The 115,343-nt window shown below is 39.5% G+C and carries 106 protein-coding genes, 7 tRNA genes and 3 pseudogenes (1 of these 116 cut by a window edge); 46 read left to right on the top strand and 70 right to left on the bottom strand.

Features of this window, described 5'->3' with window-relative positions; genetic code table 11:
* The 11 genes from trmD to ispH form a co-directional block, all read right to left on the bottom strand.
* A protein-coding gene (gene trmD / locus F948_RS12845; protein WP_004909546.1) for a tRNA (guanosine(37)-N1)-methyltransferase TrmD crosses the window boundary here: on the bottom strand, positions 1-428 show its 5' portion. Its footprint begins 313 nt before the window's first position; only the first 428 of its 741 coding nucleotides appear in the window; its start codon is at positions 426-428; the stop codon falls past the left edge of the window.
* Between the two features lie 42 nt (positions 429-470).
* The gene (gene rimM / locus F948_RS12850; protein WP_004951620.1) at positions 471-1,019 is read right to left on the bottom strand and encodes a ribosome maturation factor RimM; all 549 of its coding nucleotides are present in this window, start codon (positions 1,017-1,019) and stop codon (positions 471-473) included.
* Between the two features lie 16 nt (positions 1,020-1,035).
* Positions 1,036-1,293, bottom strand: a complete 258-nt coding sequence (gene rpsP, locus F948_RS12855; protein ID WP_004964546.1) for a 30S ribosomal protein S16 — start codon at positions 1,291-1,293, stop codon at positions 1,036-1,038.
* Positions 1,294-1,515: 222 nt separating this feature from the next.
* On the bottom strand, positions 1,516-1,977 hold the full coding sequence (locus tag F948_RS12860) for a type IV pilin protein (RefSeq protein ID WP_004909552.1): 462 nt from the start codon (positions 1,975-1,977) through the stop codon (positions 1,516-1,518).
* Positions 1,964-2,491: a type IV pilin protein gene (locus tag F948_RS12865; RefSeq protein WP_004909555.1), complete on the bottom strand. Its 528-nt coding sequence runs from the start codon at positions 2,489-2,491 to the stop codon at positions 1,964-1,966. Before F948_RS12865 ends, F948_RS12860 begins: the two co-directional genes overlap by 14 nt.
* A 12-nt stretch (positions 2,492-2,503) precedes the next feature.
* Complete coding sequence (locus tag F948_RS12870; protein ID WP_004964548.1) at positions 2,504-6,376, bottom strand: PilC/PilY family type IV pilus protein; 3,873 nt, start codon at positions 6,374-6,376, stop codon at positions 2,504-2,506.
* Positions 6,377-6,390: 14 nt separating this feature from the next.
* Complete coding sequence (locus F948_RS12875) at positions 6,391-7,197, bottom strand: hypothetical protein (RefSeq protein ID WP_004964551.1); 807 nt, start codon at positions 7,195-7,197, stop codon at positions 6,391-6,393.
* Positions 7,197-8,183 (bottom strand): PilW family protein, encoded by a 987-nt coding sequence (locus tag F948_RS12880; RefSeq protein WP_004964554.1) that lies wholly within the window; start codon positions 8,181-8,183, stop codon positions 7,197-7,199. The genes F948_RS12875 and F948_RS12880 overlap by 1 nt, the downstream gene beginning before the upstream one ends.
* 1 nt (position 8,184) lies before the next feature.
* Positions 8,185-8,748, bottom strand: coding sequence for a type IV pilus modification protein PilV (gene pilV / locus F948_RS12885; protein WP_004909566.1), 564 nt, complete (start codon positions 8,746-8,748; stop codon positions 8,185-8,187).
* Positions 8,749-8,751: 3 nt separating this feature from the next.
* On the bottom strand, positions 8,752-9,282 hold the full coding sequence (locus tag F948_RS12890) for a pilus assembly FimT family protein (RefSeq protein ID WP_004909569.1): 531 nt from the start codon (positions 9,280-9,282) through the stop codon (positions 8,752-8,754).
* Between the two features lie 140 nt (positions 9,283-9,422).
* A complete protein-coding gene (gene ispH / locus F948_RS12895; RefSeq protein WP_004909571.1) occupies positions 9,423-10,373 on the bottom strand; it encodes a 4-hydroxy-3-methylbut-2-enyl diphosphate reductase in 951 nt (316 codons plus the stop codon).
* Between the two features lie 102 nt (positions 10,374-10,475).
* Here ispH and gmk point away from each other — a divergent pair, with 102 nt between their 5' ends.
* The 6 genes from gmk to bfr all read left to right on the top strand — a co-directional run bounded on the left by gmk (position 10,476) and on the right by bfr (position 15,386).
* Positions 10,476-11,099, top strand: coding sequence for a guanylate kinase (gene gmk / locus F948_RS12900; RefSeq protein WP_004909574.1), 624 nt, complete (start codon positions 10,476-10,478; stop codon positions 11,097-11,099).
* Positions 11,100-11,169: 70 nt separating this feature from the next.
* Positions 11,170-11,448, top strand: coding sequence for a DNA-directed RNA polymerase subunit omega (gene rpoZ, locus F948_RS12905; protein ID WP_004909577.1), 279 nt, complete (start codon positions 11,170-11,172; stop codon positions 11,446-11,448).
* 208 nt (positions 11,449-11,656) lie between these two features.
* Positions 11,657-13,762 (top strand): RelA/SpoT family protein, encoded by a 2,106-nt coding sequence (locus tag F948_RS12910; protein WP_004964561.1) that lies wholly within the window; start codon positions 11,657-11,659, stop codon positions 13,760-13,762.
* A gap of 139 nt (positions 13,763-13,901) precedes the next feature.
* Positions 13,902-14,285 (top strand): RidA family protein, encoded by a 384-nt coding sequence (locus F948_RS12915; protein ID WP_004964563.1) that lies wholly within the window; start codon positions 13,902-13,904, stop codon positions 14,283-14,285.
* 218 nt (positions 14,286-14,503) lie between these two features.
* Positions 14,504-14,698 (top strand): bacterioferritin-associated ferredoxin, encoded by a 195-nt coding sequence (locus F948_RS12920; protein WP_004909583.1) that lies wholly within the window; start codon positions 14,504-14,506, stop codon positions 14,696-14,698.
* Between the two features lie 223 nt (positions 14,699-14,921).
* Positions 14,922-15,386 carry a heteropolymeric bacterioferritin subunit Bfr gene (bfr, locus tag F948_RS12925; protein ID WP_004909585.1) on the top strand — a complete coding sequence of 155 codons (465 nt, stop codon included), beginning with the start codon at positions 14,922-14,924 and terminating at the stop codon, positions 15,384-15,386.
* Between the two features lie 49 nt (positions 15,387-15,435).
* Here the strand turns inward: bfr and F948_RS12930 are convergent, their stop codons facing one another.
* The 16 genes from F948_RS12930 to F948_RS13005 all read right to left on the bottom strand — a co-directional run bounded on the left by F948_RS12930 (position 15,436) and on the right by F948_RS13005 (position 35,592).
* Entirely contained in the window at positions 15,436-17,067 is a 1,632-nt protein-coding gene (locus F948_RS12930) for a PglL family O-oligosaccharyltransferase (protein WP_004964569.1), read from the bottom strand.
* 213 nt (positions 17,068-17,280) lie between these two features.
* Positions 17,281-17,697 (bottom strand): pilin, encoded by a 417-nt coding sequence (locus tag F948_RS12935; protein WP_004964574.1) that lies wholly within the window; start codon positions 17,695-17,697, stop codon positions 17,281-17,283.
* A gap of 213 nt (positions 17,698-17,910) precedes the next feature.
* On the bottom strand, positions 17,911-18,414 hold the full coding sequence (locus tag F948_RS12940; RefSeq protein ID WP_409360452.1) for a pilin: 504 nt from the start codon (positions 18,412-18,414) through the stop codon (positions 17,911-17,913).
* 394 nt (positions 18,415-18,808) lie between these two features.
* Positions 18,809-19,372: a TPM domain-containing protein gene (locus F948_RS12945; protein ID WP_004964578.1), complete on the bottom strand. Its 564-nt coding sequence runs from the start codon at positions 19,370-19,372 to the stop codon at positions 18,809-18,811.
* Positions 19,366-20,412, bottom strand: coding sequence for a TPM domain-containing protein (locus F948_RS12950; RefSeq protein WP_004964581.1), 1,047 nt, complete (start codon positions 20,410-20,412; stop codon positions 19,366-19,368). The genes F948_RS12945 and F948_RS12950 overlap by 7 nt, the downstream gene beginning before the upstream one ends.
* Positions 20,413-20,445: 33 nt before the next feature.
* A complete protein-coding gene (locus F948_RS12955; RefSeq protein WP_004678771.1) occupies positions 20,446-21,036 on the bottom strand; it encodes a LemA family protein in 591 nt (196 codons plus the stop codon).
* Positions 21,037-21,413: 377 nt separating this feature from the next.
* A complete protein-coding gene (locus F948_RS12960) occupies positions 21,414-22,835 on the bottom strand; it encodes an FAD-dependent oxidoreductase (RefSeq protein ID WP_004777487.1) in 1,422 nt (473 codons plus the stop codon).
* Between the two features lie 71 nt (positions 22,836-22,906).
* On the bottom strand, positions 22,907-27,385 hold the full coding sequence (gltB, locus tag F948_RS12965) for a glutamate synthase large subunit (RefSeq protein ID WP_017397426.1): 4,479 nt from the start codon (positions 27,383-27,385) through the stop codon (positions 22,907-22,909).
* A 462-nt stretch (positions 27,386-27,847) separates the two neighbouring features.
* On the bottom strand, positions 27,848-28,726 hold the full coding sequence (locus F948_RS12970; protein ID WP_004964589.1) for a hypothetical protein: 879 nt from the start codon (positions 28,724-28,726) through the stop codon (positions 27,848-27,850).
* 16 nt (positions 28,727-28,742) lie between these two features.
* Positions 28,743-29,825 carry a 3-dehydroquinate synthase gene (aroB, locus tag F948_RS12975; RefSeq protein WP_004964593.1) on the bottom strand — a complete coding sequence of 361 codons (1,083 nt, stop codon included), beginning with the start codon at positions 29,823-29,825 and terminating at the stop codon, positions 28,743-28,745.
* Between the two features lie 20 nt (positions 29,826-29,845).
* A complete protein-coding gene (gene aroK / locus F948_RS12980) occupies positions 29,846-30,406 on the bottom strand; it encodes a shikimate kinase AroK (protein WP_004909618.1) in 561 nt (186 codons plus the stop codon).
* Between the two features lie 19 nt (positions 30,407-30,425).
* The gene (pilQ, locus tag F948_RS12985) at positions 30,426-32,564 is read right to left on the bottom strand and encodes a type IV pilus secretin PilQ (RefSeq protein WP_171057529.1); all 2,139 of its coding nucleotides are present in this window, start codon (positions 32,562-32,564) and stop codon (positions 30,426-30,428) included.
* A gap of 61 nt (positions 32,565-32,625) precedes the next feature.
* Positions 32,626-33,153, bottom strand: a complete 528-nt coding sequence (locus F948_RS12990; protein WP_004909624.1) for a pilus assembly protein PilP — start codon at positions 33,151-33,153, stop codon at positions 32,626-32,628.
* A complete protein-coding gene (locus F948_RS12995; RefSeq protein WP_004964600.1) occupies positions 33,153-33,893 on the bottom strand; it encodes a type IV pilus inner membrane component PilO in 741 nt (246 codons plus the stop codon). The genes F948_RS12990 and F948_RS12995 overlap by 1 nt, the downstream gene beginning before the upstream one ends.
* The gene (locus F948_RS13000; RefSeq protein ID WP_004964604.1) at positions 33,890-34,534 is read right to left on the bottom strand and encodes a PilN domain-containing protein; all 645 of its coding nucleotides are present in this window, start codon (positions 34,532-34,534) and stop codon (positions 33,890-33,892) included. The genes F948_RS12995 and F948_RS13000 overlap by 4 nt, the downstream gene beginning before the upstream one ends.
* A complete protein-coding gene (locus F948_RS13005) occupies positions 34,534-35,592 on the bottom strand; it encodes a pilus assembly protein PilM (protein WP_004951546.1) in 1,059 nt (352 codons plus the stop codon). The genes F948_RS13000 and F948_RS13005 overlap by 1 nt, the downstream gene beginning before the upstream one ends.
* A 162-nt stretch (positions 35,593-35,754) precedes the next feature.
* Here F948_RS13005 and ponA point away from each other — a divergent pair, with 162 nt between their 5' ends.
* Entirely contained in the window at positions 35,755-38,334 is a 2,580-nt protein-coding gene (gene ponA, locus F948_RS13010) for a penicillin-binding protein PBP1a (protein WP_004964607.1), read from the top strand.
* A gap of 14 nt (positions 38,335-38,348) precedes the next feature.
* Here ponA and F948_RS13015 read toward each other — a convergent pair whose 3' ends face one another.
* The 10 genes and pseudogenes from F948_RS13015 to F948_RS13060 all read right to left on the bottom strand — a co-directional run.
* The gene (locus F948_RS13015; protein WP_004964610.1) at positions 38,349-39,167 is read right to left on the bottom strand and encodes a putative RNA methyltransferase; all 819 of its coding nucleotides are present in this window, start codon (positions 39,165-39,167) and stop codon (positions 38,349-38,351) included.
* 54 nt (positions 39,168-39,221) lie between these two features.
* Entirely contained in the window at positions 39,222-40,340 is a 1,119-nt protein-coding gene (gene mraY, locus F948_RS13020; RefSeq protein ID WP_004909640.1) for a phospho-N-acetylmuramoyl-pentapeptide-transferase, read from the bottom strand.
* Positions 40,341-41,738: a UDP-N-acetylmuramoyl-tripeptide--D-alanyl-D-alanine ligase gene (locus F948_RS13025; protein WP_004964613.1), complete on the bottom strand. Its 1,398-nt coding sequence runs from the start codon at positions 41,736-41,738 to the stop codon at positions 40,341-40,343.
* Between the two features lie 8 nt (positions 41,739-41,746).
* Positions 41,747-43,246: a UDP-N-acetylmuramoyl-L-alanyl-D-glutamate--2,6-diaminopimelate ligase gene (locus F948_RS13030; protein ID WP_004964616.1), complete on the bottom strand. Its 1,500-nt coding sequence runs from the start codon at positions 43,244-43,246 to the stop codon at positions 41,747-41,749.
* 3 nt (positions 43,247-43,249) lie between these two features.
* Positions 43,250-45,082, bottom strand: coding sequence for a penicillin-binding protein PBP3 (ftsI, locus tag F948_RS13035; RefSeq protein ID WP_004964619.1), 1,833 nt, complete (start codon positions 45,080-45,082; stop codon positions 43,250-43,252).
* 10 nt (positions 45,083-45,092) lie between these two features.
* Positions 45,093-45,431: a cell division protein FtsL gene (ftsL, locus tag F948_RS13040; protein WP_004951532.1), complete on the bottom strand. Its 339-nt coding sequence runs from the start codon at positions 45,429-45,431 to the stop codon at positions 45,093-45,095.
* A 2-nt stretch (positions 45,432-45,433) separates the two neighbouring features.
* On the bottom strand, positions 45,434-46,354 hold the full coding sequence (gene rsmH / locus F948_RS13045) for a 16S rRNA (cytosine(1402)-N(4))-methyltransferase RsmH (RefSeq protein ID WP_004964621.1): 921 nt from the start codon (positions 46,352-46,354) through the stop codon (positions 45,434-45,436).
* 199 nt (positions 46,355-46,553) lie between these two features.
* Positions 46,554-46,646, bottom strand: a pseudogene (locus tag F948_RS16595) (sulfate transporter); the annotation flags it as partial.
* A gap of 37 nt (positions 46,647-46,683) precedes the next feature.
* On the bottom strand, positions 46,684-47,430 hold the full coding sequence (locus F948_RS13055) for an IS5 family transposase (RefSeq protein ID WP_004912080.1): 747 nt from the start codon (positions 47,428-47,430) through the stop codon (positions 46,684-46,686).
* A gap of 73 nt (positions 47,431-47,503) precedes the next feature.
* Positions 47,504-48,409: pseudogene (locus F948_RS13060) on the bottom strand (sulfate ABC transporter substrate-binding protein); the annotation flags it as partial.
* Between the two features lie 457 nt (positions 48,410-48,866).
* On the opposite strand from F948_RS13060, the gene F948_RS13065 reads away from it, so the two are divergent.
* From F948_RS13065 to F948_RS13095, 7 genes are all read left to right on the top strand, one after another.
* Positions 48,867-49,106 carry a DUF4179 domain-containing protein gene (locus F948_RS13065; protein ID WP_371863821.1) on the top strand — a complete coding sequence of 80 codons (240 nt, stop codon included), beginning with the start codon at positions 48,867-48,869 and terminating at the stop codon, positions 49,104-49,106.
* Between the two features lie 105 nt (positions 49,107-49,211).
* A complete protein-coding gene (gltX, locus tag F948_RS13070) occupies positions 49,212-50,720 on the top strand; it encodes a glutamate--tRNA ligase (protein WP_004964626.1) in 1,509 nt (502 codons plus the stop codon).
* A 58-nt stretch (positions 50,721-50,778) separates the two neighbouring features.
* A tRNA-Ala gene (locus tag F948_RS13075) sits at positions 50,779-50,854 on the top strand.
* Between the two features lie 22 nt (positions 50,855-50,876).
* Positions 50,877-50,952: transfer RNA gene (locus F948_RS13080), tRNA-Glu, on the top strand.
* Positions 50,953-51,064: 112 nt separating this feature from the next.
* On the top strand, positions 51,065-52,471 hold the full coding sequence (locus F948_RS13085; RefSeq protein ID WP_004909664.1) for an amino acid permease: 1,407 nt from the start codon (positions 51,065-51,067) through the stop codon (positions 52,469-52,471).
* 217 nt (positions 52,472-52,688) lie between these two features.
* A tRNA-Glu gene (locus F948_RS13090) sits at positions 52,689-52,764 on the top strand.
* A gap of 37 nt (positions 52,765-52,801) precedes the next feature.
* Positions 52,802-52,877: transfer RNA gene (locus F948_RS13095), tRNA-Glu, on the top strand.
* A gap of 38 nt (positions 52,878-52,915) precedes the next feature.
* Here F948_RS13095 and F948_RS13100 read toward each other — a convergent pair.
* Positions 52,916-53,848 (bottom strand): hypothetical protein, encoded by a 933-nt coding sequence (locus tag F948_RS13100; protein ID WP_004964628.1) that lies wholly within the window; start codon positions 53,846-53,848, stop codon positions 52,916-52,918.
* 175 nt (positions 53,849-54,023) lie between these two features.
* The gene (locus tag F948_RS13105; RefSeq protein WP_004964631.1) at positions 54,024-55,646 is read right to left on the bottom strand and encodes a hypothetical protein; all 1,623 of its coding nucleotides are present in this window, start codon (positions 55,644-55,646) and stop codon (positions 54,024-54,026) included.
* A 232-nt stretch (positions 55,647-55,878) separates the two neighbouring features.
* Between F948_RS13105 and F948_RS13110 the strand changes: the two genes are divergently transcribed.
* Positions 55,879-56,217, top strand: coding sequence for a hypothetical protein (locus F948_RS13110; protein ID WP_004909706.1), 339 nt, complete (start codon positions 55,879-55,881; stop codon positions 56,215-56,217).
* A gap of 28 nt (positions 56,218-56,245) precedes the next feature.
* On the opposite strand, the gene F948_RS13115 is transcribed toward F948_RS13110, so the two are convergent.
* The 9 genes from F948_RS13115 to ettA form a co-directional block, all read right to left on the bottom strand.
* Entirely contained in the window at positions 56,246-57,181 is a 936-nt protein-coding gene (locus F948_RS13115; protein ID WP_004909708.1) for a cation diffusion facilitator family transporter, read from the bottom strand.
* A 126-nt stretch (positions 57,182-57,307) separates the two neighbouring features.
* Positions 57,308-60,472: an efflux RND transporter permease subunit gene (locus F948_RS13120; RefSeq protein ID WP_004964635.1), complete on the bottom strand. Its 3,165-nt coding sequence runs from the start codon at positions 60,470-60,472 to the stop codon at positions 57,308-57,310.
* Positions 60,462-61,694 (bottom strand): efflux RND transporter periplasmic adaptor subunit, encoded by a 1,233-nt coding sequence (locus F948_RS13125; protein ID WP_004964638.1) that lies wholly within the window; start codon positions 61,692-61,694, stop codon positions 60,462-60,464. The genes F948_RS13120 and F948_RS13125 overlap by 11 nt, the downstream gene beginning before the upstream one ends.
* A gap of 2 nt (positions 61,695-61,696) precedes the next feature.
* Positions 61,697-63,109 (bottom strand): TolC family protein, encoded by a 1,413-nt coding sequence (locus F948_RS13130; protein WP_004964642.1) that lies wholly within the window; start codon positions 63,107-63,109, stop codon positions 61,697-61,699.
* 54 nt (positions 63,110-63,163) lie between these two features.
* Positions 63,164-63,586, bottom strand: a complete 423-nt coding sequence (locus F948_RS13135; RefSeq protein WP_004964645.1) for a cation efflux protein, CzcI-like — start codon at positions 63,584-63,586, stop codon at positions 63,164-63,166.
* Between the two features lie 189 nt (positions 63,587-63,775).
* A protein-coding gene (locus tag F948_RS13140; protein ID WP_228128829.1) for an IS5 family transposase occupies positions 63,776-64,521 on the bottom strand; the annotation gives its coding sequence in 2 pieces (ribosomal slippage) (positions 63,776-63,837 and positions 63,837-64,521; 747 coding nt in all).
* Between the two features lie 408 nt (positions 64,522-64,929).
* Complete coding sequence (locus F948_RS13145; protein ID WP_004678818.1) at positions 64,930-65,541, bottom strand: methyltransferase family protein; 612 nt, start codon at positions 65,539-65,541, stop codon at positions 64,930-64,932.
* A gap of 303 nt (positions 65,542-65,844) precedes the next feature.
* The gene (locus F948_RS13150) at positions 65,845-66,252 is read right to left on the bottom strand and encodes a cation efflux protein, CzcI-like (RefSeq protein WP_017397365.1); all 408 of its coding nucleotides are present in this window, start codon (positions 66,250-66,252) and stop codon (positions 65,845-65,847) included.
* Between the two features lie 186 nt (positions 66,253-66,438).
* A complete protein-coding gene (gene ettA / locus F948_RS13155) occupies positions 66,439-68,100 on the bottom strand; it encodes an energy-dependent translational throttle protein EttA (RefSeq protein ID WP_004964655.1) in 1,662 nt (553 codons plus the stop codon).
* A 297-nt stretch (positions 68,101-68,397) separates the two neighbouring features.
* Here ettA and F948_RS13160 point away from each other — a divergent pair, with 297 nt between their 5' ends.
* A complete protein-coding gene (locus tag F948_RS13160; protein WP_004964656.1) occupies positions 68,398-69,675 on the top strand; it encodes an O-acetylhomoserine aminocarboxypropyltransferase/cysteine synthase family protein in 1,278 nt (425 codons plus the stop codon).
* A gap of 249 nt (positions 69,676-69,924) precedes the next feature.
* Entirely contained in the window at positions 69,925-70,812 is an 888-nt protein-coding gene (locus tag F948_RS13165) for an SDR family NAD(P)-dependent oxidoreductase (protein WP_004951483.1), read from the top strand.
* Positions 70,813-70,909: 97 nt separating this feature from the next.
* On the opposite strand, the gene F948_RS13170 is transcribed toward F948_RS13165, so the two are convergent.
* A complete protein-coding gene (locus tag F948_RS13170; RefSeq protein ID WP_004964661.1) occupies positions 70,910-72,016 on the bottom strand; it encodes an SDR family oxidoreductase in 1,107 nt (368 codons plus the stop codon).
* 103 nt (positions 72,017-72,119) lie between these two features.
* Here F948_RS13170 and F948_RS13175 point away from each other — a divergent pair, with 103 nt between their 5' ends.
* The gene (locus F948_RS13175; protein ID WP_004964662.1) at positions 72,120-72,497 is read left to right on the top strand and encodes a MerR family DNA-binding protein; all 378 of its coding nucleotides are present in this window, start codon (positions 72,120-72,122) and stop codon (positions 72,495-72,497) included.
* 202 nt (positions 72,498-72,699) lie between these two features.
* Positions 72,700-73,992 carry an MFS transporter gene (locus F948_RS13180; protein WP_004951479.1) on the top strand — a complete coding sequence of 431 codons (1,293 nt, stop codon included), beginning with the start codon at positions 72,700-72,702 and terminating at the stop codon, positions 73,990-73,992.
* A 57-nt stretch (positions 73,993-74,049) separates the two neighbouring features.
* Here F948_RS13180 and F948_RS13185 read toward each other — a convergent pair whose 3' ends face one another.
* The 4 genes from F948_RS13185 to F948_RS13200 all read right to left on the bottom strand — a co-directional run bounded on the left by F948_RS13185 (position 74,050) and on the right by F948_RS13200 (position 76,844).
* Positions 74,050-74,814: an HD domain-containing protein gene (locus F948_RS13185; protein WP_017397367.1), complete on the bottom strand. Its 765-nt coding sequence runs from the start codon at positions 74,812-74,814 to the stop codon at positions 74,050-74,052.
* Between the two features lie 93 nt (positions 74,815-74,907).
* Entirely contained in the window at positions 74,908-75,225 is a 318-nt protein-coding gene (locus F948_RS13190; protein ID WP_004909748.1) for an AzlD domain-containing protein, read from the bottom strand.
* On the bottom strand, positions 75,222-75,932 hold the full coding sequence (locus tag F948_RS13195; RefSeq protein WP_004964670.1) for an AzlC family ABC transporter permease: 711 nt from the start codon (positions 75,930-75,932) through the stop codon (positions 75,222-75,224). Before F948_RS13195 ends, F948_RS13190 begins: the two co-directional genes overlap by 4 nt.
* Positions 75,933-76,013: 81 nt before the next feature.
* On the bottom strand, positions 76,014-76,844 hold the full coding sequence (locus tag F948_RS13200; RefSeq protein ID WP_004964672.1) for an AraC family transcriptional regulator: 831 nt from the start codon (positions 76,842-76,844) through the stop codon (positions 76,014-76,016).
* Positions 76,845-77,069: 225 nt separating this feature from the next.
* Here F948_RS13200 and F948_RS13205 point away from each other — a divergent pair, with 225 nt between their 5' ends.
* The 3 genes from F948_RS13205 to F948_RS13215 are packed head-to-tail and all read left to right on the top strand — an operon-like array spanning position 77,070 to position 79,865.
* A complete protein-coding gene (locus tag F948_RS13205; RefSeq protein WP_004964674.1) occupies positions 77,070-77,942 on the top strand; it encodes a sce7726 family protein in 873 nt (290 codons plus the stop codon).
* The gene (locus F948_RS13210) at positions 77,911-78,813 is read left to right on the top strand and encodes a sce7725 family protein (RefSeq protein ID WP_004964677.1); all 903 of its coding nucleotides are present in this window, start codon (positions 77,911-77,913) and stop codon (positions 78,811-78,813) included. The genes F948_RS13205 and F948_RS13210 overlap by 32 nt, the downstream gene beginning before the upstream one ends.
* 5 nt (positions 78,814-78,818) lie before the next feature.
* A complete protein-coding gene (locus F948_RS13215) occupies positions 78,819-79,865 on the top strand; it encodes an RES family NAD+ phosphorylase (protein WP_004964680.1) in 1,047 nt (348 codons plus the stop codon).
* Between the two features lie 55 nt (positions 79,866-79,920).
* On the opposite strand, the gene F948_RS13220 is transcribed toward F948_RS13215, so the two are convergent.
* Positions 79,921-82,278 (bottom strand): Tex family protein, encoded by a 2,358-nt coding sequence (locus F948_RS13220; protein WP_004909754.1) that lies wholly within the window; start codon positions 82,276-82,278, stop codon positions 79,921-79,923.
* Positions 82,279-82,596: 318 nt separating this feature from the next.
* On the opposite strand from F948_RS13220, the gene ompR reads away from it, so the two are divergent.
* The 3 genes from ompR (at position 82,597) to F948_RS13235 (ending at position 86,499) form a co-directional block, all read left to right on the top strand.
* The gene (gene ompR, locus F948_RS13225) at positions 82,597-83,361 is read left to right on the top strand and encodes an osmolarity response regulator transcription factor OmpR (RefSeq protein WP_004657337.1); all 765 of its coding nucleotides are present in this window, start codon (positions 82,597-82,599) and stop codon (positions 83,359-83,361) included.
* Between the two features lie 17 nt (positions 83,362-83,378).
* Positions 83,379-84,833 (top strand): ATP-binding protein, encoded by a 1,455-nt coding sequence (locus F948_RS13230; RefSeq protein ID WP_004964683.1) that lies wholly within the window; start codon positions 83,379-83,381, stop codon positions 84,831-84,833.
* Positions 84,834-84,984: 151 nt separating this feature from the next.
* A complete protein-coding gene (locus tag F948_RS13235) occupies positions 84,985-86,499 on the top strand; it encodes an acetyl-CoA hydrolase/transferase family protein (protein WP_004964686.1) in 1,515 nt (504 codons plus the stop codon).
* A 53-nt stretch (positions 86,500-86,552) separates the two neighbouring features.
* Here the strand turns inward: F948_RS13235 and F948_RS13240 are convergent, their stop codons facing one another.
* The 4 genes from F948_RS13240 to F948_RS13255 form a co-directional block, all read right to left on the bottom strand.
* Complete coding sequence (locus F948_RS13240) at positions 86,553-87,812, bottom strand: OmpP1/FadL family transporter (protein WP_004964689.1); 1,260 nt, start codon at positions 87,810-87,812, stop codon at positions 86,553-86,555.
* 196 nt (positions 87,813-88,008) lie between these two features.
* A tRNA-Phe gene (locus F948_RS13245) sits at positions 88,009-88,084 on the bottom strand.
* A gap of 139 nt (positions 88,085-88,223) precedes the next feature.
* A tRNA-Phe gene (locus F948_RS13250) sits at positions 88,224-88,299 on the bottom strand.
* A gap of 108 nt (positions 88,300-88,407) precedes the next feature.
* Positions 88,408-88,785 (bottom strand): GNAT family N-acetyltransferase, encoded by a 378-nt coding sequence (locus tag F948_RS13255; RefSeq protein ID WP_004909759.1) that lies wholly within the window; start codon positions 88,783-88,785, stop codon positions 88,408-88,410.
* Between the two features lie 103 nt (positions 88,786-88,888).
* Here F948_RS13255 and hisB point away from each other — a divergent pair, with 103 nt between their 5' ends.
* The 6 genes from hisB (at position 88,889) to F948_RS13285 (ending at position 94,070) form a co-directional block, all read left to right on the top strand.
* Positions 88,889-89,482 (top strand): imidazoleglycerol-phosphate dehydratase HisB, encoded by a 594-nt coding sequence (gene hisB / locus F948_RS13260; protein WP_004877928.1) that lies wholly within the window; start codon positions 88,889-88,891, stop codon positions 89,480-89,482.
* A complete protein-coding gene (gene hisH, locus F948_RS13265; RefSeq protein WP_004964693.1) occupies positions 89,482-90,099 on the top strand; it encodes an imidazole glycerol phosphate synthase subunit HisH in 618 nt (205 codons plus the stop codon). Before hisB ends, hisH begins: the two co-directional genes overlap by 1 nt.
* Positions 90,100-90,280: 181 nt before the next feature.
* On the top strand, positions 90,281-90,814 hold the full coding sequence (locus F948_RS13270; RefSeq protein WP_004964695.1) for a DUF805 domain-containing protein: 534 nt from the start codon (positions 90,281-90,283) through the stop codon (positions 90,812-90,814).
* 93 nt (positions 90,815-90,907) lie between these two features.
* Entirely contained in the window at positions 90,908-91,570 is a 663-nt protein-coding gene (locus F948_RS13275; RefSeq protein ID WP_004964697.1) for a 3'-5' exonuclease, read from the top strand.
* A 65-nt stretch (positions 91,571-91,635) separates the two neighbouring features.
* A complete protein-coding gene (gene hisA / locus F948_RS13280) occupies positions 91,636-92,367 on the top strand; it encodes a 1-(5-phosphoribosyl)-5-[(5-phosphoribosylamino)methylideneamino]imidazole-4-carboxamide isomerase (RefSeq protein ID WP_004964700.1) in 732 nt (243 codons plus the stop codon).
* 233 nt (positions 92,368-92,600) lie between these two features.
* Positions 92,601-94,070 (top strand): SulP family inorganic anion transporter, encoded by a 1,470-nt coding sequence (locus F948_RS13285; RefSeq protein ID WP_004909772.1) that lies wholly within the window; start codon positions 92,601-92,603, stop codon positions 94,068-94,070.
* Between the two features lie 61 nt (positions 94,071-94,131).
* Here the strand turns inward: F948_RS13285 and F948_RS13290 are convergent, their stop codons facing one another.
* A complete protein-coding gene (locus F948_RS13290; RefSeq protein ID WP_004909774.1) occupies positions 94,132-94,683 on the bottom strand; it encodes a helix-turn-helix domain-containing protein in 552 nt (183 codons plus the stop codon).
* 155 nt (positions 94,684-94,838) lie between these two features.
* On the opposite strand from F948_RS13290, the gene F948_RS13295 reads away from it, so the two are divergent.
* Positions 94,839-95,681 (top strand): DMT family transporter, encoded by an 843-nt coding sequence (locus tag F948_RS13295; RefSeq protein ID WP_017397369.1) that lies wholly within the window; start codon positions 94,839-94,841, stop codon positions 95,679-95,681.
* Position 95,682: 1 nt separating this feature from the next.
* Here F948_RS13295 and F948_RS13300 read toward each other — a convergent pair whose 3' ends face one another.
* The 5 genes from F948_RS13300 to F948_RS13320 are packed head-to-tail and all read right to left on the bottom strand — an operon-like array spanning position 95,683 to position 98,537.
* Positions 95,683-96,009, bottom strand: coding sequence for an antibiotic biosynthesis monooxygenase family protein (locus F948_RS13300; RefSeq protein WP_004909780.1), 327 nt, complete (start codon positions 96,007-96,009; stop codon positions 95,683-95,685).
* A complete protein-coding gene (locus tag F948_RS13305) occupies positions 95,999-96,502 on the bottom strand; it encodes a GNAT family N-acetyltransferase (RefSeq protein ID WP_004909782.1) in 504 nt (167 codons plus the stop codon). The genes F948_RS13300 and F948_RS13305 overlap by 11 nt, the downstream gene beginning before the upstream one ends.
* A 37-nt stretch (positions 96,503-96,539) precedes the next feature.
* Positions 96,540-96,932, bottom strand: coding sequence for a DUF4870 family protein (locus F948_RS13310; protein ID WP_004909785.1), 393 nt, complete (start codon positions 96,930-96,932; stop codon positions 96,540-96,542).
* Positions 96,933-96,959: 27 nt separating this feature from the next.
* On the bottom strand, positions 96,960-97,577 hold the full coding sequence (locus F948_RS13315) for a DUF1294 domain-containing protein (RefSeq protein ID WP_004964705.1): 618 nt from the start codon (positions 97,575-97,577) through the stop codon (positions 96,960-96,962).
* Between the two features lie 9 nt (positions 97,578-97,586).
* Positions 97,587-98,537, bottom strand: coding sequence for a homoserine kinase (locus tag F948_RS13320; protein ID WP_004964707.1), 951 nt, complete (start codon positions 98,535-98,537; stop codon positions 97,587-97,589).
* A gap of 101 nt (positions 98,538-98,638) precedes the next feature.
* Between F948_RS13320 and hisF the strand changes: the two genes are divergently transcribed.
* On the top strand, positions 98,639-99,397 hold the full coding sequence (hisF, locus tag F948_RS13325; protein ID WP_004812244.1) for an imidazole glycerol phosphate synthase subunit HisF: 759 nt from the start codon (positions 98,639-98,641) through the stop codon (positions 99,395-99,397).
* A gap of 300 nt (positions 99,398-99,697) precedes the next feature.
* On the opposite strand, the gene F948_RS13330 is transcribed toward hisF, so the two are convergent.
* Entirely contained in the window at positions 99,698-100,345 is a 648-nt protein-coding gene (locus tag F948_RS13330; protein ID WP_004909792.1) for a sterol desaturase family protein, read from the bottom strand.
* A 115-nt stretch (positions 100,346-100,460) separates the two neighbouring features.
* Here F948_RS13330 and F948_RS13335 point away from each other — a divergent pair, with 115 nt between their 5' ends.
* Both F948_RS13335 and F948_RS16195 read left to right on the top strand, forming a co-directional pair.
* Positions 100,461-101,471, top strand: a complete 1,011-nt coding sequence (locus tag F948_RS13335) for an AraC family transcriptional regulator (protein ID WP_004909794.1) — start codon at positions 100,461-100,463, stop codon at positions 101,469-101,471.
* Between the two features lie 70 nt (positions 101,472-101,541).
* Positions 101,542-101,730, top strand: a pseudogene (locus F948_RS16195) (aquaporin); the annotation flags it as partial.
* Positions 101,731-101,779: 49 nt separating this feature from the next.
* Here F948_RS16195 and F948_RS13340 read toward each other — a convergent pair.
* The 3 genes from F948_RS13340 to F948_RS13350 all read right to left on the bottom strand — a co-directional run bounded on the left by F948_RS13340 (position 101,780) and on the right by F948_RS13350 (position 105,202).
* Complete coding sequence (locus tag F948_RS13340) at positions 101,780-102,022, bottom strand: hypothetical protein (protein ID WP_004909796.1); 243 nt, start codon at positions 102,020-102,022, stop codon at positions 101,780-101,782.
* A 70-nt stretch (positions 102,023-102,092) separates the two neighbouring features.
* Positions 102,093-103,166 carry a DNA/RNA non-specific endonuclease gene (locus F948_RS13345; protein ID WP_004909797.1) on the bottom strand — a complete coding sequence of 358 codons (1,074 nt, stop codon included), beginning with the start codon at positions 103,164-103,166 and terminating at the stop codon, positions 102,093-102,095.
* Positions 103,167-103,324: 158 nt separating this feature from the next.
* On the bottom strand, positions 103,325-105,202 hold the full coding sequence (locus tag F948_RS13350) for a potassium transporter Kup (RefSeq protein ID WP_004909798.1): 1,878 nt from the start codon (positions 105,200-105,202) through the stop codon (positions 103,325-103,327).
* Between the two features lie 123 nt (positions 105,203-105,325).
* On the opposite strand from F948_RS13350, the gene F948_RS13355 reads away from it, so the two are divergent.
* From F948_RS13355 to F948_RS13405, 11 genes are all read left to right on the top strand, one after another.
* Positions 105,326-105,416: transfer RNA gene (locus F948_RS13355), tRNA-Ser, on the top strand.
* Positions 105,417-105,627: 211 nt separating this feature from the next.
* Positions 105,628-106,917 (top strand): tyrosine-type recombinase/integrase, encoded by a 1,290-nt coding sequence (locus tag F948_RS13360; RefSeq protein ID WP_004964713.1) that lies wholly within the window; start codon positions 105,628-105,630, stop codon positions 106,915-106,917.
* A 32-nt stretch (positions 106,918-106,949) separates the two neighbouring features.
* Positions 106,950-108,011 (top strand): hypothetical protein, encoded by a 1,062-nt coding sequence (locus F948_RS13365; RefSeq protein WP_004964715.1) that lies wholly within the window; start codon positions 106,950-106,952, stop codon positions 108,009-108,011.
* A 99-nt stretch (positions 108,012-108,110) separates the two neighbouring features.
* Positions 108,111-108,398, top strand: a complete 288-nt coding sequence (locus F948_RS13370) for a helix-turn-helix transcriptional regulator (RefSeq protein ID WP_004964718.1) — start codon at positions 108,111-108,113, stop codon at positions 108,396-108,398.
* A gap of 2 nt (positions 108,399-108,400) precedes the next feature.
* Positions 108,401-109,096, top strand: a complete 696-nt coding sequence (locus F948_RS13375) for a phage antirepressor KilAC domain-containing protein (RefSeq protein WP_004964721.1) — start codon at positions 108,401-108,403, stop codon at positions 109,094-109,096.
* 304 nt (positions 109,097-109,400) lie between these two features.
* Positions 109,401-109,958, top strand: a complete 558-nt coding sequence (locus tag F948_RS13385) for a hypothetical protein (RefSeq protein WP_004964729.1) — start codon at positions 109,401-109,403, stop codon at positions 109,956-109,958.
* A complete protein-coding gene (locus F948_RS16510; RefSeq protein ID WP_004964734.1) occupies positions 109,951-110,127 on the top strand; it encodes a hypothetical protein in 177 nt (58 codons plus the stop codon). Before F948_RS13385 ends, F948_RS16510 begins: the two co-directional genes overlap by 8 nt.
* Positions 110,117-110,911, top strand: a complete 795-nt coding sequence (locus F948_RS13390; protein ID WP_004964737.1) for a helix-turn-helix domain-containing protein — start codon at positions 110,117-110,119, stop codon at positions 110,909-110,911. Before F948_RS16510 ends, F948_RS13390 begins: the two co-directional genes overlap by 11 nt.
* Entirely contained in the window at positions 110,908-112,275 is a 1,368-nt protein-coding gene (locus F948_RS13395) for a replicative DNA helicase (RefSeq protein WP_004964740.1), read from the top strand. The genes F948_RS13390 and F948_RS13395 overlap by 4 nt, the downstream gene beginning before the upstream one ends.
* A complete protein-coding gene (locus F948_RS13400; RefSeq protein ID WP_004964743.1) occupies positions 112,272-112,679 on the top strand; it encodes a hypothetical protein in 408 nt (135 codons plus the stop codon). The genes F948_RS13395 and F948_RS13400 overlap by 4 nt, the downstream gene beginning before the upstream one ends.
* Positions 112,680-112,699: 20 nt before the next feature.
* Positions 112,700-113,395, top strand: a complete 696-nt coding sequence (locus F948_RS13405) for a metallophosphoesterase (RefSeq protein ID WP_004964746.1) — start codon at positions 112,700-112,702, stop codon at positions 113,393-113,395.
* A gap of 254 nt (positions 113,396-113,649) precedes the next feature.
* On the opposite strand, the gene F948_RS13410 is transcribed toward F948_RS13405, so the two are convergent.
* Both F948_RS13410 and F948_RS13415 read right to left on the bottom strand, forming a co-directional pair.
* Entirely contained in the window at positions 113,650-114,144 is a 495-nt protein-coding gene (locus F948_RS13410; protein ID WP_004964749.1) for a hypothetical protein, read from the bottom strand.
* Positions 114,145-114,157: 13 nt separating this feature from the next.
* Positions 114,158-115,294: a transcriptional regulator gene (locus F948_RS13415; protein ID WP_004964752.1), complete on the bottom strand. Its 1,137-nt coding sequence runs from the start codon at positions 115,292-115,294 to the stop codon at positions 114,158-114,160.
* Between the last annotated feature and the right edge of the window lie 49 nt (positions 115,295-115,343).

Here is a 115,343-nt window from a genome sequence, read left to right on the forward strand (position 1 = left end):
GATAATACGTAATCCCCAATTGACCACTCTTGATCAACATAATGCTGGATTAAACGTTCATCTACACCTTCATAACGACCACATAATACAATCAATCCATCATAATCAACGAATTGTTGCACTGCTTGTTCATTTAAGGTTTTGCCTTGCGGTGACATATACACCACTGGCGCTTGAACACAGCCTGCTTGTATTGCAAGTTGTTTAGCATGGGTAATTGCTTTTGCCAAAGGCTCAGCCATCATGACCATACCAGGACCACCACCGAAAGGACGCTCATCCACTCGTTTGTAGTTGCCCTCTGCAAAATCTCTTGGATTTATGCAAGTGATTTTCACAATATCTTTTTTTGTTGCTCTTCCGCTAATGCCATATGCCGTAATTGCTTCAAACATTTCAGGAAATAATGTGATGACTGCAAAAAACATCGCAGACTCCTCTATTCCTACTGCGTTACAATCCATTGAGGATTAGTAATCTACGCCCCAATTAACGTAAATACGACCAGCTTCAAGATCAACACGTTGTACTACATCTTTATGCCAAGGAATCATTCGTTCTTCAGCATCAATACTGTCAGCAGTCGCTTTGACCACCATGACATCATTGGCACCTGTCTCAAATAATTCAAAGATTTGACCAAGATTTACTTCTTGCTCATCATCACCAAGACCTAATACTGTTAGACCTTTAAGATCTGACCAGTAATATTCGTCTACATCAGCTTTAGGAAGCTGAGATTTGGCAATCCAGATATTTGCACCGACTAAGTTTTCTGCACCTGTGCGATCATTCACACCTTTTAATGCAACAACTAAGCCTTTGCCATGAGGTTTCCAACGTTTTACATCTATAGTTTGCCAACCTGCCTTAGTCTCGATGTACCAAGGAAGGTAGTCAAACATATTACTCATAGGTTCAGTATTTGAGTAAACCCAGAGCCACCCATTCAATCCATACGCTGAACGTAACTGTCCAATCTGAATTCGATCTTCGGGAACATTCTGTATTGATGTCATGGGTTATCTACTACCCTTAAGCAGTAGCTGCAGCTTTCTTAGCTTGAGCAGCTAAAGAAGCAACGCGTTCTGAAGGTTGAGCACCTTGAGCAACCCAGTGAGCAAAACGGTCAGCGTCTAAACGAACTTTTTCAGCTTTACCTTGTGCAGTTGGGTTAAAGAAACCAATACGCTCGATGAAACGACCATCACGTGCATTACGGCTATCAGTAACGATGATTTGGTAGAATGGACGTTTTTTTGCACCACCGCGCGCTAAACGAATAACAACCATGAGAACAACCTTATAATTTTTACGGATTATCCCTGCGCCGACCATCGGCAGCACTTCAAACCCCTTTCATAGAGGGCGGTATTTTACGTTAATTTTATGCTGAAAGGAAGAATAATTTAGATTTATCCACAGTTTTGAATGTACAGCTAATAAAACATGAAGACACCCGATACATAAGAAGCGAATACTCGGAATATTTGCTTCTTGTAAACTATTTAACTGTTAATGACCATTCCAGTTGGTTGTAGCTGATGGCATACAAGGCGAACCACTATTTTTGTCAGAGCCTTTCGTCCAGCATTTTTCTCCACGATGATTGAGTACAAGATGACCATCACCTGTTTGAGCTCCAATAGGGGTTGCAGTTAATGTCCATGTTCCTGCTGTGACATTAGATAAAGCTAGGTTATATAAAGCTGTTCCTGATGGTGGAAGTTGTTCACTTCTTCCAATGTCATCGAGTTCAATCGCTGTACCATCCGACTTTAAAAATTTAAAATTTACAATTTTGTACCGTTGTAATTGACCAGCAATATTTACCATTTCTGCCTGAGCATCTACACGTTTAGTTTTGCGTGTATACTCCTGATAGGATGGATAAGCGATGGCAGCCAAAATCCCAATAATTGCCACGACAATCATAAGCTCAATTAGAGTAAATCCATATTGCTTACCAACTTTCACTGTTTGCTCCACATGGGGTTACTGATGCTAGCTTCGTCGAGGTTAAGACCTCACTTTCCACTAACTTATCTTTTGTTTTACAACGGATTCCACTACTAGTTAAAAGAAAACTATAGTTCTGTTCTTGTAAAACATTACAAGTGGTACAACTTGTACCATAGTTTATTTTAGAATTTGCTTCAGCCAATATAACCCATCCTTGCCCCAAAGCTTCATTATTTTTTAAATCATTGGCTGGAGTCGTTGCATCACGTATGTAGACTGTATATTGCTTTTCTGACCCTGTTTTACCTGTTGGTATAGCAACAGAAGTAGTCTCAAAATTTCTATAATTAAGATTCCGTGATTTATGTCTCTCTAACAAAGTTGCTAATCGCTGCATTTCCTGTTCAGCATGTGAAGCAATTGCACGACGGACAAACTGCTGGTAACTTGGGATTGCGATTGCAGCAAATATTGCAATGATCACAACGACAATCATCAATTCAACCAAGGTAAAACCTTTGTTTCTCATAAATATCCCGCCTTAACGCTCATACCAACGCTGGGAAACGAACTTGGTTTTTCCAGTATATGTTCTTAATGTTTTATCTGTTGGCAAGTTCAGTACGATATTTCTGTCTCGGCTAATCCCCCCAAAACTAATACCAACATTTCCTTTACCTAAGAAAATTTCATCGGAACTTCCTCCTCCAGTGCCACTACCTGAATCCTGAACAAGTTTACAATCCCCATCACCATAAGGTAGACAGAACTGTTTTGCGTTACTTTCACCTCGTACACCACCAGCGCAGTTCACATCATTAATATCAACAGATGAATCAAAGATACTTACATATAAATCACCATCAATTGCAACCGTTTCATTTAAAACTCGCTTTTTTGTTCCTAGAGGATAGTACCATCCACCACTGGTAAGGGTAGTTTTGGTAATACCATTGGTATTCTGTATCAGCTTTTTCCCACCTGTGGCACTTGGTTTAACATCTTGAGTATATAGTTCTGATGTTGTTAATACAGCTAAATTACGACGTGTTACATCCTTATCATATATTACATATACACCATCATCAGTATTAGTAGATGCAGACATTGGATAGCTCAAATTACCGGAACCGATACTAACCGCAGCAAACAGTCCATTATTTGAATTATGAATCGTGAAGTTTGGTGCATTATAAAAACGAGGTACTTTGGTTGAGCCAGACATATCTAAAATACGCACTGCACGAATAGCGAAGTTTTCATCCTTTCCTGCCTTAGATGAGGCATTTAAATCAACACGCCAAACCTGTCCGCCCAAATCACCAAAGTAGAGATGATCAGTAATACCATCACTATTACGATCAATAGCCTTGATGCTACTGACCACGCTACGCTTCATCTCGGCAGCATAAGTTTTGTTGGTTGCGGTATTGGTTGATCCTGCATTAGCACTTGCCCACCATAACAAATTACCATTGTCTGCATCGAACATATAAATGCCTGCGCCTTGATCTGTGTTACTTGGGGTATAATCTACAGAACTTTCGTATGCAGCGTCATAACCACCACCAACTAGCATCACTAGTTTACGTTGGCCTTGCCAATTAACCCATGTAAGCGTTGGTTTAGACCAGCTTTGCCCCATACAGCCCAAAGCATTTGTGGTACTACATGTTCCTGCTGGATTAATATGGAATTTAAGTTTTGGCGTACCGCTACTTGATGTCACATCAGATAGGTCTAGCGCATAATAGCTTTTACCTCCCATACGCAACCCACCATACAACCATTGTTTACCACCTTTCACAGTCACTACAGGTTCATTAACATTTGTGCCTTTTTTCGTGACAAACTCAGTATAAGCTGTCCATTGCCCATCCAAGCCATATTGCAAATTTGATGACTGATTGTCTTGTGACAAAAAGCCTTTTGCTTGTTTTTCAATTATTTCATTTGGGACAAAGGTAAAAACTTCTTTTCCTGCATCTCCATCCGCTGCAGATGTGCCTGCACGTACTATATGTAACAAGCCTTGTGTCGTACCAAAAACAATTAAATCATCACGTTTATCATAGGTAGTCACTTTATTCTCTGCATCGTATTTTGTAGTCCCCTCCTGAGTAATCAAGATCGGTTTGGAGTGCATTACAGATCCCATTAACCAATCTCTTTTTGGCGTTTGCTGAATGAGTTGTTCTAATTCAGTCTGAAATGTTTCCTCTTTAGGATATAGTTCAACGTTATAAGCTAAGTCTTTGCCCACTGGATAACCAAATAATGACAATAGATATGCTCTTTTAGGGTCTTGTTTATACAAATTTGAACTGCTTGAAATAAAGTCATCTCGTCCCAACTTTATAAGGTTACCTGAACTTATAGTACCAATATCATTTTGACTATTATCTGTACTATTCTGCTTAATAGTACGATCCGTAAAAATTCTCCTTTCGTTTGGGGTCTGGGCTGTACTATAACCCAGCAACATACGACTTAACGCTCCTCCAACCTTCACTTCCTGACTTATTTTTACGCCATCCACTTCTTTTTCAATGGTTTTTTTAATTGATGTATCTGCCCAATAATCATTAAGGTCATCTTTTAAAAGCCCATTACTGTTGGTAATCGTATTAGAATCACGATCTTTTAAAACTCCATCTACGACTCTATACTTTTTCAGATTTCCTAACCAAGTGACCACACCTGTACTCCCAACTGCATCAGGTTTAGGGTCAAATTGTGGGAAATAACCCCAAGGCTGGATATTTTGTGTATCCAAATTATCAACAGGAATTGTTACTGAACCCGTGGTTACAGGAGGAATATATTTTCCAAGTTTTTTTACAAAGGCATTTACACTATCAACTACGGCTTTATCATCATTACCTGAATACCATCCGCCTTTTCCTAGTGTTCCCCAGTCTCTAGCATCACTAATATCATTTCCACTTCCCGTACTAAAGTCGGAACCAAATCCAACAACAGCCGTCAATATTTCAGTTCCCGATGGATTTAAGTTAGGGTTGATTAATGCCTGAGTAAAAGCACCAATACAATCCCATCCGTTTGGAGAACTCATTGTACTATTAGTACTATAACCACTCCCCCTTTTTCCCAAGGTACTCGGATTTGAGCAAGAAAAGCTACTTCCCTTAGAACCAAGGGCTTTTTTCATAAATTCTTCTAATGTACTTCTTTGTTTATTATAATAATACTGTGGTTGACCATCCGTTAAAAAGTAAATACCTTGCGTATTACACTGCTTGGTAGAATCAATTTGTGTAGGTTTCTTATAATTATCAGTATCCCGAATATTACCTACAATCGATTCTGCAAAACCACTCCCTGTTTGTCCTTTTGTTGTTTGTCCCATCATATAAGCCGCCACCTCAGCATAAGCATAACCTGTAGGCGTACTATCACCAACACTTAAACTATTTACTTCCCTCAACATCTTTTTACGATGTGTTTCATAGGCTGCACCTGTATAGATAATACTCTTTGTAAATGAGGCAGTGGCTTCCTGATCAACTTTTTCAGTAGTAGTCGTTTTTTTTCCATTTTGAGTTAGTTTATTTTCTTGTTTAAGACAACGATCAAAAAAATCTGAGTCCACACATTGTGTCTCATCCATCGCAGGTATTGATTGAGCAGGGGAGGTTGCTGAATCTGTAGAAATATTTGTGAGATTGGAATACGTCACATTACCCGTTTGAGATACAGGAATAGTTCCTATAAAATCTTCTGCACGCTTTGTAGTTGCTACCCAACCATTTGTCTTACATTTATAATTGCTCTCCCAATCTACACACTCTTGAGCAATGGTGCTTTTAACTACTTCACTTCCTGTCAAACTCCAACCAGACTCTACCCAGTCGGACCAACTCCCATTAGACGTTTTATTTGTCCATCCAGGATTACTCCAAGCCGACCAACTTCCACACCAAAAACCACATGAACGAGTTTGTACTCTTATACGCTCTTGCCATTCTTCATTTGTTTTAGTACGTGTTCTTGTTCTTTGTGCTTGTTGCTCTACTTGTTGGACTGTCCTAAACACCTCTCTATTTCCAGCCAATTGTACAGGATCACCTAAAGGTTTTGCTTCAAGTTTAATACGCCCTGTTGCCGCACTAAAAGTAGATAAACCCACCACTAACTTATCATCCAATGGGGCAATCCCTGCACTACTGTCACCTTGTAACAGAGTGGTCATACCTTTTTTAAGATCCCTTATACGACTTCCGTCCATACTCCCAGACACATCCAACATAAACATCAGTGTGGTTTGTGAAGTTTGTGGTGCTTTATAGAGTTCGATATCACTGGCTTGAGTGGTGACAGCTACACTGGTGGCTAAAGTAAAAGTAGCCGCTTGGCAAGCAACGACCAATTTTTTCAAGTTGATATTTTTCATTGCATTATCCTCGCCTAACTACCTTGTTTCGTTGCGTAACTTACCACGGCATAGTCCATGACTTGCTGACTGTAGGGCACACCCAGCTTTTCAAAACAGTCTGCTACCGTTTCAGTGTCCGTGTACTCTTTCGACTTCTCATTGGTGTAATTTTTAAAACATTTATTAATTTCTGTCGTATTTGAACTCCAAGCATTACCACCTGATACCATACTTGGGATTACTGTCGTGACCACTACCCGTACTGGCTGAATATTGTCGAGTTGTACTGTAGAAGTATCCGTTCCAATTGGATAGAACTTAAAAGGAACATCACTATTCACAGCACTTTTTTTAACCGCGATTTGTGAGATCATAATATCTCTACCACTACTAAAATCATTTGATGTGTACTGGCAAAAACCTGTAATCCCTAATTCATCATTTTTAATTTGAGTAATTTTCTTAGTATTGTCAGTTGGATCAGTTGTTTCTTGCCAAGACACGATACTTGCCTTATTCAAATCAAACATTGTTTTTTGTGATTTTGGACGATAGCAAAATACTAATTCTTTAGTTAAAAAATTATCTGACTTTACCATCCCCAACATACCTAACGAACTTAGGTTTTTTTGTAAAATGGCATTGTCTTTATTGTCCTGTTCCAAAGCAAAAAAGACAGCATCCGCAGTTTGCTGCATTAAATTTCGAGCTTGGCTATTGGTCGCAATTCCTAAACCCACAATACTTTGTTTGACTGCAAATGTACCAACTACTGTCACAAGCAATAATACAAAAAGTATAGTGATCAGTGTCGCACCACGCTGATAGAACATAGACATTACAAGCTCTCCATCAATCCATAACCATTACGTAAAGCAATCGTTTGTGTGACGACCTCCCGAATATATCTTTTTGATTTAGCAGCATTATTAAGCGAAACACTTTGGTCTAATATTTGGAATGTTTCAGGTACATCTTGCCCACCTGGGATTGTTTCCACACCACGCATTAATATACCCAGCTGTACAGACATAATACGATTTCTAGGTGTTCCATCTTTTATAAGACTATTATTATTTCCCATATAATCTTTAATCGACATATATTTAAATTCATCTTTACTATTATCTTTAATCCCTAGCAACACGTGAAAATGGTCAACTCTACGTATAATAATTTCTCCATTTCCTCCATAATTACTAATCGTGGTAGGTAAGTCAGATGTTGCAAGTAATGTTTTATAACGTCCCGCATCACACGCTAAAGCAAGCTCATTTCCATCTTTTCTTAAAAAATATCGTTGTACAATAAATGTACCTTGATCTATCTCTGCTTGTGTAATGCTATTACCCTCACAATCCATAGCCCCTGCAATAATTGCTTTATATTGAATCACCAACTGATCACTTTTATATTCATTTATATTCGTTTGACCAGCCCAGTTTGTTTGACCATATCCTTGGGTTAGAAGAGATATTTTAGTTGTATCCGCATTTGTTAAATGGAGAGGCAAATTGGCCGTTTGTACAGCCTTATCATCCGCTGTCAATCCAGAATAGCTTTCCAAACTTGTCAGCACGATCCCACTATATAAATTTCGATCATTAATCACAGCCAGATTTGCATCTAAATTCGCTAGACGAATATCTTTAGTAATATAATTTAAACCAAAGTTACCATTATCCTGCAATTCACCTAGCGTCTTTTGCAAGCTATAATTAATCGTACCTGAAACAAATAATTGAAAACCAGCAGCAGTAATAATTAATCCTAATGCCAATGCAACCATCAATTCAATCAAGGTCATACCAAGTTGTTTACTCATCTCAATATGCCTCCAAGACTATACATTTTGTATCTAAACCATAGCTTCCATTTTTAGTGCAATCATTAGTATTTGAACCATCTTTCGGATTTGTTTCATCCCAAGCCACATAAATACAGTAACGGTTTCTCTGTACTGCTCCAGCACATTGACTTAAACCAATTTTCATTCCCATTTGATAAGCTTTATATAGTGCCTGCTTTGCATCTTCTTTCGCAAAATTTTCACTATTGCAAGCATTTGCTGTCCCAAAACAATTGGTATAACTATAACTACTTAAATTCTCTTTACCCTCAAAGCCCTTAATATAGGCTTTATAAATCTCTTTTTTACCATCCGAATCAGCTTCCCCTTCTATATCTTTAATCAAACCCTCTTGATTTGCCCGAATACGCTCTGCAATATCTTTAGCCAAACTCATGGCTTGAATACGTTTGGATGCTTCTATAGATGAATTTAATGCACTCACTTGCAACAAAGTAAAACCTAAAACCCCTACTGCTAGAAGTAATAATGCAACGAGAACCTCAACCAACCCTACCCCTTTCTGATACTGAATTCCCATTTATCAGCACTCCTGATCTTGTCTGGATTGATCTTTTGTGGTTATTTTACCAAGTGGGCTAATTTCTACATACTTAGAAGTATTACCATTCGATATAATGACCTCAATAGAGGAAAGTTCTTGTTTTTGCCTTTGTGCATTGCCATCATCATCTGTATAACCACGAAATAGTTCAGCTGTACCATCAGTTGCAAATATCAGTTGCTTTACACCGTCAATAAGCGTTCCCTGCCATTTATTACTTGTACACACGAACTTTTTAAAAGACAAAGTTTGCTCATCAGGAACAGACCAATATAGTGTATTTGTACTAGAGGTACCTATTTGCCCTAAATTTACCATCATTCTTTGTCGATGTAAGATTGCATCATAACGTGCCTGTAATAAGACTTTTTCTAAATCCTTGGTTGAATAGTCTATTTTTTGCTGAGCCCTTACAGCTTTGAAACTTGGCGCTGCAATTGAAGCCACAATCGCCAGCACAGCAATCGTTACCATCAATTCTATTAAGGTGAATCCTCGATTTTTCCCCATCGCTCCGCACCCAAGAAAAACTTTTACTTATATTAATAATAAACTTATCTCTTACAGAACCAATACAAAGCAGATAAGCATCATAAAAAAACGGATGGAGTGTCGTCCATCCGTTTTGAGTTCACATTTTTCTATACAAATTAGGCCTGTATCACCTGTATTCGTAACTCTTTGGGTAGGCTAAAAGTAATATTTTCCTCGCGACCTTGAAGCTCTTGCGGAGGAGTCGCACCCCAATCCTGTAAACGCTGAATGACCTGCTTGATGAGAATTTCAGGCGCGGATGCACCAGCCGTCACACCAATTTTACTGTCTGACTTAAACCAATCTTTTTCTAGTTCTTCTGCATTATCAACCAAATAAGCTGATTTACCCATACGCTCAGCCAGTTCACGCAAACGGTTTGAATTGGATGAATTCGGAGAACCTACCACCAACACTACATCACATTGTTCCGCCAAATCACGTACCGCATCTTGACGATTTTGAGTGGCATAACAGATATCATCCTTACGCGGTCCCATGATCATCGGATATTTTTTTCTCAGAGCATCAATCACTTTCGCTGTATCGTCGATTGAAAGTGTTGTTTGGGTTACAAAAGCAACTTTTTCAGGATGTTTGACAACTAACGCTTCCACATCATCTTCATCTTCAACGAGATAAATCTCTCCACCTTTGGATTTATCATATTGCCCCATCGTACCTTCAACTTCTGGATGGCCTTCATGCCCTATTAAAATAGCTTCTGTGCCTTCACGAGCATATTTAGTGACTTCAATATGAACTTTGGTCACCAACGGGCAAGTAGCATCAAATACTTTTAGACCGCGACGTTCTGCTTCTTGTTGTACGGCTTTTGATACGCCATGAGCGCTAAAGATTACAATTGAATCATCAGGAACTTGGTCCAGCTCATCAACAAACACTGCACCTCTTTGACGTAAATCATCGACTACAAATTTATTGTGAACGACCTCATGTCGTACATAGATCGGTGGATTGAAACATTCTAATGCACGATTGACGATCGCTATAGCACGGTCAACACCAGCACAAAAACCTCTTGGATTGGCCAACACGATTTCCATAACAACCTCTCTCATCATTTGAATATTTATGCCAAGCTATTTCGTTTAGCGGCACGCTACACTACAATAGCCAAGATATTTTATCATATCAGGAAAAATATCATGTCGGGTCTATTGTTTGTCGTTTCTGCGGCATCAGGAACAGGCAAAACATCTCTTGTAAAAGCCCTACTCGATCGAGTCAGCAATCTACACGTTTCTGTCTCACATACTACGCGTGGACAACGCCCTGGTGAACTTGATGGTGTTCACTATCATTTTACTGATACTGAAACATTTTTAGAGCAAGTAGAACAAGGTGGTTTTATTGAGTACGCTGAAGTATTTGGTAATTATTACGGCACATCTCAAGCAAAAGTAAAAGAACAATTACAACAAGGTCACGATGTTTTACTCGAAATTGACTGGCAAGGTGCTGAACAAGTTCGTCGCCTTTTCCCTGAATCAAAACAAATTTTTATTCTCCCTCCAACCCAGTATGACCTAAGACAACGTCTTTCAAACCGTGGTACGGATTCAGTCGATGTGATCGAACATCGCCTCAGTTGTGCAGTTGAAGATATGCGCCATTTCGCTAGTTTTGACTATGTCATTATCAATGATGATTTCAACAAAGCTGTGCATGATCTCGAAGCAATTATTACGGCAAATCGTTTAGTCACTCTGCAACAAAGCAGTCGCCATCAAAAGTTGATTGAAAACTTAATTACACTCAATCGCGAATAACTTGAGTCTTGAGCAAAAGCCTTTTATACTATTTAGTCTTTTCAAGTGTAATGTTCAAACGAGACAACTTATGGCACGTGTAACCGTTGAAGATTGTTTAGACCATGTAGATAACCGCTTCGAGTTGGTACTGGTAGCGAGTAAACGTGCACGTCAATTGGCACGTCAAGGCATGGAACCAACTGTTGAGTGGGATAATGACAAGCCAACAGTCGTTGCATTACGTGAAATTGCGATTGGTCATGTAACAAAAGACATCTTAAAACAACGCGAACAAGACTACCAAACATCAAATCTTGATATGGTATTGTCTACAAATTCTTTGAATTTAGAAGGATTTACATTTTAAGTAAATCTGCTCGCATAAAGAAGCCCAATGTGAAGACACTGGGCTTTTTTGTTTATTGAAAATTTGGATTCAAATTGATAAAAGCAATCGGTTTAATTGAAAAAAATTCATATTTTTTCCAATGAACAAATTGACAAGTTTATCAATATGCTTTTCATTAGAAGCTAAGCAATTCAATATCGAAATTTAAGTTATATAGGTGTTTTCTATGCCAGGCGAAGAGGTCAGCCAAGCCAAGCAACAACTCAAAGTCATCATTGAAGCCTATCTCAAAGATAGCGAAATTCAGTGTGTGCTTGCTGCCTGTGATTTTGCCGATTTAGCGCATAGTGGTATCACTCGAAAAAGTGGTGAACCTTATGTACTGCATCCTATAGCTGTAAGTTGCATACTTGCACATATGCGCTTGGATGCCGATACTTTGATGGCAGCCTTATTACATGACGTTATTGAAGATACCGCATTTACCAAAGATGAAATCGGACAAAAATTTGGAATAGTTGTCGCCGAATTAGTCGATGGTGTAACAAAATTAAGCCACTCCAGTGATAAAGAATATAACAAAGCCGCTTCTTTCCGGAAAATTCTGCAAGCAACCTTACAAGATCCTCGTGTCATTATTATTAAATTAGCCGATCGTTATCACAATATGACGACCTTGGATGCTTTACGCCCCGATAAAAGAGCACGTATTGCACAAGAAACTTTTGATATTTTCGTACCGATGGCACGTTTGGTTGGTATGAATGAGATGGCTGATAACTTGGAACATCTCTGTTATCAAAATCTTGATCTTGATATGTTTAACGACGTACAAGCAGCCCTACTTGCAACAAAACCAAAGCGCTGTGAATATCAAACAGTATGGGAACAAAAACTAACTGATTTATTAAAGACATACGACTTAAAAGGCCGTATTAAAAAGAAAAACAATAATATTGAATTGCTACGCCATTTTGTAAAAAATGAAATAGACTTAAATGAATTAAGCCACAGCCATGCCTTTGAAATTATTTTAAACAGCATTGCTGATTGTGATCGCTTCGTCGATGCACTCAAAGAGAACTTCCAAGTTTTACAATACAAAGATCACATCCGACGTCCACTTCCAGGTGGCAACCAATCGTTAATGATCAAATTAAAAGGTGAAAAAACTACACTTTCACTCACCATACAAACCGAACTTATGCGTAAAGCCGCTCGCTTTGGTGTGGTTTTAGGTGAGAACGCGCCTCAAGCTTGTCGTTCAGCCATTCAAGCCTCTATGCAGAACTTGAACACCCTCATTGATGGTGAATGCGCAAAAACTACTTTTAGTGATTTGCTTGATTATTTACATCAAGAAAAAATTTGGGTCTACACACCTCACGGACAGTTACATGAACTACCACAGGGCGCAACTGTTGTAGATTTTGCCTATTCTGCCAGCTTATTTTTAGGTAATCATGCTGTTGGTGCAAAGGTTGATGGTGAAATTCGCCCTTTATCAACACCCTTACACAGTGGACAGGTTGTTGAAATCATTACTGATGTACTCGCCACCCCAAACCCAGATTGGCTGAGTTTCATTAATACGCAAAAAGCTCGACGTGCTCTCCAAAACATGCTCCGAGAGCAAGACATAGATGAACAACGTCTTGTTGGTCAACAAGCTCTTAATCGCGCACTAAAACTTTTCCACCGCTCAATAGATGATCTTTCTCAAACGGATTGGATTAATGTATTGGAGTGGCGTCATTTAAGTAGCAAAGATACCTTGTTTGAGCAAATTGCAGTGGGCGACTTATTGCCTCAACTAGTTGCTAACCATTTGTTTGCGCAAGATCATCATACACAGCACCAAGCAACATCAGACCGTTTGATCTCAGGCACAGAAGGTGTCGATGTCAAATATGCACACTGTTGTAATCCTGTTCTCGGTGATCCAATTCAAGGGCATTTATCTCGAAGAGGATTAATCGTCCATCGTTCACGCTGTCGTAATTTACTACATGAGCAGCATCTTCATCCTGAAAATATTATGCCCCTACATTGGCAAGCTGAAGAAGTTGATGATGTTCGTTTTAGTGCCTATCTATGCATTCATATGATGATGAATGATGAACAAATTTCCGATCTGATCTACCAGTGCCGAAAAGCTAAAACTGGCGTAGAGATGGTGGAATCACAAGATCATAAAACTTACGTCAATATAGTCGTCAGTAACCGTAATCAGATCGCGCAAATTATCCGTGATTTACGAATGCATTTTGGATTCCCTCGAATAGAACGCCTCAATATGCCAATTGTGCAAACTGAAATTGCCAAAGTATAAAATCTAACACTTATCCTCACTAGCAGATATAAATCATGACAATAATCGACTGCGACTCAGCAGTCGTAGGCAGTTTCGTGGGCGATCTTTTGTGTTAAAGTCACATTGTTTTATGATAAAAACGACATAGGAGAGCTTAATGTCACGTCAAGTAATTCATACTGAACATGCGCCAGCTGCGATCGGAACGTATTCTCAAGCAATTTTAGTCGGTAATACGCTTTACCTTTCAGGCCAAATTGGCTTAGACCCTTATAGTATGGAACTTGTGGATGGAATCGAAGCTCAAATTCGTAGAGTATTTGACAACCTAAAAGCTGTATGTACTGCAGCGGGTGGAAGCTTAGCAGATATCGCAAAACTCAATATTTTCCTTACAGATTTATCTCATTTCCAACTTGTGAATCAAATCATGGGCGAATACTTTGCACAACCTTACCCTGCTCGTGCAGCATTGGGGGTTGCTAGCCTTCCCAAAGGTGCATTGGTTGAAATGGATGGCATCGTTATTATTAACCAATAATCTATAAAAAAATTAAATACTTAATTAATAAATTGCATTTTTAATTGGTCATCAATCTCGAGAGGAATTCCGTGTATAACTCGGATTTCCTCTCAAATGATCTTTTTTTATTCAAATTCTCAATAAGAATATATTCACTATCAGAATGAAATTCATTGACAAACGATAATAATTATCAATAATATCAATTATCGCATTAATATTTGTGGATCACTCCCATGTATGTTTGTTTATGCCGTGGAATCACAGACCAAGATATCAAAGATGCTGTTGCAAATGGCGCTGAAAGCTATCGTGAAATTCGTGATTTACTCGACTTAGGCACTTGTTGTGGTCGCTGTGTTCCTGAAGCTCGTTCAATTATCAATGAAGAACTCGCTGAAATTGCAGCACGTATTTCTGTCGCTGCATAACTCCTTTCAAATATTTTAATAATAACCCTGCTTTAACTACCACTATTAAAATTAAGTCTTACTTTAACCTTCTCTATGCAAATGAGACTCACATCATCTGCTTTTGATTGTGATTTTCATTTGCCGTTCAATAAATTACTCGCGCCAAATCCATTTGTTGATTAATATAATCTAAATTGCCTTAGCGATTAGGGTATTACTGGATGTTTACGGAGTAAGTGCAATGAAAGGCAATCGTGAAGTCATTAATCAATTGAATCAGGTGCTTTATCACCATTTAACTGCGATCAACCAATATTTTTTACACTCGCGTATGTTCAATGATTGGGGAATTGAAAAATTAGGTTCAGCTGAATACAAAGAATCTATTCGCCAAATGAAACATGCTGATAAGATTATTGAACGCATCTTGTTTCTTGAAGGTTTACCTAATCTGCAGCACTTAGGCAAACTTTATATCGGACAGCACACAGAAGAAGTCCTAAATTGCGACATTCGCAAAGTTAAAGAAAATATTGAAGCACTCAAGCAAGCTGTAGAGCTATCAGAAACGCAACAAGACTATGTAACACGTGATTTAGTTCAAGAAATTCTAGAGAAAGAAGAAGAATACTGGGATTGGTTAGATACTCAATTAGATCTTATTGAAAATGTTGGCATTGAAAACTATATTCAAAGCCAACTTTAAAACATATAAAAAAAGAGCGACTTAATGTCGCTCTTTTTTATCATTTAAACTATTGATTTAACTCAATAATGTCAGCCAAACTCACATCTTTTTTATACAAACGATTAAGTATGTAAAGGTATTTCTCAGCTTCCTTATTTTGCTGATTGTAGACCAATACTTGTGCAAATTTCTTCAAGTTATACGGTGTCGCCTTATTCTTCACCATCTCAGCAAATTCACTTAACTGCGCTTCAGAAAACCTTGTTTTAGGATCTAAGGCTATCCAATCTAAACGCTTCTGAAATTGTGTTAATAATAAAATTCTTGAGCTACCCAATATTTCTTCGGTAGGTTGTTTACCTTTAAAGATAAGGCGACTGTTATCCTGAAACAGTTTGTAATCCCGCCAGATCAACAAAAGAACAATGACACTGATCAACCATACACAACGCACGACATTTTTTTGAATGGTAATACCTTTTAATTGCGGTGTTTGTGCTTGAATAAGCCCCAGCAAGAAACCCATTGGCAACAGAAAATACGCATAACGCTGCGGGAACTCCAACATAGCATGAATCAAAATCGCACAAACCATCATAATCGCGATAATTGAGGTACTATCTTTTGCCGTCTTGTTTAACCATAACAACCATAGAGATAAATATCCAATAATCAAAACACCAAGCGGAACACCATTCCAAATTAAAAGATCAAGGACAATGTTGTGGGCGCTATTAAACCAAACTTGAACAGTATTAAACTCAATACTCTCGACTACAGCGATACTTGTTTGATTCCAGCCGTAGCCAAACCAAGGACGTTCTGCAATCGCATGCAGAATTTGCATCCACATGCCTAACCTTTCATGTCCTGAACCTGCTCTTTGAACAATAGAAGCTGTATGAGCCACTCCCGTACCCAAATTAGAACTCATAAACTGCGTTAAATATGGAAGTAAATAGCCCGCAATCACAAAATACAATAAAGTCCATAGAAGCAATTTAGGGAAGTTAAAGCGCGGATTATTTTTATGCTGCTTATAAATCCAATAAAAAAAGAAAAATATACAAACAATCCATGCTGTTCTTGATTGCGTCAATGTAATTGTAAACAATAGGATTAGAGAAGAAGGGATAAGCAACCATAGAGATACTTTTCTTTTCTCATATAGATAAAGCCCACCCATCAATGCCATCACCAAAAAGGTCGATAGATTATTAGGTTGTCCAAAATTAGCGTAAGGGCGGTTCCCTCTTAACCCCATGATTCCATAAATATAGGATTCAAGATTTAACCATTGGACTACCGCCATAAAGCTACTCAGCAATCCAGCAATTAAAACAACTAAGCTAAAGCCAATCATAAGCTTTTCACGATTTTCAGCCTGTAGTGATAAGTTATATCCACATAACATCATCAGCCAAAAAGTAAAAAGATAGGCAAAACTTAGAAAGGCAACACTTAAATCTACTATTAACCCGGAACAAAACTGAAGTAGCGGCAATAAAACAATGATCAACATCAGAATTTGAGGACGCGGAATTTTGATCTCTTTTATTAGAAACAAAGTCATTACAGCAAAGGCTGCACCAAAACTTGCAAGCTCACTTGAGAAGGTTACCCAAGGATAGGTATGGAAAGGAGAGAGCCAACCGAATGCTATGAGTACACTTGCAATTATTAAACAGAAGATTTGCATACTTTAAGGGGGAATAGAGCTTTGACGCATTATACACCGAAGCTCTTTTCTACAAATTAAAATCAGAATCCAATGATTACTGCCAAGGACGCAAATCTACAATTTTAACGACTTCGCCTTTTTCTTTACTTAGATTATCATTTGAAGTGTAACACCATGTTGTTGACATGATACCTGACTCGGACTTTTAATTCTGAGTTTAGGGCATAACCCTCAGTCACAATTATTAGGAGTAAATCTGTCTGGTAAATTTTCAGTATGACAACTATATATTCCTGTATTAGTTCTGGTTAGATAAATCTCAGCATTATTCCCAATAATATCCATAGGATGTAACTGGCATCGAATCGCTTTTACAGCCAATCCAGTTGAGTCTGGTAAGTTAATACTAATACGACATTGTTTCGTCATACTCGGTAAACTAAGTGCCGATGGATCTATAACACCTCCATAATTCTGATTAACCAGTAATTCATAAGATGTTCTACCACTCGTTATTTCATGTAACGCTGTAGTCACTTTAGCTCGTACTGTATACATTTGATACATCGGCATAGCGATTGTTGTTAATATGCCAATAATAGCAATTACAATCATCACTTCAATCAGTGTGAATCCCTTATTACTCATCAGCTTCCCCTATATATTTACTTTAATACATACAAGAATAATGCCAAAAAATTAATCAATATTTTTCAATAATTTAAATAATTAAATATATTTCAATTAACAATTATTGTCATATTCTTACTGCAAATATTAATGCGCTTAATGATATATAAGAGATAAAAAACAAGAATAAAAAAACGCATCTAGATAGATGCGTTTTTTCACAAACTAATATTACAGAGTAGTATCTTCACTACAGCTACTTGGACGTACAGACTGATCTAAATTAGATGTGCAAGACCAATCACCAGTAGCAACTGTATAAGTAAATGCAACTTTTTTACCTGCAATTTTATCATTAAGACCACTACCTGCTGGCTTGAATGTTGCAATTAATTTACATTGTGTTGTGCCTGTAGGAACAGCTGTAATACCACTCACATACTTACCGGATAAAGTGTACCCATTAGCTGAGTTAAGAGCACCTGCTGGTATAGCTGCTACAGCTGGAGGACCAACCTGTGCAGCGACAGCAGCATTTGTACTACATGCATTCGCTAAACCAGAAGAACCTGTAATATCAATCAACGGTGTCTTTAAACCACCTAATAAACTTAAAGCTTCTGAAGCTTGTGAACGCGCGATATAGTTCTGATATGCAGGAATCGCGATAGCAGCCAAAATACCGATGATTGCTACAACGATCATTAATTCAATAAGAGTAAAACCCTTTTGCATTGATTTCATAACATTTCTCCAATGTATAAATTTTTATAAGCTTTTATTAGCTACTTGTATTCAGCATGTTCTATGCCAGTCCTTAGCTTATCGAATTTTAACCCAAAAAAACAGAGACTTAAAACATTATTCAGCATGAACAAAAGCCCCTCTTTTTTTGACAAAAAGAAATAATAAATGACAAAATATGTCACCATTTGGCAAGCTTGAGACCTTACCTAAGAACTTTGTACTGTTTTTTTAGTGATTTTCGCAATTAAAAGAGAATTTAATCACAGAGTTTTACTTAACTTTTTTTCTAAAAAATGTTGAATAAATAGACCATTTATCGGAAGATAAACGGTCTAATCGAAATAGGTTGAATTGATTTTTGAAAAAATAGACTAACAAAGGCTCAGTTTATAATATATGGCTCGTTTGGAAGCTCATTGTTCACTTCATATTTATTATTTTTACCGTAAAACTCATCAAGCACTGAACCAATCTGCTCCACTCCATGTTTAACAGCTGCTTGATATTGTTTCGCAGTCAAAAGGCTGATCATTTCCTGACAGATTTGAGTCCAAATATGTGTTTGTGTTGCATTCTTCAAACCACGATCAATCAAAATCTCAACTTTACGCTCACACAGATTTAAATAAAGCAGCACACCACTATTCAACTCGGTATCCCAAACACCTAATTCTGCAAAGAGTTGCTGCGCACGTAAACGTGTATTTTGGTAATAAGCTTGTGAACATGGTATATGACCTTCAATTACCACCTGAATTTCGCCTACATGACCTTTTTCTGCTTGCTGTACTGCTCTAGCGATCTCTTGTCGATCTTGTTTATTAAAATACCGATGTGCCGATGAAACATAAAAAAAATGCTTTAACCAGCGTTTTGCACTAGGTTGTACAGATTCATCTAGCTTTGGTTGCGTAATAATTTCTGTTGTATCTGTTTTAGTTACCATGATCCTGAGGCACCTCCCCCTCCAAAGCTACCGCCACCACCGCTATAGCCACCACCACTACCGCCAAATCCTCCACCTCCGCCTCCGCGTCCTCCACCAGACAAGAAAGCTTGAAAAATCAGTTGAGCAAGTGATGTGATTAATAAAAAGAAAATACCCACGCCTAGCAGCAAACTCATAAGGATACCAGCACCATTTACCAAACCTGCAACTGTTGCAGCAACAGCAGCAGTAGATGCACTTAATCGTTTACCGACAATGAACGATCCTATGACACCCGCAATTAAAATAAATAGCGCCATCGTAAACGTATTATCTTTCGCTTGTTGTGCTTGGATTGCCTGCTCATGTCTCTCTTTGAGCTCTTGAGCAGATTGTTGAGCGATCTCTGGATCAAGATTCACAATACGGGTAAGCTCATCCAAACCTGACGAAATCCCTTGTGCATATTGACCTTGTTTAAAATAAGGCGTGATCTGATTTCGAATTATTCGGCTCAATACTACATCGGGTAATACACCCTCCAAGCCATAACCTGTCAATATTTGAATTTTACGATCATTAATCGCAATCGCCATTAATAAACCATTATCACGCTTGGCTGAACCTAATTGCCATTTTTCGCCTGTACGCAAAGCAAAATCAAAAATGGCTTCTTGTCCTGTCGTTGGCACAATAATTACACCGATTTGAGCTTTGCCTTGTTGATATAAACTCAGAATTTTTTGGTTAAGTTGCTGTATTTCAGCCTCACTCAATACCTTAGCTTGATCAATAACAGGCTGATTTAAAGTTGGTAAACCACGTATAGATTCCCCATCCGCCATATCATTGGCAACTGTAGGTAATACGGGAGCCTGTTCTGTGGTTGTCGATGACTTATTTTGTTGCTGCTGTTGCTGAATCATTTTTCCAGCAACCACTAGATCACCTTGATCTGTCGCAGTGGCGGTCTCAGCCCAGGTTGTATGTTGAAAACAAAGCATTGCAAAAATGATGGTTAAAACATATTTTAATTTTTGCTTTAACTTGATCAACATACGCCCCTCCTAAGCCGAAAACAATTTCAACGATTAATTAAATGAAACTGTTGGCGCCTGTTGTGCAGATGAGTCTGCCTTAAAGTTTTCCTTGGTTTTCATCCCAATCACTTTTGCTGTCATTGCTTGTGGGAACTGACGCACATATGAATTGTAATCTTGCACTGTCGTAATATAACGGTTACGAGCAACCGCGATTCGATTTTCTGTACCTTCCAATTGTGCTTGTAAATCACGGAATTGTTCATTGGCTTTTAAATCTGGATAATTTTCAGAAACAGCAATCAAACGAGATAATGCACTTGTCAATTGACTTTGTGCTTGTTGATATTTTTCAAATAGCGCTGGATCTTCTAAAACTTCTTTATCTACTTTTAAACCCGCAACATTCGAACGAGCTTGCGTAACCTCTGTGAGGACTTGCTCTTCATGTTTGGCATAGCCTTTCACTACATTGACAAGATTAGGCACAAGGTCAGCACGGCGTTGATACTGGTTTTGTACTTCAGACCAGGAAGCATTGACCGCCTCATCTTTCACCTGCAAGGTGTTATAGCCACAGCCTGTGAACAATAAGGTGCTTGCCAATACAGTTGCGAGCGCAGTTTGTTTGATCACTTTCATAAAAATTTATCCTCAGGTTTTTCTTTATATTTTTGCGATAATTCATTGTAATGTGATTTTTTGTTCTCTGTGTAACATTTATTTGTTGAAATCTTTATATCATTGCATAGAATCTTCGGAGAACTGTAACCGTCGTACGGTAATCCCCAATGCCTTGAGGCAATTTAAATAATTTTCTCTGAATTTGCATTTACAAGAGCCATCTTTATTGCCTGCACAATTTCCTGATTGGTCTTTGAAAATCACGCTGAAAAATGATCAGGGACAGGGCAAAATAGCTTATACGATTTGCCAAAACTACCAAAAAGATAAGGTGAAAATAGTAGAGCCTGCATAATGCAGGCTCTACTTAGACGTGTTTTACAATATTTTCTGGATTAAACACCAAGGTAATCTAAAATACCCTCGGCAGCTTGACGACCTTCCCAGATAGCAGTTACCACAAGATCAGAACCACGCACCATATCTCCACCTGCGAAGATTTTTGGATTAGAGGTCTGGAACTTAAACTCTTGCTGTTCAGCTGCCACTACACGACCTGAACCATCTAAGCTCACATTCGCAGAACCAAACCAATCCGCAGGGCTTGGACGGAAACCGAAAGCAAGCAATACTGCATCAGCTGGTAAAACTTCTTCAGAACCAGGAACTGGCTCAGGGCTACGACGACCACGGCTATCAGGCTCACCCATCTGTGTAGTCACGACTTTTACGCCTGTTACCTTGCCATTTTCACCAACAATTTCAATTGGTTGACGATTGAATAGGAATTTCACGCCCTCTTCATAGGCATTCTTTACTTCACGCGCAGAACCCGGCATGTTGCTTTCGTCACGACGGTAAGCACATGTCACATCATGTGCACCTTGGCGTAATGAAGTACGGTTACAGTCCATCGCAGTATCACCACCACCAAGAACAATCACCTTTTTACCATCTACACTGATGTATTCGCTTGGATCTTTTTCCCAGCCTTGGCAACGATTTACATTCGCAATTAAGAAATCTAATGCATCGTAAACACCATCAAGATCTTCACCAGGGAAACCACCTTTCATATAAGTGTATGTTCCCATACCCATGAATACTGCATCGTATTCAGCAAGCAACTGTTCAATCGTTACATCGACACCAATTTCAGTATTCAAACGGAACTCAATGCCCATCCCCGTGAAGATTTCACGACGACGTTTCATCACATCTTTTTCCATTTTAAATTCTGGAATACCGAATGTAAGTAGACCACCAATTTCAGGACGTTTATCGAATACAACTGGTTTTACACCACCGCGTGCAAGAATATCTGCACAACCTAAGCCTGCTGGACCTGCACCAATAATTGCAACTTTTTTATTCGTCCATTTAACGCCAGACATATCTGGGCGCCAGCCTAGAGCAAAGGCAGTATCGTTGATATATTTTTCAGCATTACCAATCGTTACTGCACCAAAGCCGTCATTTAAAGTACAAGCACCTTCGCATAAACGGTCTTGTGGACATACACGACCACAAACTTCTGGCAATGTATTGGTTTGGTGGCAAAGTTCAGCTGCTTGAAAAATTTGACCTTCAGCAATCAGTTTTAACCAGTTTGGAATGTAGTTATGTACAGGACATTTCCATTCACAATATGGGTTACCACATCCTAAACAACGATGAGTCTGGTTTGCAGCCACTTCCGCTGTAAAAGGTTTATAAATTTCCACAAACTCTGCTTTGCGGACAGTAATATCTTTTTTCTCTGGATCTTGACGTGGTACATCCAGAAATTGAAAGTCATTATTGAGGCGTTCTGCCATGTCTCTCTCCGTGGGTAGGCGCAGCGATGTCTCTCATCTCTGCACCTGCCTATGTCTTTGCAGTCGTGGAATTATTGTGGATCAGCTTGGGTTGTTTTCAAAAGCGTTTGCAAATTAGCAGCTTTTGGTTTTACAAGCCAGAACTTACGACTATAGAAGTCGAACTCATTACGGATTTTATATGCCCAAGCACTACCTGTTTCTTTGATATGTTCATCAAGGATACGCAGTAGATTTTCTTTGTGATCTTCCATCGACTCGGTAGAGATACGATTTAGGTCAATCAGCTCATGGTTGTAGTAGTCTACAAAGTCATTATCAAGGTCAAGTACGTAAGCGAAACCGCCTGTCATACCCGCACCAAAGTTATGACCAACTTTACCTAAGACAGTTACCACACCACCTGTCATATATTCACAGCAGTGATCGCCAGCACCTTCAATTACCGCAAAAGCACCTGAGTTACGAACAGCGAAACGCTCACCCGCAGTACCCGCAGCAAATAACTTACCGCCAGTCGCACCATACAAACAAGTGTTACCGATGATTGCAGTATTTTGTGTTTGGAACGGTGAACCTTTTGGTGGGAAGATCGAAACGCGACCACCCGCCATGCCTTTACCAACGTAATCGTTCGCATCACCTTCAAGTTTGATATGCAGACCACCTGCGTTCCAAACACCAAGTGACTGACCAGCTGTACCAACAAGATTCATAACAACTGGGCTGTTTTCCATACCTAAGTTGCCGTAACGACGTGCGATCTCACCTGATATACGTGCGCCAATTGAACGATCACAGTTACCAACAGTGAAATTAAATGAACCGCCTGTACCTGCTTCAATCGCTGGTAGCATTTCAGCAACCATTTTCTCAGCCAATACACCTTTATCAAATGGTGCATTACCTTGAACTTGGCAATACTGAGCTTTACCTTCAGCAGATGGATGTGAAGTCAATAAAGCACTGAGATCAAGATGAGCATGCTTTTCAGTTTCACCTGGTAAAACTTCAAGCAAATCAACGCGACCAATCAAATCTTTAAGTGATGCAACACCTAGAGCAGCTAACCATTCACGTGTTTCTTCTGCAATAAATTTGAAGAAGTTAATCAACATTTCTGGTTCGCCAATATAGTGTTCTTGACGTAAATGATCTTGCTGAGTTGCAACACCAGTTGCACAGTTATTCAAGTGGCAAATACGAAGATATTTACAACCTAATGCGATCATTGGTGTAGAACCGAAACCAAAGCTTTCAGCACCTAAAATTGCTGCTTTGATTACATCCAGACCTGTTTTTAAACCACCATCAGTTTGTACACGCACCTTACCACGCAAATCATTTACACGAAGTGCTTGATGCGCTTCACTTAAACCTAATTCCCAAGGCGAACCTGCATGGTGAATTGATGAAAGTGGAGATGCCGCTGTACCACCGTCATAACCAGAAATGGTAATGAAGTCAGCATAAGCTTTTGCAACACCTGCTGCAATCGTTCCAACACCTGGCTCAGATACCAGTTTTACCGATACCATTGCTTGAGGGTTGACTTGCTTCAAGTCAAAGATCAACTGAGACAAATCTTCAATTGAGTAAATATCGTGGTGTGGCGGTGGTGAAATCAAAGTCACACCTGGTACCGAGTAACGTAAACGTGCAATTAAGCCATTCACTTTACCACCTGGTAACTGACCACCCTCACCTGGTTTTGCACCTTGTGCCACTTTAATCTGCAAAACTTCAGCAGAAGTTAAGTACGCTGGTGTTACACCAAAACGGCCTGATGCAATCTGTTTGATTTTCGAGTTACGAATCGTGCCGTAACGCGCTGGGTCTTCACCGCCCTCACCTGAGTTCGAACGACCACCAATTGTATTCATTGCAATTGCAATTGCTTCGTGTGCTTCTGGAGATAATGCACCCAAAGACATACCAGCAGAGTCGAAACGCGGAAGGATATCTTCAATGCTTTCAACTTGATCAAGCGCAATTGAATTTGTCGTTTTTAATTTGAATAAGTCACGAATCGTAGCCACAGGACGGTTATTCACCAACTCTGCATATTCTTTAAAGTCTTGGTATTGACCTGAGCGAACAGCCTTGTGAAGTGAGTTAATCACGTCAGGGTTGAAAGCATGGTACTCTTTACCAAATACAAATTTAAGTAAACCACCTTGATCAATCGGCTTACGGTTCTGCCAAGCAGTTGTTGCCAATTTTTTCTGATCGTTTTCTAAATCTGCAAATGTTGCACCTTGAATACGGCTTGGTACACCAAGGAAACACTTATCAACAACTTCAGAAGATAAACCTACCGCTTCGAATAATTGACCACCGCGATAAGAAGCAACTGTCGAAATACCCATTTTAGAAAGAACTTTCAACAAGCCTTTCTCAATACCTTTACGGAAGTTTGCTTGTGCGTGGATTGGATCACCCAATAACTCGCCTTTAGCAACTAGGTCATTGATTACATCATAAGCCAAGTAAGGGTAAACCGCTGTAGCACCAAAGCCGAGCAATACTGCAAATTGGTGTGGATCACGCGCAAAACCTGTCTCAACTAAAATGTTTGCATCTGTACGCAAACCAGTTTTAATTAAGTGATGATGTACGGCACCTGTTGCCAATGCTGAATTCGCAGGTAAGAAGCCTTCACGGAAGTTCTTATCTGTTAATACGATCAGTGTTTTCCCATCACGAACAGCTTGAGCAGCTTCTTCACAAATACGAGCAATTGCCGCTTGTAAGCCTTCAGCCTCAGCGTAGTTCAAATCAATATCAACAACGCCATAACCTTCGCGCTCTTTTTCCACATCACGAAGCTGCTGCATTTTTGAGTTTGACAATACAGGACTTGAAATAATGATGCGGTCAGCGTGCTCTGGACCTTGTTCAAATACGTTTTGCTCACGACCTAAGCAAGTTTCCAATGACATCACAATCGATTCACGCAATGGATCAATTGGTGGATTAGTTACTTGAGCAAACTGTTGACGGAAATAATCAGATACATGACGTACCTGACGAGATAATACTGCCATTGGCGTATCATCACCCATCGAACCAACAGCTTCTTGACCACTTTCTGCGATAGGACGTAACAACTGATCACGCTCTTCAAATGTTACCATAAACATTTTTTGAGCTGCTTTTAATGCATCGCCAGTTAAACCTTGATCAACTAATTGTTCTTCAAGTTGCGGGTTCGCTTGCAAACGGATTGCGTGATCACGTAACCATTCACGATATGGACGCATGTTTTTAAGATGGTTACTAACATCTTTAGTATCGAGAACTTTACCTGTCAGTGTATCTACAACAAGGATTTGACCAGGACCTACACGGCCTTTAGATACCACATCTTCTGGTTCATAACCCCATACACCGATCTCAGATGCAAGTGTGATGTAATCATTTTTAGTGATCACCCAACGTGCTGGACGCAAACCATTACGGTCAAGCATACAGATTGCATGGCGACCATCTTGAATAACCAAACCTGCTGGACCATCCCAAGCTTCCATATGCTTAGAGTTGAACTCATAGAAAGCACGTAAGTCAGCATCTAAGGTTTCAACGTTTTGCCAAGCTGGTGGAACTAACATACGTAGTGCACGGAATAAATCCATACCACCACCAACTAAGATTTCAAGCATATTATCTAAGCTTGAAGAATCTGAGCCAGTACGGTTAACAATTGGATTTAGTTCAGTTAAGCCTGGAAGTAATGGGTTTTCAAATTTTGGAGTACGCGCCAAAGCCCAGTTACGGTTTGCAGTAATGGTATTAATTTCACCATTGTGTGCAAGATAACGGAAAGGCTGAGCCAATGGCCAACGCGGCAATGTGTTGGTTGAGAAGCGTTGATGGAATACAACGATATGTGATTTTAGACGCTCATCTGCCAAATCAGTATAGAAGTCAGCAATAGCAGCAGGCATCATCAAGCCTTTATAGCTAATCACTGTTGTGGCTAAAGTAGTCACATAAAATAAAGGATCATTTTGTAATTGTTGTTCAGCACGACGACGCGCTAAAAAGAGTTTACGATTAAACTCAACTTCAGTGACACCCATAGGGCAGTTCACTAGAATTTGTTCAAATGCTGGAAGTGATTGCAACGCAATTTCACCTAGAGCATCATTATTTGTCGGCACAACACGCCATGCTGCAACGGTAAGACCTTCAGCTGTAATTTCTTTGTTCAGAATATTTTTGGCATTTTGAGCTAAAGCAGGGTCAATATTTAAAAATACAGTACCCGCAGCAAAAATCTCAGTAAGATTAGTACCTAACTTCTGAGCTTCGTCACGAAAGAACTGTTTCGGCATAGCCAATAGCAATCCGCACCCATCTCCCGTCTTACCATCTGCGGCAATACCACCACGGTGCGTCATGCAACTTAAACTGTGAATTGCGGTTTCCACAAGATGATGACTTGAATCACCCTTCATATGGGCAATCAAACCAAAACCACAGTTATCCTTAAACTCATCAGGTTGATATAAACCTTGAGCGGGAGCTACAGTATTAGGCGATGGCATGTGCATAGCGTACCCTTCTTTCAACATGGCTCTTTCGAGCAACAAACAATCAATTCATTTTCTGCGATATTGCCGATCAACTCATATAAAGTTCAATGCTTCGCGAAAACATTTTTTCTGGCGGATTTGCAATATACGCTGTTCTGCTAGGAGATTCAGCGCATTTCACCATACAAAGTGTTTTTAGTTATTACACCTTCACACTTCTTTGTAAAGCACAAAAACTTTACATTTCACCAAAATAATGAATCATTTAGCACTAAAAAGAGCAATGAGCAGATAAATTAGCACCACAACGATGCAAAAAATATGCCACAAAATTATAAATTTACTAAATCATTAAAAAAGTTAAAATAACTAAAAATTATAAAGATATGCGACGTTTCCTTTTAGAACAAAATTGCACCAAAAAAAAGCTTAATGCAACAATTTTGAACTATTTTGCACCATTTTAATGCAATATTAATTAAACGGATCCGTTACCTCTCTTCCGGAAGAATCTGAATTTTCTCTTATTTTTTCAGGAGTTGAGCTGTTATTTTGTTGATTAGACTGACTTTGTCTAACATTAACCACATTACCTTGTGCATCGCGCTGAGTCACCGTTGTAGTCACAGTTGTCGATGTATTTACACTCTGAGTTGTAGCGGTATTTGATGAACCCTTCGCCTGCTGCCCACTCATCAACAAAGTTTCATCTATTTTAGGTAATGCTGCTGGCTTCAAACGCACTTCAAATAACTGATTCGAAGCTGATTTTAACTCATCTGAGCCTAAATCATTTACATAAGACGTATAAGTAGATAATTGCTGAATGGTCGGATGTATTGACTTTGGTAGAACTAAATTAAGTTGGGAAAATTGACGTTTAGCTTCTTCAGCGTTTGGGAAAAGACCATATGTCAATACATATTGTTCAACCTGTTGATCACCACTCAAACGAAAATAACTAAATTTATTCCGATCTGCACGACTCAACAAAAAGTTTTTAACAATTGCCTCATCTGAACTACGAAAAATTTCAACAACCCATTGACGTTGATTTTCACTGATAAATTTTGTTCCACGGAATTCAGGCGCATGTTCATTCGACACAACAACACGAGTAGTTAAATCTAGCGGTTTAACCTCATTCGTTAATGCACCTAAATTCGTAGTCGCTGTTACTTTTTCAGCCTTAATTTCAACCTGTGCTTCATTTTTAGAAGGGTGATCCACCTCAACAAGCGCATCACGATCCGTTACAGCCCAAAATATCAGTGCAGCCACCAAACAAGCGATTGAGAAAAAAAGCCAGCTATACTGTTGAATATTTTGCCAAATTGATCGTGACACAGCCATATTACCCTAATTTTAATTACGCGCTTTGGTTTGCAAGAATCGCTTGTTTCATCAGCTCAACATCAAAATCCTTAGTGATCACTGCTTGTCCAAGTTGTTTCAACAAAACCAAACGCAATTGACCATTCAAAACTTTCTTATCATGTGCCATATAAGCTAAGAATTCTTCAAGAGGAATTTTTGGACATGATATCGGTAAACGAGCACGTTGAATGATTTTTTTTGTACGCTCAAGATCTCCCCTTGAGATCCAACCCAAACGTTCAGACAAATCAGCAGCCATCACCATACCCGTAGCAACAGCTTCTCCATGCAACCAAACACCGTAACCTAAATAAGACTCTATTGCATGCCCAAATGTATGTCCTAAATTCAACAAAGCTCGCTCACCTTGCTCTTTCTCATCATTTGCAACAATTCTAGCCTTATGAGCACAAGAGCGATAAACTGCTTCAGCTAACAGGTTTGCATCTCGAGCAACCAACCCATCCATGTTCTCTTCGAGCCAAGTTAAAAAATCAAGATCACCAAGTAACGCATATTTAATCACTTCTGCTAATCCAGCCGACAACTCTCGATCAGGCAAAGTGTCTAACTGCACCATATCAGCCAGCACCACTTGTGGTTGCTGAAAAGCACCCAGCATATTTTTACCCAGTGGATGATTAATTCCTGTTTTACCCCCAACACTCGAGTCCACTTGCGACAATAAAGTTGTAGGAACCTGAATGAAATTTACACCACGTTGAAAACAAGCGGATGCAAAACCAGCCATATCACCTACAACACCACCACCTAAGGCAAGCACTGTACAATCTCGATTAAAACCCGCTTCTAATAAAGCATTAAAAATCAGATTCAAATGCTCAATATCTTTATACTGCTCACCATCAGGTAAGATACAAGTTGCAACTTGTTTATCTAATTGCTCTAAAGCTTTAACATAATGCTCCGCGTATAAAGGTGCGACAGTTGTGTTAGATACCAACATCACTTGTCGTCCGTGCAGATAAGGTTCAAGTAATCTCTTGGGATCTAAATGATTACCAATAAAAATCGGATACCGACGATCCCCCAACTCTACATGTAACGTCTGCATAGCATTAACCACTAAATAAATTACTTGACTTGTTTAGATAAAATTAACTGAAGAATTCTTTGAGCTAAATCTCTTGCTGCACCTTGATTTGTTTCAATAATATAATGAGCAACTTCGCGATAGAGTGGATCTCTCGCCTCTAGCAATTCTCTAAGTTTCTTTTCAGGATTTTCAACTTGAAGTAATGGACGATTTTTATCACGATAGGTACGCTGCAGTTGAAGTTCTACAGGCGTATAAAGATAAACAACTATTCCTCGCTGATGAAGGAATTGACGATTTTCTGCTTGAGTAACTGCACCACCACCTGTTGCTAGAACTAATGATGAACGAGAAGTTAAGTCATTTAATACATTTGTCTCGCGTAAACGAAATCCCACTTCACCTTCTTTTTCAAATATCCATGGAATGGTAGCGCCTGTTTTACGTTCGATTTCATGATCACTATCAATAAAATCACGACCTAACAATTCTGCTAAATGCCGACCAACTGTTGTTTTACCTGCCCCCATTGGCCCTACCAAATAAATATTTGGTAGGGATTCAAACGCTTTGCTTGGCAACGCGCCACCTATATTCATTGCGACTATTGAAAATATATTAATGATTTCTTGTCAAAGTGTCATTAACAATTCTCGGCGTAACAAAAATAAGCAACTCGCGTTTATTGTCTTGTTTAGACTCTCTGCGGAATAATTTCCCAACATAAGGTAAATCACCCAAGAATGGAACTTTGGTCTGAGAATTAATATTTTCTTGCTCGAAGATTCCACCAAGAACAACAGTTTCACCATTATCAACCACAACATTCGTATCAATTGTGTTTTTATTAATCGTCAACTGACCTGTAGGTGTTGGTGTTCCTGGTGAGTCTTTGGTGATGTTTAATTTCATCATCACCTTACCCTCAGGGGTAATACTTGGTGTAACATCCAAACTTAAGGTCGCATCAATAAATTCAGTTTTTGGAACAGCATTAGCTCCACCACCCGTAGAAGATGAATAAGGAATTTGAGTCCCTGATTCAATTTTTGCAGCTTGCTTATCTGCGGTTAGAACTTTCGGAGTTGAGATTACTTCACCATAACCATCAGCCTGAACAGCCGACAACTCTAGGTCCAACATAAAATCTGAAAGACTAATTAAACCAAAAGCAATACGACTTGCTCCAGGTGTCACAGCACCTAAATTCACATTCAGATTATCTGGACGCTCAATATCATATTTCCAACCACCAGTTTCACTATCAGCTGTAGGTTCTCGTAAATTCCATAAAGTTGTATCACTACCACCAACAAGCAAATCATTATTAGATGCTATACCTTGAGACAATATCCCCCATTTCACTCCCATCTCTTTGGTAAAGTCGGTACTCGCACGCACAATACGTGCTTCAATCATCACTTGCTTCACTGATACATCGAGCAAGTCAATCATCTTACGGATTTGATCAATCTTTTGAGATGTATCATTTATAATCAACGTATTTGTACGTGGATCAATCGAAACCGTTCCGCGCGGGCTTAATAAACTACCTACGCTATCTCCTAAAGGATCACCCCCCCCCTGATTGCGATTACCATTAGCTATGCTATTTTTACCTTGAGTGATGAGTTTTTCAATATCTGCTGCTTTCGCATAACTCAATTGAATATACTCTGTTTGCAAAGGTGAAAGTTTCACACTTTGAGCGACTGCTTTCGCCTCATCCTCTTCCGCTTTGATCAGCTCCGTAACAGGTGCGATCCAAATTACATTTCCATTACGACGCTTATCTAGATTTTTTGTTTTTAAAACGATATCAAGCGCCTGATCCCAAGGAACGTCTTTAAGACGTAGCGTAATATTTCCTTGTACAGTATCAGCGGCAACCATATTGATTCCTGTAAAGTCTGCTAATAACTGCAAAACACGGCGGACTTCAATATCTTGGAAATCTAATGAAATTTTATTTCCAGTATAGGTCTGTGGTTTAGCTTTATTCGGTGACTTGTCTTCTGGTCGTTTCAAACTAATTGTAAGTTTGTTCTCTGCCTGATAAGCCATGTACTCATAGCTACCTGCAGACTGAATAGTAATAACCCCATTTCCTTTATCGTTATAAGCATCAATACTTGCTACGGGGGTCGCAAAATCATTAGTGTTTAAACGACGCGCCAAGTGCGTTGGGATTTTATTTCCAAGAGTACGAACAACAATTTTACTTCCTTGTTGTTGCACATCTACTGGTGTATTACCCCCCAATAAATCGATAACAACTAGTCCTTCACCTTGATTTCCTCGTTGAAAACCAATATTGGAAACACCTTGTTGAACTTGTCGAGTAGCGACCGTAGGATTAGTGATTAATGTTGGTTTTGCTGAATTTATTTTCAAAACAAAAGTATTACCTTCAACACGGGTTGTGAATGCACCTGAATCCTTTAGATTCACGATCAAACGCGCACGCTGATCATCTGCAGCCACATTGATTGAACTTGCTTCATTGGTTGAAACAGGAATGGATGTTTGCTTTAAGTTCTGCTGAGCCTTATCAAAATCTAAAATTAAACGAGCAGGCTGCTCAAGTTGATAGGCCTGTGGTTGAGGAGGCAAACCATTAAACATAACTCTGATTTCAGTACCCTGATCACCCAAGTTCATCGGCACGATATTTGTAATACCCACCTGTGCCGAAGCTACTTGCGAAATAGCAATTGCAACCGCAGCCATAGAAAATTGACGGAATGCATGATTCATGGTCTTCGCTTCCCCAAATAAAGAATCTTTAATCTGTTTTTTCATTTTTATTCCCTTAATTTTATGGTGCCATACCAATTAGAACGAGCGTTCTTGGTCTCTCCACATAACCATCACGCCCATCTGGTACAATTTCCACCAAATCAATCTGAGTCGGACTAATTTTTACCACTCGACCTTGATTCATTCCTAAGTAGTTTCCAACCTGCACCCGCTCAATTTGTCGATCAGGGGTCTGAATCAGTGCTATCGTTTCATTGGTTTTACCACGCATGCTACCCTTCATATTTAGGGATTCCAACGCATAACTTTCCAGTGGTTGCGGTTGACGATTGAAATTTGGATAAACGCGTTTACCCGCCATTATCTTTAACTCAGCCGCCAATGAGCTTGGCATAAATGGACTTTTCAATTGATGTGCTGAATAGTTAAATAATGGTACAGGGCTAAATACCGGTGCTGGCTCAATAGGTAAAGCAGGTTCGTTCCGAATTTCAGCCATTTTTTGGTTTACGGCGTCAATTTTTGAATCACACCCAACCAAAACAAGCCCAGCCATAAAACTAAATAATAATTTATAATTATTCATTAGTTAGTTCCTCCTTGACTAGGTGGATTATTCTGAGGAGGTACCGCCGCTCCAACCTCAGTGTTTGCTGCATCATCAGCCCCCACATAACGGTAGGTTTTGGCTTTAACAGAATAATTCACAACAGGAATATCTGACTTCTTCGTCTTATCTTCTGAAGCTTCAACCGTGAAATCATGTAAAGTTACAATTCGAGGCAGTGCAGCAATACCTGTAGCAAATGCTCCAAATGCATGATAATCGCCAGTTGCTTCAATACTAATCGGTTGTTCAATAAAGAATTCTTGCTTAACCTCATTTTCTAAGCGAATATTCTTAAACTTCAACCCCGAATTCACACCAGTCAAGTTAATATCTTCAACCAAACTTGGAATCTCAGTTTCTTTCGGCAATTGTTCTAGTTGCTGATTAAAATTAGCTTCCATTTCTTGTAACTGAGCTTGGTAACGCTGCAAATTACGCAGTTTAGAGTCTTTTTCTCTAAATTCATTCAATAAACTTTGCTCTTTAGCCTCTTCATTAGCAATACGCTCAAGCTGAGATTTAATAACAACAAAGTAACCAAGTGCTAAAACAGCTAAAAAAACAAAAATCCAACATGTCACTTTTACAGATAGCGGCCAGCTACCGTAATTATTCATATCAAGCGTATTAAATTGCTGAAAGAATTGCTCTACTGTCATTTTCTTTTTCTTTACAGCAACATCTTGATTGAGTTCATTTAATTCTTCTTGACTCATTGTGCTGCCCCCACTGTTCCTGATGCGACCGTTTCTGCTAATGGGTCAGCTTCAACTGTTGTGCCTATTTCACCAAGATCAACAGTTACAACAAAACTTCCATAGTTTTCTTCAATACGAGGTATAAGCGAGCTGACAGTTTTGTCTTTTTTCTCTTCAGCCGCTAAAAAGGAATTCATAAAAGCGTTGCGATACCAAGGTGATGCTTCAAGATTTCTCAGTAATTCAGCTACTGTGTTTGGACTTTCAGCTTTACCTTCAATCGTGAACTTATCGCCTGTACGTGTAAATTTAGTCAAATACATGGTAGGCGGAGTAACTCGCACCAATTCATCGATTAAACGTACAGCGACAGGTCTTTGACCTTGCAAACCTTGAATGAGTTTCATCCGTTCAATAATTGCATTACTTCGCTCTTGCAAGCCATCTAAGGATTTTAATTGAGCATCAAGATTTTGATTTGTGCTCACAATCAGTTGGTTCGCTTGTTCTTGATCATTTAATTTGTAATCAAGATAACCCCATCCTGCCAAAACCGATGCCACACCTAATGCAGCAACCCCTACACAATATGCAATAAATTGTTTCTTTCGTTGTTCTCTTAGCTCATCACGCCAAGGGAGTAAGTTAATCTTTGCCATTAATCAAAACTCCTCAATGCTAATCCACATGCCACCATCAAGGATGAGGCATCATTTTCTATTTTTTTGATATCGATTTGGGGAGAAAAGCCCATTTGTAAAAATGGGTTGGCAATCGTTACTCGATAACCTAGCTTTTGTTGCAGCAGTTTAGCTAGACCTGGAATATTGGCATTACCACCTGCTAACAGGATGTGGTCAATCTCATTAAATTGAGATGATGAGAAAAAGAATTGCAGCGAACGTGCAGCTTGTTGTACAACTGCATCAAGAAATGGTTCTAAAACTTCGGTATCGTAATCATCTGGCAAACTTCTTTCTTTTTTAGCTCGACCAGCTTCTTCAAAAGATAAACCATAACGATTTTGAACGTCTTGAGTAAGTTGTTTTCCACCAAACACTTGCTCACGAGTATAGATAATTTTACCTTTTTGCATGACCGATAACGTCGTCATCGTATGCCCAATATCTAGAATACCCACTGTATTCGCACCCATAGGTAGCGTATCAGCGAATACACTAAAAGCACGTTCCATAGCATAACTTTCGACTTCAGCAATCTTTGCCTTTAGACCTGCTAGTTCAAGAACTTCAACACGTGAATCAACATTCTCAGTACGCGTAGCGACTAATAACACATTGACACGATTAGGATTTGCCAATCGATCAGCTAAGACTTCAAAGTCCAAACTAACTTCATCTAATGGGAATGGAATATATTGCTCTGCATCCATACGAATTTGAACTTCCCGTTCATCATCCGTCATGTCAGCATCCATCTCGATGATCTTATTAATGACCATCGAAGTAGGCACGGCAATAGCCACATTGGTAGTGTGAGGGTTTGCAAGATTAACAACTCGTTCAAGCGCGTCGCCAACTGCTTCTGGGTTTAAAATGCTTTTCTCAACCACACTATTTTCAGGTAGTGGCATCAATGCATAACTTTCAACCCAATATCGACCGTTCTTAACAGAGAGTTCCAATAACTTAACAGTTGTCGAACTAATATCGACACCCACTAACCCCTTATTTGGTTTACGATATAACCTGAGCACAGTACTTTCCTATTTATTTTTTTATCCCCAAAAATACAACACACTAATTTGTTTTGGTCTTTAATTTATACGGATACAATATCTCATCTAACAATCCGTATGTCTAAAGGATATACTGACCACAATTAGTTTGCCATTCGCTCTTATTAAAACTTACTTATTATGAAAAAGCTATCCAGTTCTGGCATTGTTCGCCCATTTTTTTTGATGCTTATTATTATCTTAGTCTCACTTCCAATGGGTTTTTATGGCATGTATCTCTATCTAGCACCCTCTTTACCAGATATGAGCTCTCTTAAAAAAGCGCCATTATTGAAGCCATTACAGGTGTATACAGCTGATAATAAGTTAATTGCAGAATATGGTGGGAAGCTATCCATTCCAGTTCAATATGAGCAAATCCCCCCTACATTTATCCATGCTTTTTTAGCAGCGGAAGACTCCTCTTTCTTCGAACATAATGGCATCAGTTTCAAAGGTTTAGGTCGAGCACTCACTGAATCAATTACAGGTTCCGACGTACAAACTGGTGGCTCAACAATCACCATGCAGGTTGCGAAAAACTATTATTTAAGCCCAGAAAGGACACTTAAGCGTAAGCTTACCGAAGTATTTTTAGCACGAAAAATAGAGCAAAATCTAACCAAACAAGAAATCTTAAGTTCATATGTAAATAAGATATTTTTAGGTAAAAATGCCTATGGAATTGCTGCGGCAGCCAGAATTTATTACAACAAAAATTTAGATCAACTCAGTATCGCTCAAATGGCGATGATTGCTGGTTTACCTAAGGCACCATCGAAATACAATCCAGTCGTAAATCCTGAACGTGCTTTAGAGCGTCGTAACTGGATTTTAGGTCGAATGTTACAGCTAGGTTACATCAATCAATCACAGTATCAAAAAGCAGTTGCTGAACCGATCAATCTCAATATGATTGATCGCTCTGTGAGTAATGTTCATCCTTACGTCGGTGAAATGGTTCGTTCTGAACTAGTAGAACATTTTGGTGAACAAGCGATTGATTCTGGTTATAAAGTTTACACAACGATTGATAGCAACAAACAAAAATTCGCCGAACAATCCATTCAAGATGGTTTAGAGGCGTATGATCGACGACATGGCTGGCGTGGTCCTGAAGATCACGACAAACCACTTAATCAATTTATGGCATATGCAAATACTTTTCCAGCGCAAGTAACCAAAGTAAATACCAATTCATTTGAAGCTTTGATGCAAGATGGCTCGACTGTCACCGTAAATTGGTCAGGCATGTCATGGGCACGTCCTTATCGCAATGCGAATAGCGTTGGTGGTGCGCCTTCTCGCGCATCCCAAATTGTGAAGGTAAAGGACATTATCCGCTTACGTCCTAATGAAGACAAATCAGCCTGGTCACTGGTCCAAGTTCCAAAAGTTCAAGGGCAATTAATCGCCTTAAACCCAAATGATGGCTCAATTGAAGCAGTTGTTGGCGGATATAATTTTTATCAATCGAAATTTAACCGTGCTGTGCAAGGCTGGAGACAACCTGGTTCGACCATTAAACCTTTTGTTTATGCACTCGCTTTAGAACGAGGTATGACACCCTATAGCATGGTAAATGATAGCCCGATCCGTATTGGGAAATGGTCACCAAAGAACTCTGATGGACGCTATCTTGGGATGATCCCTCTACGTCGTGCGCTTTACCTTTCTCGAAATACGGTCTCGGTTCGTTTATTGCAAAATGTAGGAATTGAACGAGCTAGACAGCTGTTTATGGACTTTGGTTTAGAAGAAGAACAGATTCCTCGCAACTACACAATTGCCTTAGGTACACCACAGGTATTACCAATTCAAATGGCTACTGGTTATGCTACTTTTGCAAATGGTGGATATCGAATTCAACCACATTTCATCAAACGTATTGAAGATGCAACAGGTAAAGTTATTTATGAGGCAAAACCTGAATATGCCTGCATCCCATGTATCAACAATCCAAATGCTTATGCAGAACAACAAGCTGTAGAAGAAGCTAAAACCAAAGAGATCACTAATGAATCTTTAGATGATGCACTCGCAGCTTCAGACGCACAAACAACGACTTCTGCAGTCGACACCAAAACCAATAGCGATTATCGTCAAGCTCAACGTATATTAAAATCAAGTTCAGCATATGATATGGCGAATATCTTACGCGATGTAATTCAACATGGTACGGGTCGTGCAGCGCTTAAAATTGGTCGTGATGATTTAGGAGGTAAAACAGGTACAACCAATGATGCAAAAGATGCTTGGTTCGCAGGTTTTAATGGAAAGTTAGTTGCGGTAGCTTGGGTTGGTTTTGATCAGCCACGCACATTAGGTCGTAGAGAATACGGTGGAGTTGCAGCCCTACCAATTTGGACAACATTCATGGCAAATGCACTCAAAGACACACCATCGTCATGGGTACATTTAGATAAAAATGCTAAAGATCCAATTTCACGAGATAAACTACAGATCCAATCAACTGAAGATAAAAAAGAGTATCGTGCCGCTCCACCATTGGCTCGACCATTGTATCGCCCAGAACCAGCACCACAAACACGCTCTGTTGAGAATGATTTTTCTGATTTACCAGGAACAAATGCTTCAGGTGAAGAACAAATTATTGTTCCAGCAAATAGACAACCACCTCCAATGAATAATGATTCACTAAACCCCGCGCCTAAAAAGGAACGGGATGGAATTGAAAACCTAATTAATCAAATACAATAATTCATTCGAAGCCATCAATTTGATGGCTTCTTTCTTTTCTGAAATAAATAAATCTGAAAAGCAGCCGTAACCTCAAATTCATTTTGCTGTTCTAATTGGGCTCTACGCTCAGGATTTGCCTTATATGCATATGGAGTCATCGCAATAAGATTCTTCAAATCTTGTTGTTCCAATCGCAGTGACGCTTCTATAACCTGTGCTTGCTTTAAATCAAATTCATCATTTAACTGATCGACGAATTTTTGTGGTTCATGCAAATTCACTTGTTCAAATAATGCTTCTCGCAATGCAAACAAGTGCTTCGGTGCAGGCGTTACTACAATCAAATATCCTTCTGGTTTTAATACCCGCCCAATTTCACTTTGCGGGATGGGACTAAAAAGACTGCTACAAACATCAATTACAGAGTCCCTCACTGGCAATGTAGCACCTGTGCCAACAACCCATGTGACTTTATTATTCAGTTTTGCAGCTCGTTGTACTGCTGTTTTTGCAATATCAACACCGATACAGACTTTTGCACAACCTTGCATTGCACTTGTGTAATAGCCTTCACCACACCCAATATCCAAAATAGAACTGGGCTGCAATGTTTGTAGCAACTCAACAACAGCGTTTTGAAGAGGTGCATAAAAACCTTTTTGCAAGAATTCACGTCTAGCCAAAACTGATTCTGCTGTATCCCCTGGGCTTTTACTATGTTTATGCTGTACCACATGCAAATTGACATAGCCTTGCTTAGCAACATCATAATGATGTCCATTTTCACATCGCCATGAGTTTTCAACCAAATCCAATGAGTGTCGACAGACAGGACACATCAGCAAACTCATTTATTTTCTCCAAAAAAAAAGCCGGTATCCACCAGCTTTTTTGTGAATTTTCGCTTAACGTAATTTTAACGTCATTAAACCTAGCACAACGAGGAAAATCGTAATAATCCAGAAACGGATAACAACTTGCGTTTCTTTCCAACCTTGCTTTTCATAATGATGGTGTAAAGGTGCCATCAAGAACACACGCTTATTCCGCATGCGTAAGGATCCGATTTGCAAGAAAACTGAAACAGCTTCCATTACGAAAACACCACCCATAATAGCAAAAACAATTTCTTGTCTAACCATCACCGCGATTGTACCCAACATTGCACCTAGTGCTAATGCTCCTACATCACCCATAAAGACTTGTGCAGGGTGTGCATTATACCAAAGGAAAGCTAAGCCAGCACCGATCATTGCAGAACAGATCACCACGAGCTCTGAAGTATATTTTACATACGGAATATGCAAATAATTGGCAAAACGAATGTCACCAGACAAATAAGCAAACACGCCTAAACCTGCAGCAACCATAACAACTGGCATAATCGCTAATCCATCTAATCCATCAGTTAGATTAACTGCATTCGACGCTCCATTGATGACCAAATAAGTAAATACAATGAATGCTAATCCAAAAGGAACAACTGAAAGTGGGATCGAAAGATTCTTAAAAAACGGAATAAGCAAATCCAGCATATTTGCTGTATGCACAACACTATCTTGTTGCTTTGCAATAACATACAACGCAACACCTGCTCCTAAAGATGCAACCGAAGTCCAAAAGAACTTCTTACGAGCAGGCAAACCAGCGTTATCTTTATAACGGATTTTAATCCAGTCATCAGCCCAACCAACAGCACCAAAGACAACCATGACACCTAGGACAATCCAAACATAAGGATTTGAAAGATCAGCCCACAATAGCGTACTGATCCCAATTGAAAGCAGAATCAGGATTCCCCCCATCGTTGGGGTACCCATTTTTTTAGCATGGTTTTCTGGAGCAAACGAGCTAACTGCCTGACCATATTTCAAAGCTTGTAGCTTGCGTATCATGATTGGTCCTAAAACCAAACCAATCATAAGCGCAGTTAACACGCTCAATAACGAGCGTAATGTTAAATAACGAACAACCTGAAATGAGCTGTTATAGCCCGCCAGTTGCTCAAATAACCATAACAACATTTAGATTTTCTCCATCAAATCAGCCATCAACGTTTCCATGTGGGTAAAACGAGACCCTTTAAAGAGGAAACTCATTGACTGGGGTTGATGTGTTTGAATTAACTGAATTAAAAATGGTAAAGCTTCTGCTTGTGTCGCAAAGGCGTGTAATTTTTCTGAGTGGGATGAACCTTGTAATGCGGCATTTGCATATTCACCCACTACAACAATTTGATCCAAGGCTAAAGCAGCTAAATCGCGACCTAAATCATGATGCTCTTGCCAACTACTATCACCTAACTCACCGATATCACCCATGACCATGACCTTGAGGCCTTGTTGTTGCAAAAGCACTTGGGCAGCAGCACGCATTGAAGTAGGATTCGCATTATAAGTGTCATCGATGAACAAATGGTTTTGATGTTGAATAAAATTCAAACGCCCTTTCGCACCCTGAGCCTGTTCCAAACCCTCTACGATATCATCTAGTTCGATACCAATTGCCAAAGCAAAGGCTGTAGCTGCCGTTGCATTTTGAACATTATGCTCACCAGCAAAAGGTAAATTAACTACACGCTGACCTTGTGGGGTATGTAAATTAAATCGAACAGATTGAGGCTTTAATTCGATCTCAGTCGCGTAAACATCACCACCTTGACCAAAGCTTAAATTTGAGTGTGCTTGAGCACTATTTCTAATGTTGGCAGTAAAATCATCAGCAGCAGGAACGATCGCTACTCCTTGAGGTAAAATGTGCGCATAGATCTCAGATTTAGCACGACAGATTCCTTCACGCCCTCCAAATTCACCTAAATGTGCAGTACCAATATTTAGGATTCCTGCGACATGGGGTTGAACCAAATTAGACGTATAATCAATCTCACCTTGGTGACTGGCACCCAATTCCATAACCGCGTATTGATGTTCTTTACGCAATTCAAGCAACATCATTGGGACACCCAAATCGTTATTTAAATTGCCACGTGTAATCAATGTCGGTGCCAAACGAGAGAGAATACTCCCGAGCATTTCCTTAGTTGTTGTCTTACCACTACTTCCAGTCAATGCGATCACTTTCAGATGTGCATTCTGTTTACGACGATAGGCTCCTAGATCACCTAAGGCTAAACGTGTATCTTTAACAACCAATTGCGCAATATCAGCATCTATTGGACGCTCTACAATCGCAATTTGACAGCCTTGAGTCGCGACCTGAGCCACAAAATCATGAGCATCAAAACGCTCACCTTTAAGCGCAAGAAATACATCGCCAACTTCTGCATGACGTGAATCCGTCAAAATTCGCTTTATTGCACCTTGAGGAATATTGCCATGAAGCCATTCACCTTGAGTTGCTTCTTGTAATTGTTCTGGAGTCCAAGGCTCTAATGGAACTGTACTGGTTGTGGAGGTATGCATAATATTCCCTATTGCGCAGGATAAGCTGAATCTAAAACATGTGATTGTGCAGCGATTGCTGACTGTACTTCAACCACATCATCAAACCAATGTCTTACACCATCGATTTCTTGATAATTTTCATGTCCTTTACCCGCAATCACAACAATATCGCCTGCCTGTGCTTGCTTGACCACAAATTTAATTGCCTCACGGCGATCATGAATTTCATCTATTTGATGACCATCAAAATCAACACCATGCTTCATATCAGCAAAAATTTGTTCTGGATTCTCAGTTCGAGGATTATCTGAAGTCAGCACTACTGGATTGGCATGATCAAGGGCTGCCTGTGTCATCAGTGGGCGCTTTCCTCGATCTCTGTCTCCTCCACAACCAAAAACAGCCCAAAGTTGACCTGTGACGTGGCGTTTCAAAGTGGTCAACACTTGAATCAATGCATCAGGTGTATGCGCATAATCCACCACAAATAACCGTTCATGGTCTTGGATCACCTGCATACGACCAGGTGCGCCTTTTAGTTCGGGTACAAATTTCACTAAGTCAGCAAGATCAAAACCTGCATACTCCGCAGCAATTAAGCTAGCTAAAAGATTTTCAACATTGAACTGACCCAGCAGTGGACTATTTACCGCATAACTTCCGACAGGGCTGATCAGCGTGAAACTTGCCCCACTCAGACGATACTGTAAATCAGCAATATGATAATCAGCAGAAGTTTGAGTTAAAGAATAAGTTAGAATTTTAGGTTGTGAAGGGTTATTTTTTGCTGCTTTTAGCATAATAGAAGCATATTGATCATCTAGATTAATCACGACCGCTTTTAAAGTAGCAAATTTAAATAGCAATGCTTTAGCTTCGGCATAAGCCTCTAAAGTGCCATGGTAATCCAAATGATCTCGACTCAAATTACTGTATACCGCAATTTCGATATCACAACCATTTAAACGACCTTGCTCTAGACCATGAGAACTCGCTTCAAGCGCAACAAATTTGGCACCTTGCTGCGCATAATCATGTAATGCAGTTTGCAACTGTAAGGCATCCAAGGTCGTATGTGTTGATGGTGTGAGATTAGGTAAAATCCCATTACCCGTCGTTCCCATAACGGCACACCCCAAACCTTGAGAACTAATTAACTCAGCCACCAAACGTGAAATTGTTGTTTTGCCATTTGTTCCCGTTACAGCAACGCCCCGCAATGCTTGTACAGGCTCACTCGCTTGTAGATACTGCTTTTGCCATTCACCCATCAAGTAACGCACTTGGGGACACACCCACTCATTCTTTAAGCCTAAAGCACTTTCGCTAATCACAGCCAACGCACCTGAATCTAGAGCTTTTTGGGCAAACTCAATGGTCTTTTCAGGTTGGCTATAGCTATTTAGTGCGATAAAGATCTGCCCAGAGGCTACCTTGCGGCTATCCAAACAAAAGCCATTGAATGGCTGTGAAACCCAAACCGCATCGATATTAACTGGGTGTATCTGCTGAAAAGTAATCGACATAATCTACCTACGGATTGGATTTTGTGGAGTATCAAGAGGTTTATCTAAAGGAACGTTTAATAAGCGCAATGACTCTTGCATGATTCGAGCAAAAACAGGAGCAGCAACAAGACCACCATAATAGCGTCCCTGTGGATTCTCAACGACAATAATCATAGCAAGCCGAGGATCACTGACTGGTGCAACACCTGCAAACAAGGCACGATATTCATTATTGGAATAGCCTTTACGGTCTGCACGTAATTTATGTGCTGTACCTGTTTTACCACCAACACGATATCCTGGAATGTTGGCTTGTAATGCAGTACCACCTGGCATCGTCACCTGCTCTAACATCAACAAAACTTGATCTGCAATTTTAGGATCAAGCACCTGTTTTCCTTCAGGTGCTTTGTCTAATTTACGCAGACTGAGTGGCATTTCAACCCCATGATTTGCCAACATTGCATAGCCTTGAGCTAACTGCAAAATAGTCGCATTCAACCCGTAACCATAAGCCATAGTTCCTAATTGAGAAGGATTTAACTTGTCTCCAGAATAAAGTAAACCTGCACTCTCACCAGGGAATTTAACGTCGGAACGATGACCAAATCCAACACGACGGAAAAATGAAGGCAGAGCGTCTTTTGGCAGAGATAGCGCTAATTTTGCGGAACCAACGTTAGAAGATTTAACAATAATACCTGTCAGTGTTAAAGCACCATAATTATGGGTATCACGAATGGTATGCCAACCTAAACGCATGGTTCCCGGCGCAGTATTTACAATCGTATTTGGTGTGTATTTACCACTTTCTAATGCTGCGGCAACAGTAAACGGTTTCATCGTTGAACCCGGTTCGAACATATCGATCGCACCACGGTTACGCATCGCATCTTTATTGGCTAAACCATTTTTATCATTCGGGTTATAAGATGGCCAACTAGTCATTGCCAAGATTTCACCCGTTTTTACATCTACAGCGATTGCCGTCGCAGAACGTGCATTATTGGCAACACCTGCTGCAGTCAATTCTCGATACATGATGTACTGTAGGCGAGAGTCGATGCTTAGTGTGATATTTTCACCTGACTCAACTTCTTTGATAACTTCTGAAACTTTTAAGCGATTACCTTTTTTATCACGGATGATTTTCTGCTCACCATCCATTCCAGATAATTGCTTATTCAGTTGCATCTCTAAACCTTCAATCCCTTTACCTTCACTATTGGTTAAACCAATAATTTGCGCATTGGGTTGAGGTTGTGGATAGTAACGCTTATAACTTTTCTCAGCATAAACACCCTGAAAATTGCGCTTAACAATTAAATCAGCTTGTTGAGGTGGAATTTCTTTTTGTAAAACTAAATAGCGTGAACGAGGTCGATCATTCATCTGCTTTCTTAAATCTTTACGATCAATACCAACAGCGTCTGCTAATTCGTCTAAATTTAAGTTTTTATCAGGTAGCTGGCGTTTGAGTTTACGATTAGTTGGGTCCTTTTGGAGTTCAGCTGTAATTTCATCATAAAGATGCTTTGCCTCCCAATAATCACGTGGATCAATCACAATTTTCATGATGGGTGTACTGATCGCCAAAGGCACACCATGACGATCACTAATCACACCTCGCATTGCTTCAAGGCGTTCAGTCCGCAAAATATTGGCATTGGCTTTATTTTGTAAAAAGTCTTTATTAACGACCTGCACATAAAATGCACGCGCAACCAAGACCACAAAGCACAGTAGCACCGTTCCCCAAAGCAGGTAAAAGCGCCACATATCCAAAGCTAAAGTTGGCTTTTCTGAGATAGACTGCTGTTTTTTACGTATTGGTTTACTTCGCTTATCTGCCATACAGCATGCCTTATTTATCTTGCTTTGTAGTCATAGGTAAAGAAATCACAACGGTTTGCGCAGCTGGAGGTGAAAACATACGCAATTGCGTTACTGCACGTGAACCAATCTGTGCAGTTGCACCAAAGGTTTGTTGCTCGATCAGCAAACGCCCCCATTCAGCATTTAAATCGTCTCTTTCACGCATATAAGCACTCAGGTCACGATAATCATGTCGATATTCGAACACCTGAAATACCACCATCATGGCGCTAATAAATACTGATGCAACTAACACCGCATAAACAACAACTTTTTTTAGACCTTTTTTGGTGTTCGATACAACTTCGTCATCATTTTTGTTGTTCATTGTTAGCCTTTCTTTTCTAAGCGCTCTGCCACGCGCAACCAAGCACTACGCGAACGAGGATTTGCTTTTACTTCTGCTTCACTCGCACGAATACGAGAAACCTTCTTCAAACGACGGGTATCAATCTGAGCTTGAGGCATGCCCCAGCCCGTATCCTCCGCTAAAGTAGATTCTTTTTGGATAAACTGCTTAATTAAGCGGTCTTCTAAAGAATGGAAGCTAATCACAGCCAACTGTCCTTTAGGTTTGAGTAATTCTACAGCTTGCGGCAAAAATATCTCAATATCTTCTAGTTCTTTGTTAATTGCGATACGGATTGCCTGAAAAGTCCGTGTTGCAGGATGCTTATGCTTCTCCCATTTAGGATGCGCAGTTTTCACCAATTCGGCTAATTGTGCAGTAGTTGTAAGCTCACCTGCTTGTTTAATCGCTTTAGCAATACGGCGGCTATAACGCTCTTCACCATATTGATAAATAATATTCGCTAATTTTTCTTCTTCAATTTCTAGTAACCACTCGGCTGCTGTAGGACCTTTTGAATTATCCATACGCATATCCAATGGTCCATTTTGCATAAAACTGAAGCCACGTTCTGCTTGATCTAACTGAGGAGAAGAGACTCCAAGATCTGCCATAATGCCATCGACTTCAGTAATTCCAATATTCGCTAATTCAGATTGAAGATCAGCAAAACTGGCATGAATAATTTTAAAACGCGGATCTTCTTGTTCTAATTGCGCAGCAACTTCTAGCGCTTGAGGATCTTTATCAAATGCATAAACTCGTGCATTTTGATCTAATTTAGAAAGCAAAAGTTTAGTATGACCACCTCGACCGAACGTGGCATCAACATAAATGCCAGTATCGCGACCTGCCAATACGCCATCAACGGTTTCATGAAGTAAGACAGAAATATGCGACATAAGAAATGAATCAACAGCTAAAAATGTAACTGCACATTATCACCTTGTTTTATGCCAGTACCAAACGACTTTTTGTAGAGAATTCTTAACTTTCCATAGATAAAACCGTTTTCTTGTCATTTTTCATCCAATAAAAAAGCAAATACACGACATATTTGCTTTTCACGACTAACTAAAAGGCTGATATAACTTTATTGAGCTAAGGTTTCTCAGCATAAATCTGATCAAAAATCGCCCCATTCACAAAATGAGTTTTTTGTGCCTTTGCCCACCCCCCAAAGACATCCTGAATATTAGGGTCTGTTGACATTTACTGTTCATAATTAAACCTATAAAGGTAGCCATAAAAATATACAGGCTAAGGCAACAGCACTTTGATAATTTCTTTTGAGCTTGTCATATCGAGTAGCTATCCCTCTAAATTGTTTTAATCTACAAAACATATTTTCAACTAAATGCCTGATTTTATATAAATACCAGTCCATATGATCATTGTTCGATTGGCTATTTATTTTCTTTGGTATATTCGCTTTTGTTCCTGTTTTTCTGATCTGCTCACGCAGTGGTTCTGAATCATAGCCTTTATCTGCGCATACCACTTCTGTCTCTTTTAAATCTAATGTTGCTATTAAATCAGGTGCAACTTTGATGTCATGTGTAGTGCCATCGGTAATCATGAAATCAATAGGATTGCCATGTGAATCAACAATCAAATGTATTTTTGAGGAGTTTCCTCCTACACTTTTAGAAATGGATTGATTCGCTATACCGGCAGAATGTTGATGAGCACGTACGTGAGAGCCATCAATAAAAATCCACTCCATATCGGGGCATGATGCTAATAATTTGAATAATCTAAGCAACTTACCGCTGCTTGACCAACGATTAAAACGTTTGAAAATAGAGTTTGATTGACCGAAATAGGAAGGAATATCTCGCCACGGACAGCCTGTTCTAATTCTATAGAGAATAGCTTCAATAAAATTACGTAAATTTGAGTTGTGATGAATAGATAAATTACGCAAAATAGTTTTCAACTTTTGCCAGTGTTGATCTGTCAGCATGGTACGAGGCATAGCGAATAGTAAAATTGGGTTTGGCGATTTGATTTTACTACTTCGCTATTTTTTTAAGCTAAAAGTGTCAACACACCCTAAATAATTTGATCTTTGGAAACTGTTTTGCATATTTCGTAGCGACCTCTGGATTTCTCGGGCGGAAATAATGTTTTGCAGCTAACTCTTGTCCTAGGGGTGAATAAAGGAAATTGAGATATCCACGCGCTAAATTACGATTACCATCCTTTTCCACCGTTTTATCAACGATCGCAACTGAAGGTTCCGCCAAGATCGAAATCGATGGATAAACAATTTCGAATTTGTCTTTGCCTAACCCTTGTGTCGCTAAAAGTGCTTCATTTTCCCATGATAACAATACATCTCCAATTCCACGCTCTGCGAAGGTTGTTAATGAGCCTCGAGCACCAGAGTCTAAAACTTTGACATTTTGATAAAGTTTTTTTACCAACTCACGAGCTTTGGCATCATTTCCATTCGGCTGTTTTAAAGCATATCCCCAAGCAGATAAATAAATCCAACGTGGAGCACCACCAGTTTTAGGATTTGGAGTGATGATTTCAACTCCTTCTCGGGTCAAATCATTCCAATCACGAATATTTTTGGGATTACCCTTTCGGACTAAAAAAACAACAGTTGAGGTATAAGGTGCAGAATTATTTTTAAACTGTTTCTGCCAATCTTTACGAATTAATCCTGCATTCGCAATCTCATCGATATCATTAGCTAATGCCAAAGTTACAACATCGGCCTGTAAGCCATCAATCACAGAGCGTGCTTGCTTGCCCGATCCACCATGTGATTGCTTAAATTCGACTTCCTGCCCTGTTTTACTTTTCCAGTATTTGCCAAAAGCTTGATTATATTCTTGATAAAATTCACGTGTTGGATCATAAGACACATTCAAGAAAGAAGTTGCTGCATGGGCACTCCCCCATAATCCAAATATAAATGCAACTGATGTGAATACACGCTTCATATTTATAACAACCTTATTTTTACTATTTATAGCACTATATTTTAATAAATATATTTTAGAATCAATCAGTTATAATGTTTTCTTCTTTATTATTCAGTTTTTAATCTAAATCATTTTGATCCATACATTTAGATGAGGAATCGTATTAGCTTATTTAAAATTGAACGTTCTTCACGTTTTCTACATATTTGCTTGCTAAATTTGACTTGCAAACAAACTAGCCACAAGGCTATAAATATTGAGTAGAAATTTACTGGAAGTTTATCTTTTTTGTGAAAAGTGTGACGTAGTTCTACTTTTTTATTAAGATTTATGTTTGAATCGTATCATTAAAGCAATAGTATAGTTGTTTAGTTAGTCTTGTAGACTCGGAAGTAATAAGGGAATGTTAGCAATGCGAGCATTAAAATTGAAAAAAACGATATGCTTAAGCCTATTTTTAGCTTGTTCAGTACAAATGGGACACGCTGCTGCTATCAAAGAAAGCAACAACATAAAAACTGTAGACAAATCTTCTTCTTTAATTGTCAAAGCGCTGGATCAGCAAAAACGTAATACATCGATGATCCCGTCGAGCAATGATGAACTTAAAATGTTGAATACGATTCGTACAACACCAACGCAAAACTTCTTTGCTACACAGCACGAACGTTTTTCACGCTTTGTTCAAACCATTTTCCAACCGCATAATTCTTAATTCTTTAAATATGTAACCCCTAACATGTTTAAATGCGCCTAGTCATTCCGTGACTAGGCTTTTTCGTTATAATAGTTTCAATTCTAATTTTAAATTCGATCACTTATGAAAGTCCGTACTCGTATTGCTCCCTCTCCTACTGGTTTCCCTCATGTAGGAACTGCATATATCGCTCTCTTTAACCTATGCTTTGCGAAACAGCATGGCGGTGAGTTTATTTTACGCATCGAAGATACGGATCAACTTCGTTCAACCCCAGAATCTGAAAAAATGATTTTAGATTCTTTACGTTGGCTTGGACTTAACTGGTCAGAAGGTCCTGATGTTGGTGGACCACATGCACCGTATCGCCAATCAGAACGTATGGGTATCTACAAACAATACGCACTTGAATTAGTGGAAAAAGGTCATGCTTTTTACTGTTTTGCGACAGCAGAAGAACTCGACCAAATGCGTGCTGAACAACAAGCACGTGGTGAAACACCTAAATATGATGGTCGTGGTTTAAAATTAACTCAAGAAGAAGTACAACGTCGTCTTGCAGTTGGTGAACCTCATGTCATTCGCATGAAAGTTCCAGAAGAGGGTGTCTGTAAAATCAATGACCTATTACGTGGTGAAGTTGAAATTCCTTGGGCACAAGTAGACATGCAAGTGCTATTGAAAACTGATGGCTTACCAACCTACCACCTTGCAAATGTTGTTGATGACCATTTAATGGAAATCACTCACGTTTTACGTGGTGAAGAATGGCTACCATCTGCACCTAAGCACCAATTGCTTTACCAATACTTTGGTTGGGACATGCCAACGCTTTGTCACATGCCTTTACTTCGTAATCCAGATAAGTCAAAGCTCTCTAAACGTAAAAATCCAACATCTATCAACTACTATCGTGACATTGGTGTATTGCCAGAGGCGTTGCTCAACTATTTAGGGCGCATGGGTTGGTCTATGCCTGACGAACGCGAAGTCTTTACTCTACAGGACATGATTGAAAACTTTGATGTGCAGCGTGTTTCACTTGGTGGACCAATTTTTGATGTAGAAAAACTCAATTGGCTTAATGGTCAATGGATCAAATCATTAACACCAGGACAACTCCTTGCTCGTTTGTTGACGTGGAAGTCTGATCGCCAAACACTTGAAGATATTGCAGCGGCGATTCAACCACGTATTAATCTTTTGTCTGAAGCTGTTAATTGGGCAGGTTTCTATTTTAACCATATGCCTCAAATCAACAAAGAGCAGTTTGAAAGCAAGAAATTGACAGAAGAACAAGTCCGTCAAAGCCTGCAATTTGCGATTTGGCGCTTAGAAAGCCAGTTCACATGGAACAATGAAACTGTCAGTCAAATTTTGATGGATTTGGCAAATCAAATGGAAATCAAACTACGTGATTTCATGCCTGCTTTCTTTATCGCAATAGCAGGCTCAACAAGTTCTACGCCTGTAATGCAAGCAATGGTGACTTTGGGTCCAGATTTAACTTTTGCTCGACTACGCCATGCTCTAGAGATCGTAGGTGCGCCTAGCAAGAAAGAACTGAAAGTGTGGGAAAAGTTAAATGAATCACTAAAATTGCCGAAAAATGATGCAAATAGTGAGACTTAAGTCCGTTTAATCATTGACGTGTGAGCGTAATCCACCTAATATTGCGCTCACACAAACTGGGGTCATAGCTCAGTTGGTAGAGCGCTACAATGGCATTGTAGAGGTCAGCAGTTCGATCCTGCTTGGCTCCACCAAACATTTTGTGTTGCCTCATCTGTCCCTATCGTCTAGAGGCCTAGGACATCGCCCTTTCACGGCGGTAACCGGGGTTCGAATCCCCGTAGGGACGCCAAATTCTTTTATCTAATAATTATATTTTTCTCTCAATCTTTCTCTTAATCAGATTGCACATTTCATAATTTTCCATAAAATAGCCGCTTCTCTATGCGTGGACAAATTGTCGTATGCAATCTTCCAACTCAAATTCGAATTCAGAATCAAAAACATTAAAACGTTCGATGAGCACGCGCCATTTAGTCATGCTATCTCTTGGCGGTGCAATTGGTACGGGCTTGTTTTTGGGTTCTGGTGAAGTAATCGCCCAAACTGGACCGATAGGTGCAATTATCGCCTATGTCTTGGGTGGATTGATCGCCTATATGGTGATGTTGTGCTTAGGTGAACTTGCAGTACACATGCCTGTCGCAGGATCATTTGGCGCATACGCTCAAAAATATATTGGTCCAGGCACAGGCTATATGATCTCATGGGTCTACTGGCTGACATGGACAGCAACATTAGGCACAGAATTTACTGCCGCAGCACTACTAATGCAAGAATGGTTTCCTCATATTTCTATGTGGATATGGACGATTATCTTTGCCGTAACTATTTTTGGACTCAACATGAGTTCAACACGCATTTTTGCTGAATCAGAATTTTGGCTGGCTTTAGTAAAAGTTGTTACAGTAATTGCCTTTATTCTTCTTGGCCTGCTGGCAATTTTTGGTTTAATCCCATTTAAAGGTTCTGAATCAGCACCTTTATTTCACAACTTAACTGCTCACGGTTGGTTCCCAGAAGGTCTTTTACCAATTTTCACCACGATGTTAATTGTGAATTTTGCCTTTTCAGGTACAGAACTGATCGGTGTCGCTGCTGGTGAAACAAAAGATCCTGCGGTGAATGTACCTAAAGCTATTAATGCGGCAATTTGGCGTCTGCTAATTTTCTTTGTTGGTACAATTATTGTGATCAGCGCATTATTACCATTCCAAATTGCAGGATTGGGTGGTGAAGGCGTCAGTAGCAGTCCTTTTGTTACCGTATTCAACTATATTGGCATTCCTTACGCAGATGACATTATTCGATTTGTCATTATCACTGCCCTTCTTTCTGCAGCAAACTCAGGTTTGTATGCAGCCTCTCGTATGATGTGGTCTTTGTCTGATCAACGTCAATTACCGAGAGTTTTTTCTAAACTGTCTAAAAGTGGCACGCCAATTATTGCACTTATCGTGACGATGTTTGGTGCTCTACCAGGATTATTATCTGAACATTTTGCACCTGAAACGATCTTTAAAAATCTACTTGGAATCGCTGCATTTACGATGGTGATCGTGTGGATGAGTATCTGCTGGAGTCAATTTAATTTTAGACGCCAATGGTATAAAGCTGGATACACAGCAAAAGATTTAAAATTTGCTGCCCCTCTTTATCCTATCGTTCCTATTTTAGGTTTTGTGTTCTGTTTCATTACTGGTTTAAGTATGGCAGCAGATCCTGAAATGCAGGCGGGCTTTATTGGTTGTTTATTATTCATTGCGGCATGTTATTTAAGTCACTATGTCTTTTATCGTGATCAAAAATAAGCCGACAAACAAAAATGCAGCTTAAACAAGCTGCATTTTTTATTTAGGTATAAAAATCATCATCTAAATAGTATTTTATCTCTTAAATCCTTATTTTTGATTATTTATCCCCCAATGCGCTTTATTTTTAAACATTCATTTATTTTTTTTAATTTTTCTTTAGAAAAGTGTTTGACACCCCACCCAATTCACCCTAATATACGCCCACCTCTGAAACGTCCCTATCGTCTAGAGGCCTAGGACATCGCCCTTTCACGGCGGTAACCGGGGTTCGAATCCCCGTAGGGACGCCAATATTTATTATTGTTTTCAGATGTATGCCTCATATAAGTCCCTATCGTCTAGAGGCCTAGGACATCGCCCTTTCACGGCGGTAACCGGGGTTCGAATCCCCGTAGGGACGCCAAATTCTAAAAAGCCACTGCATCGACAGTGGCTTTTTTCTTATTCGCTTCCAATCCCAACTTGTACTTCTAAACGACCTGATTGTACACGCAAGCCTCGAATCTCGAATTGATCTACTAATTGCTGAACCAACTCTCGACTTTCTTGCAAAATGTTTAATCCCGGCAAAATACTAAAGTCAGTCAAACTCAATAATTTATCGACCATCCATGAACGATTATTAATGAAATCAATAAATCCAGCTTCTTCAAGGTCGATATACCACAAGCGATGCCCCTCTTTTTGAATACCAGGTATATCGCGAACCAAGTGATTAATCAGAAATGGAATCGGTAAGGAGTTAATCAGCTCAAAACTCACGTTGCCGACACGACGTGTTGCCCAATTCGTTAAAGTTCCAGCATGGCGAACTTGTAAATCAAGATGCTCATCGACCTGACGCAAGCGTAAATATTTTTCTTGTCCTATCCGACACTCTAAAACATTGAATTCAAGCGACAGACGATACAAAAAACGACGATAGTGCCCATCCAATTCGATATGAAAACGATCATTACCACATTCGATTTTGATATCGTCGATTTCTGTACGGTCAATGCGTTTACGAATTTGATTATTGAGCAACATTTCAGGTAAATAAAGCGTTAAGCTACTTTTGCCTAAAGATGCTCTAGCCATGGCCAATGCAACCTGACGAGCAGCTTCACTGGTTTCCGAAACCATGTCTCGCACAGTATTGCGTACACCTTCCACACCACGTTTCGTATGATGTGTAACATGATCCAATGCATCTAATGCCGCATCCGCCACACCTGCGATATTTCGCGAGGTGTCACTAGCAAATTCAACTGCATCTTGTGCATGTTGTAATGTCTTATTGATTAGCCGACGTGATAAAGATGGTTTCGCAGTCACTTCATTGTCTGCAGGCATAGTATCAAACATCGCCTTTTTATCATCTTGTCGATTCAAGATGCTCTCCCTCTTCCCTTTTTACTGGCTCAATACAAATGAGCTGCGATCTGCTTTCTGAACTTATTAGACGTTTTTAAGTAGATTAGCATGCTATCTAGAGCAATTTGCGTATTTTTGTTGCACAGAAATAAATAATCCTGATCAACATTTAGCTCTAGATGGCGTCTAAATTCTACTCCTCATCTTTATGAACGATATTCAATTCATCCTGATCGATCTGCTGTTTCTGCTGCTCCAATAAAGCCTTATATTGTGCAAGCTCCTGTTGTATCGTGGCTATTTTGCTTGGAATGTCGTTATCGCTAAATGATCGACTTGCTCTTAAAGCAACCCATGCCGCTTGTAAGTTTTCAAAATCATTTGTTTTCTCAAGCTTTGCTTGCATCCATTCCATCAATCTTTGTGCTCGACTCTGTCGCTCAAATTGGTAAGCAAACAGCGCACTCCACAAAGCTTGCTCAGTCGGTTGTTTCAACAATGTTTTTTGTATTTGCTCAAAGAGCTTCAATTGCTGATCACAATATACTGTGAGGATATGCTCATAAAACCAATGTGCAAATTGAGCCATCTCATCTACAATTTTCTCACGTTGCACAAACAGCTGCTCTCGATCAGGATGTTGCTTATTCAAACGGAACTCACCGAAATATGCATTGGTCCCTTGATCTAAAATAAGTTGAATATCTGCTAAATCAAGCAGCTCTCCTAGACGACGTGTTGAAGAAGCCAATTGTTCGAGCAGCTGTAGTCGAGAGAAAGAATCAGATAATGTCCCGATTGATGCAGGATGAGCTTCCATCTCTAACCAAAATTTAGTCAATAATCCTGCATCATGATTTAAATAGTGCTGAAACTGCTCTTCTCCAATCCATCGTCTAAAAGATTGTTGCAGCGTAGCAGTCCGCTCTAAACTCATTATCATTTGATCTGTACTGAGCAGTTGGGGTGCACTGGCTATCACATCTTTACTCAAAGGAATATTTAAGTCTTTTGCTCCAAAAATTCCTCCTAAAGTTTTACCCAATGAGTTTAAACCACGCCCAACATCTGCAAATACACTGGTTTCTGCACTTCGTGATTCCAAGAACGCAGATGGTAGTAACTTCGAAATTGATTGGTCTAATATTTTGTTGTAACTCTTTTGATCTATTGGCTTTTCAAATCGACACAACAAATCAATCGCATGCTCAACATCGCTAATACCTTTTTTGTACTCAGACTGGTTTCGATGAACGAGACACTCGATGTAACTATAAAAAGCAACTTCATTACGTTGTGTTGATTGTTGTGCTGCCCATTCATACAATTCGATCGCCTTTGAATATTCGGCGGCTCCAGCATATGATTTAGCTAATGCTGTAGCGTGCTGAACTGTAGGATATTGCTGGTAAAAATACCTCAACAAATCCAATTTTGGCTGTTGATCCAAACATAGATCCAATTGCCTTAAATAATGATTAATTTGTTGCTGATTAGGTTCAGTTACTAAAAAATTAAGCTGATACTCTAGACATTGTTCATACCAAGCATGCTTTCGGGCATGAAATTCATAGGCAGGGATAAATTCGTTCTCGATCAACTGAATGAGTTGACGTGTATACAGGATATCTTCCTCAGTCTCTGAATGAAACTTCCATTGCTTGGGCAAAGACATCTTAAATAAGCGCAGCAAAAAGTTAGCACTCAGATCTGGACTCTCCATACTCACCAACATCAATTTATCTTGAGAGGAAAGATGCTCTTTACCTTTTTGAATGCGTGATAAACGTAATTTTAGAATTTTAATCGGTAACATACGTATTCTTCGAATAACTATTCAGTAACTCTTCAACTCAAATTAGCATGGCTGAATACTGCTTAGCGAATAGCTTTAGACGAAGTGCAAAATATATCAATCTAATTATCCAAACTGCTCTAGAATTGGCATACCTACAACTGAATCAGTAAATAAAACAATTCCATAGCCACAACATTTTAGCTTTTTCACAATTTTCGCTAAAATAAGCAAAACCCTATAGGATAAATCTATGCAATACCGTTGCCCTAAATGTCAAAGCGTGAAAATTATGCCTGTCAGTCAGGGTGCAAATAGCCCTCGTCCCAATGTACCTAAAAGCTTAGTACTATTAGTCCCTGCGATCTTTATTTTACTGATCCTTGTCTTAATTAGTATTGGGATGTGGATTTTTGGAAATGGTGCAGGACAAGGCTTACAAATTGCGACAGTTGCTGTATTTGCTGTGTGTGTAATTGCAGGTGTTCTATTTTGGCGTGATCTTCCAGATTTTAAAATTTCAATGCAAGCCTTTATGCAAGCGCAAAAGCATTGGAAATGTCGTGATTGTAACCACGAATGGCAGAATTAATTTAAAAAATAGAAAAGTTCACATCAGCTCAATGCTGATGTGAATGTTCTTGTTCGGCATGTTGATGCGTATGCTGGCAGTTCATTTCAGCATCATCTTCAATTTGTAATGTCACCTCAGCTATACCATGTTCATGTGCCAACATTTCAGTTGCAGCTTGATGTAATTGCTTACGATCAGCATTTGGTGCAAATAAATGTACGGTCAGATGAATATTCTTTGAGGTAATCGCCCAAACCTTAAGTTGATGAATACTCTCAACACCCTGTAACGCCAATAAGTCGTTACGCAGTTTTTCAATATCCACTTCTTCAGGTACACCTTCAAGGAGAATATTGATACTTTGACGAAGCAAAATCCAAGTTCTTGGTAACACCCAAAACCCAATTGCAACGGCAATAATCGTATCAACCCAATACCAATTGGTGTAGTAAATAATGACCGCACCAATGATCACACCAACTGAGCCAAGTGCATCACTTAACACTTCCAAATAAGCGCCTTTCATATTCAAACTTTCGGCTGCACTCGACATCAAAATCTTCATGGAAATAAGATTAATGACAAGACCCAAAGACGCAACGATAAGCATGCCTACACTCTGAATCTCAGGAGGTTGTGTAAATCGTTGATAAGCTTCGTAAAGGATATAGATTGCAACAAAAAATAGCATGGAAGCATTAAATAACGCCGCCAAGATTTCAAAACGCTGATAACCAAATGTGCGTTTATTATCTGCTGGACGTTTAGCGATTTTAATCGCAGCCAAAGCAATCGCGAGTGCTGCCGCATCAGTAAACATATGCGCTGCATCGGACAGCAATGCCAAACTTTGTGTAATTAAACCCGCAATAACTTCGACGATTAAAAATGTTGTTGTCAGCACCAACGCAATCGTCAATTTTTTTGCGTTGCCTTCAGTAACTACAGCATGACTATGATCATGCCCTTGATGTCCACTCATGTTGGACTCCTTATCATTATTAGCGTAAAACCCAATGAGTTTTACAAGTCAGCCAAAGTTGAAATGCTTTGGCTGGTTTAGTTTCTTCTTAATAAAATGCTTTACTAAGAAGATAACATAAATAGATTAAATGGTGCTTTCCTGACTTTTGCTGGATTTCGTCTCATTCATCCAACGATAAACGATTGGTAAAATGAGCAAGGTCAGTAAAGTTGATGAAATAATCCCACCAATCACCACAGTTGCTAAAGGACGTTGCACCTCTGCACCAGTACCAGTCGCAATTGCCATTGGAATAAAGCCAAGCGAAGCAACAAAAGCCGTCATTAATACAGGACGTAATCTTAAGATTGCTCCCTGCCATGTGGCTTTATGCACATCAAACTGCTCACGAAGTTCTTTAATAAAACTCAGCATCACAAGACCATTCAATACAGCGACACCTGACAGTGCGATGAATCCCACACCTGCCGACATTGACAGTGGAATATCTCGAAGCCAAAGTGCAACCAAACCACCAGACAATGCGAATGGCACGCCGCTAAAGACCAATAAACTTTCTTTAAAGTTATGGAACACAGCCATCAATAAAACAAAGATGGTAATTAACGCGAGTGGAATCACGATCTGCATACGTGCTGCAGCAGAAGCCAAATTCTCAAACTGCCCACCATATTCCAACCAATATCCCGCAGGCAAAGGTTGTTGTTTAAGGGTTGCTTGTAACTCTTGGACAAATGAACCCAAATCACGCCCTTCCACATTGGCAGTCACAATGACACGACGTTTACCATTTTCACGTCCGACCTGATTCATACCTGAAATGGTTTCCACCTTGGCAATATCTTGCAACTGGATCAAACCACCATTAGGCAATTGGATAGGTAGTTGAGCTAGGCTTTGTGCTGTACGTTGACTATCAGGTAAACGGATTTCAAAATCAAAACGGCGGTCACCTTGTAAAATCTGACCGACATTCTGACCACCGACACTCGCTGCAACAACATCTTGAATCGATTTCACAGATAAGCCATATTGCGCTGCAAGTGCATGATTGATATCTACATTTAACACAGGTAAACCACTGGTTTGTTCAACTTTGACCGCTGTTGCACCTGAGATCTTTTGTACTTTCTGAGCAATTGCTTGTGCTTGTGTATTGAGCACCTCCATATCATCGCCAAAAACTTTGATACCGACATCACTCCGTACACCCGAAATCAACTCATTAAAGCGAAGCTCAATCGGTTGTGAAAACTCACTGTTGTTGCCTGGAATATTTTCCAGAAATGCCTGCATCCGTGTCCGTAACTCATCAATAGTTTCCTTTGGATTTTCCCACTGATCTCGTGGTTTTAATAAAATCACCGCATCGGAAATATTGGGTGGCATTACGTCCGTTGCAACTTCAGCCGTACCTGTTCGAGCAAAAACAGCTTTAACTTCTGAGAAATTCTTTAAGATTAGTTTTTCAGTGTTCTCCTGCATTCTTAAAGACTGTTCCAAACCTGTGCTTGGAGAGCGCATTTGCTGTAAAGCAAAATCCCCTTCACTCAATTGTGGTGCAAACTCACTACCAATTTGCGTGGTCAATACACCAGTCAAAACTAAAATACTCACCGCTAAAGTCACAACCACCATCTTAAATTGATATGCCCAATCTAAGATTTGTTGATATTTTCTTTTCAGCGCTTGCATCCAACGAGATTCTTTTTCTTTCACCTCACCTGTAATAAATAACGCCACAGCCGCTGGAACAAAAGTCACCGATAAGATCATGGCACCAAGCAATGCCATCACCACGGTCATCGCCATTGGATGGAACATTTTTGCTTCTACACCTGTTAGTGCAAAAATCGGCAAGTACACAACAATAATAATCGCCTGTCCAAACAGTAACGGCTTACGTGCTTGTTTTGCTGCAAGGAATACTTCTTTAAAGCGCTCGCGACGTGTTAATAATCGACCTGCATGATGTTGTGCTTCTGCGAGCCGTCGAATACAGTTTTCGACAATCACCACTGCACCATCGACAATAATCCCGAAGTCCAATGCGCCTAGACTCATCAAATTGGCACTAATATTTTGCTCAGCCATTCCTGTTAAGGTAAACAACATCGAAAGCGGAATGACACAGGCCGTAATTAAAGCCGCACGGAAATTACCTAAGAACACAAAGAGAATCACGATGACGAGGATCGCACCCTCAACTAAGTTCTTTTGAACAGTTTTAATGGCTTTATTTACTAAACTAGTACGATCATAAACCGTTTCAATTTCAACCCCTTTCGGCAAAGTCGACTGAATTTCTTGGATTTTTGCATCTACCGCTTGGGCAACAGTACGACTGTTTTCGCCCATCATCATCATGGCGATACCTAATACCGTTTCTTCGCCATTATAGGTTGCAGCACCCGTACGTAAATCATGCCCAATCGCAACCGTTGCAATATCGGCTACACGTATGGGTAAACCATTTTTGACACTTACGGTAATATTTTGGATATCTTCAACAGTGCTCAACATGCCTGGAACACGGACAGTAAGCTGCTGACCATTTTCCTCAATAAATCCCGCACCACGGTTTTCATTATTTTCCTGTAGAGCTGTTTGAAACTCTGTCAGTGAAATTTGAAGCTGCTGCAAACGTTTTAAATCAGGAGAAACGATATAGGTTTTGTTATAACCGCCAATACTATTGATTTCAGCAACACCTTTCACTCGCTGCAATTGCGGACGCACAATCCAGTCTTGGATCTCGCGCAAATCCATAGCAGTATATGGCGTACCATCTTCTTTTTTGGCATCAGGTTTAGCTTTAATCACCCACTGGTAAATTTCGCCCAAGCCCGTAGAAACAGGTGACATGAGTGGATCAACTGCATCTGGCAACTGCCCATCGGCTTCTTGCAAACGTTGATTAATTAACTGTCTCGCCCAGTAAATATCAGTGCCATCTTTGAAAATAATAGTGACTTGCGATAAACCATAACGTGATATTGAACGAGTTTGCTCTAAGTTTGGAATCCCTGCCATGGCGGTTTCAATCGGATAAGTAATCCGCTGTTCGACTTCGAGAGCTGTATAACCATTGGCTTGGGTATTAATTTGCACTTGGGTATTGGTAATATCTGGCACTGCATCAATCGGCAGTTTTTGATAACTCCATATCCCAACCGCAATCCACGTCATCACAAACAACATGACCCAAATCGCATTACGGATCGCAAATTGAATAATGCGATCAAATAAGCCCTCTGGCTTCGGCAATTGAGAGGAATTAGTGTCCATGCGCAGCCTCTCCTTTCTCAAGCTCTGATTTCAGCAAGAAGCTTCCTTCAGCCACATAAGATTGACCTGCTGTTAAACCTTGGGTAATTTCAACCCATTGTCCATCTTGGGTACGCTGTCCAACTTGCACAGGTACTGCAACAAAATCAAAGCCTTTGTTTTGATTTGCTTTTGCAACAAAAACGGTATCTTTACCTTCAACCTGTTGAATCGCCTGTGCACTGACGCGGATAGCCGACTGTTTTGAGCCTACTTGTAGCTCTACATTCACCATCAAATTTGGACGTAATTCGGCTGCATTTGACAATACTTTAGCACGTACTTGTAAACGCCCTGTTTGTGCATCGGCTTCAGTCGTAAGACTTTGCACTTGTGCGTTAAATTGATTGCCCGTTTGCAAAGATTTGAAGCGAATTTGTTGATTTGGCTGAACATTAACGTTCGCCACCGTTGGCATAACAAATTCCAACCAAAGTTGATCGAGTTGATCAATAGTGAACAACTGATCTGCAAGTTGGACATTTTCCCCAATCACAATATCTTTATTACTGATCACACCATTAATCGGTGCTGTTAGAGTGTAACGACCACTAGAATTCGAACCTGCACCAAAAGCTGTTAAACGTGAGCGAGCGGCTTGCACCTGAATTTGCGCTTGGCGATAAGCATTATAAGCACGCTGATAATCTTGTTTTGCAGAAATTCCCTGCGACCACAAACTGCGTTCACGTTCATAATCTTGTTTTGCCAAATCCAAATTTGTCTGCGCAATTTGTAAATTGGCTTGTTGATCGACTAAATCGGGTACCAACAAATTTGCTAGAGCTTGACCACGTTTGACTTGCTGGCCCAATTCAACATACACAGACTCCACTCGCCCTGCAAAACTCGGCGAAACGTGTGCTTGTCTATCCGTATTGACCATTATCTTTGCTGGAAAGGTCTGAACTTGATTGACTGCACCCAAAGCAACTTGAGCAAGTTTGACGTTTTGCTGTTGCATTTGCTCATTGGTCAGAGTGAGTTTTTCCTCGTCTTCCGCCTGCTCTTTTTCACCTTCAGCACCTTCTTTTTCATTTTCTTGATGGGCATGCTCTTGCTCTGCATTCTCTGTGGTTTCAGCTTTTGAACCCCATAACACAGCTCCAGCAAGTATTCCTGTGACAACAATAATGATGCTAATCCAAACCCATTGAGAACGTGTCTTTAATGTGTTGCCCATGTTTATTCTCCTAATTGGTTTGGAAATGAATTACTTTGTTGCCAAACACGTTGATTCAATTGCATCAGTGCATCTTTGGTTGTGATTTGCTCGACAGGAAGACCCATACGCGCACTTTGAACTTCTACACTCAACTGCCATGCTTGTTTAAGGAGTTGTACTTTACGCAAGCGAACATCTTGTAATTGGGTGGTCGCTTGCTGCACGTCAGTCACAGCAAATTTACCAAGACGAAAACCTTCTAAGGTTTTTTGCTGAACTTGGGTTGCCAAGGGCACCTGCTGATCATTCAGTTGTTTAAATTGCATGTGTAAGCCACGTAATTCTGCAAGACGAACATCGATATCCATCTGATTTTGTTGACGGTAGAAACGCTGTTGCTGTTGAATCAGTGTTTGTTTGGCCTCTGCAATCTGAATACCGTATTTTTGTGGATTAAAAATATTAAGAGGAATCTCAACGCCTAAACGAATTTGATTTTCAGTGTTTTGATCTGCTGATCGAGTCCGATTCACCCCTAAGGTCATAATCGGCTGAGGACGAGATTTTGCTTTGAGCTGCTCGATATTGGCTTGTTGACGTTGTGTTTCTAATTGCAAACTACGCTCAAACAAATTCTCAATGTTTTGTTCATCAGTCTTCACAGCTGTGGCTCTTGCCCAAAGCTCATTGACAGTTGGTGCAATCATAAATTGATTCGCATCACTGCCCCAGAAACTGGCTAACTGTTTCTGTGCGACTTGCAGCTGTAAATCAGCCTGCTGAAAAATACGCTGATTCTCTAAATGAGCCATACGCACACGTTCGACATCAACTTGAGCAATACTACCGGCCTGATAGCGTTTTAAAGTGGCATCTAAATTTTGCTGACTCACTTGCAACTGTTCTGCGATCAATGACTTTTCTAATTGGAATAACGCCACTTGCGACCATGCATATTGCACAATCAAATCTAGCTCTGCATTGTAACGTTGCTGTTCTAAATCAACTTGAGTTGCCGAAAGTTGAGCGACTTTCTGCGCTGCACGACGCTGACCAAAAAGATCCAAAGCTTGCGAAACACCAATTGCTAACTCTTGATCTTTGTTACTTTGTAAGCCTGTTTGTTCAACAGAAATACTTGGATTCGCCCACAAAGCGCTTTGTTTAAGCTGCGCACTTGCCATTTGTTGCTGTGTTTGCCAACTTGACTGATTCGCTTGATAGCTACGAATCTGTTCGAGAATTTGCTCAAAGTTAGCATTTGATTGCACTAGGCGTGCTGCGTTTTTATTTGCATTCAATAACGACTCAGCAGAAACAGATTGACCAACAGCCATCACAGTTAAAGCTGTAGCCAATATCGACCATTTGAATGCTGACAATGAAACTTGATTTTTTAGCGCCAGAGTGCGCTGATTTAAACTTAAAGACATTTTAAGCCCCGTAAATTAATAAGGTTGCGGTGGGCTATTTTTCGGCTACCCCACCTATAGCGGGGTGAATACAGGTGGCGGGGTGAGTTGTGATAAATGTGGCGACTGGTACAAATTAGACCAGTAATATTTTTGTTCTATTTCATGCGTCTGTAAAATTGGTTCATTCAACTGCTGTTGCGCTTCGGTCACAACGACATGAAAACAAGATGGCAAATGATCATGATGATCTTGCAAGCTCAAAGGCATTGGTAAATCAGTCGTATCCTGATTAATCGAATGGATATGCTGTTTCGTTACAACCTCAGCATTCGCAGGAAGATGATGACCAAAATGACTATCTAAGATTGACTGTTGACTAATATTTTCATGTCCGCAATACGCGGCAGCCACATTCCAAAGACTTTGGAATATGAACAAACTCAGCAAGACGGAAATGAAAAGACTAGAATGGCGCAAAAGTTTCTCTTTAGACAAAAATTTCTCAAATGGACTATAGCAAGTAAGTTCGATGTAATAAAATTACATTTAGCAAGATAAAAATAGAAAACAAAGTAAATCTGACTGCTTTAAAAAATAATTTAACTCATCAATATATTTATCTTCATGAATAGGAAACTGATTATTTAAATAGGGTCTGTTGACATTTACTGTTCATAATTAAACCTATAAAGGTAGCCATAAAAATATACAGGCTAAGGCAACAGCACTTTGATAATTTCTTTTAGCTTGTCATATCGAGTAGCTATCCCTCTAAATTGTTTTAATCTACAAAACATATTTTCAACTAAATGCCTGATTTTATATAAATACCAGTCCATATGATCATTGTTCGATTGGCTATTTATTTTCTTTGGTATATTCGCTTTTGTTCCTGTTTTTCTGATCTGCTCACGCAGTGGTTCTGAATCATAGCCTTTATCTGCGCATACCACTTCTGTCTCTTTTAAATCTAATGTTGCTATTAAATCAGGTGCAACTTTGATGTCATGTGTAGTGCCATCGGTAATCATGAAATCAATAGGATTGCCATGTGAATCAACAATCAAATGTATTTTTGAGGAGTTTCCTCCTACACTTTTAGAAATGGATTGATTCGCTATACCGGCAGAATGTTGATGAGCACGTACGTGAGAGCCATCAATAAAAATCCACTCCATATCGGGGCATGATGCTAATAATTTGAATAATCTAAGCAACTTACCGCTGCTTGACCAACGATTAAAACGTTTGAAAATAGAGTTTGATTGACCGAAATAGGAAGGAATATCTCGCCACGGACAGCCTGTTCTAATTCTATAGAGAATAGCTTCAATAAAATTACGTAAATTTGAGTTGTGATGAATAGATAAATTACGCAAAATAGTTTTCAACTTTTGCCAGTGTTGATCTGTCAGCATGGTACGAGGCATAGCGAATAGTAAAATTAGGTTTGGCGATTTGATTTTACTACTTCGCTATTTTTTTAAGCTAAAAGTGTCAACACACCCTAATCAGTTTCCTAAAAAATTATTTACATTCACAACTTAAGTGAGAATGATGATGCTGCTTTGTAGTCTTGGTTTTCATTTCTTGCTGAGACTGAATATTTTTTCTAGAAAAATTAATCCGCCATCTGCATTTGCGAGGGTTGCAGAAAATAATAAAACTACTAAGCCTAATTTTACATTTAATTGAATAGACATACTCATTACCTCATTTAAATATTTCAGATTTATTTAAGGATTTAATCCAAAAATAAAATTAATTTGACTTATGCTTTCATCAACCGACCTTAGTACTCATTAAAAGGTCTAAAAAACATAAGGATTTCTTTGCTACTAAAACCAACTGAACAATGAAGGAAGCACACCATGTAAACGTAGCTCTTCAAAAAGCTGAACTAAAGCTGCAACCCAGATAAACCAAACCACTTGCCCCAAAAAAATACGGAAATGTTTTGGAGATACTTGATAAAAATCAGGCTCTTTAAAGTTTTTGAAGCTTGGTAAAAAGCGAGGGGTTGTGCTTACATAATCTGAATATCTTGTTCCATATTTTTTACTCAAGAACACTTCTTCTTGACGCATAACATAATGGTAATAACCAAGAAAATAGATCGTAAATAAGATTGGGAAGACAAACGTCTCTGTCAGAAACATGATGCCAACGCCGCCTAAATAACTAAATAGATATAGTGGATTTCTACAAAGAGAATATGGACCTTCGGTCACTAATTTTGCATTCTTAAATCCTGAAATATAAAGACTGCACCATATTCTCCCCATCACACCAATGCCTACAAATAGCCATCCGAAGAACCATAAAATATGTTCTATAAATGAAGACTGGAAATGCCATTCACTAGAACTCAATGCAAGAATAATCGCCAATGTAAATCCAATAACTCTTGAACTCACAGTCCTAACACGTGGGGAAAATAAAATATTCATTTTATAAACCTCAATGACTGCAAATCATTAAAGATGAAATAGGAACTTCATTAAAATGATATTTTTGCTGATGAGGAATGGAGGATGAATACTGGAACAAATTGGATTCATGAATGAAGGAAACGTTCCGTAAAGATTTACAAAATCTTGATAAAACTGTAGATAGCATCGTCTTATCAGCATAATGATGAGCACGTTTCAGTGAGTAATCTACAGAGAAGATCGTTGTACTGTATTTACAAGTATAATTAAGCATAGAATAACCCTTTGAAATAGATATATTTCTAGTGGGTTATTTTTTGGCTACCCCACTAATAGCGGGGTTGATTCAGGTGGTGGATTAAATTCAGACAAATAAGGGGATTGGTAGAAATCTACCCAATAATATTTTTGTTTTAATTCATGTGCTCTGAAAATTGGCTCATTTAGTTGTTGTTCTGAAGCTAAAACGACTACATTCGTACAGGTTGGCAGATGATCATGATGATCTGTGACATTAATAGATTTCGATGTATCTGAAACCTTTAAATCAACCTCAGCATCACTGCTATTTTTGGTTGAGCTTTCAGAAAAATGATGACCAAAATGCGAATCTGAGATAATTTGTTCAGTTGGATTTTCGTGCGTGCAATAAGCTGCAGCCACATTCCAAATGCTTTGGAATATGAACAAACTCAATAAGACTGTCATAAATACAGCAGAACGTCGCACGTTTGATCAACTGTTCAAAATTTATTGAAGCATAGCAACGAAAGCTTATGTAATAAAATTACATTATTAAGTGAGATTGTTTTAATTACGTAACCAATCTTATAAATCCATTTTTTGTCCTTCAAATGATAATCTAAGCAATAAAAAAACCAGCCCGAAAGCTGGTTTCTTTTAGTTTACGGGCAATTAACCTGTAATCTTCTTATATTTGGTGCGTTTCTGGGCCGCATCTTCACCTAAACGTGACTGACGGTATGCTTCGTATTCTGCATAGTTACCAGTATAGAATTCTGGTTGTTCGTTTTCGAACGATAAGATATGCGTTGCAATACGGTCAAGGAACCAACGGTCATGCGATACTACCATTACCGTACCAGGGAATACCAAAATAGCATCCTCTAGTGCACGTAAAGTTTCGATATCCAAATCGTTTGATGGCTCATCCAGTAGGATTACGTTAGCGCCCATTTGAAGGATCTTGGCAAGTTGTAAACGGTTACGTTCACCACCAGACAATTCACCTACGCGTTTTTGCTGATCTTGACCTTTAAAGTTAAAGCGACCGATATATGCACGTGATGCAATTTCGTAATCACCAATTTTTAAGATATCTAAACCACCAGAAACTTCTTCCCAAACAGTTTTATTGTTGTCTAGGGTGTCACGGATCTGACCAACATAAGCGACTTTAACCGAATCACCTAATGTCACAGTACCTGTATCAGGTTGCTGCTCACCAGTCATCATACGGAATAACGTCGTCTTACCTGCACCGTTTGGACCAACGATACCGACAATCGCTGTAGGCGGTACAGTAAAGCTTAAGTTCTCGTACAATACGCGACCATCAAACGATTTACTGATGCCTTCAACTTCTACAACCTTATTACCTAGACGTGGACCAGGTGGAATGTAGATTTCAGACGTTTCATTACGCTGTTGGAATTCTTTAGAGTTAAGCTCTTCAAAACGTTCCATACGCGCTTTGTTTTTCTTTTGCTGACCTTTCGCATTTGAACGAACCCATTCAAGTTCTTTTTTCAATGCTTTAGCAAAAGATTCTTCTTGTTTCTGTTCTTGCTCTAAACGCGCATTCTTTTGCTCTAACCAAGAAGAATAGTTACCTTGATAAGGAATACCATGTCCACGGTCAAGTTCAAGAATCCACTCAGCCACGTTATCTAAGAAATAACGGTCATGCGTAATCGCAACGATAGTACCAGGGAAATCTTTTAAGAAACGCTCTAACCAAGTAACTGATTCAGCATCCAAATGGTTCGTTGGTTCGTCTAGAAGCAACATGTCTGGCTTAGAAAGCAATAAACGACACAATGCTACACGACGGCGCTCACCACCTGAGAGTTTAGTAACATCAGCATCCCAAGCAGGAAGATTTAATGCGTCAGCAGCAATCTCAAGTTGATTATTGAGATTATGTGCATCCCAAGCATGAATAATTGATTCTAACTTTTCTTGCTCTTTTGCAAGTGCATCAAAATCAGCATCAGGATCAGCGTATTCAGCAAAAACTTGATCAAGACGTTCTAGAGCATCAAGTGCCTCACGTACGCCATCTTCAACGTTTCCGCGAACATCTTTAGTAGGATCAAGTGGCGGTTCTTGTTCTAAGTAACCGATTTTGATTCCAGGTTGTGCACGAGCTTCACCAGAGAAATCTTTATCTACGCCCGCCATAATACGGAGCAAGGTAGACTTACCTGCACCGTTTAAACCAAGCACACCAATTTTTGCACCTGGGAAAAATGATAAAGAGATGTCTTTTAAGATTTCGCGCTTAGGCGGAACCATCTTCGACACTCGGTTCATCGTATAAATATATTGGGCCACGCAGGACTCCTCAATTGAAAAACCAATACATCGCAAAAAGCGAAAAATAATCGCACGTATTATACGCTGAAAACCCAATCAACATGAAGTTAAGTTAGATTTTGTTTGTGCCAATTAAAAGCATTTTCTTTTTCAAGACATTACGCAATTTCATTAAACAAATACACCAAGTCTTATGCAGCCACATCTTGCTATAGATATGAATAAAAACGCTATAAATCGCATAATTTATGCACCATTTTGGATAAGTTTTAGGCTACACTCGCTGATTATTTAACTCACGAAGATGATGTAACCATGACATACAAAGATGAAACTTTAGCCATTCATGCGGGATATTCACCAGAAGCAACCACCAAAGCAGTGGCTGTTCCAATTTCTCAAACAACATCTTATGCCTTTGATAACACTCAACATGGTGCCGATTTATTTGATTTAAAAGTTCAAGGCAATATTTATACTCGAATCATGAATCCCACCACAGCAGTACTTGAGCAACGTATCGCTGCACTGGAAGGTGGGATTGGCGCTTTGGCACTAGCATCAGGAATGGCTGCAATTACCTATTCGATTCAAACGATTGCTGAAGCTGGAGATAATATTGCATCCGTATCTACTTTATACGGTGGTACTTACAACTTATTTGCTCATACTCTGCCTAAGCAAGGCATCGAAGTTCGTTTTTTTGATTATCAAAACCCAGAAGCACTACGTTCAATCATTGACGACAAAACTAAGTTAGTTTTCGTTGAGTCGATTGGTAATCCACTTGGTAATATTATTGACCTCGAAGCAATTGCCAAAATCGCCCATGAATATGGTGTACCTGTCATTGTTGATAACACAGTGGCAACACCTGCTCTACTCAAACCATTTGAGTTTGGTGCCGATATCGTAATTCATTCACTCACTAAATATATCGGTGGTCATGGCAACAGCATTGGCGGCATTATTGTGGATAGTGGGAAATTCCCTTGGGGTAAATATCCTGAACGTTTTAAAACTTTAAATACTCCTGATCCAAGCTACCACGGCGTGAATTATGTCGAAGTATTAGGTGAAGCCGCCTATATCGCACGTGCGCGGGTCGTTCCATTACGTAATACTGGCGCTGCAATTAGCCCACTCAGTGTATTTTTGATTTTACAAGGATTAGAAACCCTAAACCTACGTATGGAACGTCATACCGAAAATGCCCTGAAAGTTGCCGAATATCTGAAACAACATCCAAAAGTAAAATGGGTGAACTATGCAGGTCTTAGTGACCACCCACAGCATAAATTGGCACAAAAATACGTGAAAGGTAAACCTTCTGCGATCCTTTCCTTTGGAGTTCAAGATGGTCGTGAAGGAGGAACTCGTTTTATTGATGCATTACAGTTGTTTACTCGTCTCGTAAACATTGGTGACGCAAAGAGTTTGGCATGCCATCCAGCAACTACAACTCATCGCCAATTGAATGCAGAAGAACTTCAATCTGCAGGCGTGAGTGAAGATCTCGTTCGTTTATCTGTTGGTATTGAGCATATTGATGACCTGATTGCCGACCTCGAACAAGCTCTTGCACAAGTATAATTTATAAGCAAAAGAATAAGCCCCATAATTGGGGCTTATTTTTTATACAAAATCCATTAAATATTTGTTCTTTTTCAAGTATTACAATATCTTGTTTTAGAGCTTTTACTCTAAAAAATTATTATGTTTCAAATGTTTAAACTGGACAAACCTAAAATATCGGTTAATATTACACCAAAATAAAGTGCAGTGTTTAATCGCAATAAGAAAGCATTGCAAACAACAGCTTGATTAATGTAGGTAACGTACATGAACGCAAAACTCAAAAAACTTTTTAATCAAAAAGTCGACGGTAAAACAATCATTGTCACTGGTGCTTCAAGTGGTATTGGTTTAACGGTTTCAAAACACCTCGCTCAAGCTGGTGCGCATGTCTTATTGCTCGCTCGTACCAAAGAAACTTTGGATGAAGTAAAAGCAGAGATCGAAGCAAACGGAGGAAAAGCATCGGTATTTCCGTGTGATTTAAATGACATGGAATCAATTGATGCGGTTTCGAAAGAAATCCTTGCCTCAGTTGATCATATTGATATTCTGATCAACAATGCAGGCCGCTCAATTCGTCGTGCTGTGCATGAATCAATTGATCGTTTCCATGATTTTGAACGTACTATGCAACTGAATTATTTTGGCGCAGTTCGTTTAGTACTCAATGTATTACCGCACATGATGCAACGTAAAGATGGTCAAATCATCAATATCAGCTCAATCGGTGTACTTGCCAATGCAACTCGCTTCTCAGCTTATGTTGCGTCTAAAGCTGCATTAGATGCTTTCAGCCGTTGTTTATCTGCTGAAGTGCATTCTCATAAAATTGCAATTACTTCGATTTATATGCCTTTAGTCCGTACGCCAATGATTGCACCGACTAAGATCTATAAATATGTACCGACTCTTTCACCTGAAGAAGCAGCTGACCTAATTGCTTATGCTATCGTGAAACGTCCGAAGAAAATTGCGACACACTTGGGTCGACTAGCTTCTATCACCTATGCCATTGCACCTGATATCAACAATATCTTGATGTCGATTGGCTTTAATTTATTCCCTAGCTCGACAGCATCAGTGGGTAAGCAAGAGAAATTAAATCTAATCCAACGTGCGTATGCGCGCTTATTCCCAGGCGAACACTGGTAATCTGCGATAATTTGAAAAAACCTCCTCTACGGAGGCTTTTTTATGTACAAAAATACAATGTGTATAAATCCAGACTTATCCACAGGGTGTTGATTATCTAAGCAGATTTCGGCTGTTGTCCGACCCAACGACTGGTTTTTTCTAAAGCCAATTTCAAATCGATTTCGTGTATATTCCACTTTTGAATCAGTTGAGCCAATGAAGTCGTATTCAGTGGCTCAGTTCGAATAAAATCTAACATTTCCTTAGACATCTCTAACTGCTGAGCCAGCCATTTCCATTTTAGTATCACTCTTAAGACAGCTAAAGGCACATAGCGTGTAGGTGCTTGCTGATTAACTTGTGTAGCGATGATATTAAACATCTCAGCTAAAACAAAACGTTGTTGATGAGCTACCAACAGTTCACGTTGGGCTAAACTGTTCTCGGTTGCAGCAAGTGCCATGACTTTCACCAAGTAATCTACTGTCACCAGTGGCAAATAATGTTGAGGTGTAGCAGGTATTGCACCCATTTTTTTCCGCTTTAATAAATCCACCATTTGGGCAATCGGTTGATTGTCAGGAATTTCTCCCGTAAGCGCATCGCCCACGACAGTTGCTGGATGAATGATGGTCCAATCGATCTTTAATTCTTCTGCCAATCTCATCCATGCATAATGAGCTTCAATTTTGGATGCCTCATACGCACCCAATTGTTGATAAACCCTATTCCAATCAGTGGTTTCAGGTTGATCGAGACAAATTCCCGCTTGTTGTAAATGCGAGTGAATAGTCAACATGTACCCTGAAACGTGGATGGCACGTTCTAATTTGCAGTATTTATTCAGACTTGAAAGTAAATTCAGCGCCCCTTCAACATTAACCTTGCGCGCATGTCGCATACTTAAATCCCAAGCAAACAATGCACTACTGTTGTACAAAGTATTCACTTGCTGTAATTGTTCCCAAGTGCTGCTCTCTATACCCAAATCAACTTGCGTCACATCACCTTGCACACACTGAAAACGCTCTAAATTTATATTTCGATTTCTCAGCCAATCTTCGAGCTGTCTTTGCTGCTGAGCTTTATTACGGAGCAATGCAAAAACTTGATGTCCTTGTTGTAACAATTCGGCAATCAAAAACCGCCCAACAAATCCTGTAGCACCAGCAACAAATGTGACTTGTAAAGATTGCTCTACTTTTAAAGTTGTTTGTTTCATTTGAATGACTCTTTTTTGTCGTTGTAGGAATAGGCTAAAGGATGGAGTACACTCAAAGGTCAAGGGTATTTTTATAAAAACTCAAAAATAAAAAGGTCTTATTATGTTGATTGGACAATTATCTAAACATAGCGAATTAAGTAAAGATACCATTCGTTTTTATGAGAAAATGTCACTTATACAATCAGTTACTTGCGCTAATGGCTACAAAGACTATCCAGAGCAAGCTTTGCAACAACTGTTATTAATTCGAACGGCAAAAAATTTGGGATTCTCACTCAATGAAATTAAACAAATTTTAGAAATGACCTCAGAACAAGAAATACCTGCGCATCAAATGCAAAATATCTTTCAAGAAAAACTCGCGGCGATAGATGAAAAAATCTTTCAACTCCAACAAATTCGAAACATGCTGAGCCAATTCACTCAAGGTGAACCGTGTCCTTTGCGAAGGGATTGTTCTATTCCACAATTAAAGTAATTGTTTTTTAAAAAATTACTATTTAATTATCACTATATTCTTACTGCTAAAGCCTTCTAGAACTCTCAGGTCTTTCTCACCATCTAAAAATACAGTCATAAAAAGCATACAAAATAGTGTCATTTTCATGCTTTTTTAGCGGTATATAACAAACGGTAAAGATTCAGTAACAGAATCTTGCTTAGTGTAGAAAGGATCAGATATGAGTCAGACATATAGCAAGGAAGAAAGAACGAGCCGTATTAAAGGTATCGTTGGTGCAGCATCAGGGAATTTAGTGGAATGGTTTGATTTTTATATCTATGCCGTTTTTGCTGCTTATTTTACTCATGCATTAACCGCTCCAGATATGGAACCCACGACCAAAGCCATTTATGTTTGGGGGGTGTTTGCAGCGAGTTTCTTTATGCGTCCAATTGGTAGCTGGTTGTTTGGACGAATTGCTGATCGGCATGGTCGTAAAAAATCGATGGTGATCTCGATTTGCCTGATGGCACTCAGCTCATTTCTTTTTGCTGCCCTACCAACCTATGATCAAGTCGGCATGCTCGCTCCATTTTTATTACTGATGGTTCGCTTATTACAGGGGTTATCTGTAGGTGGTGAATATGGTGCAGTTGCCACCTATATGAGTGAACTGGGTTTAAAAGGTCAGCGTGGTTTTTTTGCTTCTTTTCAATACGTCACCTTGTCAGGAGGCCAACTACTCGCAAGCTTACTTGGGGTCATCTTACTGGGCTTCATGACCGAACAACAATTAAATGATGGGGGATGGCGTATTCCCTTCGTGATTGGCGGTGTCGCTGCATTGCTTTCATTGGCTGCACGTAGCCGTTTAGAAGAAACCTTATCAAATGAAGATGCTGAACGTGAAGAATCGGGAAGCTTAATTGCACTATTAAAGCAACATTGGAAAACTTTCTTATTGGTGGTGGGTTATACCTCAGCAGGTTCACTGACATTTTATGTAGTGACTGTATATTCAAAGACCTACCTAACCAATATTGGCATGGATGGCAAAACAGTGGGGTTTATCATGACCACTGCTTTATTTGTTTTTATGATCGCTCAACCCTTTTTTGGAATGTTGTCTGATCGAATTGGCCGTCGTGCCTCTATGCTCGCTTTTAGTCTATTGAGTGCTATTTTCATCTATCCCGTGATGGTAACAGGAATGCGTAGTTTTGCAGACTCGCCTGTGATTATTACCTTATTGCTCATTTTCTTGATGATGTTGTTGAGCTTCTACACTTCAATTAGTGGTTTGGTCAAAGCAGAAATGTTCCCGCCTCATGTACGCGCATTAGGTGTTGGTTTCTCCTATGCGGTGGGTAATGCACTATTTGGTGGTTCTGCACCTTCTGTTGCACTGTTATTCAAAGATGCAGGCATTGAAAATACATTCTTCGTATATGTCATTATCATGTTGATCATTTGTTTCTTCTGTAGTTGGGCATTACCGAAAAAACCTGAATATTTAGAACATGACCACTGATAAAATTTAATCGATTAAATCAGCCACTTTTGTCCTAACAAAAGTGGTTTTTTTATTTTATTGATCAAGGTAAGGATTAAATTTAACTAAATATTTAAACCCACTTTGTACCACCATCGCAGTACGTGATTTCGGACGAGCTTGAGCTTCATGTTGGGTGAATTCAATCATATGTTGATTAAAATCTAAACGCGGATATTGTTGATTTAACTGTGTTCTGAATGTAGTAGAGAACTCAAAACCACGGCTGCCTATCACATCACAACTGGCTGCTTGTTGTAGTAAATGAGCTTCTACACCATCCTCAAGCGCCACGAATGGATTCATATGCATACTGATCGCATCAAATAATTGATCAGCACGTGGTGTTTGCCAACCACGTTGTATTGACCAATCTTTGGCTGCATAAGCGCCCTGTCCTGCAAAGCAGCGACAGTTTGCATGGTGTTGGTAATGCTGCTCAGTCATTCCCAAATCATGCAACAAACATGAAACTGCCAATAACTCCTCATCCATTTTTAGCTTTTGAAGCTTGGAAAATGCAACGGCGTAATACCAAGTCCTCAAACAATGATTTTGTAAGGCAATTGAGCTACAGGACTGCATCTTTTCAATTGCGTGTTTGATCTCGACACTATCAGGAAAATGCAAATCATCTATCTGTAATATTTTTGGAGCTTTGGTCATACTGCTTGCAAATGCATACATTTTTACACTTTGCTGAAGTACAGGCAGCAAACTATGACTTAACAATCTCATACGATCTGTTAAGGATAAATCACCTGAAGTTTGAACCATCCATACCTGTCGACCGATTTGCATTTGACCCACCAATAAAATTAGAGTAATTACTCTAATTTTTATAAGTATTCTGTTTATATGTCAACTCAGGATAATAAACGTTCCAGAAATCAACTAATTCAACCAAAATACCAAACCATAAAAGCATGCCAAACTTAATATAATCGTTAACAAGGTATGACGAACTACATAAGCAATCAAAATCGTCAAAATTGTGGCGAGAAAATAAGGATTGAGTAAGCTCTCACGAAATGCACCATGCTCATCCATAAACACGATTGGGGTGGCAATTGCAGTCAATAAACATGGAGCAGAATATTGCAAAGATTGTTGAAACCATTTCGGCAGTCGCAAAGGAAGATTAGGTTCAAGCAATATATAGCGATTCATAAATACAACTAGTGCCAGAATAATCAGGATAAACCAAGTCATACTTTACGCTCCCGAAAATTCTGTAAGCAACTCGCAGCAAACATCCCGATCACTCCAGCCATGATTGCTGCACTTTTAATCCCCAGACTTAAAAAAACCACCGTTAATGTGACTGAAACAAGCACACCAACCAAAGTATTTAAGTTTTTAATAAATGGAACCACGATTGCAATAAAAGTTGCCACAATGGAAAAATCGAGATTGTATTGATCTAAATTAGGGACTGCAGAAGCAAGGAATACACCACAAGCGCTAAACAGTACCCAACACAAATAAAAACAAAATCCAGCACCAAGTAGATAGTGAATATAATGTTGCTGCTTTTTAATACTCACCGCGAACAATTCATCCGTCAGCAAAAAACCCAGCATCAAACGATTTTTTAAGGGTTGTTTGGAGATATCTTCTCGCAAATACAAAGCATATAAATAATGCTGTGTAGTAATCAGAAAAACTGAAATAATGATCGTTAACGCAGGTGTACCCGCCATAACTAACCCTAAAGTCATCAACTGTGCTGCACCCGCAAAGACAAGTGCAGACATTGCAATGGCTTGCATGGTTGTAAGGCCTGCTTGAATCGCCATCGAACCTGCCAACAAGCCCCAAGGTAATACGGCAAAACACAATGGAAGTATTTTGATCACTCCATTTAAAAATGCCCGTGATTCGGTCATCGGGGTATGATCTATGTTTTCAGCTAACATCTACATCACAATCATTGATTAAAAACCCAATGACTATGCCAAATCTAGATCATCCAAGCTTGTATAAAATTGCTGTTTTTTTTATTTGAGATAAGCAGTATAACCGCCTGGCGTAATACCAAACGTTTGACGAAAATGCCGACTAAAATGACTTTGATCTGAGAAACCACATTGCTGTGAAACTTCTGATAAGTTCAAACCCTGTCTCAATAATTTTTGTGATTTCTGTAATCGCGCTTGGATCAACCACGCATGTGGTGAGAGTCCAACATGCTTTTTAAATTGACGTAAAAAATGCCACTGGCTCAGATTCGCCATTTCAGCCAATTCGATGAGTGAAAACTCTTGCTCAGGCATACTCGCCATTAATTCTTTAATATTTAAAATACGCTGTTTTGCATTACTGAGGTCAGCGGCATGCGGTTTTGTTTGGCTATATTTTGAGATTAGCCAAGCAATCGTAGATAAGAACAAGGTTTGTTTGAGCAAGGTATTGCTCGGTTGCTCTAACAAATCAAATAGTAATCGTAATTGCTGCGCCAGACCTTCGTCATGCAACACGGCTTCTCTAAACCACGGTGCTGTGCCATGAATAGTCGTGAGATCACGCGTCAGTTCATGGAAAATTTCTGGAGTTGGATAAATTGCTCGATAACGCCAGCCCGTTTCTACCGCAGATGAGCCTGTATGTACTTCATCAGCATTCACCAAAATAATATCGCCTTGCGGCGCAACATGATTGCCCCCTGTACGATAAAAACGTTGCGCACCCTCTTCAATCACACCGATACAAAATCCTTCATGAACATGTCGCGAGAACTCCTGCTGAAAGTAACTGGCTTTCAACATTTCTAAACCACCGAGTTCTTCGAGGTGTAAATAATCGACTTGTTCACGAGGTCTGCGTGACATCACGACCTCCTAAGGCATGTATGCATCATTTCAGGTTAACGCGATTTAGATAGATTTATAGAACAAAATTGCTGTTCATAGCTCAAGCTATATAAAACAATTTACTAAATTTTACGTTCAAAAAAATTAAGCGATCTGAGGTAAAAATTATTTTTCAGCTTTTTTTCTTATTAGATTACTAGGTACAATAAGAATAATCTAATTTATATAAGCTATCTTAATATTGTGAGCACTACTGAGAGAGAAATCGCCAAACTTTTTACAAGTAATAGCTTAAGAGCCATTGCTTCTGGCGACGTTTCACCTCTTGAAAAAATAATAAATAACAAGAACTTAAGATCAAATGTAAATACAACTAGTATCGATGATATATATTCATCTGCATTTGAGTTTTTAAGTCGGAATTATCGAAATGAATATGTCTATAAAAATTTGATTGCTCGCAAAATTTTAAGAAGCAAACATTCACTCCAGTCATCCGTTTTACTTTCAGAATTCAGAGTAGGTCAGAATAAAGCTGATTTAGTCTTACTAAATGGCTGTTCAACTTGTTATGAAATCAAAACAGAATATGATTCATTAAACAGATTAGAAGACCAACTACAGTCATATATTCAATTATTTGAAAAAGTTTATGTCGTTTGCCCTAGTTCCCTACAAGTAGATGTAGAAGCTATTATTCCTCATAGTGTTGGTATTATTGTTTTAACCGACAACAACACTTTACGAACTATAAAAGACGCTATATCAAATAATATTTTTGATATTAGCCTTATGATGAAATCTTTAAGAAAAGAAGAGTATTTAGATATTGCTGAAAATATATATGGATTAAAAATTGATGTTCCCAACACTCAAGTTTTTGATCTATGCTTTAAAATTTTAAATAAATCTGATAGAGCTGTTGTGAACAATTTATTTTTAAAAACTTTAAAGAAATACAGAAAGAATAATATTGAAGCCATAAATACTCTACCTTCCCCTTTGACTAATGCTTTGATAAGCTTTAAATTCAATAAAAATGATATTAAAAACCTAATTAGCTTTTTCTCGGAGAAAGAACTTAATGTATTATCCAATTTTAAGAGGAAAACTTAATGAGCTTTTAGCTATTCGAGAACTATCAGAGCTAGGACTTAAAAACTTTACTCCTGTTATTGAGCCTGTAAAAAATGATATAAAAGCACTATGCAAAACCATTGAAGTCCTAAATAAGAATGGTATCGTACCTTATATAATCATCAACCCGACAATTGGTGACTTCAAAAAATCACAAACGGAGTTCAATGAACTTATAACTAAAATAGAGAATATAGAGTATATTCCACTCTACTCAATCAACGAAAAAACTAACTCATACAGTGATTTTTTAGGATTAAACTCTTTTGGATTATTTATCCAAAAAGGCATTGATCAAGAACTTATAAATTTTTCAAATTTATCTAAAATTAACTTTATACAGAATGATAATAGCCCAATAGTTAAAAAGCACATACGCAATAAAGTTGTATATGAAGATTTTTTTAAAAGACAATTAAGAAATGCAGACTATCCTCAAGAGTCATCATTCTCTGCTTTACATAGCTATTATAAAGACGAAAACAATATAGGTTTTGGTGATTATACTATTACAGGCAATGATTTTATTGAAGGTGGTGGTCCAGCTTATGTTGTAACAGTTCATGCATCATATATTGATTCTCAAAGGTTTGATGAATTATTCATTCGCCACTATTCATCAGAAGATGATGGAACACCTACCAACCCTGGTGCTAAATTTAAGCAAGCGTTAACAAAACTTATTTCTGATTTTCAATCAAAAAGAATCCTCTTCGAAGAAACAGAAGGACTACAAGAGTTCATTTTTTTATACAAAATAGGACATTTCCCTGGGTTAGGGCAAGTTAAAAAAATTTCAATAATGCATCATATTGAAACAATAAATATATATTTAGAATCAAAGGATTAAGACTAATGGTTCAAAAATGTTGTAGTAACTGTTTTTCAGACAAAGCATTAAAATTACAAATAAACTCAATCGGTAGAATTTCACGTTGTCATTATTGTGGAACAAATGATGCAAGTACTATAAACATAGATCAATTATATGCACTAATCTCACCACTTATTGAAGTTATTGATAACATATTTGAAGAACATATAGATGGTTATAGTTTATTCCATATCCTATCAAGTGAATTCAAATTATTTACTAGCAAAGTTCACGAGCAAATAATTGAAGATGCTCTACAAAATAGACAAGAGTTAATTAACAAAAAATATAAAAACTTTCCAACTAATACTCAGAGTGAATGGGAAGCCTTTAAATATGAACTAAAGCATAATAATCGTTTCTTCCCCCAAATTGAAATATACAGAGATGCTTTTCTTGAGACTGGAAACCTATTCGAGAAATTCACAGAGGTAATTGAGCAATTAAATTATGAAATTACTACTTCTGATACACTTTTCCGAGCCAGAATATCGGATAGCGCACTTGATCACCCAAATATGAAGAAACCACCAATAGACAAGGTGACTATTGGGCGCGCAAACCCTGATGGTATTTCCTATCTCTACACGGCGGAACAACTTGAAACGGCTCTTACAGAAGTCCGTCCAAGTAACGGGCAAACTGTCTATATTGCTTATTTAAAAGTCAAACAAGATATTAACGTTATTAATTTATGTGATCCTAAAAAAGATATTTCATTCATATCTTTAAGCTCTACAGATGATTTCCATAAGATTATGAAATTAGTTAATCTATTAGATCAATTCGCCAAAGAGTTATCTCTACCTGTTTTGCCTAATCGTTCACATCTCGATTATATACCAACTCAATTCATTACTGAGTTTTTTAAAAATTTAGGTGGGATTGATGGATTAATGTTTAATAGCTCTTTTGGAAACGGTTACAACTTAGTCATATTTGATCAAGACAAAATAGACATTCCAATTGATATACCCTTGAAACAATTGAGAATTATGGGCATACAGCCTGATTATACTGAATTATAAAAATAGTATCACTTAAAATAAAAGCCTCCGAAGAGGCTTTTATTTATTTGATCAGTTACTTAGAGCCTTTAATCCCTGCTTGTAATAACAAGGCACCTAAACCACCTATTTTTTGCTCTTGCGGTTTTTCAGCTTTTGGCTTGTTATTTTGCGGACGCTTAAAGTCGCCCTCTTTACGTGGAGGACGTTGACCTTGAGGCTTACGTTCTGAACGCTCAGTACGCTCTTGCTGTGGACGCTGCTGCTGACGTGGTGCTTTAGTAGGCGCAGAACCTTCAGCACGCATACTCAAGTTCACACGATTACGTTCAACATCAACTTGCATCACACGAACTTGCACGATCTGACCTGGTTTCACGACTTTGTGTGGGTCAGAAACGAATTCATTTGCAAGTTCAGAGATATGCACTAAACCATCTTGGTGTACACCTACGTCCACGAATGCACCGAAGTTGGTTACATTGGTTACAACGCCTTCAAGCTGCATACCTTCAGTGAGTTGTGCAACTTCGGTAATGTCTTCACGGAACTTCGCTGTACGGAACTCAGGACGAGGGTCACGACCTGGTTTTTCCAATTCTGCTAAAACGTCTTGAATCGTCGGCAAACCGAATTTGTCATCGACAAACTCTTCTGCTTTTACTTGGCGAATAATTTCTGTATTACCAATGATGTCTTTTACAGTTGTTGCTTTTGCGGCAACAATTTTCTCAACCAAGCCATAACTTTCAGGGTGAACAGCAGATGCATCTAATGGCTCAGAACCATCTTGAACACGTAAGAAACCAGCTGATTGTTCAAAAGTACGCTCGCCTAAACGTGGAACTTTCTTCAATGCTTGACGATTATCAAAACGTCCATTTTCTTTACGGTATTCAACGATTTGTTGTGCAATCGCTTTGTTTAAACCTGCGATATAAGCCAAGATCGCTGGAGATGCTGTATTGACATCCACACCCACCGCGTTCACACAGTCTTCAACAACTGCATCTAGTGTTTTTGCTAAACCTGTTTGGTTTACATCGTGTTGGTACTGACCTACACCAATTGATTTTGGATCAATTTTTACAAGCTCTGCTAATGGATCTTGTAAACGACGAGCGATTGAAACCGCACCACGAATAGATACATCAAGCTCTGGAAGTTCTTGTGCAGCCAATTCACTTGCAGAATAAACAGATGCACCTGCTTCACTCACAGTAATACGTGTTAATTTCAGATCCGTATTTGCCGCCATCATTTCAGCAACAACTGCTTCTGTTTCACGGCTTGCTGTTCCATTACCAATCGCAATAAGTTCCACGTGGAACTCTCTGCACAAACGCGCAAGCTCCGCAATCGAACCTTCTTTATCTTCTTTCGGTGCAAATGGATAGATTGTGCTGTGTGCAAGGACATCACCAGCTTCACTAATCACTGCCAGTTTTACCCCTGTACGAATACCAGGATCAACACCTAAAGTAACACGTCCACCTGCTGGTGCAGATAGAAGTAAATGACGCAAGTTCTCCGCAAATACATCCATTGCTTCAGCTTCAGCAGATAGACGCTTATCTGTTAGCAATGAGTGTTCAATCTGCGGACGAATCTTACCTAGCCAGAATAATTTTGCAGTTTGCTTTAAATAATCTTGACGGCTCTGTGGTTGTACTTGGTCTAAGTTGTATTCAGTTTCAATACGCGCCAATGGTGCATCATCTTCACCATCCACTTTTAAACCTAATACATTTTCTTGACGACCACGAAGCATCGCTAACAAACGGTGTGAAGGAACTTTGTTTAAGTTTTCAGAGAACTCAAAGTAATCACGAAATTTCTTACCAACTTCTTTTTTCTCTTCAGATGCCACAGCACTCTTTAGCACAGCAGTTTTAGAAAAAGTTTGTTTTAATTCAGTGGTTAATGCAATGTTTTGCGCCCAATCATCAATTAAAATATGCTGAATCGCATCCAACTGACTTTCAAGATCTGGGTAGTCTTCATGGCTGAAGCCTGATAATGCTTCTGTAGGATCAACTTGTTCAGCAAAAATCTTTTCTGCGATCGGCCCTAAACCCGCTTCTTTCGCTTTGAAAGATTTGCTTGTGCGTTTTGGACGATACGGCGCATAAATTTCTTCTAATGCATTCTTGGTTTCAGCCGCATTTACACGTGCAAGTAAATCATCACTTAACTTATCTTGTTCTTGTAAAGATTGAATCACTTTCTCACGACGTTCGTACAAATCACGTAGGTAAGCCAAACGTGTGTCGAGTTGACGCAATTGAGTATCGTCTAAGCCTTGCGTGACTTCTTTACGGTAACGTGCAATAAAGGGAACACTGGCGCCTTCATCAATTAAACGAATAGCAGCTTCTACTTGGTTTGGACGTACGGCAAGTTCATTTGCCAACTGCTGAACTAAGTCAGTCATCGTGATTGATTCCACAAGGGTTAATTCTAAAAGCACTGATTATAAAGTCCACGGCTATAAAATCCACCATTGTTTTTTTGAAAATTTTACGAGTAGATTATGCAAATTGATCAATGTTTCTAAAATCCCAAGATTTTTTCAGCTAAATATTGAAAAATAGATTGATTGTCATAATTTTACCTGTATATGTTTGGTATCTATCTCTTGATTTTATTGGCAATATTTGTTGCTTTATAACATAGCCAAACCTGTGCAATGAATCGTATACTGCCTGACATTGCATAATTACGATGACAATAAACGATAAAGGAGCACATCATGAGTTTAGTTGTACCTGCTGAATCGACGGAAACCGTACACCATGAGACAGACCGAGTCGAACGCATTTTAGTGGTCGATGACGATGTGCGTTTGCGTACGCTTTTGCAACGATTTTTAGAAGATAAAGGTTTTGTAGTCAAAACTGCTCATGACGCGACACAAATGGATCGTTTATTACAACGTGAATTGTTTTCGTTGATCGTTCTTGATTTCATGCTTCCTGTCGAAGATGGCTTAAGTATTTGTCGCAGATTACGCCAATCTAATATTGATACTCCAATTATCATGTTGACGGCACGTGGAAGTGACTCTGATCGCATTGCAGGTTTGGAAGCTGGCGCAGACGATTATTTACCGAAACCATTTAACCCAAATGAACTTTTAGCTCGTATTCGTGCTGTATTACGTCGCCAAGTGCGTGAAGTACCAGGTGCACCGAGCCAACAAGTTGAAGTTGTTAGCTTTGGACCATGGTCTTTAGATCTTTCAACTCGTACACTTACTCGTGAAGGTCAAGTCGTGACTTTGACGACTGGTGAATTCGCTGTATTAAAAGCCTTGGTTCAACATCCACGTGAACCTTTGACCCGCGATAAATTGATGAATTTAGCACGTGGTCGTGAATGGGGTGCAATGGAGCGTTCGATTGATGTTCAAGTGTCTCGTTTACGCCGTTTAATCGAAGACAACCCTGCCCGCGCTCGTTATATTCAAACCGTTTGGGGTGTAGGCTATGTTTTTGTTCCAGATGGTGCTGAGTAAGTTCAGGAATTTCAACGTTGAAACTGGAACCCATTGACCCTCAAACTTTTACTGAGTTTGTATCTTACTCTGAACGACCACGTACCAAGTGGGAACGTTTCTTAGATAAGATCAAACCACGTTCCGCTGCGATGCGTACCACTATTTTGGTACTGTTCACCGTATTCTTCAGCTTATTTATGTCTTTGTGGTTCTTCTGGCGAACTTTGTATTTGCCAGAGTTACAACAACATGCACGCTATCTCGCAATTGAATTAGAGCTGGTCAATAATCCTGATATTCGAATTTTGCATCGTGATACAGAAGTCGATATTGATACATGGTTAAAAAACCGTATTGGTATCGAATACATCACTGATCCTAAAGAATTTCCAAAGATTGAAGACAAATTTCTAGCTGAATTATTTACTGATGAAATCGAAGCCAAACTTGCCAAAGAGTTAGGTGTTGATAACGTCACCGTTTATTTTAAATTTAAACCAATTCCTCGTATCTGGATTCAAACTCCAGAGATGAATGGTAACTGGGTGCGTGAACCACTAAAAACCTATACCAATTACAGTGTTGAACTGATTGCAACATGGTTATTTGGTGTACCGATCTTATCTTCAATTATTATTTTAACCTTAGTTCGCCAAATGAATCGTCCATTGCGTCGATTACAAAATGCCGCCAATAGTTATAGTAAAACAGGTAAAGCACCTTATTTAGATACTAATCACGGGCCTTTAGAAATTCGTCAGGTGAACCAAGCTTTTAACCATATGGTTTATACGCTTGAACAAACTGAGCGAGACCGTCAAATTATGTTGGCTGGGATTTCTCACGATTTGCGTACACCATTGACGCGTATTCGTCTCACTGCAGAAATGCTACCCGATGAATTCTTTCGTGAAGGTCTAATTTATGATGTTGATGATATGGATGCGATTCTCAACCAATTCATTTCGTACATGCGTGATGGATCGGATGAAGAACTCACCGATACCAATATCAACACATTGCTGCAAGAACTCGTCATTCAATTCAAACCATTAGATATACGTTTTGAAATGCAGGATTTACCTATTATTCCTGCTCGTAGTCTCTCTTTAAAGCGTCTGATCGCCAATTTAATCAATAATGCGAAACGCTATGGTGCCGAACCGATTGAACTTTCTGCAAGCCATGTAGACGAACACATCCTCATCACTGTTGCTGATCATGGTGAAGGCATTCCACCCGATCAAGTTGAAGAACTCATGCAACCCTTTGTACGTGGTAATTCAGCGCGCACTGTTCAAGGTAGCGGACTTGGCCTTGCAATCGTAAAACGTATTGTGGATATTCATCAGGGTAAAATTAGCATTCGCAATCGTGAGCAAGGTGGTTTAGAAGTTGTGATCTCTTTACCAATCGTGACTCCTCATGTTGAAGAGACTGAGAAAAATACGATTAGCAAGATTAAACAAACACTTAGTGAACACTTCTAATTCAATACGAGACCAATCAAAAATGTCTCGTATTTTTGCTCGCAAATCATCTTCTATTTCACATATTAGACCTTAGCCGTAGTCCAATTCCCTTTTGCTTTTTTAGCGCTAAAATCCATATCTAATGAAAAAGCAATATTGAGAATGGATGATGTCTTTAAGTCGTATTCGCCTTGCGTCTCTACACGACAAAGTGATGAGTGCAGAACAGGCTGCTCGCTTTATTGAAAATGATATGACGGTTGGTATGAGCGGATTTACTCGTGCAGGAGAGGCGAAAGCTGTTCCTCAAGCACTGGTTGAACAAGCTAAAAAAAATCCGTTAAAAATCACGTTAATTACTGGTGCAAGTCTCGGAAATGACTTAGACAAACAACTGACGGAAGCAGGTGTACTTGCACGTCGCATGCCATTCCAAGTTGACAATACCTTACGTCGTGCAATTAATAACGGCGAAGTGATGTTTATTGACCAACATTTATCTGAAACCGTTGAACAAATGCGTAATCAGCAGCTCAAACGTCCAGATGTAGCTGTGATTGAAGCGGTCGCAATCACTGAAGATGGTCACATTGTTCCAACAACATCCGTTGGTAACTCGGCAAGCTTTGCAATTTTCGCTGAAAAAGTGATTGTAGAAATCAACACATCACTCAGCGAAAACTTTGAAGGCTTACACGATATTTACATCCCAACCTATCGTCCAACGCGTACACCGCTGCCTTTAACTCAAGTGGATGATCGTATCGGCTCGACTGCGATTCCAATCGATCCTGCAAAAATCGTCGGCATCGTGTTCAACGATACAGCTGACTCACCTTCAACAGTGACAGCGCCAGATGATGAGACTCAAGGCATTGCGAATCATTTGATTGCATTTTTTGAGAAAGAAGTTGCTGCTGGTCGTTTAGCGAAAAACTTAGGTCCTTTACAAGCGGGTATTGGTTCTATTGCAAACGCTGTTCTCACTGGTTTGAAAGATTCAAACTTCGAAGATCTTGTGATGTACTCTGAAGTACTTCAAGACTGTACGTTTGAGTTGATCGATGCAGGTAAAATGAAGTTTGCTTCTGGTAGCTCAATTACACTTTCAGCTCAGTGTGGCGAGCGTGTATTTGGCAATCTAGAGCACTACAAAGATAAATTAGTCTTACGTCCACAAGAAATTTCAAATCACCCTGAAATTGTGCGTCGCTTAGGTATTATTGGGATCAACACTGCCCTCGAATTTGATATTTATGGCAATGTGAACTCAACTCACGTTTGTGGTACCAAGATGATGAATGGTATCGGTGGCTCAGGTGATTTCGCACGTAATGCGCACTTAGCAATCTTTGTCACCAAGTCAATCGCAAAAGGTGGCGATATTTCTTCGATCGTGCCGATGGTGAGCCATGTTGATCACTGTGAACATGATGTTGATATTCTAGTGACAGAACAAGGCTTGGCTGACCTTCGTGGTTTAGCACCGCGTGAGCGTGCACGTGTGATTATCGATAATTGTGTACATCCACTCTACCAAGCCGCATTAAACGATTATTTTGATCGTTCATGTGAGCGTGGTGGACATACACCTCATATTCTTCGTGAAGCATTGTCATGGCATGCAAATTTTGAAGAAACAGGTCATATGCTATCGAACGGTTCTTTAGCTAAAACAGCTTAAATTTCCTTTGTAGCAAATAAAAGGCTGAATCTGTTGATTCAGCCTTTTTCTATTTAGAACTTCACACCGTAAGATATACCTAAGATATGTTGATCCATTTCTAGATTTGCCTCACCCCCACCAAATGCTGTCGGGATCGATTGATTGCCTTTTACGGTTTCTTTTAAACCATAGGTATAGGCAACACTTAACTCTTGCGCTCGATCAATATCCCACGTCGCACCTAGACTAATATGATCTTTAATCACACCTGGTGCTAGAATATTTAAGAAAGTCTGATCTTGTGGGATAGGCTGATCATTATGGCTATAACCAGCACGCATTGTGAGTTGTGGATTGACTTGATAGCTTGCTCCCAACTTATAGACGTTAATATCTTTCCAACCGAAACCCTGTCCCTTTTCTGATCCGAAAGTATTGCCTTGCATCACAGAAGCTAAACTAAAAGGATTACCGACCGAATCAACATCCGAATAATTGATTCGCTGTATATCCGCTAATACAGTCAAAGCAGGGGTTAACTTGAAGCTTGCTCCAACCCCATAACTCTCAGGAACATCAAAATCACCCGATTCAGCAAATAAACCGCGATACTTATCAAATTTATCTGCATCAATTTTTGACGCATAGTTTGCTCCGACAGTAACGACATCATTTAATTTCGCACTCCAGCCCACTCGCACCCCAATCCCTGTAGCAGAGTCTTTACCTTTATTGCTTAGATTTTTTCCATCATTTGAAAATGGGGCAAAACCAGAAATTCCTTTCGCTTCAAAACGTTGATAAAGAAAATTTGTCGCAATCCCGATTGATTGATTTTCACTATAGCGCCATGCAACCGTTGGAGAGACAAATATCTGAGATAAATCAACACCCGCTTCGCCTGTATTACCAAATTCAGCATAAGGATTGCGTTTATAGGTCGTATTCATACCACCATTGCCATAAATCGCTAAGCCTAAAGCAACGCTATCATTTACTTTCTTATTGATCGCAAATTCAGGCAGTACAAAGTATTCACGACCATTACCGCTGTATTGTCCATTGGCACCGGCTAAGTTCCCCTCAATCTCAGCAGAGCGTTTAGGATTAAATAGGGTCGCACCAACATCTACACGGCTATCAATCCAGCTCAAACCTGATGGATTACTCGCTATAGTGAGCGCATCGTTAAATGCAGCGATAGAGGCACCAGCTTGACCTTGGGCTTTCACGCCATAACCATGCATAAAATAGCCTGTAGTCGCAGATGCGTGCTGTGCTATACCCGATAAAAGAACAACTGGAAGAGCTACCCCGATAAACTTTTGCATAACTTATCTTCAACAAAAATAATATATTCGCAAGTATATTGTTTTTCTTTTATTCATATAACTAAGTAAAATTGAGATGCATATTCTTTTTATTCATAAAGAGTTTTTAATATAGAACTTAGAAAGACTTAAATATGAATTACGCATAATTTAACCTATAAAAAAACCCCAAACATTAGTTTGGGGTTTTTGAATATGGTGGCGTGACCCAGGATCGAACTGGGGACACACGGATTTTCAATCCGTTGCTCTACCTACTGAGCTATCGCGCCAATGGCGTGTATTAAGCCGTATCTACAGCAAATAGTCAACAATTATCCTGAGCTTTTGATTTGATTGCCCATTTTTCAGGCAAAAAAGTCCAGATAAAAAAAATCCCTGATGGGATCAGGGATTGAAATTTCGAATCTATGGTGGCGTGACCCAGGATCGAACTGGGGACACACGGATTTTCAATCCGTTGCTCTACCTACTGAGCTATCGCGCCAAAGTGGGCGTATTAAACAATGTTTGTCAAAATCCGTCAAGTTAATTTAAGGATTTTTAGATTAAGTGTTTAATTTAACTCCAATTAGACCCCATATTTAGCTCGCGATTAGATTTTTCCAAGATGTGATAGACAGCGATGAATCGCGCCACATCCAGGTTCAAACTGTTTTACGCCCTGCTCTTCCTCAATACGGCAAACTTCCTCAACGAGACGTTCTGCCACACCGCGACCGCGATTGGATGGATGTACAACAATATATTCCAAAACACGGCTTTCACCTTGTCCTGTGACCCAGATTGCACCTATAATTTTGGTGTTAAATTCAGCGGTATAAACTGTGGTATATTGCTGTAGATCTTGTTCAAGTTGCTGCATTGCATCTTGCCCATCACCAAACTCTGGACTGGTGTCATAAAGTCGCTCTAGCTGGGTACGAATTCCTAGATTTTCTAGTGAACTGTAAGCATGTACGGTAATAGGCATTGATTAACCCTCCTGAGCAAACTATGATGCTGTCACTTTTTCGTCACAGCGAAACTTTGGTTTTTAATTCAATCATTTTTGACGTTTTTTGAGGAACGTGTCCATGACGCAACGTATCAGTGAAGTGGTAAGAAATACCAACGAAACAAAAATTCGAGTTCGTCTCAATCTCGATGGTACTGGTCAAGGCACACTCAACACTGGAGTTCCATTTTTAGACCATATGATTGATCAAATCAAGCGCCATGGTCTATTTGATATCGATATTCATTGCGATGGTGACTTGGAAATCGATGATCACCATACCGTCGAAGACTGTGGAATCACCTTGGGACAAGCCTTTGCGCAAGCTTTAGGAGATAAAAAGGGCTTACGTCGTTACGGTCATTTTTATGCACCACTCGATGAAGCACTTTCGCGTGTTGTCGTTGATCTCTCTGGTCGTCCAGGCTTGTTTATGGATATTCCATTCACACGCGCCCGTATCGGAACATTCGATGTCGATTTATTTTCAGAATTTTTCCAAGGTTTTGTCAACCATGCGTTGATGACCTTACATATCGACAATTTAAAAGGCAAAAATAGCCATCACCAGATCGAAAGTGTATTCAAAGCTTTGGCACGTGCTTTACGTATGGCATGTGAGGTTGATCCTCGTGCCGAAGGCATGATTGCATCAACGAAAGGTAGCTTGTAATGACGCGTATTGCTTTACTTGATTATGGCATGGGCAACTTACACTCAGCAGCCAAAGCGCTAGAGCATGTAGGTGCAACAGTTGATGTGACTAACGATCCTAAGCTGATTGCCAAAGCGGATAAAATCGTGTTCCCAGGCGTAGGTGCCATGCGTGACTGTATGCAAGGCATGCATGAGGCAGGAATTGATGAAGTCGTTCGTCAAGCGGCTTTTAACAAACCTGTACTCGCGATTTGTGTTGGCATGCAAGCATTGCTACAAAGCTCTGAAGAGAATGGTGGCGTAGAAGCTTTGGGTATTTTTGAGGGTGTGGTCAAACACTTCCCTGAAATTCCGAATTTAAAAGTTCCGCACATGGGTTGGAACCAAGTACATCAACTTGATCCAAGTCATCCAATGTGGAACAACATCGAGCAAGATGCTCGTTTTTATTTCGTACATAGCTACTATATCGAACCAAAAGATTCTACAGTTACAGCGGCAACTTGTGATTATGGTGTGAACTTCTGCACAGCGATTCACAAAGACAATTTATTCGCGACCCAATTCCATCCAGAGAAAAGTCATACTGCTGGTTTACAGTTGTTAAAAAACTTTGTGGAATGGAAAATCTAAGCATTTGAACAAGTTTAGCTCCTGATAATAAAGCCAATTTTAAATTGGCTTTATTTTTTTAATTGCCTTATCTATTTATTTCTCATTATTTTTTGCATATCATGCAAACACTTTGAATAAAAATCAAACAACAGATAATTTCAAAATTAAATTTAAAAATCAGAGACTACAGGAAAATAATATGTCTTCTCAGCTTCAAACAAATGATTCAGGTTTTAGTGCAAATGGGCGTTTTGGCAGACTTTCTTACTTAGGCTGGAATATGTTACTCGTGGTCTTCGTATTCATTTTGGGTATTATCGCAGCGTTTTTTGTTCCAGCTTTGAGTCCTTCAACGACAAGTTCATCGATGTATGTATTTGGTGGACTCTTTATCATTGTTTATATTGCAATGATCTACTTCAGCTTTATTTTCTCAATCCGCCGTTTACATGATCGAAATCAAACAGGTTGGTTGTCATTAGTGATGATTATTCCTTTCATCAATTTCTTATTTTTTATTTACTTGAGTTGTGCAAAGGGTGATGAAAATACAAATAACTATGGCTCACCTCGTATTACTCAGGGTTGGGAAAAAGTCTTAGCTTGGATATACATTATTATCCTTCCACTCTGCATTTTAGCCATAGCAGCATCCGCAATTCCTGCTTACCAAAACTATATTCAAAAAAGCCAACAGCTCCAGATGGAACAAATGAATAGATATGCAGAATAAACCAAGTCTATTTTTCAAAGCCAAGTGGGAAAACTTGGCTTTTTCAATTGATCAAAACGGTTTAAGCTGAGTGAAACGATTTGAGCTCATTTCATGGAAATGCAACAACAAACTGCGCTTTTAAGCAAAGAACAAATACGCACCTTCCCTGCATTTCAAAACTTAAATCCAGATCGAATTTATGTCATCCATACACTTAATCAGTGTTTACAAATTGAAGCTGAGCTTAAATCTGTGCAAGTGTTCGGCTTTGATACAGAATCCAAACCGACCTTCAAAGTCGGTGAAAAATCAACAGGCCCTCACCTTATCCAGTTGTCTAGCTTAGAAAATGCTTATCTTTTTCAGGTGAATCCAGAAATATTGGCTTTCTTAAAACCTATTTTAGAAAATGAACAACAACTCAAAGTTGGTTTTGGTTTAAAAAATGATGCCAGTGGTTTTAGACGCAAAGGGATTCATCCAAACGGTCTGATTGATTTAGCAAAATGCTTTTCAAATTTTGGATATAACACCCAAGTCGGTGTACAAACGGCAATTGCTTTGTTATTTCAGCGTTATTTTCCTAAAAGTAAAAAAATTAGCACCTCTAACTGGTCTGTTAAACAACTCAGCCCTCAACAAATCAATTATGCTGCGGCAGATGCTTATGCCGCGCGTATTATTTTTGAATATCTCTACCAGCATCAAAGTTTCACGTCACCACTTCAACAACAAATCGAAAGAATACTCACAGGTTCTCAATCCAAGACTTAGAGATTGATCAATACTTTGTTAATATGTAGCCAATTTTAATTTACGATGAAGCTAGGAGCGAAAGCATGCTAATCATCCCTGCAATTGACCTGAAAGATGGTAAATGTGTACGTTTAAAACAAGGACGCATGGAAGACGATACTGTTTTCTCTGATGATCCTGTGGCAACTGCACAACATTGGGTTGATGAAGGCGCACGTCGTTTACATTTAGTTGATTTAAATGGTGCTTTCGCTGGTACGCCAATTCACAAACCAGTGGTTGAAGCTATTGCGCGAGCACAACCTGAATTACCAATCCAAATTGGTGGTGGCATCCGTTCACTTGAAACCATCGAGCACTACTTAGATGCTGGCGTATCGTTTGTCATTATCGGTACCAAAGCAGTCAAAGAACCTGAGTTTGTTGAAGAAGCATGTAAACAGTTTGCAGGTCATATTATTGTTGGTATCGATGCGATCAATGGCATGGTTGCAACTGACGGTTGGGCAAATGTCACTGATGTTAAAGCGACAGATCTTGCTAAACGTTTCGCTGACGCTGGTGTATCTAGCATCGTCTACACTGATATTGCACGTGATGGCATGATGCAAGGTGTCAACATTGAGCAAACTGTTCACTTAGCTCAATATTCAGGATTACCTGTTATTGCATCTGGTGGTGTCACCAATCTTGATGATGTACGCAACTTGAAAGGTCAATCAGGTATTTTAGGTGCTATCACAGGTCGAGCAATTTATGAGGGCACTTTAAGCCTTCGTGAAGCTCAACTTTTACTGGATGAACAATCACTTTAATTGTGTTTAGCTCTAGCGATTTGAATAATGGCTAGAGCTTTTTTCGCTTAAATGTTATCCTCATCCTGATTTTTATCTCGATCTTCAATTCTATAATGTCACTTACGCCACCCTAGTTTTTACAGCCCCCTCTTGTAAATAACTCATCACTGTCTAGTGATGTGGTGTAGTCGTGTGCATTTTTATATCACATCACTAGCCTTTAAAATATTTTTCAAAAATAGGCTATTTCTATGTTTTCCAATGTACGAGAACAATGGTTCTCTAATATTCGTGCCGATGTGCTGGCGGGTCTTGTGGTCGGCTTAGCGCTGATTCCCGAGGCGATTGCATTTTCAATCATCGCGGGGGTTGATCCCAAAGTTGGTTTATATGCGTCCTTCTGTATTGCAGTCGTGATTTCTTTTGTTGGTGGGCGTCCTGCCATGATTTCAGCAGCGACTGGCGCAATGGCTTTGGTCATGGCAAGTCTGGTGAAAGAACATGGATTACAATATCTACTTGCAGCAACATTATTAACAGGTGTACTGCAAATTCTGGCGGGCTATTTAAAACTCGCAAAACTCATGCGATTTGTTTCTAAATCTGTGGTGATTGGCTTCGTCAACGCGCTTGCTATCCTCATTTTTATGGCGCAATTACCTGAATTGATCAATGTAACATGGCATGTATATGCATTAGTTGGCTTGGGTTTAGCCATTATTTATCTCTTCCCTTTACTCCCTAAAATTGGAAAACTTATTCCCTCTCCTTTGGTCTGTATTATCGTTATTAGCCTGATCGCTGTAGGTTTCGGAATTGATATTCGCACTGTGGGAGATATGGGTGAATTGCCAGATACACTGCCTGTATTCTTATTACCCGATATTCCTCTTAACCTAGAAACGCTACAAATCATTTTACCTTATTCGATTGCACTCGCAGCCGTGGGCTTACTTGAATCCATGATGACAGCCACGATTATTGATGAAATGACCGATACGCCAAGTGATAAATTCCAAGAATGTAAAGGTCAAGGGATAGCTAATATTGCATCTGGTTTTATGGGTGGGATGGCGGGGTGTGCCATGATTGGTCAATCCATGATTAATGTGAAATCAGGTGGTCTAACCCGATTATCAACATTTTCAGCAGGCGTATTTTTGCTGATCTTAGTCGTCTTTATTAGTGACTGGCTCAAAGTTATTCCTATGGCAGCATTGGTTGCCGTGATGATTATGGTCTCGATTAGCACATTTGAGTGGAAATCACTGACAGGTTTTAAATCTAATCCCCAAAGTAGCAACGTGGTTATGATTGCCACTGTCATTGTGGTTGTAGCAACCCATAACTTGGCACTCGGTGTACTCACAGGTGTATTACTATCCGCTTTATTCCTTGCCAATAAATTAGAAAATGATATTCGTGTTGAAAGCTATATAGAAAATGATGCACGAGTCTACGATTTAAAAGGTCAAATCTTTTTCAGCTCCTCAGAAAAATTCATGCAGGGTTTTAATTTCCAAGAACCAATTTCTAAGGTCATTATTGATTTAACTCATTCACATATTTGGGATGTAACTTCAGTGGCAATGCTAGATTCTGTGGTGAATAAGTTCCAAAGAAATGGAGTCAATGTCACGGTACGTGGGTTGAATGAAGCCAGTTCAATCATGATTGATAAATATGGAACACATACTAAACATCAGTTTGATGCAATTTAGCTCAACAGACTAACGCCATTAAGCATAAAAAAGCCAAACTTTCGTGTTTGGCTTTTTTAGATCAATAAATCACATTTCGAATAAAGCGGAGTATGTCAGTACCTTGATTGCTATAACGGTAAGGAACAGAACTATCAAATAAAAACGATGTACCCGCTGCAACTAAATGTGTTCCAGAAGCAAATTCTAGACTCAGTTCACCTTCAATGACATAGATCAACTCCTGCCACCCTTGTTGATCAGGTTCAGCAACATAGGTCTCTCCAACGGCCAATGTCCATGTCCATAATTCGACTTGAGTACGTGCAGGGATGGATGCATGTAAAGTTGCCTGACTCTCAAGATGAGTGCCTTGCCATGCCAAAGTCTTAACGACCGCAGAATCCACAAGCTCTGGTGCTGTCACAAGTTGTTTGAAATTCACATCTAAAGCATTTGCAATCGCATCCAGCTTGGTCAGACTAATATTCACCATTCCTGTTTCTATAGATGCGATGGTACGTCGGCTGACTCCAGCCCGCTCTGCCAACTCTTGCTGACTTAATTGATGCTGGTTTCGATAAAATCGAATATTCTGCCCTACATATTGCAATACCGCATCAGGATGATTCATGCAGTTTCACTCTCATTTAATTATGCGCAATATATTGCACAAATGCATAAATTAATGCAACATGTGCAGTATATTGCACTTTGATTTGGAATTTGGTTTTGACAGCTTTCTCGCAATCGCCTAGAGCAGCACAATTTGCATTGATTTTTATCACCATGATTTGGGGTGGGACTTTTCTAGCAGTGCAATATGCGCTCAACTTTAGTACACCGATGTTTTTCGTCGGTTGCCGTTTTGCAGTTGCTGCAGGTGTGATTTTCCTACTTTCATTAAAATCCATGTCGGGTTTAACGCTCAAAGAAACGCTGGCTGGAACTGCCATCGGCATCATGATTGCGATTGGTTATGGCGCACAAATGATTGGTCTACAAAGTATTTTAAGTAGCGAATCGGCTTTTCTTACTGCGCTTTATGTTCCTTTAGTACCTATTCTCATGTGGGTTATTTTTCAAAAATCACCATCACTCATGACATGGATCGGCTCAGCATTAGCATTTACAGGCTTAGTCCTACTGACAGGAAATGGTTTTTCCAATATCACGCTCTCTTATGGACAAATACTTACCCTGATCTGTGCTTTGGTGATTGCATTAGAGATTATTTTGATTGGCTATTTTGCAGGACGAGTAAATTTACGACGTGTTACTGTAATTCAACTCATGGTTGCCGCTCTACTCTCTTTCGCCAGCATGCCTTTGGTTGGTGAACATCAATTGCCAGCATTTTCGTGGCCTCTCCTTTTAATCGCAACTGGATTGGGACTCGCCAGTGCTTTAATTCAGTTTGTTATGAACTGGGCACAAAGCATGGTTGATCCAAGTCGTGCAGCGATCATTTATGCAGGTGAACCTGTTTGGGCAGGTCTGATTGGAAGAATTGCAGGTGAACGTTTGCCCTTACTCGCATTATTTGGCGGATTACTGGTGGTATTGGGTGTTTTGGTGAGTGAGCTCAAACTCAAAATCCTCAACTCTCCTCAAAACAATAAAGATGCTTAGCTTACTTTTCTTTTATTGGCGGCTCATTCTTCTTCAGTAGCATCTGAGGTTGATAATATTCAACGATTGGCATTGGATCATAGAAGGGATGTAATAAAGCTTTCCATTCTTGATAAGCAGCAGACTTTCTAAACCCTTCTGTGTGATCTTCAATATGATCCCAAAATATCATTAGAATATAGCGATGATCATCTTGAACATTTTTGATCAGCTGTACAGCATTTAATCCTGCCATCGGATAAATAATCGCTTTGGCTTTTTGAAATGCTGCCTCAAATGCCTGACTTTGATTGGGTTTAATTGTTAAATGCACATGCTCAATAATCATGATCCAACCTGTTTAAATGATTTTTACTAAAAACAGCATCACTTCCATCACAAGCACTATATTTAAAATAGCATTTTTCCAATACACGTTTGGATGCATGATTATTTTGATCGACATAAGCCTCTATATTATATATGGCATATTGTTGATTTAAATAGGTTTCAAGCCATTTTAAGGCTTGAGTTGCATAACCTTTATTCCAGAAATCCTTAAAAATGATATAGCCAACGTAAGCAGTTTGCTTATGAGGGAAAATGGTAGCTTGCAGCGTACCAATCGGTTGCTGTTGACTTGTGTCATCAAAAACCACCCAATTTACCCAGACTTCTTCGAGTGTGCCTGAACCTTTGGCGAGTTGTCTAAACCGTTGTCTTAATCCTTCTCGCTCAGGATATTTCACGTCAGGAATAAAACGATATAGATCATCATCAAGCGTATATGAATAAATGAGATCTGCATGCTCAACAGTCAAAGGTTCATAATATAAACGCATCAAATAAATACCAATTCTTCAGGTTCAACACCTCAATTCATTGATACATAGGTTTATTGTCATTGAGAGCAATCAAGCCACGTATTGCACGATATACAATCCAAACCCAAGCAGCGAAAATCACCGCTACACAGAAAACCGTTCCTGATAATGCAACACCCGCAAACGCATTCGGATTATCGCCTGTAAAAAACAAGAAGAAGAATGGAATAAAGGCAATGATATTCCAAGCGAGATACCACCAAAATGTCCGAATCTGCCAAGTAAAATGACTTTCAAAAATAGAGCCTCTTACATCGCTACGTTTTACATAGTTAATAATTAAGGCAATCACTGCCAATAATCCACCTGTAAAAATCGCAATGATATAAAGTACGTAAAGGACCAAAGTCAAAGTACGGTTCGGGTCTTGATCAACGGAATAATTCATTTTATTTATCTCCAGAAACGAACTCCCTCAATAGAACACATTGAGTGGAGAAATTAACCAACATATCAATAATATATGGAAGACTATGGTACAGAAATAAATCTTACGAAACGGTTGTTTTTGTGTTTTATGTCTCAGTTTTTGTTGTGCTAACCAACCTGCACACCATCCTCCAAGCGAATCCACGATATGTAAGGTTTGCTCAGGAATACGGCGATTCCCCAATTGTGCCGCCTCTTTGTCTTGAGCATATAGCCAATAACTCAAGACATTCATCAAACTGACGAACAATAAAGTATAAGGCGGTAATAATTTACTAAAGCTCGCGATGACCATGAATACAATATAAATCACAATGGCAATTTGCATCGCTGTCCAACGTTTAGCAGGCTTCGCAGCTGAAGGTTTCGGCTTATGTTCAAATACTTGGGCTGCTTTTAGATAACTGACTTGCTGAGCACGATAACGACCACGCTCATCTAAGATCACCATGTACTCCAAAGCACAACCTATAATAGGTCGAGGACCTGTGCGAGCAAAGTCCTTGATGTGTAAAAAGACCCGATCTTTGTGCTTATCATTCGGTTGAATAAAACCATAGCCTTTATCATCAAACCATTCTACTAAACGACCTTGGTCTCGCATGCTTTTTCCTTAAGCTTGAACTTTTTGTAAACGATCTTGCAGCATCATCCGCATTTCCATCGGGTCTTTTTGTGAAATGTCTTCACCAGTACGACCCTGTTCCGCATTTTTTTGTGCAACTTGGAGACGCATACTCCAGAAACGACATGCAGCCATTGCCAAGAAAATATTTAAACACGCTAACTCATCAGCTGTGAGTTGACGAATGCTTTGATACGCTGCAAGGAAAGCTTCTGCCTTGGCTTGGTCTAAATGAGCCTTTGGATAAGCTGTACAAAAATCATTGATACTAATCGCAATATCAAATAAAAACTCATCTTGATTTAACTCATAAAAATCAAGAATCCCTCGTAATTGATCACCTTCAAATAATGTATTGTCTCTAAATAGATCAGAATGAATAAAACCGACAGGACGATCAGGATATTGCTGTGTAATTTTGGCAAATTGCTGAAAAACTTGATCCAATAGGGATTGATCATCGTCATTCATATTGGGTCTCAGTTGCTCTGCTACATCTGACCAATACTGATGATTACGATTAAAATCACGCTTTAAAGGAAAATCTTTCAACGCCACATGAATTTTTGCTTGAGCCTGAGCAATCGCTTGGATTTGTAATAATGTTGCTTCTTCTGGATGTTCACCCATCAAGCGTGGGGCGATTTGTGCAGGTTTATCTGCGATGCTATGAATGGCTTGACCATGATGTTTCAATGGTACAGCAACGGCAACCCCTGCCTCTCCCAAACAGTCTAGTACGGGAACAAGCTCACCAGCTCCTTCAGCATCAAGCTCTTCAAAAACAGTAAGAACATAATGTTTTTGAGTATGATCCACCAAAAAATAGTTGGTGTTTTGAATACCGCCTTGGATTGGAATCAGGTCAATCACTGCCAAACCATAAGGCTCAGCAAAAGCTTGAACATCTTCTAAACTCAACGGGGTATAAACCGACATGGAAAACCTGCAAAAAATAGCTGTGAAGTTTGATAGAATACCCTTTCCCTCCATGAAGGTGTAGCACCCCTTTCTTTATTGGCGATTTTTTGGAATATTTTATGCTCGCAAAACGTATTATCCCTTGCTTAGATGTTGATAATGGTCGAGTCGTCAAAGGCGTTCAATTCCTTGATATTCGTGACGCAGGTGACCCAGTAGAAGTTGCCCGTCGTTATAACGAACAAGGTGCCGATGAAATTACCTTTTTAGATATTACTGCTACCCATCATGGACGTGACACTACTTACCGTACTGTTGAGCGTATGGCAGAAAGCGTTTTCGTTCCTCTCACCGTGGGTGGTGGTGTACGTAAAGTCGAAGATATCCGTTTACTTCTGAATGCCGGTGCAGACAAAGTCAGTATCAACTCGGCAGCGGTGTTCAACCCTGAATTCGTTCAAGAAGCATCTCAACGTTTTGGTGCTCAATGTATCGTGGTTGCAATTGATGCGAAAAAAACTGGCGAAAATAAGTGGGAAATCTTTACCCACGGTGGACGCAAGCCAACAGGTATTGATGCAATAGAATGGGCTGTCAAAATGGCAGACTTTGGTGCAGGTGAATTACTGATTACCAGTATGGATGCCGATGGAACCAAAGCAGGCTATGACATCGCTTTAATGCGTCAAATCAATGATCGTGTCACGATTCCAACGATTGCTTCAGGTGGTGTAGGAAATTTACAACATTTGGCAGATGGTATTTTGAAAGGTGGCGCAGATGCTGTACTTGCCGCTTCCATTTTCCACTTTGGTCAACATACTATTCCTGAAGCGAAAAAATATTTAGCTGAGCAAGGCATTGAAATGCGCCTTTAAGCAATAAAAAATAGCTAGATCCAAACCTCTCAATGCGATTGCTTGAGAGGTTTTTTATTCGGCAAATTTTAGTCAAAAAAATACCTTGCTCAGCAAGGTATATGAAATGCGTTTATACAACGCTAGAGGGTAAACGAAAAACAATAAATTTGGATAAATATCAAGCAACAAAAAGGCTTGGGCTAAATTAGCGAGATATTCAGCAAAAATATTGACATTAAAAGCCAATTTTATTGACAATTCACGACAGAAGCACGCGACTAGCATCATGTTTTGTCAAAATACCCTCTTCACGCTATATCAAGATGCAACCGATACTTTTTCGATTTCTTCTGTCTGAGCGGTGGTCACCAATTTTGGTTTCTGCTCTACCCATTTTGCAGGAAATACTGATTCAATCGCTTCAGTTAATATCTTCGAAATCGGTGCAGGTAAAGGCAGACCCAATGGATTAGCTTCTTTCAAATCTGCTGAAGACACCACACGCGTCCCCATCACATAATCAAACCAAGGACGAGTAACACACCAATTTGCATCTTGGTTCGAGTTCATGTGGTGATCATAGTGCCACGGGATCGTGCGCTTCGCCCAATCAGGCTCAAGATGGGCACGGCGATGAACATAATAATAATTCCCCGCACTATAAATCGCTGCAAGTGCCATGCCTTTTGAAAAAGGATAGAACACAACACTTGCCACACCTGCGGCTACAGCAAGTGACATTAACTCATTACGCGTACGCCAGTGATCAATGCCTTCCACATAACATTCATCCGAGAAATCTTGTTTACGTACTTCACGATGATGCGCCCAATGCGACTCCATGCTTTTAGGTACAGGGCTATAACGGGGTTGCCCAGGACGATGCACACCATGCAAAACGTATTTATGTGCGAACCATTCAAATGCATTTGCAACCGCTAAACCAGCGATAAAACCCTTGATCATTTTGATCTCCTAAACTGTGCTTCTTTTTATTTAAGATATAAATTTTTGTAGGCGAAGTATTGACGATACGATATATTAATATTGACAAAACACGACAATAAGAGGAACAGACAGGATGTCTCAACTCAAGAATTATACAGGATCAGTTTACGGTGGCTTGGGGCATTTACTGGCGACTTATTGTGAAGCTAAAAATCTAGCTTTACCTGAACAATTACAAAAAATTCAAAACCTTGAACGCTTTGATTATGTCATTTGGCGGGATCTACTTGAAGAGTTGAATCAACTACATCCAAAAATCGGTTTAGGATTAGAAATTGCGGAATACGTCCAACCTAAGCATTTAGGGATTATTGCTTACTTAGCCTTATCTTGTGAAAGTCTTGGTGAAGCTTTAGCACGCTATCATGATTTTCATCGACTTATTTATGATGGAAGTCCTTTAATTGTTGAATTTAATCAACCCTATGCATCTATTTGTTGGGAAGCACCTGAACTACACCCCACTCAACTGACAGACGAAATTGCAATAGCACTGATGGTGCAATTCCTTAAACTGTTTATGTCAGGGGAAATGATCCATTTACACGAAGTTCATTTTGTGAATCCTGCACCTAAAAACCTCACGGTGTATGAACAGTATTTCCACTGCAAAGTTCGTTTTGATCAACCTAAGACTCAGCTCTTACTCCCGATTACTGAAGCATTCAAACCACTAAAAACAGGTGATCACACTCTGCAACAATTGTTATTGCAACAAGCTCAGGCACTATTAGATAAACTACCGAATTCAACACAATTAGATCAGCGTTTACAACATGCAATTTTAACGGGCTTACAGAAGAATCAATATCAGATTGATTTTATCGCTGAGAAATTGGGACTTTCTGTACGACAATTACAGCGTCATTTACAACAGCAAAACACAACCTTTCAGGAGCGTGTCCAACAAGTCCGCTTTATGTTGGCTACAGAATACTTAAAAGATCCGCACCTGAGTTTGCAAGAAATCTCTTTATTACTTTGCTACTCAGAACAAAGTGCTTTTCAACGTGCTTTTAAACTTTGGACAGGACAAACTCCTCAACAATGGCGAAAACTCAACACAACTTACAGTTATTTATAAAAACGATTAATGTTCTCACCATTTTACAATTGATCACTAATTAAACAATCTTTATACGAGATTCAGTGACCTATGCTTAATTCATTTAATCAGTATTCCTGTGACGAATACATCTGTGAATCCTGCACGTAGTACAGGTGTAGCTTTCTTTGCAGAAACTGCGGCACTTGGTCAATTATGGTTATTCTGGATTGCACCAATTGTAGGTGCAGTTATTGGTGCTCTCATACACAAAGTGGTTGCTACACTCCGAAATTAAATGATCACTCCATAAAAAAACAGCCACTATATGGCTGTTTTTTATTGGATTATAAAAATGGATTCTCTATTTCCTGCTCAGGCTTTCGCTCGATCTGTACAGGTAATTCTTCTTTTTCTAAAGCGATCACCACATCATTGATCAATTGCTGTAAAGCTTTAGCCGCTTTTAATCCCACTTGATCTTTTGTAATCTGCAAATTACCGTACAAACTGACGCAGTCCACTTGGTTTTCAAGCGTCAAATCATAAATCGAAGATGATTCATTTCCAGTTTCAAATGGTTTAAACATTTTCTACTCACTTTATTATTGTCGGGCTATATTCTGAATCTAAATCAATTTACGGCCAAGATCGATTCGATTATCGCAACAATTGTAAGAAATACTGCACAAGTGCATCGACCAATTGTTTAATTAAAGCTTGTTTGGTTTCTTCATCAATTTGCGGAAGACTACTCTGTGAAGTTTGGCTTTGACCCGAACTAAACTGTTTTTGCTGTGTCTGTATCGCTTCTGTAGTCGCTTCTTCAGCACATTGACTTTGACCATCCCAATGTGAATAGCTGATTTCCTTATTGGCTTTGACCTGTTGAGCCGATAATGGTAAATGATAAATATTGCGCTTTTGCTGTTCAGTCAGTTGTGGAAATAAATTAATCCCTAATTTTTCTTCTAGATAACAAACGCTCACCACCTCGACCTGTTCAGAATTATTATTTGGTGCGTAATAAGCCCCAATAATCCCTTGTTTAGGTAAGTACACAGCTTTATAAACCGCAGTCGGGACAATCACACCGCTACCGATTGTTTTGAGTCGTTTTCCTTCAAAAACTGGACCTGTTACAACATATGCATCTTTATGATGTTTGGTCACAACTGCACGGACAGCCTCTTCAAGTTTTCGCCAAACTTCCTGATTGTTTTTAGGTGCTTGAGGTACCATGTTGGCTAAAGAAAAACTATCATATTGTGCAGCAGTATTGTTCATATCTGCATTGGGTGCCATATGCCCACGATCATATCCTGAACCACGATAGTCCGATAACAATGCTCGATGAACCATTTCTACACGTGTTTCTTCGTGGAAATTATCTTCGCGTTTAATTTTTATACTTAATCGATCAGGGCTTAAATACTCGGCTGACCATAGTGGTGTTTTTGAAACACCTGAATACATGACATTAAAATCATTAAAACATAAGGCATAGCTATGTTTGGTTAAGCTTTCCTTATTGAGCAATGGAGGAACTTCACGATAAAACTGATTAAGACACGCTCCACTACTTGATTGCAATGGAATAAATTTAGAAATCTTTTCACTACCAAAGGCTATCGCAAAGCTTCCTGTTGCGATCAACGCGAGCAGCACTTTTCCAGTATTTTTGCTCAAAAAAGTAGTTTGTGATTTACCTTTTCTCGTTGTTTTCTTTGCCATGACTACATCAAAACCTTTAAGAATGCGAAGCTTAACAACTCAAAAGCTTGATGTATATTGCGTTCCGAGCATGAACGACAATTTATGTCGCAAAACTGTACAATTGATCAGCAGACAATAAAAAAGGCACGCGAACGTGCCTTTTTTAAAACCAGTTCTTAAATTTCGATTTGACTACCTAACTCGACGACACGGTTAGTCGGAATTTGATAAAAATCACTAACAGGGCTAGTGTTTCGTTGCATTGAGATAAATAAACGTTCACGCCACGGAGACATTCCATCACCAACACTGTGCACGATACGATCACGTGAAATGAAGAAACTAATCTGCATCAAGTCATATTCAAATTCTAATTGCTCATATGCTTGCATTAATGCACGTGGAACATTTGGCTCATCTTTAAATCCATAGAAGATTTTAATGCGATAGAAATGCTCATTTAGTGTTTCGACTTGCACCCGCTCCTCTTGAGGAACAAAAGGAACATCCTCAATCACAACCGTGACTAGAATATTTCGCTCATGCAATACTTTGTTGTGCTTAATATTATGCAACATCGCATGAGGTACAACATTCGGCGTACCTGTCAAAAATACTGCATCGCCAGGCACACGATGGACATTATCCCCCAGACTTCGGACGAATAAATCCAAAGATAAAGTATCGTGTTCAAGTTTAGCAAAGGTCAACTCTCGACCACGCTTCCAAGTCATTAGAATCATGACTGCGATACTGCCGATAAGTAAAGGAACCCAACCACCAGAGAACATTTTTAATGAAGCAGCCGCAACCAGTACCGATTCCAAAAAGAAAAATGGAATAATTAAAAGCAATACTTTAGGCAGACTCCATTTCCATGCATAGAAAATAAAGATCGCAACCAGAATGGTGTCACACAACATCGTTAAGGTCACAGCTAAACCATAAGCACTTGCAAGGTTTGAGCTGGTCTTAAAGATTAAGATTAAAATTACAATCGCGACGAGAAGCAACCAATTCAGGAATGGGACATAAATCTGACCTTCTTCTGAATCTGATGTATGTTTAATACTTAAACGTGGCAAATATCCCAATTGAATCGCCTGACGTGCAAGGGAAAAGACCCCTGAAATGACCGCTTGTGATGCAATCACCGCTGCCATAGTTGCCAAGATAATCATTGGATATAAGGCCCAACTCGGCACCAATAAATAAAATGGATTTTCGATCGCAGCAGGGTTACGAAGTAGCAATGCTCCTTGACCCGCGTAATTTAACACCAAGCATGGTAAAACAACGGTGAACCAACCAAAGCGAATTGGACGAGGACCGAAATGTCCCATATCCGCATATAAAGCCTCACCACCAGTCACGGTAAGGACTACAGCTCCCATAATAAAAAAGGACTGTAAAGGATGAGTAAAAATAAATTGGATTGCCCAATGCGGACTCACCATGCCCAAAACCACAGGTGTCTGTATGACACTGACAATTCCGAGAATACCTAATGACAAAAACCAAAGTAAGGTAATTGGACCAAAAAATTTCCCGACAAAAGCGGTTCCATGTTTTTGCATCAAAAATAAGGTCGTAACGATCACAATTGCAATCGGTACAATAAAAGGATCGAGTACATCTGTTGCAATGGATAAGCCTTCTACTGCGGAGAGGACTGAAATCGCAGGCGTGATGATGCCATCACCAAAGAAGAGTGATGCGCCAATAAACCCAATTGCAATCAAGTAAATTTTTTTAGTATCTGATATTTTGGCTTTGCGCAAATTCAAGGCCAGTAAAGCCATGATTCCACCTTCACCATTATTGTCTGCTCGCATAACAATAGCGATGTATTTGATACTAATAATGAGCATCAAACACCAGAAGATAATGGACAGGATACCCAATACATTTTCAGGCTGAATCCCGAGTCCATGTGCAGCATGAAATGATTCTTTCAATGCATACAGTGGACTTGTTCCAATGTCTCCAAAGACTACCCCTAGTGCTGCTAATGCCGTGGCTGGCAACGCTGCTTTTTTTGCAGTACTTTGCATATATTGTCTTCAATATAAAACGTGACTTGACGCAATATTATCATTAGACAAGAAGTTTTTCTGCAAATCTGTTTCGCTACAACTTGGCAGCCTGCTTTTTTTTAGTTACTATCGCACCCCATTGGTGAGGTGTCCGAGTGGCTGAAGGAGCACGCCTGGAAAGTGTGTAAACGTTTATAGCGTTTCGAGGGTTCGAATCCCTCTCTCACCGCCAAATTCGACTTTTACGGTAGTTTACCGTAGTGCAAAAGGCTTGATCCTAAAGGGGTTAAGCCTTTTTTTATGCCCGATGCACTACGATGGATAACGGTAGTATACCGACAACTTTGTCGGTATATTTGTCGGTATAAATCCAAATCAGCTAATTTTTGACCGAAAACTCTCCAAAAGTGCTGATTTTATACCGACAACCAGGAGAAATCAGAATGGCAAAACAGTCTAATAAACTGACTGCTAAAGAGGTTAGAAACCTTAGCTTTGATGTGGATGGCGCAAAGAAGCAGAGACACCCGGACGGCGGTGGACTGTATTTATTGATTGATGAAACAGAAGCGAAATACTGGCGAATGGATTACCGTCGACCAGTAACTCAAAAATATAACACCCTGGCAATCGGCACCTACCCAATGGTTAGCCTTGAGCAAGCAAGATCCAAACGTGATGAATTTAAGAAGATGCTGTCAGATGGCATCGATCCGGCTGAGCAACGTAATAATAAGAAACGTGAGCGGCGTCAAACCTTAGAGAATACCTTCAGTAAATTCGCAGCAGAATGGCTAGAGATCCGTAGACATGAGGGAAAGGTAGACCACGAAACAATTCGTAAACTGGATAAAGATATATTACCGTTTATTGGAAAGTTACCGGTTGCAGAGTTGACCACTGAACAGCTGGAACGTGATGTGACTGATGCACTCGTTGAACGAGGTGCACTTGAATCAGCAAGACGTATTAAGTCCATTATAAACATGGTACTCAAGCTTCCATTGAAGCGAAGAATCATTACCTATAACCCTGCTCCAGACATCATTCTTCCCCAGCCGACTAAAGGCAATCATAACGCGGTGACGGATGAAAAAGAGTTGGCAGATCTATTGCGTAAAACATGGCGTTTAACCAAAGACTTTCCTCGTACGAGAATTAGAACTGAGTTAGCAATAAAGCTATCAGCATATATCTACCAGCGCCCTGGGGAAGTCAGAACCCTACTTTGGGAATCGGTAGACTTTGAAAATAGATGCCTGTCCTTTGCAGCAAGTAAAACCAATCAAGACCACATCGTACCGTTATCAATTCAAGCGTATGACATTCTCAAAGAACTTGAAGAATTACGGACCACTTCAAAATACGTTTTTCCAAGTGTCAAAACTTCATCTGAATGCATGAGTACAGACACCCTTACCCAGGTATTAAAACGATTGGGTTTTAAAGGGAAACATACAGCTCATGGATTCCGGGCAACGGCGCGAACATTACTGGATGAAGAAATCGAATATAGAACCGATATTGTAGAGCACCAGCTTGCTCACAAGGTTAAAGACCCTAATGGCACAGCTTATAACCGAACCAAATTTTTACGCCGTCGACGCGAAATGATGCAGCTCTGGGCAGATTATCTCGACACACTTCGTCAAGGTGGGGATGTGTCTAAGTTCAAGCCAAACAACGATAGTGAAAATTTAATTCACTTTAAACCTAATACCAAGATGGCATAGCTCTGCTGCGTTTTCTAAAAGGATAAATGGTCATGAGTAATATTAAAGATATTAAAAATCCAGCTCCTTTCTATACATTGAAAGATGCAGCAAAAGAGTTAAACCGAGCCTTGGAAGTTGATTACTATGATGCCAAGAAGCTATTAAATATGGCGTTGGTATATGACCTGCAGCTCTATATCTTCGTAAAAGGCTGGCATGGTCAAGCATCTTATGCTGAAGAGATGACGGACGAATGGAACGAGTATGCTGATGTTAATAAACATGGCGGGTATACAAAGCTGCATTTCGATATGGATGCCACTCTAGAGGCTATTATCAATGCAAGACTTAATTTATTTTTTGATGATGGTTGCTTACTTGAAGTACAACAAGAATTAATAAAACTTTTAACTATAAATAAAAAGTTTATTGGAGATACTTCATTTGGTTATTTCGGAAATATTCTAGACATCCAAGACTCATATATAAGAAACCCCAAAAACTATTTTTTAGAAGTTTTTAAAGAAAGGCCTTCTTCTGTTTTAGTAAATGAACTTAGGGGATCTACGCTGCTTTCTGATGCTATTGCTTCCGTAACTGACGTCCATATTGCTTGGATTGAACTTTTGCGGGAAAGACCTAGGCTATATCATGGGTCTGTTATACCAAGGCCTGTAATTGACACCACAATTGAAAAGGAAGGTGAGCCTGCTATTTATCAAGCTATAAACCGAACAGATCTTCTAATAACCCATTATCAACTTTCTAGAATTATTGAAGGCTCTTTAAAGCTTAGAGGCAGAAAAGTTGAAACGATTGAAACTTTAATTGAAAAACAAATTCAAAAGCCACGAGGAATAAGCCCAGCCAGAGAACGAGCTAAATTAGCAGCAAAAACTCTAGCTAATTATCTATGGAGTCAAGATAGGGATAACAAAATTAAAATTAAAGAAATGGCTATTACAGTTTATGCAGAGCTAAGCCAGACCGAACACCGTATTGAATTACCTGATCAGGCCATATCATTAAAAGACTGGATTAAAGAAGTAGCTCCTCCTTATTCTAGAGAGCCTGGAAGGACCAAAGAAAAATATATATCAAGTGAAACTTAATATAGATCAAGTGGAACTTTCCATCTATTAACATATAAGAACCAACAACATACTACCTCTAACGCCGTTGCAGTACGGCACATAGTTAGAGGTTTTTTCATGTCTACTCAACAACAAATTACGGCGCCAAAAGGCTTTTATCGCATGTCACAACTTGCAACTACGGCTGCACGTAAAGAACGCAAGTACATCGCTAAAGATGGAACAACTCGAATCATCAAAGCACGCCCTGAGCGCCAAGGCTTACTGCCAATGGGTGAAACAACTATTTGGGACAAAGTGCGTGCTGGTGAGTTCCCTACCCCAATTAAGCTAACCGAACGCATCACCGCATGGCGTATTGAAGATGTTGAAGCATGGATGGCTTCTAGAGGATTGGAGGCTTAATCATGAATACTTCCATCACTTCCTTTTTGCCATCGCAACAGATGCTTAGTTCGGATATCGCAGCTATTACGAAAATACGCCTAGATTCTGTAAAAAGGACTATCGAACGTTTAGCTGAACGCCTCGTTATAGCTTTACCACCAACGGTGGAAAAGCCTACAAACGGTCGTACAAGTACTGAATATGTGTTTTCTGGTGAACAAGGAAAGCTTGATTCAATTACTGTGGTTGCCCAGCTCTGCCCGGAGTTTACCGCAGCAATTGTAAAGCGCTGGTATGAGCTTGAGCAGCAGACCCCAGCATTTGATATCAGCAATCCTCAGCATCTCCTGCAGGCGATTGAAGTCCAAGCTAAACAGAATCTCCAGTTAAGTGCTGAAAACCAAGTGCTGACCAAGGCAATCGAAACCATTACTCATACTGAACACGGTGTGAAGTTCCAGCAAGCATGTAAGATTTTAAATGTAAAGCAGCAAGAACTGGCCGAATGGCTTCGGAAACATAATTGGGATCGGTATCTAAACAATGCCAGGGCTTCAACTTATTACAGTGAAAATCGCGGCTACTGTGAAACTAAGTATTCACTCAAAGAAGGTGTAAAGCCTTCAGGTCAATCATACAGCTACACACAGACTGAATTTTTTATATTGCCAAAAGGTATGCAGATCCTAGCTAAAAGGTTTGGGGAGCAGCCATGAGTTTTCAAAATATTTTCTGTTTAAGGCTTCTCAAATTAAAAATGATCGGCTATATTGATCGTGTTCGGTGCAAAATCACTGAATTAGCTTTGACAGGCTATAACTACGAAGGCGCATATAGTCCGCTCTGGGCTTTTTTTATGCGTAAAATCTCTATGCTTCTGCATCTTTATGTGGAGCTTGGGAGGGACACTTTCGAGTGTGCTGGTTCCCTTTGTAGCCAGTCTGTCAACCTTCTCAAGCTTCACACCAATCATTTGACAGTGACGTGTGTGGCTCTTAATTACAAAGGAGCGCATTCATCATGAACGCTAAAGTACAAATTCAATTTTCAGAACAATCAATTCCTTTTTACAGTGTCGCAGATATTATCAATGCTTACTCACTTGCATCTGAAACTGCCACACAGCTTCGAACTCTGGCCAATCAAATCAGTAAAGCAACGGCTTTCGTTAAAGCATTTGTACAAGAAAATGATAGAGCTGACTCCTCTGCTTTTGCTGAACTAGAAAATCTAATCATAATTTCCCAGCAGCTTGCTAACAGCCAGGCAGATACCTATAGCCTTGAGCTTAAGAGACATCAACAAGAACCCGATGATCACTACAATGCGGGTGATCTGTACGATGCATATTCATTAGCTTATGAAAACACATCATGGCTTGAGACCATGTTCTATCAAGTTAAAGATGAAGTCGAAGTAGTCAAAGAGGCCATTAAGCAAAATACTCATGGCGCCGTCTTTGGAACGCTTGAGCACTTAATTCATATTGCTGCTTACTTGGCAGGGAGCCATAGCAATACATTCGACATTGAACGCGAAAATTATGAAATACAGTGGGAGGCTACTAAAAATGGATAAGCCTTCTACCCCATCAGAGCAAACTAAAGTACAGCCAAAACCTACTGTCGATCAGACAACAATGCTCCCATCAGCTGCATATGTTGAATCAGTACGTATTACTCCAGAACGTCTTTGGAATACTGTGTTGAAAAATCATAAGCAGCAAGGAGGGCGTAGTGAGCATTGATGCAACACGCTGGGCTTGGACTGCTCCGGTAAATAATTCATCACAACGTCTCGTTCTGCTTTCGTTAGCAGATCGAGCTGGTGAAGAACATACGGCTTGGCCAAGCATAGATCGCCTGGCCAAAGATACCGTGCTGGACAAAAAGACAGTTCAAAAAGTTATTTTAGAGTTAATCAACTTGGGCCTAGTTGAAGATACGGGTGAACGCACGGGGCCAACTAAACGAGTTAGGGTTCTCAAGCTCAACGGCGTAAAGGGTCGCGAGGAATACACTCAAATTCAGAATGATTCTAATACACCCAAAAACGGGAATATTAAACAATCCCAAAAACGGAATGATTCCAAAAATGGGAATGATCCCGAAAATGGTGCTTTGAATAACCCCAAAAACGGGATGTTGAATGATCCCAAAAACGGGGTGCAGAATCTATCAGGGAATCTACCAATGAATCTCTCTCAAGAGCATGACTGGATTCCTGATGTAGATCAGTTGATAACAAAGATAAAGATGGCAGGTCATGGCAACAATATAGACCTAATCTTTGGCCTACCTAGCTTTGAATTCGAGCTGAGTGCATTCAACTCTTATTTTGATAATAGCGGCCTATCTGACAGTAAAAAACTACATAAGTTCACGGCTTGGATCGTAGACAAGTTTGATCGCTACAAAAAGCAGAATCCTGAATATGGCAGTCAGTCTCCGACCGGACAGCAAGCTAATACTGCTCAGCCATTTCTTAATTTACCGACTAAGCCTAAGAGCCTATTAGGAGGTCCTCAATGAATACGCCTATTCATAATCTACAAATTGAACAAGCTGTACTTGCAGCACTGATGACTGTTTCAAATTCATATGGCCAAGTTGAGAACCTACTTACTGAAGATGATTTCCATGCTACACGCCACAAATTGATTTTTCAGGCTGTAGTTGATCTGGATTCGAAGAATTCACCATATGACGCTGTATTAGTAAATCAGTGGCTAGAAATGCGTAACTATTCTGAAGCTGCCGGTGGTGAGCAATACATCATGCAAATTTTAGGTGATGCCCCTTCCAGCTTTTATAACTTGGTGTCTTATGCTGAGAAATTGAAGGATCTTACGACATGCAGGCAAGTTGAAGCTGAAGCCATGAAAGTAATTAACCATGCTCGGAACTTAACGGTGAGCCGTGGTGAGCTGGTCCAGAATGCACAAACTGCTTTTGCAGATCTGAATACTGAATCTGGAAGTGAATCCCTCTTTCATATTCATGATGCTGCATCCAATACATTTCTTGAGATGCACCGTAAGATTGAAGCTGCAATTGCTGGCAATTCGATGATCAAAGGAATCCAGACTGGCATCTATGACCTCGACAAGAAACTAGGCGATGTTGAACCTGGTTGCCTAATGGTGGTGGCTGCACGACCTGCAATGGGTAAGACGACTATGCTTCAGCTCATTGCAAATAATGTAGCAGTCATACAGAAAAAGCCTGCCCTCATCATGTCTGGCGAAATGCCTAAAGAGCAGATCGCCATGCGTCTCTGTTGCGCGATTGCACCGGCAGATATTGGAGTAGTACGTAATTCCCCTCATCTGCTACCTAAAGAGGAATTTACAGCATATACAAACGCCGTTGTGATGCTTCAAAAGGTACCAATGCAGATCAATGATACTTCCCGTCCATCTATTGCAAATATCAGGGAGTCTATCCGTAAAGTAAAACATCAGTATGGCTCTGTCGGTGTAGTTCTGGTTGATTATCTTCAGATCATGAAGACAACAAAGCAATTCGCCCGGGAGGATTTAAAGATTGCTTATTTTACCGGTGAGCTGAAAGCCATGGCCAAAGAGTTTGATTGCGTCATTGTTCTTTTATCTCAGCTCAATCGTGAGTTAGAGAAGCGACCTAATAAAAGACCAATGATGTCGGATCTACGTGAATCAGGTGCAATTGAACAAGATGCCGACCAAATTATTTTTTTGTACCGGGACGAAGTTTATAACAAAGAATCCCAATACCGAGGTATTGCCGAGGCCATTGTAGGAAAGAACCGCCACGGAGAAGCTGGTACTGCGTACATGCATGCCCAGCTGAAGTACTGTCAATTTACCAATCTAGATCATGATGCACTTAATCAAATCCAGGGGAATACAATATGATGTTTATTAATGGCCAAGGTATCGACTCTACTGTATTCAAAAAGTCACCAGCAGATAGATTTATAAACCTCAGAACTCAAAAAAAGGTAAAGGAATTTATTGTCAAACTCCGTGGCTACAAACGTCCGGACTTTAATCGAATGATTCTGGATCTAGGTCGTCTTGGTTGGACACATGAGAAAATAGCCTTTGTATTACCTGTCTCTGGTGCTTCTACAGTATCTGAGTGGGCGCGTGGTGGCGTTCCGAACTATGAAAATGGTGAAGCACTTATTGAGCTGTGGCGAGCTGAAACAGGTGTTAGTCGTGAACCTCGTGAAGGTGAATGGATGACGTACAGATACAAGATTGGCCAAATGGATATTTTTGAAGATAGCAGCGAGATAAACGGCGTTATAGATTAATAAAATAAAAGGATTAAGGCATGAATTTAGTAAAAATTTGGGATAAAGAAATTAAAGGGAGGTTGTGGGCCGTTGGGGATATTCACGGTTGCTACAACCTGCTTATGACTCGCCTTAAGGAAATCGGTTTTGACTTTGAAAATGATTTACTGGTAGCAGTTGGTGATCTAGTGGATCGTGGCATCCAGAACGAAGAATGCATAAGCCTGATCGATAAACTTTGGTTTACATCAGTAAAGGGAAATCACGAGGATTTAGTCATCATGGGTGATGTTAATCGCTCTTATTTTAACTGTCATATTCAAAATGGTGGTGAGTGGTTTTATGACTTGGATTATCAGATTCAGCGCGAAATCATTGAAAAATTCAAAACACTACCGATTGCTTTAGAGGTAAGCCACAAGGGGAGAAAGTTCGGTTTTGTACATGGACATATTGAACAAAATGATTGGGATGAATTTAAGAGGGAACTTAATAATTTTGATCAGGCTCAACACATCATTGATCACAAGCGAGCCCCTCCAGAGATAGCCATGTGGGGCCGTGAACGTTTGAATGATGAAAATTTGCAATATACCCATGTGTCAGGAGTTGATGCGGTAATCATGGGGCATACAGTTACCCAGCGACCGTACAAGCGCGATAACTGTTATTGGATCGATACTGGTGCTGTACACTGGGGAACTATGACAATTTTGGATTTGAGTCGACTTTAAGGAAATTAGATAGCATCTAATTTCATGCATATTAAGAATGGTAGAGCCGTAGCAAGAGATTGAAAGTAATTGGCAAAACCACAAGACAAATGTGATGGGTAACATCTTTTATAAAAAAAAGCCCACCTTTAAGGTAGGCATTATACTTGTGACCATAATTCAAAAGTATTAAGATTAAGTTTCCTAGGCTCGTCTAATACAGTTAATTCTGGTCAATTACTCGAGATAAGAACCGATATAAAAGCAATATGTTTTTATATCGGTTTTTTGTTTTCTGTATCTGCGGTCATATGATTGGTAGCATTCTTTCTTTCCTCTACGTCTTCTGTAAAGTCCATAGGAATTAGAATTGGCTCTTCGGTCGAATTGACGCTATTCCAGTGATCCATATCTAATGATAACTGCAATGCATCACCGAGAATTCCATCTCTTCGCTTCATGAATGACTTTTGTATTAATGGGCGTGGAGCTTCATCAATATCAATCCATAATGACTGTTGAGAGCCTTGCTTGGGCACTGCATGGTTTACTCGGTATGGTCGCCCTGTCGACTTATCTGTTCTAGTCTCCTCTCTCGCTGCAACAGCAATTTTTTTTGCTAAAACATCTAAAGGATCTACAGGTTCTGGAAGTTTATAACCCAGCTGCTCAACAGCAAACTTTGCCACCTCCTTTAAATCAACTTCCGATAGCCCAGTTTTCCTCTTGTAAAGCCTTATGGCTTCTTGAAATGCTTGGTTTTGATTCACTTAAAATTACTCCTTAGTCTTCAAGTGGATAAACATCCCCCCAGCCATCAACTACAGCTGAAGGTGTAAGAATTGGTCGAATTGGAACCAAATGCTTTCTAAATAAATTGTATTTTTTCGTATGGTACTGAAGTTTCCCAGCAATAATTCCTGGATGTACTTTAATAGTATTTGCTAATCCCATAATGTCGATATCAGCAAAGAAAGGATATTTACGAGCGATAAAACTATTCATTTTTTGCTCACTGATTGCATAATATGCCGCAGCCTCATTTGCAATTTTCTCATCCTCATCTTCACTTTCACCAGGGTGAATATCTATATCGATTTTTGGGACAATTTTACCGTGTCCCTGAATGACATGTTCTAACTCGTGGCGTAATACAAACCAAAAATTATCAATCCTATCAAAACGTAATGACATTCCAATAACTGGTGAAGTTCCATCATTTAACCATAGACATACGCCATCCATTTTTGATCCTTTAAGCGATTCTACAATCACAAAGCGGATACCGTGTTCCATAAGAATACGAGGAACTTTTCTAATTTCTTCAGCGGAATACAGTAAAGGTTTTAATTTTTCAGCTGCCATTTTTCCTTTTTCTGGACTATAGGCTGGCACAATCATTTCCGAGGCGATTCTTTTTACATGATTGATCCACGCTAACTGCACGGGCGTAGCAATATCATCACAATTAGATTTTTTTGCACTATGAGGGGTTATTTCTATTATCTTTTCTAAAGAATCTACTTTAAAAAGACGTAATAGCTCTGACTCAATCTTATTGAAATCTTTCTTATTTTCTACATTTAGCCATGAGCGATTAATCATATCGGCTATGGGTAGACTACCGAATAACTTAGCACGGTACTCAAGCTGAGGGTCCGGCATAATTTTAAGTCTAGCTTTGGCTAGATCATATTGACCTTGCAAATTAATAAACTGTTCGGCTGGTACTTTAAAGATATCTTCAAAAATAATAGCTAAATTAGGAGAAATAGATTTTTTATCTTGTAATAGCCTATTAACGCCAGACTCATCAATTTGTAAAATCCCAGCTAAGACTCTACCATTCCACCCCTTCTCAATTAGAAGAGCTGAAAGAGCTTGTCCAGGTGTACGATATTGTTCGAGATTTCTTTCCATAACTTGCAGATTATTTCAGTTTGCGCATTTACGCAAGTTTAAAATTATT

This window comes from Acinetobacter junii CIP 64.5 (genome assembly GCF_000368765.1).
Lineage (GTDB): Bacteria > Pseudomonadota > Gammaproteobacteria > Pseudomonadales > Moraxellaceae > Acinetobacter > Acinetobacter junii.

Bases quoted from the DNA above. Each gene is read 5' to 3' on its own strand.
- rimM (WP_004951620.1), bottom strand. From the start codon at position 1,019: ATGACATCAATACAGAATGTTCCCGAAGATCGAATTCAGATTGGACAG.
- rpsP (WP_004964546.1), bottom strand. From the start codon at position 1,293: ATGGTTGTTATTCGTTTAGCGCGCGGTGGTGCAAAAAAACGTCCATTC.
- F948_RS12865 (WP_004909555.1), bottom strand. From the start codon at position 2,491: ATGAGAAACAAAGGTTTTACCTTGGTTGAATTGATGATTGTCGTTGTG.
- F948_RS12870 (WP_004964548.1), bottom strand. From the start codon at position 6,376: ATGAAAAATATCAACTTGAAAAAATTGGTCGTTGCTTGCCAAGCGGCT.
- F948_RS12875 (WP_004964551.1), bottom strand. From the start codon at position 7,197: ATGTCTATGTTCTATCAGCGTGGTGCGACACTGATCACTATACTTTTT.
- F948_RS12880 (WP_004964554.1), bottom strand. From the start codon at position 8,183: ATGAGTAAACAACTTGGTATGACCTTGATTGAATTGATGGTTGCATTG.
- pilV (WP_004909566.1), bottom strand. From the start codon at position 8,748: ATGGGAATTCAGTATCAGAAAGGGGTAGGGTTGGTTGAGGTTCTCGTT.
- F948_RS12890 (WP_004909569.1), bottom strand. From the start codon at position 9,282: ATGGGGAAAAATCGAGGATTCACCTTAATAGAATTGATGGTAACGATT.
- ispH (WP_004909571.1), bottom strand. From the start codon at position 10,373: ATGGAAATCGTGTTGGCCAATCCAAGAGGTTTTTGTGCTGGTGTTGAC.
- gmk (WP_004909574.1), top strand. From the start codon at position 10,476: ATGTCGGGTCTATTGTTTGTCGTTTCTGCGGCATCAGGAACAGGCAAA.
- rpoZ (WP_004909577.1), top strand. From the start codon at position 11,170: ATGGCACGTGTAACCGTTGAAGATTGTTTAGACCATGTAGATAACCGC.
- F948_RS12910 (WP_004964561.1), top strand. From the start codon at position 11,657: ATGCCAGGCGAAGAGGTCAGCCAAGCCAAGCAACAACTCAAAGTCATC.
- F948_RS12915 (WP_004964563.1), top strand. From the start codon at position 13,902: ATGTCACGTCAAGTAATTCATACTGAACATGCGCCAGCTGCGATCGGA.
- F948_RS12920 (WP_004909583.1), top strand. From the start codon at position 14,504: ATGTATGTTTGTTTATGCCGTGGAATCACAGACCAAGATATCAAAGAT.
- bfr (WP_004909585.1), top strand. From the start codon at position 14,922: ATGAAAGGCAATCGTGAAGTCATTAATCAATTGAATCAGGTGCTTTAT.
- F948_RS12930 (WP_004964569.1), bottom strand. From the start codon at position 17,067: ATGCAAATCTTCTGTTTAATAATTGCAAGTGTACTCATAGCATTCGGT.
- F948_RS12935 (WP_004964574.1), bottom strand. From the start codon at position 17,697: ATGAGTAATAAGGGATTCACACTGATTGAAGTGATGATTGTAATTGCT.
- F948_RS12940 (WP_409360452.1), bottom strand. From the start codon at position 18,414: ATGCAAAAGGGTTTTACTCTTATTGAATTAATGATCGTTGTAGCAATC.
- F948_RS12945 (WP_004964578.1), bottom strand. From the start codon at position 19,372: ATGGTAACTAAAACAGATACAACAGAAATTATTACGCAACCAAAGCTA.
- F948_RS12950 (WP_004964581.1), bottom strand. From the start codon at position 20,412: ATGTTGATCAAGTTAAAGCAAAAATTAAAATATGTTTTAACCATCATT.
- F948_RS12955 (WP_004678771.1), bottom strand. From the start codon at position 21,036: ATGAAAGTGATCAAACAAACTGCGCTCGCAACTGTATTGGCAAGCACC.
- F948_RS12960 (WP_004777487.1), bottom strand. From the start codon at position 22,835: ATGGCAGAACGCCTCAATAATGACTTTCAATTTCTGGATGTACCACGT.
- gltB (WP_017397426.1), bottom strand. From the start codon at position 27,385: ATGCCATCGCCTAATACTGTAGCTCCCGCTCAAGGTTTATATCAACCT.
- F948_RS12970 (WP_004964589.1), bottom strand. From the start codon at position 28,726: ATGGCTGTGTCACGATCAATTTGGCAAAATATTCAACAGTATAGCTGG.
- aroB (WP_004964593.1), bottom strand. From the start codon at position 29,825: ATGCAGACGTTACATGTAGAGTTGGGGGATCGTCGGTATCCGATTTTT.
- aroK (WP_004909618.1), bottom strand. From the start codon at position 30,406: ATGAATATAGGTGGCGCGTTGCCAAGCAAAGCGTTTGAATCCCTACCA.
- pilQ (WP_171057529.1), bottom strand. From the start codon at position 32,564: ATGAATCATGCATTCCGTCAATTTTCTATGGCTGCGGTTGCAATTGCT.
- F948_RS12990 (WP_004909624.1), bottom strand. From the start codon at position 33,153: ATGAATAATTATAAATTATTATTTAGTTTTATGGCTGGGCTTGTTTTG.
- F948_RS12995 (WP_004964600.1), bottom strand. From the start codon at position 33,893: ATGAGTCAAGAAGAATTAAATGAACTCAATCAAGATGTTGCTGTAAAG.
- F948_RS13000 (WP_004964604.1), bottom strand. From the start codon at position 34,534: ATGGCAAAGATTAACTTACTCCCTTGGCGTGATGAGCTAAGAGAACAA.
- ponA (WP_004964607.1), top strand. From the start codon at position 35,755: ATGAAAAAGCTATCCAGTTCTGGCATTGTTCGCCCATTTTTTTTGATG.
- F948_RS13015 (WP_004964610.1), bottom strand. From the start codon at position 39,167: ATGAGTTTGCTGATGTGTCCTGTCTGTCGACACTCATTGGATTTGGTT.
- mraY (WP_004909640.1), bottom strand. From the start codon at position 40,340: ATGTTGTTATGGTTATTTGAGCAACTGGCGGGCTATAACAGCTCATTT.
- F948_RS13025 (WP_004964613.1), bottom strand. From the start codon at position 41,738: ATGCATACCTCCACAACCAGTACAGTTCCATTAGAGCCTTGGACTCCA.
- F948_RS13030 (WP_004964616.1), bottom strand. From the start codon at position 43,246: ATGTCGATTACTTTTCAGCAGATACACCCAGTTAATATCGATGCGGTT.
- ftsI (WP_004964619.1), bottom strand. From the start codon at position 45,082: ATGGCAGATAAGCGAAGTAAACCAATACGTAAAAAACAGCAGTCTATC.
- ftsL (WP_004951532.1), bottom strand. From the start codon at position 45,431: ATGAACAACAAAAATGATGACGAAGTTGTATCGAACACCAAAAAAGGT.
- rsmH (WP_004964621.1), bottom strand. From the start codon at position 46,354: ATGTCGCATATTTCTGTCTTACTTCATGAAACCGTTGATGGCGTATTG.
- F948_RS13055 (WP_004912080.1), bottom strand. From the start codon at position 47,430: ATGCCTCGTACCATGCTGACAGATCAACACTGGCAAAAGTTGAAAACT.
- F948_RS13065 (WP_371863821.1), top strand. From the start codon at position 48,867: ATGGGACACGCTGCTGCTATCAAAGAAAGCAACAACATAAAAACTGTA.
- gltX (WP_004964626.1), top strand. From the start codon at position 49,212: ATGAAAGTCCGTACTCGTATTGCTCCCTCTCCTACTGGTTTCCCTCAT.
- F948_RS13085 (WP_004909664.1), top strand. From the start codon at position 51,065: ATGCAATCTTCCAACTCAAATTCGAATTCAGAATCAAAAACATTAAAA.
- F948_RS13105 (WP_004964631.1), bottom strand. From the start codon at position 55,646: ATGTTACCGATTAAAATTCTAAAATTACGTTTATCACGCATTCAAAAA.
- F948_RS13110 (WP_004909706.1), top strand. From the start codon at position 55,879: ATGCAATACCGTTGCCCTAAATGTCAAAGCGTGAAAATTATGCCTGTC.
- F948_RS13115 (WP_004909708.1), bottom strand. From the start codon at position 57,181: ATGAGTGGACATCAAGGGCATGATCATAGTCATGCTGTAGTTACTGAA.
- F948_RS13120 (WP_004964635.1), bottom strand. From the start codon at position 60,472: ATGGACACTAATTCCTCTCAATTGCCGAAGCCAGAGGGCTTATTTGAT.
- F948_RS13125 (WP_004964638.1), bottom strand. From the start codon at position 61,694: ATGGGCAACACATTAAAGACACGTTCTCAATGGGTTTGGATTAGCATC.
- F948_RS13130 (WP_004964642.1), bottom strand. From the start codon at position 63,109: ATGTCTTTAAGTTTAAATCAGCGCACTCTGGCGCTAAAAAATCAAGTT.
- F948_RS13145 (WP_004678818.1), bottom strand. From the start codon at position 65,541: ATGAATATTTTATTTTCCCCACGTGTTAGGACTGTGAGTTCAAGAGTT.
- F948_RS13160 (WP_004964656.1), top strand. From the start codon at position 68,398: ATGACATACAAAGATGAAACTTTAGCCATTCATGCGGGATATTCACCA.
- F948_RS13165 (WP_004951483.1), top strand. From the start codon at position 69,925: ATGAACGCAAAACTCAAAAAACTTTTTAATCAAAAAGTCGACGGTAAA.
- F948_RS13170 (WP_004964661.1), bottom strand. From the start codon at position 72,016: ATGAAACAAACAACTTTAAAAGTAGAGCAATCTTTACAAGTCACATTT.
- F948_RS13175 (WP_004964662.1), top strand. From the start codon at position 72,120: ATGTTGATTGGACAATTATCTAAACATAGCGAATTAAGTAAAGATACC.
- F948_RS13180 (WP_004951479.1), top strand. From the start codon at position 72,700: ATGAGTCAGACATATAGCAAGGAAGAAAGAACGAGCCGTATTAAAGGT.
- F948_RS13185 (WP_017397367.1), bottom strand. From the start codon at position 74,814: ATGCAAATCGGTCGACAGGTATGGATGGTTCAAACTTCAGGTGATTTA.
- F948_RS13190 (WP_004909748.1), bottom strand. From the start codon at position 75,225: ATGACTTGGTTTATCCTGATTATTCTGGCACTAGTTGTATTTATGAAT.
- F948_RS13195 (WP_004964670.1), bottom strand. From the start codon at position 75,932: ATGTTAGCTGAAAACATAGATCATACCCCGATGACCGAATCACGGGCA.
- F948_RS13200 (WP_004964672.1), bottom strand. From the start codon at position 76,844: ATGTCACGCAGACCTCGTGAACAAGTCGATTATTTACACCTCGAAGAA.
- F948_RS13210 (WP_004964677.1), top strand. From the start codon at position 77,911: ATGTATTATCCAATTTTAAGAGGAAAACTTAATGAGCTTTTAGCTATT.
- F948_RS13215 (WP_004964680.1), top strand. From the start codon at position 78,819: ATGGTTCAAAAATGTTGTAGTAACTGTTTTTCAGACAAAGCATTAAAA.
- F948_RS13220 (WP_004909754.1), bottom strand. From the start codon at position 82,278: ATGACTGACTTAGTTCAGCAGTTGGCAAATGAACTTGCCGTACGTCCA.
- ompR (WP_004657337.1), top strand. From the start codon at position 82,597: ATGAGTTTAGTTGTACCTGCTGAATCGACGGAAACCGTACACCATGAG.
- F948_RS13235 (WP_004964686.1), top strand. From the start codon at position 84,985: ATGTCTTTAAGTCGTATTCGCCTTGCGTCTCTACACGACAAAGTGATG.
- F948_RS13240 (WP_004964689.1), bottom strand. From the start codon at position 87,812: ATGCAAAAGTTTATCGGGGTAGCTCTTCCAGTTGTTCTTTTATCGGGT.
- F948_RS13255 (WP_004909759.1), bottom strand. From the start codon at position 88,785: ATGCCTATTACCGTACATGCTTACAGTTCACTAGAAAATCTAGGAATT.
- hisB (WP_004877928.1), top strand. From the start codon at position 88,889: ATGACGCAACGTATCAGTGAAGTGGTAAGAAATACCAACGAAACAAAA.
- hisH (WP_004964693.1), top strand. From the start codon at position 89,482: ATGACGCGTATTGCTTTACTTGATTATGGCATGGGCAACTTACACTCA.
- F948_RS13270 (WP_004964695.1), top strand. From the start codon at position 90,281: ATGTCTTCTCAGCTTCAAACAAATGATTCAGGTTTTAGTGCAAATGGG.
- F948_RS13275 (WP_004964697.1), top strand. From the start codon at position 90,908: ATGGAAATGCAACAACAAACTGCGCTTTTAAGCAAAGAACAAATACGC.
- hisA (WP_004964700.1), top strand. From the start codon at position 91,636: ATGCTAATCATCCCTGCAATTGACCTGAAAGATGGTAAATGTGTACGT.
- F948_RS13285 (WP_004909772.1), top strand. From the start codon at position 92,601: ATGTTTTCCAATGTACGAGAACAATGGTTCTCTAATATTCGTGCCGAT.
- F948_RS13290 (WP_004909774.1), bottom strand. From the start codon at position 94,683: ATGAATCATCCTGATGCGGTATTGCAATATGTAGGGCAGAATATTCGA.
- F948_RS13295 (WP_017397369.1), top strand. From the start codon at position 94,839: ATGATTTGGGGTGGGACTTTTCTAGCAGTGCAATATGCGCTCAACTTT.
- F948_RS13300 (WP_004909780.1), bottom strand. From the start codon at position 96,009: ATGATTATTGAGCATGTGCATTTAACAATTAAACCCAATCAAAGTCAG.
- F948_RS13305 (WP_004909782.1), bottom strand. From the start codon at position 96,502: ATGCGTTTATATTATGAACCTTTGACTGTTGAGCATGCAGATCTCATT.
- F948_RS13310 (WP_004909785.1), bottom strand. From the start codon at position 96,932: ATGAATTATTCCGTTGATCAAGACCCGAACCGTACTTTGACTTTGGTC.
- F948_RS13315 (WP_004964705.1), bottom strand. From the start codon at position 97,577: ATGCGAGACCAAGGTCGTTTAGTAGAATGGTTTGATGATAAAGGCTAT.
- F948_RS13320 (WP_004964707.1), bottom strand. From the start codon at position 98,537: ATGTCGGTTTATACCCCGTTGAGTTTAGAAGATGTTCAAGCTTTTGCT.
- hisF (WP_004812244.1), top strand. From the start codon at position 98,639: ATGCTCGCAAAACGTATTATCCCTTGCTTAGATGTTGATAATGGTCGA.
- F948_RS13330 (WP_004909792.1), bottom strand. From the start codon at position 100,345: ATGATCAAGGGTTTTATCGCTGGTTTAGCGGTTGCAAATGCATTTGAA.
- F948_RS13335 (WP_004909794.1), top strand. From the start codon at position 100,461: ATGTCTCAACTCAAGAATTATACAGGATCAGTTTACGGTGGCTTGGGG.
- F948_RS13340 (WP_004909796.1), bottom strand. From the start codon at position 102,022: ATGTTTAAACCATTTGAAACTGGAAATGAATCATCTTCGATTTATGAT.
- F948_RS13345 (WP_004909797.1), bottom strand. From the start codon at position 103,166: ATGGCAAAGAAAACAACGAGAAAAGGTAAATCACAAACTACTTTTTTG.
- F948_RS13350 (WP_004909798.1), bottom strand. From the start codon at position 105,202: ATGCAAAGTACTGCAAAAAAAGCAGCGTTGCCAGCCACGGCATTAGCA.
- F948_RS13360 (WP_004964713.1), top strand. From the start codon at position 105,628: ATGGCAAAACAGTCTAATAAACTGACTGCTAAAGAGGTTAGAAACCTT.
- F948_RS13365 (WP_004964715.1), top strand. From the start codon at position 106,950: ATGAGTAATATTAAAGATATTAAAAATCCAGCTCCTTTCTATACATTG.
- F948_RS13370 (WP_004964718.1), top strand. From the start codon at position 108,111: ATGTCTACTCAACAACAAATTACGGCGCCAAAAGGCTTTTATCGCATG.
- F948_RS13375 (WP_004964721.1), top strand. From the start codon at position 108,401: ATGAATACTTCCATCACTTCCTTTTTGCCATCGCAACAGATGCTTAGT.
- F948_RS13385 (WP_004964729.1), top strand. From the start codon at position 109,401: ATGAACGCTAAAGTACAAATTCAATTTTCAGAACAATCAATTCCTTTT.
- F948_RS16510 (WP_004964734.1), top strand. From the start codon at position 109,951: ATGGATAAGCCTTCTACCCCATCAGAGCAAACTAAAGTACAGCCAAAA.
- F948_RS13395 (WP_004964740.1), top strand. From the start codon at position 110,908: ATGAATACGCCTATTCATAATCTACAAATTGAACAAGCTGTACTTGCA.
- F948_RS13400 (WP_004964743.1), top strand. From the start codon at position 112,272: ATGATGTTTATTAATGGCCAAGGTATCGACTCTACTGTATTCAAAAAG.
- F948_RS13405 (WP_004964746.1), top strand. From the start codon at position 112,700: ATGAATTTAGTAAAAATTTGGGATAAAGAAATTAAAGGGAGGTTGTGG.
- F948_RS13415 (WP_004964752.1), bottom strand. From the start codon at position 115,294: ATGGAAAGAAATCTCGAACAATATCGTACACCTGGACAAGCTCTTTCA.